The organism is uncultured Aquimarina sp. (assembly GCF_947500065.1).
Classification (GTDB): Bacteria; Bacteroidota; Bacteroidia; order Flavobacteriales; family Flavobacteriaceae; genus Aquimarina.
Map to the genome: position 1 here is coordinate 114987 of NZ_CANMQT010000005.1, position 115343 is coordinate 230329.

Sequence of the window (115343 nt, forward strand, 5' to 3'; positions counted from 1 at the left end):
AAGAATATGAGATCAAATATATATTATCCAGACTAAAAACAAATGTTGGTGATTATGAATCTAGCATTGATATTTTAAAAGATATTATATCATATTATGAAAACAACTGTCTTGAGTGTGATGATAATATCAGAGGATACATTATTGCTAATTGGGCATATGTGCATAATCTTAATCAATTAAATATCTCTGACTCCACCGAAGTTATATATAAAAAAATATTCCCCTTAAGTTTAAAAACTAAAGATAGCCTTATGTATGGTAAATTACTGTTATCATCTGCTATTTCAAGTTATCAAAAAGAAAATTACAAACCTAGCCTTGATAGTATTCTAAAACTTGATCAACTTCTACAAAAAAGAATAGCAAATGTAGGTACTCGCACCCTAAAACACTTGTATCTTGGTAAGATTTATCTAAAACAAAAAGACTATGATCTTGCTATTAACAACCTTAAAAAAGTAGATTCAATTTCTTCTAAAGAAAATTATTTCTTCCCTGCGATAAGAGAAAATTATGAATTACTAATTAAGTATTATGAAGAGCAAAAGGATACTAAAAACCAATTGTTTTATATAGATAAACTTTTGAATGCTGATAAAATAATAGATAAAGATTTTGCCTACCTAGTAAAAAATAGCACGAAAAAATATACTACACCAAACTTACTTTTAGAAAAACAAAAAATAATTGATGATCTCAAAAATAACGCCTCTAATAAAAAAGTAATAGCTTTTATTTTATTCGGATGTTTAGTTTTACTAGGGCTGCTTCTAATTTGGAGTAGCAAAAAGCGTAGACTTTATAAAAAACGTATTGCAGAACTAGGAACGCCCAAAAAGAATCCAAGTTATACCATTGATGATGAAACGACAAAACGTATTTTGGATGAGCTATCCAAAATTGAGAATTCCGAATTATTCTTAGAGGAAGATTTTAGTTTAGGAATGGTTGCTAACCAGTTAAATACTAATACTGCGTATCTATCCAAAATAATAAATAAACACAAACAAAAAACTTTTAAGCAATACCTTGTAGAGCTACGTATAAATGTGTTGCTTAAAAAACTGGATGAAAACCCTATAATGAGAAAATACTCTATAGAAGCTTTAGCTGAATCTATTGGTTATGTTAATGCCTCTTCGTTTACAAGAATATTTAAAAATTATGTTGGAGAAAGTCCTTCATCTTTTTTAAATAAAAAATATCCTGATCGTAATAAATAACCTCTGAATTGTATCATCTTACTGTTTAGTAGTTGTATGTGTTTTTCAAGATCTAAAAAAACTATTTTCATTTACATATATCCATACTTATAATCTAAATAGGAGGCTATCTAAAAAGTAGATGTCTCTGTCATTTTGAGCGGAGTCGAGAAATAACTATCCTTGGTTTTCAGTACATTTCGACTCCGCTCAATGTGACAGTATTGTAAATATTGTACTTTTCGGACAGCCTCCTATTTAATCTATATTTCTAAAAGTAAAACCTTTTATTATTTCAACTTTACCCCACTAAAAATCTCTGTTTCTGATGGCAATCCAAGTTTATCTCTCATCACCTGACCTGCTTGAAGACCTGCAACTATAGCTCCTTCATAATACCCTACATTGACTCCAAAATTGATCCAATCTCCAGTAATAATAAGGTTATCAAAACCTGACTCGCTAGCTTTAAGACGATATTTATTAGAACCAGGAAGTGATAAGGTGTATCTATCCGTGGGATTTACATTAGCTCTAAAAAACTGTGTTTTTAATCTGGCATAATCCGTCTTGGCAGTTTTTGAGAAGTCATGGATTACACTCAATTTCATTCCTTCTGGATACTCTAGCGTTGTAGCATTCGGAAAAAACCATCCCATTTTATCTTTCAACCATTGTTCAGAAACACGCATAATACGTTCCAATTGCTCGTGAGGATAGTTCTGATCCGAATATGGAGGTATCACTTCAGGGTCCAGAAATGATCCCGTATAATATATTAATACACCTGGTTCATCTTCTTTCCAATCTTCATAGGGCATCACCTGAGACATATCAATAAATGAGTACTGAGGATCAGCATAGGTTACCAAGTTGGGTAATGATCCTTCTGGGAAACCCCAATCCGGTAAATTCATCCCTAACTCTTTTAATGTAGGCTTAATCCATAATTGCATGGACATTGTAGGAATACTTTTAACGTGAGTATACATGTTATTCCAGGCCGTATTATTAGCTATAATCTCTTTACAAATTCCTTCTTTACCTCCCAAAACATCAATCGGGATTCCTAAAACTACATAATCAAAATCTTTTCCTTTTTCTAAAGACATATGTCCCACATTCTCCCAGCCACACCAAGCTTCTTCCAAATCATATTTACCTTCCTTAAGCGCCTTGGCTTGTTGATCATCTATTTGATCATACAGCGGTTCTCCAGGCCATACATCTAAACCTTTGAAAGGGTACGTAGGGTTATATGTACCATTTTTTAAGGTAACCTGTTCTGCCATAGATACTTTTTCTATTTCTCCAGAATCCGAATAGTGTACCTGTTCTACTTTATGGAAGAACTTAAATTTTACACCTCTATTTTTTAATGTTAAATAAATTGGTGTGATCATAGTATCCGCTGTACCAGCTTTGAATTTCCAAACAAAAGATCCTTTATAACCTGCTGAGTTTGTTAAAAAATGAAGTCCGACTCCAGCCGCTAGGCTACCTTGCTGATCAGGCCCCGTTATATTATGAAATGTCCCAGTATACAAAAATCTAACCATTGCAGAGCTTAATAACCGTTCACTTGCTCCATGTTTTTGGAGCCATTCTCGGTAGTCCAAATCATTGATACGGTCATAGTCTAGTTCATGAGTATCGGGGTTATAAACATCTTCTAATGTTCCTTTCATATTAACAAGTCCAAATTCTACAAACACAGCTAACCAATAGAAATATTCGCTATGGTCTGCTATGGAATCAATAAGCTTGGTTGCCCATTTAGAAAGCAAATCGAGTAACTCCTTAATCATGGAGTGATGATTTTTCCGATGCACATGATCTTCATCTTCCATCTTACTCATATTCGCAATGAGTTCGGATACATAGTTTAGCAGCTTTTCTCCTTCGTGCTTAGCGATATTCTTCCCAAAGTCTTCGAATTTCATCTTAAAATCTCCCCAAAGTGAATGATGTTCGGGTGCTTTAATTTCCTTGGCAGATTCAGAAGCCATATTCATTAGATTATCCTTGTTTGGATCTGTCCCGAATAAAATTTCAACAACCAATCCCACTACTTTGTGAACAATGGCTGAAAATGGCAATGGTCCTCCTTGACCGGGAATATATTCATTAGAAGGAAAAATAATATTCTTCTTTATCCATTGATTTGTTTTAGGATCAAAATGAGTAAGTAATGTAGTATCTTCTCGATCAAAGCCATCTTCCCATGATTTAAAAGGACTATTCGGCATTAAATTATGCTCTTCACATTCTTTATAAGAGTCTTGTATCAAACGAAAAGCATTTTCATACCATCCTTGTGCAATGTGAATACCATGCTCCTGAATTCTTTCATTTGGTCCTCTACCTGTAGCTGTTTTACCACCTAATCTCCAACCCATTTGGTAAATGGTTATATCATAGTGATCTTGCCAGTTTTCATAAGAACTCAGCTCATAAGCTGTTGTAAGGGATGACATTCCACTACCGAGTATTGCTATTTTCTTTTTGTTATTTTCTTTGTTTTGCATTGGTTTATTAGTTTTTAAGAAATTGGAATTTTATTAGTTGTTAATTTTTCATTGAAGTGTTCTGAACTGAACTCACTCTGACTAATCGGATAGATAGGCTTATTGTTCTTAATGAATTTAGTCACTTCTGGAGAATTGTTCCACTTTGCTGCTTCTGCATATAATTTATCTAAATGTGATAAGATGAGAATCTTATCAAAAATGTCTTCAATCAACCCCATTAAATTATGTGCATGATGAGTAACATACTTAATATCCTCTTTTGACAATGGGTAATGACTTGGATAAAAAGCTTCTATATCTGTTATAATAGAAACGGCACTCCCTCGTGGATTGGCAAATATTTTTCCTAATATGCCAAAACTTACCCCTTCGACCATAGACTGAGCATAGAGCAATCGATAAAGTACTATATTCATGAAATATTGCTCATAAATATTTTCCTTAAACGCTAGAGAATCTGCAACATCATATCCTGAAATTATACTTGAGTTATGCGCGCGATACCAGGTAAGTTCATTCGGTTTATTAATATAATCTAGCCAAAAATTTACAGGAACAGGTAAACCTTGAAACAACTCTCCAGATTCTTTGATTAATTGGGCCAGTGTTGCTACATAAAGAAAATGACTATTGACTTCTCTCCACCATGCACTACCAGGTTTTGTATCATTCATAGGATTTAGAGTCCCTCTTTTTATTTCCCATTCAATAAATGCTAACTCAGAATTTCCTAGTCCCTCGTTTCCCTTAATAAAAGGATCTCCATATTTTTGGTAGAATTCATAACGCAATTTATAGCGGTCTTGAGGGTGATCAGAAACGCGAAATACAATTTCCTTCGCTTTCTCCTCAAGTATATTAAGTTGGTTCATGTGGCTGTTTAATTTTGTATATAGTTCCTAAATTTACGAGTTAAAATGTGATATGCAATAAATATTTTTAGGGAATACTACCTGTATATTTCATAAATTTACTTATTATGCAACGGTGAATTTTCAAAATATTAAACATTAAGAATGGCAACTTATTTTAAATACTATTTAGGGCTCTTATGGATAATATTATTGTCTCCTCTGAATTCATTTTCTCAGACAACGATTCTTCTTAATAATACAACTGAACTGCTTGATATTGGCAATCAAACCTATTTTCTAGAGGATGCTTCTCTTACACTATCCATAGAAGAAATTATAAACAACAACCTAGAAACTCAGTTTAAAGAATATTCTCAGGAAACGATAAATTTTTCTAGTACTGCTTCCGCTTACTGGTTAAAATTCAAAATTAATAAAACCCTTTCTGATAATTTCTACCTAAATGTCGGTTCAGCGTATATTGATTCCATATCTCTCTACGAATTTGATGAGGAAAACCAACTAATCTCTACTAGGCATACAGGAGATGACCTACCTTTTAGCACTAGAGAAATTGAAGTAGGGAATTACTTATTTGCTCTTGATTTTGATGAGGATATTACACGAACTTTTTACCTTAGAGTAAAGAGTGATCAACCCTTGTTTTTCCTTCTCAGAGTAGGGACACTTCCTAATTTTGTAGCATACGAACATGATTTAGATTTTCTTCAGGGAATCTATTTTGGTTTTATGCTATTGATCTTCCTCTATAACCTCTTTTTGTTTTTTTCAACTAGAGAGGGAATTTATCTCTACTACATTGCCTATGTATTCAGTATTACTTGGTTTATGGCCTCTGTATTTGGTTATTTCTTTGAATACTTTTGGCCAAATACACCTTTTCTTAATCAATTAGTGGTGGTCAGTTCAGGATTGACCATGATAACAGCTACTTTGTTTACCCAAAAATTTCTGGGTACCAAGAAATCTGATCCACGCTTTCATAAAGGTTCCATGATGTTTCTTGTTGTAGGTATTTTAGTATGCGTATTTGTTGTACTAGGTTATAAAATAGAAGGTCTGAAGTTAGCTCAAGGTGGTCTTCTCATTATGGCAGCCTACTTTCTTGTATTAGGTATTCGATTTAAATTAAAAGGGTTTCGTCCTGCTATCTATTACTTATTTGCGTGGGGAGCTCTTATTATCGGTATTTGTTTCGCAATTCTTGAGTCATTAAACCTAACTTTTGTAATGACCTATTTAAATGCGATGCAGATTGGTTCAGCCCTAGAAGTATTGCTACTTTCCTTTGCACTAGGTGATCGGATTAATATGTATAAAAAGCAAAAAGAAGATGCACAATTAGAAGCTCTGATATCAGCCAAAGAAAATGAAAGGCTGATTCAAGAGCAAAATATACTATTGGAAGAGAAGGTCGAGGAACGAACCGCCGAAGTAGCAAGCCAAAATGAAGAACTGGTTAATCTGAATAAGGAAAAGGATATGCTAGTAGATATGGTTGCCCATGATCTTAGAACTCCTTTGCATCAGATGAAAGGGTTAATATGGTTGCTGGATATACCTGCCATGGAATTAACAGAAGATCAAAAAACATATTTAACCGAAATTGACAATGCTGTAGATCGTCTGACACAGATGATTGGTCGTATGCTAAACACACACTCTTTAGAGATAAATCAAATTAAATTAGTTAACGAAACTATTGACTTAGTTGAATTGGTCGAATATGCATCGAAGTGTTTTTACCTTACTGCTACAGAAAAAGATATTAAAATAGTAATAGAAGCAGAAGAAGGGAATCATTTTGTTGTATTAGATAAAAATTATATGATACAGGTTTTAGAAAATTTGCTTTCTAATGCAATTAAGTTTTCTGAAAAAGGAAGTAAGATAGCATTGTACGTAAAATCACAAGATGGAAAAACCTATGTTGTGGTCGAAGATAATGGACCTGGTATTAGCGAAGAAGATCAGAAGAAACTGTTCGGAAGGTTTCAAAGATTAACTGCCCAACCTACAGCTGGTGAATCATCCATAGGATTGGGGTTATCAATCGTAAAAAAATACCTAGAAGCTATGAATTGTGAAATTCATTGCGAAAGTCAGTTAGGTGTAGGAACCAAATTTATTATCACTTTTGATACTCAAGAAGGATAATGTAAAAAATCAAAGTTAATGTACGGATTACTCAAATAATAAACATAATCCAACAAAAAGCAAACAAAAGCTCCTCACAAGTAAACCTTCTACCCTACTATTCCTGTATTTATAATAGTCTCTTATAAATTGTATCAAAAATTAAACTTATTTCGAAAATATATAGATAACACAATCTAAAGTACATAACGCAATCTAAATGTGATAAACCTAGGCAAAATAAAAGTCTCGGTAGAAGAAACAAAGAGATTGTTTGCGCTGTTGTTTACTCTTGACTTTACATCCAAGATATTGGTAGCTCTTAATTCATATTCCCATTTTGCATCTCTGTCTTTTCTGTATGCTAAAGATGCATTCCAAGTATCAAATGATTGGCTAGCGCCACCTTCTCTACTTTGTCTTGTGTATGTGTAATCTGTGACAAAAGTTAATGATTTCCATATGTAAGCATCAAAATCAACAGAAGGTGCATTCGTATAAAAAGTCGTTTTATTAGATCCTTGTGTATTGGTAGCTATGCTATAATTGTATTTTACACTTACATTAGGTGCTTTTTTAAAGTTCGTTCGTAAACCTGGCGTATAGCTCTGGGTAAATCCTTCATTTACCGATCTTCTATTCTGGATAAACTGATTAATCTTAGTGTAATTAAAATTTGTATTTAGCGTTGCTCTTACTTTACCGAAGGTTCGTTGAACTCGACCAAAGGCGGAAAAATTTTCGTCTGCAAAACTAGAATTAAAAAACGTACTGGTTGTAATTACATTATCAAAATTCGTCAAGCCTCGTATTTGATCAATATTTTTTGAATACGCCAATCGTGCAAAAATATTAGTATAATTGAACAAATTAAAACTAGAATAAAATAGACTTAAGTTATGAGATAAGGCGTTCTGTAAATCAGGTTCTCCAAATTGAATACTGTTAAAATTATTCAAGACTAATCCTTGTGCTAATCTCGTAACATCAGTAAATTGATTGCGCATATCATAACGGAACGTAAGGCTTTCATTCTTTTTAAACTGTATCCGAGTTTCAAAATCTGGTAATAATCTAAAAAAACTTTCATTAAATTCCTGATTAAACTGACTGTTTTTATTTACATAAGAGTGTACTGATAATCCAGGTGTGAAAATGAATTTTCCGGTTTTAAATCTATAATGAAATCCTAGGTACACATCACTAAATGTCAATTCTGTATCATTGGTTGCTCTTCCTTCATTAAAATTTGGTGTAGGATCAAATTGAGCATTCGTATTTAAAAACTGAAACAATCTGGAATCAAAGTCTTGTTGACTAAATATGGTACCTAACGTCACATTTAAGTTGCTCTTTGCATTAATTATATAAAAATAGTCAAGCTTAGCATCTAGTTGATTCGATTTAATTCGCCTATCCTGTCCTAAATTATAATTTTCCAGAGTCGTATCCAGACCTAAGGCTTCTGCTGTATTATCGAAAGGATCCCTATCATTCGGATCTACCTCATCATTATTAGTTGGATCATTAAGTAACCTAGCATTATAGAAAGGGTCTTCATCCTTTAATAAATGTTCTACTTCTAACGCAAAAATGCTATTCTCATTAAATGTATAGTAATACTTCAAGCTTTGATTAATGCTAAAAGGTGTAGCTTCTTCTACTTCAGTAGTAGTTCCCAAAACAGAAGAAAAGAAGTTTTGATCTTGTACATCTTTAGAAATGCGCCCCAAAACATCATAATCAATTTGGTTATTAACGTTTGGTTTATACGATGCACTTAATTTGAGTAATCCTTGATCAGATTTTTCTTCATTATTCTGCTCCGTCGATTCATCCGGAATCCCTAAATCGGCATCTGTATATTGATTAAAGTTAGACTGCCTTGAAGAGAGACGACTTACATTAAAAATGGCAAAACCACTTATATCCAATGACGTATTAGGCGAATAACTAAAATTGGCTGCTCCAAGCTTATTTTCGATCTTCGTTGCATTGCTTTGATTCGTTAAGAAACTTAAATCATTATTCCCAAGATTAATACTGGTTCCACTATTCCTGCTGGGTGATCTAAAACCTCCTCCAAAACTTCTAATGTCTCTTCTGGATAAAGCTACTTCCCCAGTATTATTGAAATCTCCAATAAAGTTAATACTGTATTTTGGATTGTAGTAAAAAAGCTTTGGCTGCACCAGATATAACCCTTCGTCTGTCGAGGCACCACCTCCAGCAGTAACATTTCCAAACCAAAAACTCTCCTTTCCTTCTTTAAGTTTAATATTAAGAGCTACATTGTCTTGATTATTAGTCACTCCACGTAACTGTCCTACTTCTGAATAATTTCTAAGAACTTGTATCTTATCCACAGCTTTCGATGGAATATTTTTAGTAGCAATTTTAGTATCACCATCAAAAAAATCTTTTCCGTTTACCATCAATTTATTGACTACTTTTCCTTCTACTTCTACTTGCCCTTCCTCATTAATTTCTACTCCTGGAAGGTTCTGCAATACATCTTCTAATTTTCGTTCGGTACCTGTATTAAAGGAGTCTGCATTGTAAATTAAGGTATCACCTTTGACAGTTACAGGCATTTCATAAGTTATCTGAACTTCATCTAGAGTGTTTCCAAATCTGAGAACTATATTTTTTGTAATATCTATCTCTCCTATAGAAATAACTTCCTCATAATCTTTCATACCGATGTAACTAACTGTAAGTTTAAACTCGGTATTCTTGCTTAAATTCAGTGCATAATTTCCTTTGGAATCTGTAGTTCCATATGCCTGTAAAATTTTAGTTTCCTGATTAATCGCAATAACGTTTGCTAATTCTAACGGATTCCCCAGACTATCCTTCACCATACCCTGCAATTTAATCTGAGCAAAAGTACTATTTACCACACACAGCAGTATTAACACAAAAAGAGTTCTCATGAATTTTAAATAATGTATGAATCTTTAGAATTCAAAGTGTTAGCTTCCTGGTCTTCGTCTACCTCGGTTGTTACGCATTTCTTGCATTTTACCGGTAATAATTTCTTTGTATTCCTTTTTAGTAACTTCTTTTCCTTTACTAGGAGCCTCAATTTTTGCTTTATCGTCAGGATTCATTACAATTTTGAAACATAACATGGTGGTATTATTTACATTGGTCTCTAAAATCAATCCTGGAAGTCCCCAAAACTCTGATGGACCTAAACGTACAGGAACCTTTAGGGTATACCAAGCAGTAACTTCCGTCATTGGTACTTCATCAGGTTTATCAGGATTATTTGCTGCTCTTAATTCACTCCAAGAAAAATCGTACCAGGTAAGATCCGCTGTTGGTATCATAGCTGTTGCTTTATAACAGGTGTAACCGCCAATTTGTTTGGTATCTGCTGCCATTTTCCATTTGATAGGTTGTAACGTATCTTTGACTAAAAAATTCTTCCCATAGAATTCTTGTTTCTGAACAAATTCACTGGTCTTTACATTTTTGTATTGCTCACCTGGAGAAAAATTTTTACCCCAAGTATCTGTTGCACCTGAGAGTACATCTACATCAAGTTTTTCATCCTCCTTAAATGTCGATGACACTTTATCGAATGTTAGCACATATTTTTTCTCCAACCTATTCTTTAAACGTGCGGCTACATCTTTTTTCTGAGCTTCGCTCAATCTAGCTCCCCAACTACCTAACTCCATTGTTGATTTAGAATAATAATAGGCTTTACCCTGAAAATCTTGTGCAAAAAGACCTACTGAAAAGAAAAATACAAAAAGGTATACAAGGTAATTGTTTGTTGAAGTTTTCATTGTTAGTTATTTTGTTTAACGAATATATAGAATTGTTAAACATTTATAAGAAGCTTTATTAAAACATTAACGATATGTATCAGATTCATAAAGAATGTCTTAAAAAATGAAATTCGAAAGAAATGCATAACTCTTGCTCACGATTTCATAGTGGTGAGTAATTGTATTTGATAATTTTGTTAAAATTATTGAATAATAAAATACGCTATACTCTAACTCCCTGTGCAGAAAAGAACTTAATACATCTTGTATTGCAAAACAATTTAAAACCAAAAATCATGGAAGAATGAGGATGCAAAAATGCTATCAAGGTAAACCCATAGTACATCTATTAAAAGATTAAGTAAATACCTATAATTCTTTTATGATTAAACAGAGCTATACGCTTCTTTATGTGCTAAAAAACTAAACTAAATACAGTACCCTCTCCTTCTTTACTATTCACTATAATCTTGCCCTTATGTAGTAACATGATTTGTTTACACAAGCTTAAGCCAATACCACTACCAGTGGTTTTACTAGTGAAAAATGGAATAAAAATATTTTCCATTATTTCTGGAGGAATACCTGTACCATTGTCATATACTTTAATAACAATTGTCCTATTTGGAGTCTGTTCTGCGATAACTCTTATCAATGGTTCTCGTTCATTTTTACAAGCATCTACTGCATTTAGAATAAGATTTATGAGTACTTGCTCAATCAAATGATTATCAATGTCAAGTTCTAATTTAGGTGTTTTGAGCTCGAAATTTATGGTAATATTTTTGACATCTAAAGATGGTTGCATTAATAACTTAATTACCTCAAATAAATCGGCTACTCGTCTTTTCTCTAAGTTAAGATGTGTTACCTTACTCAGACTACGATAGGTTTTAGCAAATTTTAATAATCCTTCACTCCTATTCTTAATGGTCTTAACTCCTGCGTGAACATCTTCCAGATCCAATGACGTTTCCTTAGGATTATCTATAGCCAATTGTAAATGACTCTGAAGGGTTTCCGCCAAAGAAGATATTGGCGCTATAGAATTCATTATCTCGTGGGTCATTACACTTAACAATTTTTTCCAAGCTTCAGATTCATTTTTATTTAATGTATTATCAATATTCTGAAGCACTATCAGTTTAAAGGCATCTTCTTCAACCTGAAAAACAGTATCCGATATCAACACTTTTATTTTTTCATTTTGTACTGCAATACTAATAGAATCTGGTTCTCTATGATAAGAATCAAAAATCACATTATATATTTCTGGAGCTCTTTTTTCTACGAAACGTATATTCTTAAAAGACGGAAAATCCAGGGTTTCTCTAAACGAATCATTACTCCAAAGTACATCTCCATTTTCTAAATTAAAAGCAATAATACCTATGTCTACCATTTCCAATATTTTTTGGAGATAGACATACTGCGCCTCATTTTTAGAATTAATATCCTTTATAGTCCTATTTACCTCATTAAAGCCTGTATATAATTTTCTGATGTCTTTTGGTCCACGATCCTCTGGAAACCATCTTGAGAAATCCCGGTATTTAACGGCTTCAAAAAAATCATCCATGACTATAAACCTTCTTTTAATAAAGGCGTAGCAATTATAACCTACATAAAGGATCAAGAAACATGCTACGAATATATAGATAGATTTCTCTATATAAATAGCATATATTAAACCGTTTATCAGTGCCACCAATAACAGTATTCTCAATACTAGCCGTAAAATATAACCGTTATAATTCATACTTATCTAATCTACGGTATAATGCAGCTCTTGTAATACCCAGCTCTTTTGCAGATTTAGATACATTACCTTTATTTTTTTCTAATACCGTAAGAATGGCATTTTTCTCTATATCATCTAAATTCATATTCTTCAAACTAACTGACTTTGTAGGTCTTTCTATAGATGAAAAAACTAAATCTTCGGGTTTTAAAACGTTTCCATCTGCCATAATCACAGCACGTTCTAATACATATTGTAACTCTCTTACATTTCCTGGGAAATCATGATTCTTAAGTTTAGAAATAAATCCAGAGTCTAGACTAAATGAGTTTTTATTATACTTATCCGCATAAATGGAAATAAAATGTTTTGCTATTAATGTGATATCGGTTCCTCTTTCTCGTAACGGAGGCATGATCATATCAACAGTATTAATCCTATAAATTAAATCTTTTCTGAATTTTTTTTCATCTGCTAACGCCTTTGGATCAATATTAGTAGCACAAATCAACCGAATATCAATAGATATAGCATCATTGCTCCCTAATGGCGTAACCATTCTATTCTGAAGTACCGTAAGTAAACGAACCTGTTGCCCTAAACTAATATTACCGATTTCATCCAAAAAAAGTGTTCCTCCATTAGCTGCTTCAAAACGTCCTTGTCGATCTTCTCTAGCATCAGTAAAAGCTCCTTTTTTATAACCAAACAATTCGCTTTCAAAAAGACTAGATGTCAATGCGCCTACATCCACCTTTACAAAAGGTTTATTTCTTCTATTAGAATTATCATGTAAGGCTTTCGCGATCAAATCTTTTCCAGTACCATTTTCCCCTAAAATTAACACATTAGCATCTGTAGGAGCTACTTTTTTAAGTTTTAAAAAGACATCTTTAATAGCGTCGCTCTCTCCTATTATAGGAGAATTATTGCTTTGTAGTATTTTATCTTTGGTAGGTTTAGCTTTTTTGCTTTCTAGTATTGTAGTTATGGTTTGTGTGATTTTTTCATTTTTCCAAGGCTTTACTAAAAAATCAGAAGCTCCTTCTTTTAATCCACGAATTGCCAAATCAATATCTGCATACGCTGTAATCAAAACAACAGAAGTGTCCGATTTTTGTTTTTTAATTTCATTTAACCAAAAAATACCCTCATTACCAGTATTAACCAATCCATTAAAGTTCATATCCAGAATAATAAGGTCAAAATTTTTGCCTTTGATTTGAGCCCCTATATTACTAGGATTTTTTTCTACAACGACCTCTTTAACAAGTGGTTTCAATAATAAACGTAGTGCAGTTAATACATCTACATCATCATCTATAACTAATATTGTTGCTTCTTTTAAAACCATACTTACAATATTACACAATTAATCTCAGCTTGAAAAAATTGAAAAAGTAAAATATTATTAATTGTAACACTGTATTGTTTCCGAACACAAAGTGTATCAAAATCGAACACTATTCTTTTTAAACAAACAAGTAAACAACTGATATTCAGGTAGTTGTGTTTTTGGCACTATCTTGACTATGTAAATGGTGTGCACAAATATGATTAAACAACTAACTAGATAAAAAATAATCAAAATGAGCAAGTCTATTCTAATTCTAATTTTAAGTTTATCGACATTTTTTTGTGGGCAAAATACCAAGAATTCTATCGCGTCTAATAAAGAGTATTCTGCGACAAAAGATTCTTTAACAACTACATTAAAAAATGCAAATAAAGACGGAGAACTCGTAGGTTTTTCTGTAGCAATAATTGATCAAAACAACATATTATACAATGAAGGTTTTGGGTTTGCAGATTCTAAAAACAAAAAGAAATACAAAACAAATACTATTCAAAATGTAGGATCTATTTCCAAAACTTTTATAGGAATCTCATTACTTAAAGCACAAGAACTAGGAAAACTTAATTTAAATGATCCGATAAACAAGTATTTACCTTTTGAAGTTGTAAACCCTAATTATCCAGATACACCGATAACCATATTACAATTAGCAACACACTCTTCTTCCATAATAGATTATGAAGAAAATTATTTGAAAGGTTATGTTCTTAAAAACGAAAAAATCGAAAAGGATGAAGTTCCTTTTACACACTTTCAGAATCCAGACAAAAGAATTTCTATGCTTAATTTTCTTGAAAACTGTTTTTCAAAAGAAGGAAAATGGTATTCCACGGAAGCTTTTTCTAAAAACAAACCTGGATCAACTTTCGAATACACCAATTTTGGAGCAGATTTATGTGGACTAATAATAGCGCAAGCAACCGGAATCTCTTTTAAAGATTTTACCAAAAAACATATTTTCGAACCTCTAAACATGAATGATTCTGCTTGGACACTTAAAGAAGTAGATAATGATAGAAGATCAAAATTCTACTTATATAAAGATCAAAAAATTGCAGATTATGAAGCTATATCCTATCCAAGTGGAAGTCTACTTACCACTAGTGAAAATTTAAGCAAATATTTAGCAGAACTAATGAAAGGCTATGATGGGAAAGGAACCCTATTAAATAAATCTAGTTACAACACTTTCTTTGAAAAACGTTTTGAGCAAAACATAAACAAAAGTGGGAGAATAAATGTTGGAACTTTTGTAGAGTATAATAATGATTTTATAGGATCTAAAGATTTATTAATTGGTCATAATGGTTCTTGTGTTGGATCCTTAGCTATGATGTATTTTAATCCGGAAACCAAAATAGGAAAGATATTAATGATCAATACTGATATCGATTATAAAGAAGAAGTAGTTGTTCCTTATATAAAAGATGTTTGGAAATCAATAATTGAATTCGAAAACGAAATAAACTAAAAACCAATAAACCAGAACAAATAATTAAAAAAATACTAATGGACGTACCAATTCAAAAGAAACAATTTTCAAAATCAAGAATAGCTATGCTAGTTGGTGGCTTACTGATCTTGGCTCTTATCATTTTTGTATTCATACAGGCTTCTGGAGGTTCTAAATTAAACGTAGAAAAAGAACGCATCTCCATTAATACTATAAAAAAGGATGTGTTTCAGGAAAACATTCCTGTAAATGGAATTGTCTTACCTATTACTACTATTTATTTAGATGCATTAGAAGGAGGAAGAGTTGAAGAAAAGTTTGTGGAAGATGGTGCCATTATGAAAAAAGGAGAACCTATTCTCAGGTTATCTAATACAGATCTGGAACTTAGTCTCATCAATCAAGAAACATCAGTATACAATTTATTAACGCAAATGCAGATTTCTCAAAACGCTGCACGTCAAAATACCATTAACAGACGTAATCAATTTACAGATGTAGAAAACAGCCTTATTGAAGCTAAACGTCTATATCAATTAAATAAAAAATTATACGATAAAGGAGCAGTTGGTCGCCAAGAATATGAATCTTCTGAAAATGATTATAACTATCAGAAACAGCGTATGCAACTTGCTAAACAAGTATTGAGTCAGGATTCTTCTGCTACTAAGCAAGAAGTTAGTCAAGCTCAAAGTTCCTATGCAAGAACACAAAGCGCATTAGAATTGATGCGTAAAAAAGTAGGTGATCTTGTCGTACGCGCTCCTGTAGATGGTCAATTAACATCTCTTGATGCAGAAATAGGGCAATCAAAAAACAAAGGAGAACGATTGGGACAAATTGATGTATTAAGTGGATTTAAAGTTCGTGTAGATATAGATGAACATTATATTTCTAGAATTTATAACGGACAAAAAGGAACCTTCACTTTTAACAATAAACCTTATACCTTAATTATCAAAAAGGTATTTACCCAAGTTACCAATGGACGTTTTCAGGTAGATATGCAATTTGAAGGCGACGTTCCTGAAGGAATTCGAAGAGGACAAAATCTTCAAATTCGAGTAGCATTAAGTGCAGAAAAACAAGCTCTTTTAATTCCAAAAGGTGGTTTTTTCCAAAAGACAGGTGGTAATTGGGTGTTTAAAGTAAGTGAAAACGGGAATTCTGCCTACAAAGTTGCTATTCGTCTAGGTAGTCAAAACACAGAATATTACGAAATTATTGAAGGTTTACTTCCTGGTGATCAAGTAGTAACATCAAGCTATGATAGTTTTGGAGATACTGAAGAATTAATATTAAAATAAAAAGAAATCAACTAAAAAAACGAGTGAAATGATACAAATAACGGACTTAGAAAAGTTTTACAGAACCGAAGAAGTACAAACTATAGCATTAAATAAACTTTCTTTTAATGTAAAAGAAGGTGAATTTGTCGCAATTATGGGACCTTCAGGATGTGGTAAATCTACTTTACTAAACATTCTAGGATTATTAGATGATTCAGATGGAGGAAGTTTCAAGTTTAATGGTGAAGAGGTAGCTGGATATAATGAGCGTAAACGTTCAGATCTCCGTAAACACAACGTAGGGTTTGTTTTTCAGAGTTTTAATTTAATTGATGAGCTTACCGTTTTTGAAAATGTAGAATTACCATTGATCTACACTGGAGTTAAGCCTGCAGAACGTAAAAAACGTGTAGAAGAAGTTTTAGAAAAAATGCAAATCATGCATAGACGAAACCACTTTCCACAGCAATTATCAGGTGGACAACAACAACGTGTCGCGGTTGCCAGAGCAGTAGTTAATAATCCTAAACTTATTCTTGCTGATGAGCCAACAGGAAACCTAGATAGTACTAATGGTAATGAAGTAATGGATTTGTTAATTGAATTAAATGAAGCAGGAACTACTATTATAATGGTAACACATAGTGAACACGATGCTAAATATAGTCATAGAATCATACGAATGCTAGACGGACAAAAAGTTACAGAAAACGTACTGGTATAAGGTCATTCATCAATCAAAATCGAATCAGCAAATCAATAATTATGTTTAGGAATTACATCAAAATAGCATTTAGAAACCTTCTTAAAAATAGAATATACTCTTTTATCAATATTTTTGGTCTTGCTCTAGGTATGGCAGTAACTATAATGATAGGATTATGGATCGCAGACGAATTGAGTTATAATAATTACTTTGAAAACAAAGCAACAATTGCACAAGTTTTCCAAAGTCAGACATTTAATGGCAAAATTGGTACGGGACCTGCAATTCCAAGGCCTCTGGAGTTCGAATTGCGCGAAAACTACAATGATAATTTTAAGTATATCATGATGTCTTCCTGGACGCAACCCAGATATTTAAGATATGGTGAAAAAAGCATTTATAGAGATGGTAATTTTATGCAAGAGCCTGCTCCAGATGTATTAAACCTAAAAATTATTCAAGGTGAAAAATATGGATTAAAAGAAAAGAATTCAATCATGCTTTCTAAATCCACTGCAGAAACACTATTCGCTAAAGAAAATCCGTTAGGTAAGATTATAAAAGTAAATAATACAGACGATTTATTAGTAACTGCTGTATATGAAGATATACCGGTTAACAACGCTTTTGAAGACACTAATTATATCATCCCTTGGAAACATTATATAACTACACAAGAATGGCTAACAAGAGCTGCAGAGTCTTGGGGGAACAATTCGTTTCAGCTTTTTGTACAGATCAATGACAATACCACTATGGATGTTGTTACCTCCAAAATAAAAGATGCCAAGAAAAAAGCCAATGAAGAAACTGCAGAATTTAATCCTCAGCTGTTTTTATTACCTATGAAAGACTGGCACTTGCGTTCTAATTTCGAAAACGGCGTTCAAACAGGTGGGCGTATTGAAAATGTCTGGTTATTTGGTATTATTGGCTTGTTCGTATTATTACTTGCCTGTATCAATTTTGTGAATTTAAGTACTGCTCGTTCGGAAAAACGCGCTACAGAAGTTGGTATAAGAAAATCTATTGGCTCCAAAAGAGGACAACTTGTTTTTCAGTTTTTAAGTGAATCTTTTCTGGTTGTTGTTTTCTCTTTTGTTTTGGCACTCATAATCGTTTTATTATTCTTAAACGCCTTCAATAATTTAGCTAGCAAAGAAATTGTTTTTCCATGGTTAAGTCTTCAGTTTTGGGGTATTTCTTTAGTCTTTATTATTCTCACTGCGTTTTTGGCAGGTAGCTACCCTGCATTGTACTTATCTTCTTTTAATCCTGTTTCGGTTTTAAAAGGAACTTTTAAAGCAGGTCGTTTCGCTGCAGTTCCCAGAAAAATATTAGTAGTTACGCAGTTTACAGTCTCTATTGCTCTTATTATAGGCACAATTGTAGTTATGAATCAAATACAACATAGTAAAGACAGACCTGTAGGATATAATAAAGAAGGATTGATACAAATCCCGGTAATGAGTGATGAATTTACTGGTAAAGCTGATCTTATGCGTAACCAATTCATAGCTTCTGGCGCAGCAATAGAAATGGCTACCACCAGCAGTCCTACCACAAATGTTTGGTCCAACAGAAGTGGATATACCTGGGAAGGAAAACCTGAGGGTTTTCAAGAAGATTTGGCGTATACATCAGTATCCTATGAATTTACTAAAACATTAGATATCGAACTAATTGCAGGTAGAGGTTTTTCCAGAGAATTTGCTTCTGATTCTAATGCCGTAATTCTTAATGAAACTGCCGTAAAATATATGGGATTGAAGGATCCAATTGGTAAATATATTAGAGATTCTGACACCGAAGATCCTGATGATCCACTTAAAATTGTTGGAATAATCAAAGATATGATCGTTCAGTCGCCTTATAGTCCTGTAAAACAAGCGATGTATGTATTTGATAAAAATCAAAATGCAAGTTTTTATAATCTGCGATTACACCCCGCAAAAAGTGTGAGCAGTAATTTGGTATTGGTAGAAAAAACGTTTAAAAAGAATTTTCCGAACCTTCCATTTGATTATCAATTTGTAGATCAGGAATATGCCAAAAAATTTAAAGCAGAAGAACGTATTGCTAGTTTAGCAAAAGTGTTTACCATGCTAGCCATATTTATAAGTCTTTTAGGCTTATTTGGACTTGCTTCTTTTGTTGCAGAACAACGAACTAAGGAAATAGGCGTACGAAAAATCCTTGGAGCTTCTTTAGCTAATTTATGGATGTTATTGTCTAAAGATTTCATTAAACTAGTAATTATTGCACTCTTTATAGCGGGTCCTATTGCTTATTATTTTATGAGTCAATGGTTACAGAAATTTTCTTATAGAACTGATATTTCGTGGAACATATTTTTAATCGCAGGTTCTGGAGCACTTATCATAACTATTATTACGATAAGTGTACAGGCTATAAAATCGGTAACAGCTAATCCTGTAGATTCTTTACGAACAGAATAAATCAATCAATCAAAAAACGAGCAGTTATGATTAGGAATTATTTTAAAATAGCTTTAAGAAATCTTTTAAAAAACAAGATTTATTCTTTCATAAATATATCTGGATTAGCAATTGGCATGGCCGCAACTATATTGATTGGTTTATGGATATATGATGAACTTAGTTATAATAATTATTTCGAAAATAATGAAACTATTGCTCAAGTATTTCAGCATGAGTCTGCTAATAACATCATAGATACAGGCCCAGCAATACCGAGACCTTTGGAATTTGCTCTGAGAGAAGATTATAAAGATAACTTTAAGCATATCATTATGTCCTCTTGGGAACAACCAAGATATATTCGTTTTGGAGAAACAAATATCTATAGACGTGGAAATGCCATGCAAGAAGGTGCTCCAGAAATGCTGAACTTAAAAATTATTGAAGGAGTAAGAGATGGTTTAAAAGAGATCAACTCTATAATGCTATCCGAATCCTCTGCAAAAACACTATTCGGAAGTAATTCTGCAATAGGTAAAATTGTAAAAGTGAATAATCAAGATGATCTAATCATCACTGCAGTTTATAAAGATATTCCTGACAACAACTCGTTTAATGATATGGATTATCTAATTCCATGGAAATATTATATAACTACACAACCTTGGTTAGAAAGAGCTAAAACTTCATGGGGAAACAATTCATTCCAGATGTTTGTACAGGTTAATGCCAACACAACCATGGAAGCCGTTACTTCTAAAATCATTGATGTTAAGAAAAATGCCTCTCCTGGAGAAGCGGAATTTAATCCACAAATATTCTTGTTTCCCATGAAAGATTGGTATTTGAGAGGTGATTTCGAAAATGGAGTTCAAAGTGGAGGTCGTATTGAAAATGTTTGGCTATTTGGAATTATCGGTATATTCATTTTGTTACTTGCTTGTATCAACTTTGTAAATTTAAGTACTGCACGTTCAGAAAAACGTGCTACAGAGGTAGGCATAAGAAAATCAATAGGTTCTCAGAGAGGACAGCTTGTATTTCAATTTTTAAGTGAATCTTTCCTGATTGTTTTCTTATCCTTTTCAGTAGCAATCGGAATCGTCTTGTTGTCCTTACACGGTTTTAACAATCTTGCAAGCAAGACCATTATTTTTCCGTGGACAAATCTTCTATTCTGGCTTGTATGCTTACTATTTATTTTTGTTACAGCATTTCTATCCGGAAGTTATCCTGCCTTGTACTTATCTTCTTTTAACCCGGTTGCTGTTCTAAAAGGTACTTTTAAAGCGGGCCGTTTTGCTGCACTTCCCAGAAAGATATTAGTGGTTATGCAGTTTACAGTGTCTATCGCGCTAATTATAGGTACACTCGTCGTTATGAATCAAATACAATATAGTAAAGACAGACCAACAGGTTACAATAAAGAAGGCTTGATTCAAATACCAGTAATGAGCAGTGAATTTATTGGTAAAGCGGATATTATGAGAAATCAATTCATTGCTTCTGAAGGAGCTATAGAAATGGCAACAACAAGTAGTCCTATGACAAATGTTTGGTCCAATCGATCAGGATATACTTGGGAAGGTAAACCTACTGGATTTCAAGATGACTTAGCATATACAGATGTTTCCTATGAGTTTGTTGAGACGATGGGGGCAAAAATAATTGAAGGACGTGGTTTTTCTCGAGATTTTCCTACAGATTCATTAGGAGTTATCCTTAATAAAACCGCCATCGAATATATGGGAATTAAAAATCCAATAGGAAAATTGATTCGAGATTCTGATATTGATGATCCCAATCCGATGCCACCTCTTAAGATCATAGGTGTAATCGATGATATTGTTGTACAATCTCCATATAGTCCTGTAAAGCAATCTATGTATGTGTTTGATAGAGGCGGTAATATTTCTTTTTATAATTTGAGATTAAACCCTAAAAAGAGTGTTAGTAAAAACCTAGAAGTTATTGAAGGAGTATTTAAGAAAAACTTCCCTAATACTCCTTTTGATTATCGATTTGTAGATCAGGAATATGCTAAAAAATTCAGAGCAGAAGAACGAATCTCCAGTTTAGCAAAAGTGTTTACCATTTTAGCCATTTTTATAAGCCTTTTAGGACTATTTGGACTGGCTTCCTTTGTAGCAGAACAACGGACTAAAGAAATAGGTGTACGAAAAATTCTCGGAGCCTCACTAGCTAATTTATGGATGTTATTGTCTAAAGATTTCATCACACTAGTAATTATTGCTCTCTTTATAGCTACTCCTATTGCCTACTATTTTATGAGTCAATGGTTACAAAAATTCTCCTATCGAACCGATATCTCCTGGAACATTTTTCTGATAGCTGGTTTTGGAGCCCTAATTATAACCATTATCACTATTAGTATTCAAGCTATCAAATCAGTAACCGCAAATCCTGTAGATTCTTTACGAACAGAATAAACCAACTAGTGCTGAACTTGTTTCAGTATCAACCTGTCCGCCTCAGGTGGATCAAAAAAACGAACAGTCATGATCAGGAATTATTTTAAAATAGCTTGGAGAAATATCCAGAAGCAAAAGGTCTTTTCTCTAATTAATGTTATTGGTCTTACTATAGGTTTAAGTGCGTCATTCATCATCGGTTTAATGGTCTATTATGACTATAGTTTTGATACATTTCATAAAGATGGTGACCGCATTTATCGGGTAGTTTCAGATTTTCATAGTCCAGAAGGAATGTTTCATAACCCAGGTGTTACTGTAGCATTAGAAGATGCTATAAAGGACAATTCCAATTTTGAAAAAGTGAGTGGTTTTTTTATTGAAAGACCAAATAATGTTGAAAACAAAGAAAAGGAAATTAAAATAAAATGGCCGAAAAATGTCATTTTCACAGACAAAGACTACTTTGATATTTTTCAATATAAATTTCTGGTAGGTAATAAAGCAAGTGCATTATCAAATCCCAATAATGTTGTGTTAACGGAATCTAGAGCAGCTGATTATTTCCCAGAACTATCACCAGATGAAATCGTTGGAAAAACTTTAGTATATAATGATTCCTTACATATTAAAGTGACTGCCATTGTTGAAAATTTCAAAGAGCGAACAGACTTAGTTTTTGAAGAATTTATTTCTAGCCCAACACTTTTAAACACAAGAGTTAGAGACAATTTTATGAATAAAAACTGGAACTCTACCGATTCCAATTCGCAGTTATTTGTTAAAGTAAGTAAGAGTGTCAATTTTGAGAAAATACAAAAAGAATTTGATGCTTTAGCCCACGAACATTTAGACGAGTATTCTCGTAATCATGGACAGTCCAGAAAATTTAAGCTACAACCTCTAAATGATATTCATTTTAACGACAATTATGGTATTTATGATTATGAGAAAAGCCAAGCCAGTAAGCCTTTACTAAGAAATCTAGCATTAGTGGCTCTTTTTTTATTGTTATTAGGTTGTATAAATTTCATTAATCTAAATACAGCGCAGGCTACACAACGTGCTAAGGAAATTGGGATTAGAAAAACATTAGGAAGTTCTAAAAAACAATTAATTAGCCAATTTATGGGTGAGACATTTTTATTAGTAATGTTTTCTGCTGTACTATCATTAGTACTATCAAAATGGCTTATAAATGTGTTCTCAGATTTTGTGCCAAAAGATTTAGAATTCCAATTATTTAGTTCTCCAATAATTATAATAAGTATCCTAGTTCTTCTTATGGTAGTCACTATATTATCTGGATTTTATCCTGCATTAATACTGTCTAAATTCAATACAATCACTGTATTAAAAAATCATTCGGCAGTAGGTGAAAAAAAAGTAGGGTTGAGAAAATTTCTTACCATTTTTCAATTTACGATAGCACAGGTATTTATAATAGGTACTCTGTTAGTAGGTCAGCAAATTAATTATCTATTGAACAAAGATATGGGGTTTAAAACAGATGCTGTAGTATCTGTATATAACCCTAGAGGAGAACAACAACTTGATAAAAAGGAGCAATATCTGCAAAAACTCAAGAGTATTCCTCAAATTAAACAATTAAGTTTAGGTGGTGCTCCACCAGCATCATTTTCTTCGAATACCACCACTACAACCTTTAAAAATGATGAAAGAGAAGTTCAATCAGATTTACAATTTGTTTTTGGAGACACGAAATATTCAAAGCTTTTTGAACTAGAATTATTAGCTGGTAGAATACATAGAAATGATACCATTAAAGAAGTAGTTATTAATGAAACTGCTAGAAAAACATATGGTTTTAAAACACCCGAAGAGGCTATAGGTAAAGTTATAGATTTTGGAGATTTCACAGTACCTATTGTTGGTGTTATGGCAGATTTTCATCAACGCTCTTTAAAATCAAAAATAAAACCAATGGCATTAAGAGGTGATTGGGACAGACCTATTTTTAGTAGGTTTCGAGCTGTACATATTGCTTTCTTAAATTCTAACACAGAAGATTTACAAGAAACTTTATCTAAAATTGAATCAGCTTATGCCGAGGTATACACAGATATAGAAGATTATCGTATCCATTTTATGGATGAGACCGTTACCAAATTTTACAAGAGAGAACAAAAAGTTTCCAAATTATTGAATTGGGCAACCGGTTTATCTATTCTAATTAGCTGCCTAGGGCTTCTGGGATTGGTTATTTATACTACAAATAGACGTGTTAAAGAAATAGGTGTTCGCAAAGTTTTAGGAGCTTCGTTACTACAAATCAATTCATTACTATGCAAAGAATTTTTGATTCTAGTTGGTGTTGCTTTTATAGTAGCATCACCAATTGCTTGGTATGGAATCAATAATTGGTTACAAGATTTTTCATATAGAACGAATATAAGTTTTTGGGTATTCATATTAAGTGGATTCTTAATGATAGTATTCGCTTTATTAATAATAAGTATTAAGACGTTTCAAGCAGCCAATGCTAATCCAATAAATTCATTAAGAACAGAATAAAAAACATCAATCAATCTATCCGCCTCAGGTGGATCAAAAAACGAACAGTTATGATTAGGAATTATATCAAAATAGCTTGGAGAGGTCTTCAAAAGAATAAACTACAAACAATGATTAATTTACTAGGATTAACGGTAGGTACCGTTTGCTGTTTAAGTATTTTAATTTATGTATTCGACCAATTAGGATATGACGATCATCACAATGATGCTGAGGCCATATATCGAGTAAGAACTATTATTGAAGATCCTAATTCAAAAAGGTTTAACGCTGCTTCTAGTGGACCTCCTATTGGGTTTGCAATGAAAGAAGATTTTCCTGAGGTTATTGAAGCGACACGATTAGTGTACATGGGAGAAGGTACGGAAGATTTAATTCGTCCAAGCGATGGTCAAGTTGGTTTTTATGAACCTAGAGGATATCTGGCAGATGCCACAATCTTCAATGTTTTTAGTTTCAATTTCCTTGAGGGAAACCCTGCTACTGCCTTAGTAGAACCCAACACTGTTGTGTTATCTTCGAGTTTAGCCACAAAACTATTTGGTAATGTTCCGGTTCTTAATAAAACCATTATTTCTGGTAGTGGCGAACAACAATTATCTTTAACAATAAAGGGGGTTTTTGATGATAGCAAGCTTGAAAAATCACATCTAAACCCCAATTATTTAGTGACAATGAATACTCCGGGTTTAGGTCAATTTGTGCGAACTGTACAAAATTTTGCTACTCAAAACTTTATCTATACTTATGTCAAACTAAACTCTTCAGAAAGTGCATTGACAGTTCAAAATAAATTACCTGCATTCTTAGAAAAACGCGGTGCAAAAGATTTTGCAGCTTTCAATTTTAAAAAACAACTTTTTTTACAAAAGGTAAGCGATATTCATTTGTATTCTAAAGGTATTTCTAGACAGATTGGTGCCGTATCAGATATTAATTACCTTTACCTATTAATTACATTAGCTTTATTTATTCAGCTTGTAGCCTGCGTAAACTTTATTAATTTAAGCACTGCAAGAGCTAACAAACGTGCTAAAGAGATTGGTGTTCGTAAAACTATTGGCGCCGATAAAAAATCCCTAATTGGGCAATTTTTAGGAGAATCTGTATTGTTATCATTATCCGCATCCATAATAAGTATTCCCTTAACAATGCTAATAATACCTTTAGTTAATAAATTAACCCAAGGTACTCTCAGTTATGATTCCATATTAGATTTTCGTGTATTAATTATTTTAATGGGAATTGGAATTATTACTGGTTTAATTGCTGGTATTTATCCAGCATTAGTGCTCTCATCTATTAAACCAATGCGTGTTTTAAAGGGTTCTGTAACTCCTAATTCTAATGGAGTTTTATTACGCAAAGGCCTTGTTGTCTTTCAATTCGTAATCTCTATTGGTTTAATTGCAACCGTATCTATTATTACTAAACAGGTTCGTTACGCACAAACAAAAGATATGGGTTTCAATAAAGAAAATTTAATTGCAGTACGTTTAGGAACACAAGAAGCTTTTACTCAATACAATACCCTAAAAACCAATATGAGTAAGATTTCCGGAGTGACATCAGTATCTGGCTGTAATATTTATCCTTCCCAATTTTTACGAGGTGATGTAGGTGCTTATTTACCAGGTAGTGATCCTACCAAGCCAACATTAGTAAAAATGAACGGTATCCATAGTGATTACTTAAAAACTGTGGGTACACAATTATTGGCTGGTAGAGAATTAAAAAGCCAGGATAGTAGTGGTGTTATTATAAATAAAGCTACTATGGATGCTTTTAATATACCATTAGAAAATGCTATTGGAACAACATTGTTATTCTCTACTGGTGGTGATGTACAAACTGTAGAAGTAGCTGGCGTAACAGAAAATTATCATTTTGCCTCGTTAAAAGAAGAAGTAGAACCGATTATGTTGTACCTGGACAATAGTCTAGAATGGTTATTAGTAAAAACCAAAACTTCTGATTTTGAAATGATTTTAAGCCAAATGGAAACAGCTTGGAAGCAAGTCAATAAAACAACGCCATTTGTTTACAACTTCATAGATAAAGAAACAGAAAAACTAATCGCAGAAGAAAAGCGATTAGCTAATATCTCAGTTGTATTCACCACACTTGCAATACTAATCAGTTGTTTAGGTTTATTTGGACTAATTTCTTTTATGGCAGAACAAAAAAAGAAAGAAATTGGTATCAGAAAAGTTTTAGGGGCGAGCGTAAGTACAGTAATGAAAATGCTAACCAAGGATTTTTTCTTACTCATACTTATAGCATTAGTTATCGCTACTCCCCTATCCTATTATCTCATGGAAAACTGGCTACAAGATTTTACTTACAGAGTTTCGATTAGTTGGTGGGTTTTTATAATAGCAGGTATCATTACAATGGGTATCACTTTACTTACAGTTAGTATCGAAGCATTTAAAGCATCCACAGCTAACCCAGTAAATTCATTACGTACAGAATAAATTAACTAGTGCTGAACTTGTTTCAGTATCAACCAACTTATCTCTTAGTGGGTAAAAAAAAAGAACAGTTATGATTAGGAATTATTTTAAAATAGCTTGGAGAAACCTTTGGCGTCGTAGGGGCTTTACGTTAATCAATATTACAGGACTATCGATAGGTATGACTGCTAGCTTTCTTATGCTACTCTATGTTGGTTTCGAACTAAGTTACGATACTTTCCATAGTAAAGGCGACGACATCTATAGAGTTGTTGCTGACATTAAAACACCTTCTGATAATATAGAGGCTAATATACCCGCTTGGGCAGTACCTCCTAATTTGCAAAAGGATTTTCCTGAAATCATTTCAGCGGTTAGAATCAATGAGTTAAATATGATTGTTCGTAAAGACGATCTGAAATTTAAAGAAACGAATGCAATTGCCGCAGATTCAAGTTTTTTCTCTGTCTTTGATTTTAAACTATTACAAGGAAATCCAAAAGAAGTATTAACAAAACAGTTTAGTATAGTTTTATCCGAAACTACTGCAAAAAAATATTTTGGCGATCAAAACCCTGTAGGTAAATCTTTAAAAATCAGAGAAGAAGGATTGAATGCTACAGTAACTGGAATTATGGAAGATTTTCCTAAAAACTCTCATATTAAAGCGGATATGATACTATCCCTAACGACATTCACACAGAATTTAGAAAAAACCTTAGATTCACAATGGGGCAGCTATGATGCTGCAGCATACATCTTAGTAAACTCAGAAACAGACACCGAACAATTAGCTTCTAAATTCCCTGCTTTCCTAGAAAAGCATAGTGGAGAATTTATGAAACAAAGCAAGATGTTTGTTACCCTTTCTTTGGAACCTCTAAAGGATTTATATCTAAAATCTACTCGTGGTGGTACAGGTGGAGGTAGTATTACTAATGTATATATATTCTCTATAATTGCATTTTTCATATTACTAATTGCCTCCATTAATTTTATAAATCTTACCACTGCACGTTCTGTCGAAAGAGCTAAAGAGGTTGGTATTCGTAAAGTAATGGGAGCAGAAAAACAACATCTTTCTTTACAGTTTATTGGAGAATCCATCATAACGTGTCTAATAGCATTCATTATAACAACGTTACTAACCTTACTTTTTTTACCATTTTTTAATGAGGCTGCCGGAAAAGTAATTAGCGAAGGCCTTTTCTCTAATTACGCTAACATTTTCAAATTACTAGGTATGTCTCTTGCTATAGGAATTTTTGCAGGAATTTATCCTTCATTAGTATTATCTTCTTTTAAACCGATTCAAGTACTAAAAGGCAACTTTTCTACTGGTGGCAAAGGAGTCCTACTCAGAAAAAGCTTAGTAATTATACAATTTACTATTTCCATTATTCTTATCACAGGTACTATTATTATCTATAATCAAATGGAATATATGCGAAATCAAGAATTAGGTTTCAATAAAGAACATTTATTAATTCTCGAAGCACAATCATCCAGTTCGCAATTGGCTTTAAAAGAAGCTATTGATAATGTTCCTGGAGTAAAATTTACAAGTTTAGGATCAAGCGTTCCAGGAGGAGGAAATTCTTCTGCATACTCTGAAATAGAAAATAAAAGTGGTGATCTACAAATCGCAAATTTAGATCTCTATTTTGTAGATCATAATTATGTTCCTCAATTCGATCTTAAAGTGATAGCTGGAAGAGCATTTTCAAAAGATTTTGCTTCTGATTCTACAAAAGCTATGATGCTTAATGAAGAAGCTGTAAAATTATTAGGATATAGCGACCCCAAAGAAGCAATAGGCGCTAGATTTAAACAATGGGGACGCGAAGGACAAGTTATTGGAGTAATCAAAAATTTTCATTTCAATTCTTTACATGATAATATCGGACCACTGACCATGAGAATGGAAACTAATCGAAATGATTTAATTACTGTAAAATTAGCACCTACCAATATCAAACAGACCATTAGCGCTATTGAAAAATTATGGGGTTCCTTTTTACCAGAACAACCGTTTGATTATTTCTTTTTAAATGAATCGTTTAATGAACAATATAAAAATGAAGAACGCTTTGGTAATTTATTTTTATACTTCGCGGGTTTAGCAATTTTAATCTCCTGCTTAGGATTACTAGGTCTTGCTGCTTATAGTACGTTGCAACGAAAGCGCGAGATTGGTATTAGAAAAGTTATTGGAGCTTCTGTATCAGAAATTGTAAATCTTTTGTCCAAAGACTTCTTAAAACTTGTCATCATTGCATTTGCAATAGCCTCACCAATTGCCTGGTATGTAATGTCTAATTGGTTGCAAGATTTTGCTTTCAGGATCGATATAAAATGGTGGATGTTTCTATTATCAGGAGGTTCTGCTATCTGTATAGCAATTCTTACAGTTAGTTTTCATGCTATAAAAGCATCTATATCCAATCCTGTACATTCTTTGCGTACAGAATAAATCAATCATCAAAACCGAACAATTATGATTAGGAATTATATTAAAATAGCTTGGAGAAATCTTTTAAGAAACAAAGTCTTTAGTACTATCAATATTTTAGGATTAAGTATTGGAGTAGCTGCCTGTTTATTAATAACCCTATTTATAGCAGATGAAGCTAGTTATGACACACAAATATCCAATAGAGATAATATTTATAGGTTAACACATTTTGCTAAGGTTGATGGTGTAGAAGGTTGGGGAGCTCATCACTCCGCGCTAATGGCTAGTACTATTAATCGCGAATTTGAAGAAGTTCTGAATGCAGGAAGAATACTGGATAACGAATTAATGTATGGCGCAGGAAGCAATGAAATAAGCCTTAACGAACTGCCAGCGCAGTATCACGAAGAACATTTTGCTTATGCCGATCAAGCTATTGTCGATATTTTTGACTTAGAAATGATTGAAGGAGAAACCTCTTCTGTACTTACTACTCCATTAACAATCATTATCTCAGAAAGCAAAGCACAAAAGTTTTTTAAAAACGAAAGTGCAATTGGTCAAGTTATGTATCTAAATGGAGATACATCTGAACCTTACAAAATAACAGGAGTGTATAAAGATTTTCCAAAAGCCTCTAACTTTGATTACAAATTCTTACTAACTCTAAAAGGAGTAGAATTTGGAGAAGGAGAACAAACTAGATGGACTCAGAATAATTATTTCAATTTTATACAACTAAAACCAAATACAAATCTTACTGCTTTTGAAGATAGAATGACTCAGGTAATGCTAAATAATTACATATTAGCTGCTTTCAAAAATGATGGTTATGATAAATTTGAACGGATATTACAATCTTCTCGTTTAGATTTACAACCGCTTGCAGATATTCATCTTCATTCAAAAGATATTCATGATGGAAAAACACATGGAGACATTCGTTTCGTTTGGATATTTGGAGCAATTGCATTTTTTATTTTAATAATCGCTGGTATCAATTTTATTAACCTATCAACTGCAAAATCTGCTAATCGTGCAAAAGAAGTAGGACTTAGAAAAGTAATAGGTTCTGGCAGAAAAAAACTGATTATGCAATTTTTAGTTGAATCTATAGTCATAACAACAATTGCATTTTGTTTTGGTATTCTACTTGCACTACTCGGTTTACCCTTTTTTAATACTATTGCTGGTAAAACCCTTGTTTTTCCTTGGAATAACTGGCTGTTTATTCCCTCGATAGCACTTATATCATTACTAATAGGTGTTTTAGCAGGCATGTATCCAGCTTTTTACCTTTCGAAGTTTGCTCCAATTAATGTTCTAAAGGGTAAATTAAGTAAAGGTTCTAAATCATCGAGTCTAAGAAGTGGTTTAGTAGTATTTCAATTCACAATATCTATTATATTAATTGTTAGCACTTTGATTATTAACAATCAAATGGATTTTATATTGAATAAAGAATTAGGATTTAAAAAAGATCAAGTACTACAAATTTATGGAGTAAATATGTTAGGTGATCAACTGATCACTTTTACTAATGAGATGAAGCAAATTCAAGGAGTAGCATATGTTAGTAATAGTGATTACTTACCTATAAAAGGAACGAAACGAAATGGTAACACAATGTATAATAAAGAAGTTATCAATGCAGACGGTGTTCCATCTCAAGCATGGATGATTGATGATGAATATTTTGACACTTTCGGCATGCAACTTACATCCGGAAGAAATTTCGACCAAAATCGAGCTACTGAAAATGAATCTGTAATCATAAACCAAACATTAGCAGAAAAATTTGGAATGAAAGATCCTATAGGTAAAAAAATACTTCGCGGAAGCAGAACCTATACTATTATTGGTGTAGTAGAAGATTTCAACTTTGAATCATTACAACAAAAAGTTGGTTCTGTAGCGATGTTTTATGGTAATGAAACTACCATTAGCTCTATAAAAATAGCAACCAATAATCTATCAGAGACCTTAGCTTCAATAGAAAAAAAATGGAAGGCTTTTGTACCAAATCTTGATTTTAGATACTCATTTATGGATGAATCTTATGCTAATATGTACACCAGTGTAGAGCGTATGAGAAAATTGATTATCAGTTTTGCCATACTTTCTATTTTGGTAGCTTGCTTGGGATTGTTTGCTTTATCATCTTTTTTAGTAGAACAACGTAAGAAAGAATTAAGTATTAGAAAAGTGCTTGGTGCTTCTATAAACCATCTTTTTAAACTACTTACTACCCATTTCTTAATTCTCATAATAGTATCAATAGTAATAGCCATTCCCTTATCCTATTATATAATGGATAATTGGCTTCAGGATTATGCGTATCGAATTTCTATTTCGTGGGAAGTATTTGCGCTAAGTGGCGTACTAGGTGTTTTCATAACGCTAGCCACAATAAGTTATCACACAATTAAAGCAGGATTTGTAAATCCTATTGATAGTTTAAAATCGGAGTAATCATTAAGAAAATCAATCTAAAAAACGAGCAATCATGATCAAAAATTATTTAAAAATAGCTTGGAGAAATTTACAGAAACGAAAAGTATTTTCCTTTATAAATATTTTGGGATTGGCCTTGGGGTTTGGATGCTCTATTTTAATATTTCTATATGCAAATTATCATCTTCAATTTGATAATTTTCATCATAATGAAGATAGCATTCACAGAGTAGTAACTGAAGAGCATCAGGACGAGATAGAGTATGAATCTAGTGTTCCACCTGGTTTTGCTGGAGTATTTAAATCCGATTTTAATTACGCCGAAAAAGTAGCCAATATTTTTATTCGACAAGATTGGCAGGTAGATGGAATAGGCAATAACTCAAATAATCGCCTATTAGAAGATGTTGTTTTTGCTGAACCTGATTTTTTTCAGATTCTTAATTTTCCTTTAATAAAATCACTCGGTAATCGAGACTTTACTGAACCTAATGTAGCATATGTCACTAAAGGTTTTGCTAAGAAAATGTTTGGTGATCATCCCGCTCTGGGACAAACATTTGTTTTAGAAAATAAAGAAACCATCCAAGTTATAGGATTACTTAAAGATATACCAACTAATTCTACGGTTCAAGGGGATATATTTGTCTCTTATGAGAGTCTTAAAAATTACAGTTCCTTCGCTTATAGTAAAACCTGGGGAGGTATAACAAGTAGCTTACAATGTTATGCATTATTAAGACCTAATCAGGATATTGCTCATATCGAAAAAACATTGATCCCCTTGGTTTCTAAGTATCGTTCTAAAAGTAAAAATGTGCACAGATACAAACTTCAGAAAGTATCAGATATTCATTTTGATCATAGATATGGAGGAATTAATGCAAGTCTTCTCTGGATCTTTTCATTGATTGGGATGTTTTTAATTATTATTGCTTGTATCAATTTCATTAATATTTCTACAGCACAAGCATTTTCAAGATCTAAAGAAATTGGGGTCAGAAAAGTATTGGGAGTAAGCAAAAACAATTTGTTTTGGCAATTTATATTAGAAACATTTTTGATTAGCTTTTTTGCCTTATTGATAGGATTAGGAATAGCTCTTATGGTATTACCTAAGTTTAATGAGTTATTTGAGCTACAGCTTACTATACAATCGTTATGGACATTCAAAGTTCTTGGTTTTGCGACATTGCTATTAATAGTTGTTTCTTTTTTTGCAGGAAGTTACCCTGGTATTCTTATGGCAAGAATTCTACCAACTTTAGCACTAAAAGGAAAACTTACTCAGAATGACACAGGAGGAAAATTAACTCGAAAAATACTGGTAACCACTCAATTTGCAATTTCAATTATGCTTATTGTAGCCACTATAGTAATTGGTAAACAAATTAACTATGCTATTACTTCTGATTTAGGTTTCGACAAAGAAGCCATTGTAATGTTAGAAATCCCCGAACAAATAGAGTTCATAAAACTAAAGGGCTTAAAAGACAGATTGAATCAAATACCGGGAGTATCAAGCACCACAGCATGTTTATCAAGTCCTGGAGCCTCCAATAGTGATTGGGGCACCAGTATACGATATCATAATAGACCACAATATGAAGAATTCTCGATCTCTGCTAAACTTGCAGATAAAGATTACCTGAATACTTTTAATTTGAAATTAATAGCAGGACGTAATTTTTTCGGTTCTGATTCTATTACAGAAGTGGTAGTTAATCAAAAATTTGCAGAAAAGCTAGGACTTTCTTCTTATGAAGAACTTATAGGAAAAAGCCTGGAAGCTAATAGAGGTTCGATTAAAGCAACTATAGTAGGAGTAATATCAAATTTTCATGATCAAAATTTTCAAAATGGTATCGGTCCAGTTTTTATAGCTCCAGAAAAAAGTGCATATAATGAGCTAGCTTTAAAAATGGATGGACAAGATATGACTACTCAATTACAAGCAATTGAAAATCGATGGAAAGAAGTGTTCCCTAAATTTGTATATAAATATAGCTTTTTAGATGAAAGAGTAGCATCACAATATAAAGAAGAGCAACGTTTTTTATCCATGACAAAACTATTCTCAGGTTTAGCCATTTTTATTAGTTGTTTAGGATTATATGGATTGATTTCTTTCTTTATAGCCTACAAAACAAGAGAAATAGGTATTAGAAAAATTCTAGGCGGAAAAGTAAAAGATATTTTAGCGATCGTACTACAAGATTTTTTAAAACTAATCTTCATAGCTGGTGCTATAGCCTCACCTATTGCTTGGTATTTTATGAATAATTGGCTACAGAACTATGCATATCATACAGAAATAAGTTGGTGGATATTTGTAATAGCTATAGGCGTATTATTAATCATTACCTTACTCACTATCAGTTATCAAGCGATTAAAGCAGCAACTGCCAACCCGATTAAAAGCTTGAAAACAGAATAAATCGACTAGTGCCGAACTTGTTTCAGTATCAATCAACCTGTTCACCTTCAGATGCATCAAAAAAATAGTATGATTATTTATTATTTTAAAATAACCAGGAAGACCTAATTAAAAATGAAAGAACTTCAACGTATACTTAGTTTATTTCAAGGTCAATCAGAGGAACCCAAAATTTAAAATTCAACACCGTTACATATATTTATTTTCAGAAGAAAGAATCATGATTTTAAAGTGTTCGATTACGAACAAGAAGTGTATCAAAATCGAACACTTTTATTTTCAAACAAAACACTAAACAACTAATTATCAGTGTTTTAAATATTCGGCATCATCTTCTCTATATAATTAACACAAGTAATTCATTCAATCAAAAACGAACAGTATGATCTTTAATTATATAAAAATCGCTTTCCGTAGTTTACTCAAAAACAAAGGCTATAGTTTCCTAAATATTTTTGGCTTAGCTATGGGAATTACCTGCGCAAGTTTAATTTTTCTTTGGGTAGAAGACGAAGTAAGTTTTAATGATTCTTTTGCTAAACAAGATCAAATCTACTACATTCCAACCAATCAGAATTATGACGGTGAATGGCGCACATTTTATTCCACACCAGGTCCTCTGGCACAGGTAATGAAAGACGAGATTCCCGGAATTACAAAAGCCACTCGTTCCAGTTCAGAAGAACGTCTTTTTACTGTTGGTGATAATGCCATTAATAGAAGAGGTCGATATGCAGATGCTGATTTTTTAGAAATTTTTAGCCTTAAATTTATAGAAGGAGATAGAGATAAGGCCTTTAATAATCCTGAAGCAATCGTTATTACCAAAGAAACTGCAGCACAACTTTTCGGAGAAAACACTAAAGTATTTGGAAAAACAATTAAAGTAAACAACCAAGATACGTACCTTATTACAGGAGTTATTGAAAACCTTCCAAAAAACGTATCCTTCCCTTTTGATTGGGTTGCTCCTTTTGAAAGATATCGGGATGGTGCAGAGTGGATGACGACGTATGGAAGTAATTTTTCGGATACTTTTGTTGAACTATCTCCAGAAGCCAATTTTGAAGAAGTTGACAAAAAAGTTCGAGAAATACTACCTATAAAAAACACAAATAGCGATACCTATGCTTTTTTACATACCATAAAAGATTGGCATTTAAGATCAAAATTCGAAGGAGGAAAAAAAGTTGGAGGAAAAATCATTTTTGTTCGTCTCTTTTCTATAATAGCATTGATAATATTGCTTATCGCCTGTATCAACTTTATGAATTTATCTACCGCTAGAAGTGAAAAAAGAGCGAATGAAGTTGGAGTCAGAAAAGCAATAGGGTCTAGTCGTCCAAGGTTGATGATCCAGTTTGTTATCGAATCACTTATGATGGCGTTTTTTGCATCTTTAGTTAGTATACTGTTATTATTCTTGATATTACCACAATTCAACCTTCTGATCGAAAAAGAGCTAATACTAGGCTTATCTAATCCCGTTCATATCGGAATCTTATTCACCATAACTATTATTTGTGGAGTTTTTGCCGGGTTATATCCTGCCTTCTATTTATCCTCTTTTAAACCTGTAGAAGTTTTAAAAGGTTTAAAAGTAACTAGTGGTTCTGCATCTTTTATAAGAAAAGGATTGGTAGTAGGTCAATTCACAATATCCATTGTGTTCATTATTTGTACCATACTCGTATATCAACAAATTCAGCACGTAAAAAATAGAGATTTAGGATATAACAAAGATCATTTAATTAGAATGCGTGCTAATGGTAATATTATTGAGAAATTTAGTGTTTTTGAGCAAGACTTAAAAAATACCGGTATTGTTGAGGGTGTTGCATTAAGTAACTCTCAAATGTTATCTGCTGGTAATAATGGATCAGGTTTGGAATGGCAAGGAGGAACGAATACTGAAGAAGTTTTGATTTCATATAGACATGTGAACTCAGATTTTTTTAAGACTACAGGAATAGCCCTTATAGAAGGAAGAGGTTTTAAGAAAAATCAAAACCTGGACAGCACCAATGTAATAATAAGTGAATCCTTCGCTAAACTTATGGGTGATGGTTCCCCTATCGGAAAAACGATAACCGGAGGTGATGATGTTTATAATGTAATCGGTATTGCAAAAAACTACCAATATGGTGATATGTATGGAACAAGTGATCCTGTTATGTTTTTTAATAACCATAACTACGCTCGATATTTCTATATAAAAACCAAATCTGGGGTAGCCCTAAATGATATGCTTGCCTCTATTGAAAAAGTAATGAAAAAAAATAATCCTGCTTTTCCTTTTGAATATACGTTTGTAGATGAAGCATTTAATGCTGTATTTAAAAGTGAACAGTTGGTAGGTAAACTGTCACAAATATTCGCACTACTAGCTATCTTAATTTCTTGCTTGGGACTTTTTGGATTAGCCGCTTATACTGCAGAGCAGCGTAGCAAAGAAATTGGAGTAAGAAAAGTATTAGGAGCAAGTGTAACAGGAATCGTAAAACTTTTATCCAAAGATTTTCTGAAATTAGTATGTATCGCAATTTTGTTAGCTATTCCATTAGCTTGGTTAGTAATGAATAACTGGTTGGAAGATTATGCATATAGAATCGAAATCAACTGGTTCGTTTTTGTAATCGCAGGATTTGTAGCCATCATAATTGCACTAGCTACTGTAAGTTTTCAAGCCATTAGAGCTGCAATTGCAAATCCAGTAAATAGCTTAAAAACTGAATAAAAATAGTAGCGATGGTTAGAAATTATATAAAAATAGCATTCAGAAATTTTTGGCGAAACAAGCTCAATAGTTTTATCAACTTAGTTGGATTGTCTTTAGGATTGGCAGCTTGTATTCTCATAACAATGTATGTGTCTCATGAGAAAAGTTATGACCAGTTTCACACAGATTCTAATCGCATTTTCAATATCGCTGGAAAGTTTAAAATGGGGGATTCTGATATAAGGATGATCAGGTTGAGTTCAGTGGTATCCAAACGATTAAAAGAAAGGGACCCAAACGTTGAAGACGCCTTTCGCTATTATAAATATAACGACCCTATAAGCGTAAAGACCAGCAAATCTAGTCCCGAAACATTTTCTGAAGATAATACTGCAGCAGTTGACGCAAATTTTTTCTCTTTCTTTTCTTTTGATTTATTGAGAGGCGATGCATCTAAAGTTTTAGAAAATCCATTTTCTGTGGTTTTAACTAATGAAACTGCAGAAAAATACTTTGGAACAGTTAACCCAATAGGAAAACAAATTATTGTAAAACAAGACAGCATCTATAATTTTACGGTTACTGGTGTTGTAAAGCAATTTCCAACCAATTCTTCAATTAAAGCAGATATTCTAATATCTATGTCTAGTTTACCGCTCATGAAAGAAACCGAGGCTTTATTTGAATCTAAGCTATTTCAAGGTGGAAGTTTTGCAACCTATTTAAAACTAAAGGATATTAATAAACTAGTTTCAGTGGAAGATAGCGCTACTGAATTAGGTAAACTCGATAGCGACGATTCAGAAACGAGCACATATTCGCTAGCGCCATTTACCAATACGCATTCAGACCAAATAAATACTGGACGTTTTAATTATTTAAACGTATTTCCTATTGTTGCTTTACTTATTTTAATTTTAGCACTCACAAACTACATAAGCTTAACGACTGCGAGAGCAGGCACAAGAGCAAAAGAAGTAGGTGTGCGTAAAATAAGTGGTGCGAACAGAAAAAGTCTAGCATTGCAATTTTATATAGAATCTGGGGTTTTTGTCTGCATATCTTTCCTACTAGGTTTATTTATCACAGCTATTTTTAAAGACCATTTTTTAGCGTTATTGAATATAGAAATTGATAGTTCGTTTTTCTTTAATTGGTCATTTATAACTGTGCTAATAGGTCTTTTGGTATTTGCAGTAATTACTTCAGGTGTATATCCTGCGATGGTATTATCAAGGTTTAATCCTATTAAAAATTTCAGAAATAAATTAGGAAAAAATACGGGAAGTGTTACTGTAAGAAAAGTAACGACAACGCTACAATTTACAATTGCAGTATTATTGGTAGTTTGTGGTGTTGTAATGGCTACGCAATTAGATTTTATGCGGAATAAAGACACTGGTTTGCAGAAGTCAAATATTATTATGATTCCTGTAGAAACCACTATAAATACAAATGCTACCGCTTTTAGAAATGAAATTGAAAAACTTCCAGAAGTAACCCAAACATCAGTTGCCACAAATACAATGTATGGTGGTTATAATATATACTTCAGTACAAAAGAAAATAGTGACGAAAGTTATTCGGTAGCAACCTTTAATGTAGATGAGCATTTTATTGAAACACTTGGTGTATCATGGTATTTACAGCCCAAAGAACGAACAGCTTTTTCAGAAAACAAGAAAATTATTATTAATCAAAAAACAATTAGCGACTTAGGACTAAAACCAGACCCACGAGGCGAACAAATAAGTTTCGGAAGTCTGTTTTTTGAAATTGCAGGTGTTGTAAAAGATTTTAATTACACCTCGTTAGAAAGTCCTATAAAACCGCTTGCGTTTTTTGTAAGCTCAGAAGCTTCTGCCAATAAAGAAATGATGGGTAATTTCAGTTCGTGTCTTTATGTAAAATATGCAGATGAGGCCGAATTATCGACATTAATGAATAAAATCGAAATGGTTTACACAGATTTTGACGAAACTACACCATTTAGTTACCAATTTATGGACGATGCTTTTGATAAACTATACAAAGCCGAAGAACGCATGTCTTCTATGTTTTACATTTTTATGGTTTTGGCATTGGTAATAGCAGGTCTAGGTTTATTAGGCTTAGTAACTTTTGCTTCAGAGCAGCGTGTAAAAGAAATTGGCATTCGTAAAGTGTTAGGTGCTTCAATTTCAGAAATCGTATTGTTACTCTCTACAGATTTTATGAAGCTCGTATTTTTAGCGATAATCATCGCATTACCAATAGCTTGGTATTTGGCAGATAACTGGCTTAATTATTTTGCATACAGAATTGATATGCCATGGTGGTCCTTTGTAATAGCTAGTTTAGTAGCCATAATATTATCAATGACAACAGTGAGTTATAGAGCTGTAAAAGCCGCAATCGCAAATCCAGTAAATAGTTTAAAAACAGAATAACAAATAAAAATATTAAACATGAAACATCTAAAACATTTATTAACCTTACTACTAGTTACCAGTATACAACTAGGAATAGCACAAACAAGAACAACTGTTGATTCTTTCGAAAAAGTAATCATTAGTCCACATATAGAGGCCACCTTTGTAGAGAGTAATGAAGAATCTGTAATCATCGAAGAAAGTACAGAACCGGAAGACAAAATAAATATTGAAGTAAAAGGAAATGTGCTGCGTGTTTATTTGGATGATGCTAAGGAAACTACCAAAAATGAAACGGTAATCATAAATGGAACGAAAAGACAAGTACCTATTTATAAAGGAAAAGTACTTACCATTACCGTAAATTATAAACAGCTCAAAACGCTTTCTATTAGAGGAGAACAAGCAACACTATGTAAAAGTAAGATCGATAGAGAAACATTTCGATTAAAAATTTACGGAGAATCACAAATCGTTTTGAATGATGTTAATTTAGAATACCTAGATGTGGATATTTATGGAGCCAGTACCTTAGAAATAAAAAATGGAAATATCGAAAATCAAAAAATTACAGCCTATGGAGAAAGCTTTACCAACCTACTTGGCGTAGATAATAAAAACACAAAATTGAAAGCTTTCGGAGAAGCTGAATTTAAAATACAAGCATCCAATCGTATTAAACTTACAGCTTTTGGAGAGGCAAGATTATACTACAAAGGCGATGCCAGTATACAAAAAGGCCTGAACATTGGAGAAGTAAAAATATCAGAAATTCAATAATACTAATCATCATCAAAAAACAAATATGATCTTACAACTTAACAACGCCGCCAGAGTAATTAGTTCTGGAGGAAAAAAAATAGCATTACTTGAAAATATAGATTTAAATGTTAATGAAGGAGAGTTTATTTCATTAATGGGTCCATCAGGATCCGGTAAATCTACATTATTGAACTGCATCGGCATGCTTGATAATTTCACCGATGGTGGTTATACTTTTTTAGATGAACAGGTGCATACTATGAAAGAAAAACAACGATCTAAACTATACAAAGAGTATATCGGTTTTGTATTTCAGGCATATCATCTTATCGACGAACTAACTGTTTATGAAAACATAGAAACTCCTCTACTCTACAAAAATGTAAAGTCCTCAGAAAGAAAAGCGCTGGTAGCTGATATGTTAGATCGTTTTAATATTGTTGGTAAAAAAGATTTATTTCCATCTCAATTAAGTGGTGGACAACAGCAATTGGTTGGAATTGCCAGAGCGCTGATTACGAAACCAAAATTAATTTTGGCGGATGAACCTACTGGGAATTTAAATTCTAAGCAAAGTACCGAAATCATGGAGTTATTTTCAGAATTAAATAAGGAAGGCGTAACAATAATACAAGCCACACATTCTGAAAGCAACGCTTCTTATGGCTCAAGAATTATTAATTTATTAGACGGGAGTATCGTCTCTGAATAATCTACAATAACATGTCACTGAAATCAATTATTTATATCAGTGTTTTTCTTTTCCAATTCGTTGGTTTTACACAAAGAAAAGACACCGAAAGGTATTCCCTTGCCCAATGTATAGAAATAGCATTAGAAAACAATTTAGATCTAAAATCTACTGTTTTAAATGCTAACACTGCTAAAATTAATCACAGACAAGCAAAAACAAATATACTACCATCCCTAAATGGTAATTATAATATAGGTGTAAACAACGGAAGAAGTATTGATCCTTTTACCAATGATTTTATAAATCAAGAGCTTACTTTTTCTAATGCACAGTTAAGCCTGGATGCTACAATATTTAATGGTTTTAGATTAATAAACTCCTTACGTCAACAGCGATTAAACAGATTAGCTTCTGAACAAGAAATTCAAGAAGCACAGCAAACACTAATCTTGAATGTAACCTTAGCATATCTTCAGGTATTAAATAGCGGAGACATTTTAGAATTAGCAAAAAACCGTGAGGAAACTACACAAAAGCAGCTAAAAAGGCAGCAAGACTTATTTGATGAAGAAATAGGTAATCCAGCAGATTTTGCAGATATCAAAGGACAAAAAACAATCGATGAAACGAACATTTTAATTCTAGAAAGTGCTTTTAAAAACGCTAAGTTAAATCTATTACAATTACTGAATCTAAAAAATGATATTAGCATTAGTACCACAGATGTTTTATTAAATTTAGATCCTTATATGGAGTCCTCTGAAAATGTGTTTTCAGATGCACTAGAGAATTTAGCTACATTTAAGGCAAAAGAACTAAGAGTAGAGGCCGCAAGAAAAGGTGTACACGTTGCTAGAGCACAATACATTCCAGAGGTTTCTTTCTTTGGGCGACTAAACACAAATTACTCTAGTGTAGCAGAAACTTTTACAGAAACTGGTTCTAGTATTGTAGAAACAGGTGATTTTGTAACCATCAATAATCAAGAAATTCCTGTACAAACGAATCAATCAATATTTACAGGTACGCAAATAGATTATGGAGATCAGTTTGATAACAATCTAAATACAGTAATAGGTGTAGCTGTCAACATTCCCTTATTTAATGGGTTTAGAGCTAAAAACAATGTTGCTTTAGAAAAAATTAAGGTAAACGAATCGATACTAGAATTACAAAGAACAGAACAACAAATCAAGAATGCCATTGACCAAGTATACTTTGATATGCAAAATGCTTTTAAACGCCATAATAGTTTCCTAAAACAGGTAGAAGCATTCGAGGAATCGTTTCGCGTGAATGAAATTCGTTTTAATAATGGCGTATCTAATTTTTTAGCATATATAACCAGTAAAAACAATCTAGATACTGCAAAAACCAATCTAACTAATGCTAAATATGAATATTTACTACGTGTTAAAATATTAGAATTTTATCGAGGAAATACGCTTTGATTGTAAAGTAACCTAGTACAATAAACTCTTTAACTTTTCATCCAAAAAAAGATTTATAAAAAACCCGGAACAAATGTTCCGGGTTTTTCTTTATACTTGTTGTTATAAATATTTATTGTTTAATAATTCTTTGGGTTAATGAACCATTTTCAGAATACACAGTCATCAAATACACTCCTGATTCCATAGATGAAATATCAATGGTATTAACTTCAGAAGTGGAGTTCAGTACTTTAGAAATAATCATTTTACCTCGAATATCAAAGATTTCTGCTTTTTCTATACGTAAACTAGTATCCGTATGTATAGTAATGCTATTAGTTGCTGGAATAGGATACAATCGTACACCGGTTGCTAGTAGTTCATCATCAACACCTAATAAGTTATCATACGTAATACTAAATTGAGGAGCAGCTTCATTTCCTGTCATTCCTCCATCCACAGCAACATTAGCATTTACATCTATAGTAACATTACCTGCTGCTGTAGGAATAATATCCACTGTATACACAGCTCCTGATCCGCTAAAATTAGAAGTAGTACCATTACCTACAGTGATCTCTCCTTCTACAAAACCTGTTACACTTCCAGAAAAAGTAATCGTTACTGGTATTGGGTTTGCTCCAGTTGGACCAATCTCTGTAGAAGTAATCGCAACAGTTTGACCTGTAATATCAGCGGATAATGTTGGTTGCGTTAGAGTATAATTTCCAGAATCAGTTCCTGAGATGCTATATCCAGTAGTATTGATCGTAATTCCTGTACCTCCATTTGGAGAAGCAAAGATAAATACCGGTGATCCACCTAAGGTAACATCATCTGCTCCTATAATACCTGATAAAGCTGCAGTTCCACTTGCTGTAGCTGCTGTGGTTCCATCATATATCTTATCATCGCCTGTAATTCCTGTAACCGTTAATGGTGCTTGAGTAATATCTGCTGATAATGTTGGTTGGGTAAGCGTATAGTTTCCTGCGTCAACTCCACCAAGTGTATATCCTGTGGTAGTAATTGTAATTCCTGTTCCTACATTCGATGATGCGAATGCATACACTGGTGTACCAATCAAGGTAACATCATCACCTCCTGATACTCCTGATAAAGCAGCCGTTCCGCTTGCACTTGCTACAGTGGTTCCATCATATATTTTGTTATCTCCTGTAAGACCTGTAATGGTTAATGGAAGTATATTAGAAATTGTATATGTTTCATCAGTTACTGGGGCAGTTGTTGATAATACACCTCCTCCACCTGATGAGATTGTTGCTTCGAATGTTAGATCTGCAGATGCCAGTGCTGATGGTATGTATATAATTCCACCAGCAAATGGGTCTCCAGCTAATGCATCGAAAGTAAGTGATGATCCAAATGCTCCTGTAATTCTAATTGTATATACACTTCCAGAAGTTACTGTGGCAGGAGTAGAAAAAGTAAATTTTTGTTTATATGCAGTAAATTGATCAACGAAAGTCACTGCTTCGGTAGCTAAAACGGTACCAGTTAAACCATCTCCTAAGCGAAGTTCCAGTGTTCCGGCACCACTATAAGTTGCAGCTACATTCATATAAAAAGTAACATCTATCAAATTACCATCTGAAGAGGCTGTAAACGACTGTCCAATTTCTGTTTGAGCGATTGTATTACCAGTAGCTGTTTGACTTAAAACAGATCCTGTGAACTCTTCAATATTATTTGAACCAGAAACACCGCCATTACCTTTTATATCTAAATTCAATGTACCGTTTGAACTGGTTACTTCTGTTACGGTCACATCATAAATAGATGTGCTGATTGGAGTAACCAAACTAATAATACCATCACCTGCAGATGTTCCACTTAATGCAAAATCGCTAACATCAACATTTATAACTGGCTTTGCAAACGTTACTCGAAATATAACCTGATCCGCACTTGTTGTTGCATCAGTTGGGTCTGACCTTACAATTGATGTAATTATAACTGGTGCAGCAGTAATATCAGCTGATAATGTAGGCTGCGTCAGTGTATAGTTACCTGAATCAGTTCCATTAATAGTATAACCAGTAGTAGTAATCGTGATTCCTGTTCCTACATTAGCACTGGCAAAGGTAAAGACTGGTGAACCACCTAAAGTAACATCATCTCCTACCTCTACTCCAGATAAACTTGCGGTTCCTGTGGCAGTTGCAGCAGTCGTTCCATCATCTACTTTGTTGTCTCCAGTAATTCCTGTAATCGTTAAGGCTTTGGCTGTAATGTCTGCTGATGTGGTTGGTTGAGTCAACGTATAGTTTCCTGCATCCGTCCCTGATATTACAAAACCTGTGGTGTTTACTGTAATTCCTGTACCTACATTTGCGGACGCAAAAGTAGAGACTGGTGCACCTCCTATACTTACAATATCGCCTGGTATCACCCCTGTTAAAGTATCCGTTCCGCCGGTTGTCCCTGAAGTCGTACCATCATAAACTTTATTACTTACAGTAATCCCTAACATAGTTAATTCTTTAGCAGTAATATCTGCTGAAAGTGTCGGTTGCGTTAAGGTATATTTTCCGGCATCAGTTCCAGAGATCGTATAGCCTGTTGTGGTTATCGTGATTCCTGTACCCACGTTTGCTGATGCAAAAGTAAAGACTGGACTTCCTCCTAAACTAACATCATCTCCTACTTCTACTCCTGCTAAGGATGCTGTTCCTGTGGCACTTGCCGCAGTTGTATCATCATATACTTTGTCATCGCCTGTTATACCTGTAATGGTTAAAACTCCCAGTGCTGTGGTGTCATTGGCATTCAGTCCTGTAGTTTCATAGGTTTCTATTCCAGTACAATCGTTATAGGCATATACCTGGAAAAAATATTGTGTCCCTGGATCTAAACCTGTTATTGTTACTGTTGGTGAATTTGATATTCCAAAGTAAATAGGTTGTTGTCCTGCATTATTCCAATTAAGATTGGCCACTGGCTCATCTCCGTCATTTGGTGCCGAAAAACTATTAGTACTATTGATATATACTGTATATCCTGTTGCACCGCCTGCTGGTGCAGTAAAACTATTCAACGTAAGTGTTGATGATGTTTCTGCTCCAAATGATGCACTCGTAGCCTGTGCTGTAGGTGCCGAACATCCTCCGGCTAAATAATTACAACCTGGAGCTGGATAATTTATTGTTGCAGTTGTAGTAACAAAATTACCAATGGTAAATAAGGATTCTCGTAAATCAGAAACTGTGGTAATATTTCCCTGATTACAGTCAAATTGATAGTTATCAGATGTACCTCCATTTTGCATTGCTGTAAATGCCGCAATCGATAAGCCCGTAGGGATTGCACTAGTAGTAGTAGTAGCGGCTTCAGTAAATCCAAGTCCTCCTATATAAACCGCTGCAATATAAGTCGTTGGTACACCTACTGTTCCTGTATAGGCAATCAATGAATCTCCAGAACTTGACATGGAAAATGCTCCTGTTTCTGTTGTTGTTCCTGTTTCCATTCCTCCTACAGTAGAAGTTCCTGTAAAATTCGAATCTCTAGGTAATAAAATAGAAACTTCTGTCCCAGCAGGAAGCGATCCTGTATAGGTCCAGGTAACCGTTCCTTCTCCTCCTAATAAGGAACCTGAACCACTATTGAATCCGTCATCCGTAAAATGAATAGTAGTAGTTCCTGAAATATCTGTTAACAACACAAAACTAAATTCATCATTTCCATCGGTATTAATAGATGAAAAAGCGATGTCACCTACTCCTAAGGAAGTAAAAACTGCCGCTGTAGTCGTCTTAGCATCTTTTTCTAATGTTTCTTTCTTATCCTCCATCAATTTTGAATCAACGGATTTTGATACCATTGAAAACGATTGAAAGGAAAAAAAAGTAAATAATAAAAAGGATACTAGAAAAGTAATTTTATTCATATTAAATAAGATTTGGTTTATTATTTTTTTGAATATTATAGAGGATAGTAAAAACCTAATTTAAAATTCGATAAAAACATCGATTAACAGATGCTTGTGAAAACTATGAATCAAATAGAATCTAAAATATTCAACATAAAATCATATTAAGGCATGTATTCATATGAATACTTTATAAAAAACCCGGAACAAATATTCCGGGTTTTTCTTTATACTTGTTGTTATAAATATTTATTGTTTAATAATTCTTTGGGTTAATAAACCATTTTCAGAATACACAGTCATCAAATACACTCCTGATTCCATAGATGAAATATCAATGGTATTAACTTCAGAAGTGGAGTTCAGTACTTTAGAAATAATCATTTTACCTCGAATATCAAAGATCTCTGCTTTTTCTAAACGTAAACTAGTATCCGTATGTATAGTAATGCTATTAGTTGCCGGGATAGGATACAATCGTACACCAGTTGCTAGTAGTTCATCATCAACACCTAATAAGTTATCATACATAATACTAAACTGAGGAGCAGCTTCATTTCCTGTCATTCCTCCATCCACAGCAACATTAGCATTTACATCTACAGTAACATTACCTGCTGCTGTAGGAATAATATCCACTGTATACACAGCTCCTGATCCACTAAAATTAGAAGTAGTACCATTACCTACAGTAATATCACCTTCTACAAAACCTGTTACACTTCCAGAAAAAGTAATTGTTACTGGTATTGGGTTTGCTCCAGTTGGGCCAATCTCTGTAGAAGTAATCGCAACAGTTTGACCTGTAATATCAGCGGATAATGTTGGCTGCGTTAGGGTATAATTTCCAGAATCAGTTCCTGAGATGGTATATCCAGTAGTAGTGATCGCAATTCCTGTACCTCCATTTGGAGAAGCAAAAGTAAAGATCGGTGTTCCACCAAGTGTTACATCATCTACTCCTACTATGCCAGATAAAACTGCTGTTCCACTTACTGTAGCTGCTGTTGTTCCATCATATACTTTATCATCACCTGTAATTCCTGTTACCGTTAATGGTGCTTGAGTAATGGCAAAGGTGCTCGTTACAAAGGATACACTATAGTTTGTATCCGCTGCTGATCCTGGTGTAACCACATAGTTTGCTACATTCTCTCCTGTCGCTCTTGAAATACTTACTGGTGTATCTAAATCTCCTTCTACATCTCCATTCACAAACCCTGTAATCGTATAGGTAAGTGTTGGATCCGTTGCGCCATACACTTTAGAAAGTCCTGAATCGGCAGTTACCGTTAAAGCAGCTTGGGTAATCCCAAAGGTGCTAGTTACAAAGCTTACTGAATAGTTAGTGTCCGTTGCTCCTGATGGTGTAACCACATAATTCGCTACATTCTCACCGGATGCTCTTGAAATACTTACTGGCGTATCTAAATCTCCTTCTACATCTCCATTCACAAACCCAGTAATCGTATAGGTAAGTGTTGGATCCGTTGCTCCATACACTTTAGAAAGTCCTGAATCGGCAGTTACCGTTAAAGCAGCTTGGGTAATCCCAAAAGTGCTCGTTACAAAGCTTACTGAATAGTTCGTATCCGCTGCTGATGCTGGCGTAACAACATAATTCGCTACATTCTCTCCGGAAGCTCTTGAAATACTTGCTGGCGTATCTAAATCTCCTTCTACATCTCCATTCACAAACCCGGTAATCGTATAGGTAAGTGTTGGATCCGTTGCGCCATACACTTTAGAAAGTCCTGAATCGGCGGTCACCGTTAAAGCAGCTTGGGTAATGGCAAAGGTGCTCGTTACAAAGGATACACTATAGTTCGTATCCGTTGCTGATCCTGGCGTAACAACATAATTGGCTACATTCTCTCCCGATGCTCTTGAAATACTAACTGGAGTATCTAAATCTCCTTCTACATCTCCATTCACAAACCCAGTAATCGTATAGGTAAGTGTTGGATCCGTTGCTCCATACACTTTAGAAAGTCCAGAATCAGCGGTTACTGTTAAGGCAGCCGGTGTAATCCCAAAGGTGCTCGTTACAAAGCTTACTGAATAGTTCGTATCCGCTGCTGATGCTGGCGTAACAACATAGTTCGCTACATTCTCTCCCGATGCTCTTGAAATACTTACTGGCGTATCTAAATCTCCTTCTACATCTCCATTCACAAACCCTGTAATCGTATAGGTAAGTGTTGGATCCGTTGCGCCATACACTTTAGAAAGTCCTGAATCGGCGGTTACCGTTAATGGTGCTTGCGTAATGGCAAAGGTGCTCGTTACAAAGGATACACTATAGTTCGTATCCGCTGCTGATGCTGGCGTAACAACATAATTCGCTACATTCTCTCCGGAAGCTCTTGAAATACTTACTGGTGTATCTAAATCTCCTTCTACATCTCCATTCACAAATCCAGTAATCGTATAGGTAAGTGTTGGATCCGTTGCGCCATACACTTTAGAAAGTCCTGAATCCGCTGTTACCGTTAAAGCAGCTTGGGTAATGGCAAAGGTGCTAGTTACAAAGCTTACTGTATAATTAGCATCAGATGCTCCTGCCGGAGTAATAACATAATTTGCGACATTCTCTCCTGAAGCTCTTGAAATAGTCACTGGAGTGTCTAAACTTCCTTCATTGTCTGTTCCTTGGAATCCTGTTATCGTATAGGTTAAGGTTGGATCCGTTGCACCATACACTTTAGAAAGTCCTGAATCCGCTGTTACGGTTAAAACTCCAAGTGCTGTAGTGTCATTGGTACTGAGTCCTGTCGTCTCAAACGTGTTTGTTCCGCTACAATCATTATAGGAATATACTCGGAAGAAATATTGTGTATTTGGATCTAAGCCTGTAACTGTAACTCCCGCATTGGATGTCCCAGCAAATACTACCTGGTCTCCTCCGCCATATACTGTATTGGCAGAAGGCAAAGCACCGTCAGTTGGTGCTGTAAAAGTATTATCTGTGGTCATTATAATTACATAACCGGTTGCTCCTCCTGCTGGTGCAGTAAAACTATTCAATGTAAGTGTTGAAGATGTTTCTGTTCCAAATGACGCACTAGTTGCTTGGGCTGTAGGTGCCGAACATCCTCCGGCTAAATAATTACAACCTGGAGCTGGATAATTTATTGTTGCAGTTGTAGTAACAAAATTACCAATGGTAAATAAGGATTCTCGTAAATTAGAAACTGTGGTAATATTTCCCTGATTACAGTCAAATTGATAGTTATCAGATGTACCTCCATTTTGCATTGCTGTAAATGCCGCAATCGATAAGCCCGTAGGGATTGCACTAGTAGTAGTAGTAGTGGCTTCAGTAAATCCAAGTCCTCCTATATAAACCGCTGCAATATAAGTCGTTGGTACACCTACTGTTCCTGTATAGGCAATCAATGAATCTCCAGAACTTGACATGGAAAATGCTCCTGTTTCTGTTGTTGTTCCTGTTTCCATTCCTCCTACAGTAGAAGTTCCTGTAAAATTCGAATCTCTAGGTAATAAAATAGAAACTTCTGTCCCTTCAGAAAGCGATCCTGTATAGGTCCAGGTAACCGTTCCTTCTCCTCCTAATAAGGAACCTGAACCACTATTGAATCCGTCATCCGTAAAATGAATAGTAGTAGTTCCTGAAATATCTGTTAACAACACAAAACTAAATTCATCATTCCCATCGGTATTAATAGATGAAAAAGCGATGTCACCTACTCCTAAGGAAGTAAAAACTGCCGCTGTAGTCGTCTTAGCATCTTTTTCTAATGTTTCTTTCTTATCCTCCATCAATTTTGAATCAACGGATTTTGATACCATTGAAAACGATTGAAAGGAAAAAAAAGTAAATAATAAAAAGGATACTAGAAAAGTAATTTTCTTCATAAGCATAAAAATTTTATGTTATTAATTTTTTAAAAGACCCTCGAAAGTACTAAAAAATTAACATTTATTCGATAAAAACATTACAAACTACGATAAACGGGTGTTTATACCTGATTACAAAACCGGTAAAACCTCTCTATAGCCTATACACATTATTATCAATATTTTTTTCAATCAATAGATAATTAGGGTCAATTATCACTCTGTAAGGTTTTTCTTTTAAATTAAAACGAATCAGATTAGAGCTTTCAGATACTTTTAATATTTCTATAGATATCAATTCATCATATTCATTATAAAACCCAATCTCTATATAATCCTTCAAAGTAAGAGATGCTTCTTCTGCACTATTTCTATACTTAGAAATTGTAAAATCAACCTCAACTTCATAGATGCTTTTTTCATCTGAAGTCACTTTTGCATTCTCTACTTTAGTATCATAAAATGTAACCGTTTCAAAAAGATCCTCTACCATATATTTTAATGAATCTGGAGTCTCTTTTCGAAATCTTTCTACCAACTCTATAGAAGTAGGATATGGAGCTTCTTTATTTTGATATTCCATGAAGAAGTCTTTCAGAATTCTATGCATTTTTTCTTTCCCCAGATAATGACTTAGCGTATTAAACGCTATTGTTCCTTTACCATATGCTAGATATTGCTGATCATCTACCAGATATAGCGGTGGTTCTATAGTTGTTTCTGAAGTTCTTCCTTTGATATATCGACCATGTTGCATTTTTAGAAAATCAAGTTTTTTTTCTTTCCCATAGTGGTCTTCAAAAATATTCAGGGATATGTATTCTGTAATACTTTCGCTTAACATGATCGCACCTAAAGCATCCGCAGGTACCACTTGATTTGCCCACCATTGATGTGTTAATTCATGAGCAATCGTATAAAATGAGATATCTATCGTTTCATCCGAACTATTGGCTATAAAACGCATTTCTGAAGTAGGAATACTATTGGCCATTACAGAAGCATAGGTTCCTTCTGTTATTGGAAATTCTATAATTCTAGCTTCGGTAAATTGATATGCCCCAAAATGCTTCGTATTATAATCCAATGCCGCTTTTAGACCTTCTTTCATTTTTGCAAGGTTATATCTATGATCTTTATGATGATAGATTTCTAAAGCTACATTTTTATAGTGCTCTTTTTCGATTTCAAAAACTCCAGAACTAAAGCTTAAGGAGTTTTTGATTTTAGTATCTGTCTTATATTCAAAATAACTCCTCATATCTTCTTTCCATGCTCGTTTTAAATATCCAGGAGCAATCGCTATTTGATCCTGAGAGGTACTTATCACCGTTTGTAAACTAATAAAATCCGAATCCATTGAATAATAGTGCTTCTCTCTTGATGTACTATCATTTGGATGTTTTTTATTAGTATCCAAAAAATACCCAATTCTAGGAAAAATATTATTTTTAAAGAACGTTCCATTGTGCAATACATTAGCGTTATTCTTAAAAAGTGTATTCGGTTTACTTTTTAGTTTAAAGTTTAATTGCATACTGTCCATAGGTGCTAATCCTTTCTCCAGTTTTACTACTGAAAACTTTACATAGACATCTTGATCTACAATTTCTGAAGCTTTGTCTAATGTAAATGAAGTTGTTTCGTTAAACCCTGTTTTTACCAAGATGGTATCTATTACTTGTTGTGATGTATTAAGCAAAGTATAGCTCCCTTGCACTTCTAAATCATTGGTTTCCGGAAAAATGTCTATGTGTAGATTAATATCTGTGACTTTTGGTTGAATTTCGATCTTAGCATATTTAGAAAAACTTTTTTCGAATTGACTAAAAGCTTCATCCTGTTCTCTTGTTGATAATTCTGTTTGTCGATTTTCTTCTCTATGGATCGTAAATCCTAACACCACAAATCCAATTAAAACCAATCCTCCAATACCTTTAACCTGCCCGGTAAATCTAGTTTTTCCAAAAAAGAAGCGCTCTCTAATGGATTGATGCATGCCTCTTATCCATAGTAAATGGGACACAATCACTAGCAGTACAACAAAAAAGAACCAATATCCCTTTACTAAAAAATAAGGTGTTAGTTGATGTCCATAGGCATTGATATCCGAATACTGCATCGGTTCAGAAAAATTAAACAATATCAACAAAGAATCTACCCCTATTTGTTGTAATCCAGAAACTCCAAACCATCCCATAAGGAGTATAAAAATTCCTAAATACGTATTTCTTACCAGCGTATGGATAAAAACTGAAGCAAGTGCCCAAATCATCAGTCCAATAAACTTGACAATAAATAAATCAAAAACATATACACCAATCTCAAAATTATAATAATCATTATAGATCTGAATAATAATTCCGGATAACATCATTATAAAAAGCAATACTACTTGCATTTTTATGATCGCAATAATTTTTGATAGTAATAATGTAAAATCAGGTATTGGAGTAGCATCAACTAACTGATTCATATTAGATACCTGATCCTTATGAACAAGCATACCACTATAAATAAAAGTAAGCAACATAATGATCGTAGTAAAGAAAAATGCAGGTATCGTTAATACAACATTGGTTACTGGCAAAATTGTCATCTCACTGTTATTAGTAACCTTCGCTATTGCAAATAAAACCGATAAAATTCCAAAAGCAATAATGATATAAAACATTCGACTTTTTACAATAGTCCGAAAATTAACTACTGATAATAACCAACTATTTTTTAGTTGTTGTTTATTAGAAAACTGATAAGATACTTTAGGTAATTGAATATTGATACCTCCTCTAATACTCTTTCTAGCCTTACGTTTTTCTGCTTTCTTTTTAAATAGTGTACTACTCGCATGTTCGGTTAACGTAAATTTTCTATACACATAACCAACTATCAAAACCGTAAAAAACAACCATACAATTCTATTGTATAGAGCAACACCTAGCATAGGTATCAATTTCATGTTTTTATCCTCTAGTGTCCAATATTGTGTTTCATATAGTACTGCATTTTGCCCAAAAGGATCTAGTAATGCTATGGAAACACCCTGAAACATATTTTGGGTAATATTTTGAAGTAAAAATAAAATTAGAATAATAACGAATCCTACATATATATTTCTAAAATACGCTACTACGGCAAAAACAATGGCTCCATAGAAAAGTAAATTAGGAACTGTGTATAGTAAAAAAGCTTGTAGATACCCCACTAAACGAAAATCACCCATTTTGTTACGATCCAAACCTGGTAAGTGTTCTGTTAGTATCATAACAACAGTTGCCATTATTGCTATTCCAAAAACCAATGTTAATGCGCTTAAAAACTTACCGAGTATATACGCTCTCTTTTTAATAGGAAAGCTATACAGTACGCTATGTGCATTATCCTTAAAGTCTTTATAAACCGTTGCTCCAATAATAGCAGGTAATAAAAACAACATCAATTTATTAAAATACTGAAGTAGATAATTAATCTCAAAAGGGGAATTGATTAATCTAGCAGCTTTTGTAGCTAATGGAGGATCAAATAAACCTCCAGTACCTGCAATCGCAATAAATGCCAATCCTGAGAACACCAACATATATAGGTATAACACAGGTTTCTTAATCCAGAATTTTAATTCGTATAAAAAAATATGTTTACACATGATCTTGTATTTATTGGTTAGACTTTTCAAGAGCTATGAAATACACATCTTCTAAATTGGGGAGAACGCTTTCAAACTCTGCAGTAGGTTTCTCTAGTGCGTGTACTCTAATACGTATAGAATTATCTTCATTATAATTAGATGACAAAACAGTATATTTCTCTTGCATATTTAGCAAGTGCTTTTTATCAATGGTCATCGTCCAGATTTGATTTTTAATAGCTTTTGTAGCTTCAGAAGGAATTGTTTTTTGAAGAATTTTTCCTCCATTCATAATAGCCATATCTGTACATAACTCTTTTACATCTTCTACTATATGTGTTGAAAAAATCACTGTGTTTTCTGCTCCAACTTCTCTAAGTACATTTAAAAATCTATTGCGCTCCGCAGGATCTAATCCGGCTGTAGGTTCATCTACGATGATTAACTTTGGATTGTTTAATAACAATTGAGCAATTCCAAAGCGTTGTTTCATACCTCCAGAATAACCGCTCACATACTTTTTTCGAACATCATATAGATTCGTAAGTTCTAATACTCTTTGTACAAGTAAATTTCTGTCTTTTTTGGAAGCGATCCCTTTTAATATTGCGAAATAGTCCAGCAATTTCTCTGCGGATACTTTTTGATACACCCCAAAAGATTGTGGCAAATACCCCAACAATTTCCTTAGTTTCATAGGGTGATCCAAAATATTAAAACCATGAAATACTATTGCACCAGAATCAGGAGCTTGTAGTGTAGCAATAGTTCTCATTAATGAGGATTTTCCCGCTCCATTAGGTCCTAACAACCCAAACATACCCTTACTTATTTCCAGGTTCAGATGATCAATAGCCACTACTCCATTGGCATAAGTTTTTGTTACGTTTTCTATAAATAAGTTCATGGTTCTAATTGGTATTGGTTACAAAATTCAGTTTGAAATTTCTTTAATTCCAGAAAGCTTTCTTTAGGAACTGCTTCTAAAAAAGGAATCCTTTTTGACAGTTTTTCATGATCAACTACGGCCTCAATATCCACGTTGCACGCATAATATTTAGTATACAATCTGCCTATAGGATATAATTCGACCATTACGTTTATACTCATAATGGTTAGACAAAACACGATGTTGACAATAGTTTTCTTCATTACCTATTACACGCACCAAATCCTCAATTGTTACTGCTACACATGAAGATTCCATTGAACTGGGCGAAATAGCATTTTAACTAGGGTATCATGGCTTTGAAAACTTACCTCTAATTGTTACAAATTATAGAGAACATCGTCTAATAAGTATGAAACATTAAGATTACCAAATGGATAATTCGAACATCAGAAAAGTATTCAGGAACAAAGAAATTTATTTTCATCTGCTATTCTGGGTATTTTATTTTGCTACTATAAATGCTATCTGGACAGATAATTGGTTTGATCGAAGTCTTAGACCAGGAACGGTATCACAATTTGCAATACTATTATTTCCGTTATTCTTTTATTTTAATGCATTCTGGTTAATTCCTAAATATTTAAAAAAAAGAAAGTGGTTTCATTATATAATCATTACAGCAGTTTTTATTGTTCTCGTTGAATGTTTTAGAATTCTTATACATATAGCTTTTAATGGTATCGACACCTCTTTTTATCTAGCATTTATAAAAGAATTTAATAGTTATGACAACCTTATTTTTGGAAGATTAAATCCTGTTTTTTTATGTCTTCAATTTTCTTTTGCATATCGTTTTACAAGAGACTGGATTCTTAATAATACGTTGATAGACAAACTAAAAGCCGAAAAGACTGAAATGGAACTTGCTTTTTTAAAATCCCAGGTGAATCCTCATTTCTTATTCAATAATCTAAATACACTAGATGATTTAATAGACAGAAATCCTAAACAAGCAAAAGAATACTTACACAAGCTATCGAATATGTATCGTTATATCATAACAACGACAGAAAAAGATGTTATAGGTTTACATGAAGAATGGGATTTTATTGATGACTATATCTATCTTTTACAAGAACGTTATGGAAGCTCATATCAATTCATTAAAACAAATACATCAATAGATCTTAAGAATTATTTAATTCCGCCAGCCACCTTACAAAGTCTCATAGAAAATGCTGTAAAACATAACCAAGGGTCTATAAAAAACCCATTAGTTATTACCATTAATATCAACCAAAAGAACTTAACTATTAGTCATAAAAAAAACCTTAAAATAGATCCAACAAATAGTTTAGGTACGGGATTAAAAAACCTTAAATCCAGATATCTGCATTTAAGTAACCAGGAAGTGTTTATCATCGATGCTGACATCTTTTCGGTTACATTACCCTTAATTAAAAATCTATCTTAAAAACTATGAATATTCTTATACTAGAAGATGAACAACGCGCTGGAGAGAAATTAATTGATGCTATCAATTCTGTTACTACCCATTGTACTATTGAGTGGAAAAGAAGCGTTGTAGATGCCATCAATTTTTTAAAAGAAAAGCCTGCATTAGATATTATTTTTTCTGATATTGAGTTATTAGATGGCAATGTTTTTAAGGTATATGAAACGATACGTCCAGAGTGTCCTATCATATTTTGTACTGCTTATAACACCTTTTACATAGATGCTTTTAAAACTAATGGCATTGCTTACTTATTAAAGCCGTATACTACAGCATCCTTTGAATCCGCCTGGAATAAATTTTTACTGCTTTGCAAAAACAACAAAGAAAACGATCCTTCTGATTTATTAGATCAATTAAAAAACATGCTTCATCTCGAAAAAAAGCAATACAAGTCTACATTTTCTATAAAAAAGAGAGATGGTGTATTTCTGCTAAAGGTTACTGAAATCATGTACTTTCAAGCACAAGGTGACTTCGTTTTGGCAATAGATAAAAATGACAAAAAGCATATTATTAATAATTCCCTATCACACATAGAAAATCAAATCGATACTCACATTTTTTTCAGAATTAATAGAAGTGAAGTAATTAATAGAAATAGCATTTATAAATACAATCAGCATATCAAAAACAGAGTGGCAATAACACTAAACCAAAGCGAAACAATACTATACACTTCTAATAGTAAAACATCAGGGTTCAAGAATTGGTTACATTAACAAGTATATAAGATGGAATACTGATTAATTAATAGCACCCAAAGTACGCTTCATAAACTCATACAACATATGCATTTCTTTTTTGCCTGCTTCTCTGCCTAATCGACCTGCAAAATACAACACAAACCAAGTGATAAAAAGCAAGACCATAGCAATGATAGCGTATAGATAATCGTCTCCTAAACTCATATTAACATACATCCAGATACCAGCTCCTATAAATGCCGTGGCCACAATAAAATGGGCAAACATAAAAAATGTCCAAACCGTTGGACTGGGGCCAAAAAGCCCTTTGAGTTTTGGTTGATCATCTATATCATAAATCTCTAAATGTAATTGTGGAGACCAAAAGTGCTGGTCTTTCTTCGGAATTCTTATGAAGACGTGATGATCGATACGACTTATCTTAAAATCTGTGCAGGTTTTTCCTTTTTTCTCGAAAGCTTCCAAAGCTTTTTCTGATGGCATATCCAAATCCAGAAAAAACCGTGGTCGTAAAACAATATCCTTAGTGACCTCCATAGATAACATAATGAGATATCAATGTTACTATAATTCTCAATCTCTTTTACTGACTTTTATCAGTTTTGGTATATTCAGATTTTCAATTACTCTTTCCCTAACGTAGTAAACAATAACTTTTTAAGGAAATTATAAATCTAAAAAGGTGTTAAAGTCTGGTTAATATGGGTGAGGCATATCAAATAAACTCAACAATACCTTTATATTTAGTCCTTTAGGAAACTTTAGTCTTACTATAGATCACTAATAACCAGAGCTATTTTATGACAAACTAAGTTCGTAAAACTATTACATGATGAATGACAAAACACAGAATAGCATCCATTTCTTTAGGCAATTTGCCTTTATTTTTGTGGTGTGCACTATGGTCATTCAGCCAGTCACACAAGCCTTTGATTTCTTATTTCTGGAAGATTATGAATTAGTCAACTATGATTGGGACAAAAATGCTGAAGAGGAAAAAAAGGAAAAGCAGGAAAAAGATAAAAAAATAGAAATACGACTTACTAGTGATTATTTTCACCAATCTACTTATAACAAAAAATCACTATATTCTTGGTCGCAAACTTCTTTATGGGATGTACATCTAGAAATCCCAATACCTCCTCCAGAACAAGTATAATCTTTTACAATTATTACTATTTGTTGTAAGTATATCGAAAATATACTTATAGAGCGTATATATTCTTTTTCAGAAGAATCGTTCTGCAAATAATCTAATCATTATCAATAATAAAATACGTAGCAACCTGTTGTAGATACTAAGTGCTATACAATTACACTACTTATTAGAGAGTGTGCGTTTGTGCTTTTTTAAAACATCAAAAGGAAATAGTACACTAATTTTCTCTTTTAGTTTTCGATATGCAATAGATGCTAATGTGCTATTACTGTTCTAAAAAAATAAAAAACTATCAACCATGAAAAATCAAAATTTAAAAAGTAAATATCAATTATTAGTCCTTATAGATTTAACTCAAAAAACGTATCCTGCATTAAGAAAAGCAGTCAATCTAGCGAAAAAAATAAATGGAGCTATTGATATATTTTATGTAAATCCACCATCAGAGGTTGTAAAGCATGAAAATCAAATTTCTGCTATGCGTTCTATACACGATAAACAACTTGTGACCGAAAAAAAGCTAAAGAACCTAGCTCATCTTATTTCAGAAGAAGAAAACATTGCTGTTACCTATGATTTTACTTTTGGTAATATAAAAAACGAAATCCAGCATCATATAGAGAAAACCAACCCGGATATTGTTGTTATAGGAAAGAGAAAGAAAAAGTTAGTTAACTTCTTAGAAGAGGGAGTAACAAAATTTTTATTAAAAAAACATTCAGGAACTATCTTGATTGTAGGAGAAGGCGAAAAAATCCAATCAAACAATGAGATCTCCCTAGGCTTTTATAGTAATGCTATAGACGATCATACCGTAAAAATTGTGAAAGATCTTAATTCCCAGTCTGAAAACCCGGTAAAATTCTTTAGTGTTCGTAAAAAATCTGCTGCCGAGAAAACTAAATTAGCGATTGACAATATAAAAACCGCTTGTAATTTTCTGAATGCAGTAGAATATGAATTTGAAGAAAGCCCTTATTCTATTGATGGTCTTTCAAACTATGTGTATAAAAATGATGTAGAGCTATTATGTATGGGACGTTTTAATGATAACAGAGGATGGTTAAACAAACTCGTTAATAGAAAATCAAAAATGGATACTATCATTGATAAACTAAATGTTTCTTTACTCGTTACTGGAGGTAACTAATACGAGATATACCCTATCCATATATTCGAACTAAATGTCTAAAGTCTATATCTATTTTATGTATAGGCTTTAGATCATTAATATAATAAGCCTAATAAAGTTGATTGAGGTGTAACCTTAGTAATTTTTACACAAGAATGTCATTCAAGATCTTTCACCTATCATACGTAAAGAAAACGATATTATAGATCAAAAAAGTTATACTACTTAAAAGGTTTGAAGAAATTTAAAAACAATAATACTTTCTAAACATGGTATTGGCAGTTTAAAAAATATTCTTTAATCGATAATCATCATAGTCTATCACAGAAATAACAAAAAATTACTCGAAGGATATTTTATAGGGTTGAAATATTCTTTTCTTATGGCACATAACAACAATGTGCAAAATGACCTAAGTATATTTATCGAAAATGGGGATATTGATATAATTTCTTTTATCCATAAAAAGCACAATTTTTTTGAAATTATTTTATCAAGACCTATGGTAAAAAAACTAGGATGTCATTCCAAAACTCCCGTGTTAACTTTACACGATTTTAGAAATCATCAATTTTAAAGATTTGTAAGCAACCTCTAAATAGTAAACATGTGCTTTTTTCTGAAAGCCATTATAATAAAAACCTATCAATTGTAAATAACTAAACTTGTAGGAGCCTGCTAGGAATAACAGTCGCTATACGGTCAAATAGTCCTACTACTATAATTAGAATATAATCATTTATAAAAGATCATAGAAGAAGAAGTATAAACAAATCAGAAACCTAAACCTTTATCTCTTTTATTTATGGAATTCAGATGATAAATAATCATCACATACCAACCCAGATATCGTTAATGAAAGTGAATTTGTAAAAGTTTTTACTTAAAACATGTCACGTTTTACAATTTCACTCCTTATAGAGATAAGTAATACAGAAATCAAACTGTTTTCTTCATTACTTAGTCTTATATCTAAATATTATATGAAGGCTAAATCAAAATAAGAATGGAATATAAAAATTTTGGACTGAGCGAAGTGTCTTTTAAAAAAATTATTATTGATCTAAGAAAAAATGACACTTATTTTTTTGAACAAGTATTTCTAAAGCAATTCGAAGAAACTATGAAATACCTGCGTAGAGAATACAAAGCAACTCATGACGATGCTTATGATGCCACCATGGATGCACTTATTGAATTTAGAGCTCGATTTGTAGAAGGAAAACTACAGTATGGAAACCTACGTTTTCTATTTACAAAAATGGCATCTCAGATGTTACTAAGAAATCAGAGAAAAAATAGAACCAATGTAGATGATATACTGTCCTTATCTCAAGAAGAAGATACAGAACCCACAGAGTCCGAAGAGTTAAACCAACTTAATAATGCCTGGCTACTATTAGGAGACTCTTGTAAACAATTACTGACTTGGCATTTTTATGGAAAAATGAAACTATCAGAAATAGCTCAAGAAATCCAAAAGAGTCCAGCGACGATTAGGAAACAAAAAGAACGCTGTGTACAAAAACTTAAAGATCAATTTAATCTAAAAACAATTTTAAATATATAAAATGAACTACAACAATGGACCAAGATGAACCTATAGCACTAACTAATACCTCTTAGTTATGGTATAGACTGATCCCACAATCAATAAACAAGAAACAAATGAAAGATAAACTAAACAAATTTTTGGATCCTGATATCTCTAAAGAAGAACAAGATGAGATTTTTGGAGAGATTCTAAAAAAGAAATTAGACGAAGATCTAAAGGCTAAGTGGCAAATAAAGCTATTACAGGAATATGGTATTACAAGAAATAAAACCAATGATAAAAAGAAGTTTTCTTCTTCTAAATACCTCAAAATATTCTTAGCAGCCGCTGCGTGTATTAGCTTAATCATAGTAACACAACTATTTAACACTGCTTCCTCTGATCCACAGACAATGGCCCAGCAATATCTATATGAGCATGAAATATTACATCCAGGTGCATCTAAAGGTTTTTCTGATGAAAATCAGACCAGAACATTAGCTATTCTGACATTTAATAACAAGAATTATCTACAATCAGTACGCTATTTTCAGAACCTAGAAACCCATACAGAAGAAGATGTCTATTATCACGGCCTAGCACTTCTATTAAACAACCAGTATCCTGAAGCCATTGACAAATTTAAAGCAGTTAGTATAAATACAGATAGATATCAACAAGAATTAAACTGGTATCAATCTATTGCATATCTACTAGATGGACAAAGTAATAATGCGAAAATTCAATTGAAACAAATAAGCAATACCGACTGGAACTACAAAAATGCACAACGATTATTAAAAGAACTGAATGAAAAATAGTTACTAACTATAGAAGCACTACTACTTATAAATATAGAAAACCAATAAAATCAATCATATGAAAACCTTGAGGTATATTTTAACTTTACTTTTTTTCTTATTATTTCTTCAACCCATTCTTAGTCAACAAAAAACTGTTCATCATAAAAACCAAACCACAACTGCTGAGGAATCCAGTGATGATGATGATGATGATGATGATGATAATGATGATGATGATGACGAAGATGAAGATGAAGATGAAGATGAAATTATCAAACATCCCTCTTTATATTTTGTAAAACTTTCTCCTTCTATCACCCAGGAAGCTGTGGATAAATTACTTAGTGACCTCAACTCAGATGAGATTTGGTATCGATCAGAAATTAATTTACGTTTGTGGAATACAAGAGTATTCCCGTACATTGACGCTATGGGACAATCGGTTACAAATATCAATACCCAGGTAACTACAGCAGAAGAAAAAACAGATGTTGATGGAGTTGATTTTAACATAGGTCATATCGCACCAAGAACTCCTGTAGATATTCAAGGATTTTGTTTTGAAAATATTGTTCCTCAATATGGTGTAGGGAACAATCCTATAAAAATATCGATTTTTGATACAGGTATTACTCAAAATTCCGGAACCTTTCCAGGGTATTCATTCTCTCTACCAGAATATACAGGATATGATTATGTCGATGATGATGAAGTACCGGAAGATCTTAATGGTCATGGTACTCATATTGCCGGAGTAATTCATCACTTATTGAGTTATGGGGGAGCTCCTACTTCTGTTACTTTTGATATCAGAAAAACACATGATGTATTAGGCCGTGGATTTGTATCTCATCTTATTCCTGCCATATTAGATGCCGTTAACGAGGGTGCAAACATCCTGAACTTTAGCTTTAGCTATAAAAACAAAAATGTAAATACAACAGGGAAACCTTTAAGACTAGCTGTAGATTATGCAGAACAGATGGGAGCTATGGTAATAGCCGCCGCAGGTAATACAAACGAAAACAATGATACTGATAACATCATATCATTTCCTGCCTCGTACCCTAATACCAATATTTTATCAGTAGCATCTACTGATTGTGATAACAAGTTAAGTCCCTTTAGTAGTTATGGTCAACAAACAGTCGATGTAGCATTATTAGGCGAAAACATTCCTGGTCCCGGCTTAACGGGAACCATAGGCTATGAATCAGGTACATCCTTTACTTCTGCAAATGTTACTGCACTAGCTGCTATTCTTGGTACGCATCAAGCTACTTTTGATTATCAGCAGATTCGTTGTGTGTTAATAAACACATCCACAACTTCATCAGATTTGTTTGAAAAAGTAGTTGCGAATGGAGCGATTAATTTTTCTACTGCATTTAATCAAATGAATAATGCCTGCAATACTCCGATTCAAAAATCCAGTGCAGCTGTAACTCCGAAATCTCCATCTATATTTTTCCCAAACCCCTTTAACGAAATGCTTCAATTAAAGTTTAACAAACCTATTAATCAACAGATTACCATTTCGATCTATAATCAAAGTGGTGTTTTAATCTTGCAGAATCAGTTTTATAGCACTAATGATCAGCATATAATTGATATAAAAGAAAGTAATCAATTGAATCCAGGAATTTACTATGCTAAAGTAGACACTCCAAATAATTCACACACACAGATTATAATAAAAAAATAGTACTGAAATACAAAATAACAAGATTTAACCCAGAAGAGGGATATACGATGTAAGCCGTATATCCCTCTTGTAAGTTTTAGATATTTAAAACTTCACATATAATTGTTTTACTTTTAACATTTCATTACATTAGTAATCATAAATTTACCGTTATAATTTTCGTGTTTATTTAATGATTATTTTATGGTTTTGAACCCCATCGTTGTCATTACCACCTGCTTATTATTTATTTCGGCATCTTGGGCTGGAGTAACTAATGACTATGATTTTTTTGAAGAACACTATCAAAAAATCAATCAGAATATAAAACAAGGTTTTTATGAAAGTAATCTACAATTAATTAAACAACTCGAAAAACAAACACTTTTTCAAGAACTTGATTGCTATCATCAAGGGAAAATCTGGCATAAGATCGGAGTATCTTATTATAAACTGAACCGAGAATCCGAAGCTATTGCTTGTTATAAGGACAAAGTATTGCTTCTTTGGGAAAATTGTCCCAAAGTACCCCCTTCTGAAAAAGCAAATACGATTTATAATATTGGTGTATCTTATCAATATCTCAATGATATAAAACCAGCTAAAATTTATCTAGACAAAGCTTTATACATTTTTGAGAATGATTCTTTATATCCTACCCATAAATTAGCTCAAAAGTATCATGGTATCGGTAAATTTTATAAAACTCTTAATGACCCATTCCGTGCTGAATTATACTTCTTAAACGCTATAAATCTATACCGGAAACAAAAGAATTCTAAAGAAAAAGAATTTAAAGTTCTTAATGATTTAATTGGAATAAGTATGGAATTTAAAGATTATACAAAAGCCAAGAAATATATTAATGATGCTTTATTAATTCATCGCGATTTTCCTGAAGTAATTCCACAACGTAATTTGGCAATGGTATATCTAAATGCGGGAACCACTTATTTAGGACTTAAAAAATATTCAACTGCACAACAGATGGCTCAAGAGTCATTGAATTTATTAAACAAAGTCAATGAATCATTCTACTATTCTATTGCTTTGGAATTGCTTGCGATCATTAATGTAGATCAAGAGAATTTTGAGGTAGCAGAAAAATATATGAATCAAGTGATCCATATACGTAAACAATTAGATAGAAACCAAAAACAACAGGATGCTATAGCAAGAGGATACGAGAATCTGTGTGATATTTTTATCAGAAAAAAGGATATTTCTAATGCAAATCAGTCTTTAAACAAAGCATTCGATATTCTTTTACCAAAAGGTAGTTTTGATGTCAACCACCTACCGATTATACGAAAGTCAAAAATATTCGATGACAGACATTTAATACGATTAATAGAATTAAAAGTAAAAATACTTAAGGAAAAATACCGGGATTCAAATGATATTCTATTTCTTAAAGATGCACTTAGCACACAGCATAAAATCGATTCTGTAATTAATAGAAGCCTAGTTTCTTTTCAGTTTGAACAATCTAAATTGGATTTTCTAAACCTAAAATTCGAACACTATGGCAAAGCTGTTGAAGATGCTTTGAAGTTATACGAGATTACTAACGACTCCTATTATCTGGAAGAAGCCTATTATTTTTCTTCAAAAACCAAAGCTATCATACTTCAATATGAATTGAATCAGGTAAATGCTTTTAAATTCAATGTATCCGAAGAAGTTCTAAGTCAGGAAAAAGCCCTTCGTGAGGAGATGCATGCGCAACAAGCATTACTTACTGAAGCTACACACAACCAGGATTCCTTACTTAATACCTATACTAAAGCTCAATATGCATTGGATAGTTACCTCAAAGAAATAGAACAAAAAGAGCCTGATTATTTTAGAGAAAAATATGCATTTATTATTCCTCCTAAACTAAAAGAAGCAAGGAAAGGTTTGCCAAAAGATATGGCAGTGATAGAATATTTTATTTCTGAGGATACGATATATAGCTTTTGGCTTACTAATGATGATTTTTTTTCTATTAGTACACCTTATGACTCTGTCATCAAAAAAGCTTTGGATGATTTTATAGGGCAATGCCATGATCCCAAATTAGAAGTGTCTCAAAAACTTTCCAATCTCATATTTGAAAGATGCATTCAAAAAGGTTTAAAAAAAATAGCTAAGAATATAAAACGTATTTGCATCATTCCTGATGGACAATTGCATAAGCTTTCTTTTGAAGCCTTGATTAATCCAGATACGAATACTCAAAAATATTTAATTCAGGACTATAGTATCTCTTACTCCTACTCCATAGCATTATTATTTCGTGAACAGCACGGTAAACATTCATATAATTATATAGGTTTTGGGACTAAGTATAGTCCTAACCTTAATAAAAAACTAAAGACACGGAAACGTTTTTTCGGAAACGAAAATCTAATGCAACTCGCATTATCACAAGAAGAGATAAAACAAGGTGGTGCTATTTTTGATGGAAAAACATTTATAGATAATGACGCTTCTCTAGAAAATTTTCTAAAGTATAGTGCTGATGCTGATATTATCCATCTTTCTTTGCACGGTCTATTAGATGCAGATGATCCAGGCAGGTCTTGTATCATTTTTGATGATCATCAGGAGAAGTTTATACTTTCTTCTCAGGATCTATACGGAAATCGATTAAAAGCAAACCTAGTACTATTAAGTTCATGTCATTCTGCTAGTGGTAAAATATATAATGGAGAAGGCGTTCAGGGAATGAGCAAATCATTTCTGCTAGGCGGAGCACATAATATTCTATCCAGTCTATGGAATGCCTCTGAAGCCAGTTCTATGTCAATTACCACTTCATTCTTAGAAAGCATACATGAAGGACAACCTACCGACTTGGCTTTACATAGATCCAAATTAGATTATCTTTCTAAAACAGAACCAAATAAAAGACATCCATACTACTGGGCTAATTTTATATTGTTGGGTGAGATCGATCAACATAAAGAGCCTACAAACCTTTCAGTTTGGATCGTACTAATAGGAGTATTAGTAGTATTCTTTTTTCTACTTCGCTATTCTAAATCAATTCATAAAGAATAAAATTACTCAGACATACATAAATTTCCCATTATATTTCCCTAGTGCTTATCCCCTTTTAATTTTTATCTAAAAAAAGTTAAAAAAGCTTGTCACACTTTTTCCTTTTCCTTCTTATACAGGTAATAATACTAACAAAGTAAAAGTACTAACTCATAAGAATTTATAACAGTGACTAAACAACAAATAACAAATGTATTACTTCTATGTTTCTTTGCTAATATTGCAATAGCTCAAGAAGATCTTAAATTATGGACAGGTTATAGCGCGCGAACCAAACTTACCAAAAAATGGAGATTAACTGCAGGCCAGTTATTATTGTTCAGTCAGGAACCTTTTGAATTATCCTCGATGCAAAATAGTGCGAATGTTACGTATAGAATGAACAAGAGGATAAGTTTTGGCACAGGATACCTTAGATCGTCAGATCCTTCAGATCCGGATCAAGAAGCAAGAAACCGAATCACCGGTCGTTTCAGATTAAATACAAGATTAGGCAAGATACGTTTTGCAAATAATCTCAGAGCAGAATGGCATTTTCCTGAACGAAGCAAATTTGAATATCGTATTCGTTATGGACTTCGAATTCACGCAGGTAACTGGGGATTATTACCACTTAAAACCACTCCTTTTATAACCAATGAAGTCCATTATTACCTTTCTGGAAGACCACTACAATATCGAGATGAATTAGGAGATAAAGTAGTTAAACAATCTCCTGATGGTCTGCACGCTCATAGAGTCACATTAGGAGTCCGTTTTAAACCTTTTAGGAGAGCAAATGCCAGCATAAGTTATATGAGGCAAACGGAGTTTAATATCGGTAGTAAGTATCGTGAAATAAATGTAGTAGATCCAAGAAACGGAAGAGTTCGTAGAGAGTTCAACAATTTTTCTGTCTTGATGTTCAGGTTTTCATATCAACTGGATTTAAGACAAAAATCATCTCGATCAAGATCTATTGGAAGTAACGCTTCTAAAAATACCTTGCCCTTAATACAGGTCACAGATGCTAAAACCTATTAAGCTGATCATGTAGTATAAACAATATCAAACTAGAATCAATATTTAATTTTTAACCAATATCTCATATTATGAAAACCATTAAGAAATCTAATATCTGTAAAAATGTAGTCAATTATAAAATTGATCAAACAATGATCCAAAGCCATCAACCCGCAGCCGGAGATGTAGCCATATTCGAGGTAATACATATTGGTTCTTTAAATGCCATTCAGGATTTCGAAGGCAGAAACAGCTATATATTCCCTGGAGATAAAATAATGTTGGCATTTGGTAATCGTTATGCCAGTAATCAATTTGAAGGATATGTACCAGAAAAATACCAGCAAGAGTATGATTTAATTGGTAAAGGTGGAGTAGCCGGTACAGTTGTATCTATGTTTTACAAACTAGAACTAAAAGGTCCTACTAAACTAAAATTAGTTGGATACGTAACTGAAAAACAAGGTGATGTTATTAATACCATGTATTATCATAGAAGACCCGTAAAATTCAATTCGAAAAAAATAAGAAACTTCAAAACCATTTTATCAATAGGTTCTAGTATGGATAGTGGTAAAACTACCACAGCCGCTTACTTATGCAGAGGCTTAAAAACATCTGGATATCAAGTAGCTTATATTAAACTTACGGGGACTGTTTTTAATAAAGACAGAATGCTGGCATATGATTGTGGAGCTGATGTAGTTAGCGATTTTTCTGAATTTGGATTTCCTTCTACCTACCTATGCACTACAGATACCATTATGGATTTATATGAAGGATTATTATCTGAAGTCGCAGCTGCCCAACCAGATTATGTCGTTATAGAAGTTGCAGATGGATTATACCAGCAAGAAACTCGAGCACTCTTAAACCATTCATTATTCACAGAGACTATTGATCACGTTATTTTATCTTGTTGTGATAGCCTTGCCGTAAACAGTGGTGTACAATTACTATCTCCAATTTTTGGTGATCGTCTGTTTGCATTAGCTGGTTTGTTTACAGGCAGTCCACTTCTAGTAGCCGAAGTCGAAAGTCAATCTTCAGTTCCAATACTTACATTGGACAAATTGCTAAAATCAGACCTTTTAATTGATCTACTTTCACAAAATGTGAATGTTGCAGTATAAAACAAACTCTTGGATACAATGTCCATTAAAAAACTATCATTATGCAATATTCACAGAATCAAGCCATATTGACAAGCGTATTGGTTATTCTATTGGTCTTATCTCCTGTAATAGAAAACTGGGCGAGTAAACCAAAAGATAACTTTCCATTATCCTACTATCCTATGTTTTCTAAGAAAAGACAAGTCACCTATGGTATGTACTATTTTGTTGGATATGATACCGCTCAAAACAGATACAAGATTTCATACAAACTTGCAGGTACCGGGGGTTTTAATCAAGTACGTAGGCAAATAAAAAAAGCTGCACGATCGGACAAGGCCGAAGCATATACTCAAGAAGTAGCTAAACGAATCGCCAACAAGAAAGAATATCCTTATTCTGAATTAGTCCGAATAGAATTGGTCAAAGGGTATTATCATTTAGAGAATTATTTTCTAAAACAAGATACACTTCCTGTTCATGAAAGAAAAGTAGCCTTTCATAAAATTAAAAAATGATGAATACTTATTTAAAAATGATACGAGATCACTGGTTTATGAAAGTGACTCCGCAGAGATTAGCCTTACTTCGTATTGCTACAGGTTTATTTAGCTTATGGTATTTGCTTTCGCGTTTTAGCATGCTCCAAAAGATGGTTAAAAATGTAGATGCTTATGACCCAATAGGACTACTGAGTTGGATGAATCAACCGTTACCTTCGACTGTATTTTGGTGGATAACTATTGGCGTTATTTTCTTAAATATAGCCTACATCATCGGTTGGAAGTTTAAATTTACCGGTCCTGCATTTGCGATCATCATATTATTGTACTTCACCTACCGTAATAGTTGGTCTATGGTCTATCATAACCGTAATGCTCTTATTTTGCATATGGTCATACTGGGATTAGTAGCCTCTGCTGATGCCTGGTCATGGGATGCTTTTAAAAAATCAAAAAAAGGTTATAAACTTCCTAAGGCGCACTGGCAATATGGTTGGCCAATACAACTAATTTGCGTAGTTACCGTAGGTTCTTACTTCTTATCCGGAATAGCTAAACTTGCCGGAGATCTGGCTTTAGAATGGGCTAATGGAAGTGCGATGCGATCTCAAGTTGCAGTAGATGCTATACGCAAAGAAGTACTAGGCTCTGAAGCTGCTCCCCTATTCGACTTTTTATTCGAGCATACCTGGCTATTTCTGGGAATGGGCATACTTACCTTTGTCCTGGAGTTGGGAGCACCACTAGCTCTTGTAAAAAGACGATGGGGCATGGCTTGGGCACTTATGACCTGGATGATGCATTGGGGTATCTTTTTTATTATGGGAATAAGTTTTAGATATCAAATGACCGGATTGATATTCTTATCATTCTTTGATGTTGAGAAATTATGGAACCCTTCGAAAAAAAAGCTAGCAGTCGCTTTTTCTACGAAAGACCCTACTAAAACAACTTCCAGATCTATAATTCTTTTTGATGGTGTATGTAATTTATGTAATGGTTGGATACAATTTATTCTAAAAAGAGAGAAAAACCAACATTATCATTTCGCCTCATTACAATCCGAAACTGCAGAGAGTTTATTAACTGATAGTCAAATATCTCAAGATCTTTCCTCTATTATACTTATAGAAGATGGAATTATCTATCAAAAGAGTGATGCTGTACTACGGATTTCTAGAAACCTCAAGTATCCCTGGTATTTAGGGCATTGGTGGTTGATAACCCCTAAGGTGTTCAGAGATCGTATATATGATTTTATAGCTGCTAACCGATATAATTGGTTTGGCAAGCAGGAACAATGCGGTCTCCTGAATGCCGACCAAAGAGTTCGTTTTTTGGACAGCGCTGATTCCAAAAATTATGAATAAGACTTATTACCCCTTCCTATTTATTCCTAAAGGTCTTCTCTTTCTTCAAGAGAAGGCCTAAGGATGTAATAAGTTTCATTTTGATAATTTATATAAATTTTACTAAAAGAACAGTATGTTACTTACTAAATGGAATATCATTAATCGTTTTGCCAATAAGCATATAGTATTACTGATTATAACTTTTTTTACGGGTCTTTGCTATAATGTACTCACCATTATGATCCCAATCAGTATTGGTAAGTTTTATGAACTAAGTTTTGGTTTTTCTTCTCATAGATTAGCTGCTTTTAAGTTTATTCCATTTATGAACGCTCCTGATTTTTCATCTTTTCTTATATTTTTCTTCTCATTAGTGCTACTGCGATTACTTTTTGAATACCTAAACCGCTATGGTATCTCACTCATAGGAGAAGGTTTTAGCAAGCAATTAAGAGAACAACTTTTTCAAAATCAGTTACAAGTTGCTATGGAAGTGTATGATAATAAAGGTATTGGAAAGTACTTACTGCGCTATAGTGGAGATCTTAAAAGTATCCAAAACTATATGAAAAATGGATTGATACGGTTTTTACAAGACGTGTTCTTGCTAAGTATTGTAATTCTTGTTATAGGATCTTTTGATGCTTATTTAGCATTGATAATTACGACGTGTATTTTTATTTCTTCTACAGTACTCTGGATAATTAATAAAGCTTTGTATAAAGTCTCTTTGGACAGAAGAAATAGTCGTTCTGGAATGCTAAGCTTTGTTAATACCCGTTTACGCGGAATCTTAACATTAAAAGCATTTAACAAATATCAACCAGAAGAAAAACGATATCTAAAACGATCAAAGATTCTTTATGACATAGGAAAACGTTATGCAAGAGTTGTTTCGCTATTGCAAGCTATTATTCCTGCTATTACATATGGCATGCTTGGAATCATTATGCTATATGTATTCATTTCATCAAAAAATCCAGATACGTCGTTGGGAGGATCTTCTTTACTGGTATTAATATTATTAATCATATCCATATTACCTGTATTAAGACGAAGCCTAAGAGTAAGTATTGTATGGAAATTAGGAAATATATCCTTCTCCAAACTCATTGCCATTTTTAGCTTACCAAAAGAAAATCAATTACCATTTGAGAATGTAATCTTTGATCAGGAAAAAATTATCTTTAGAGATGTTAACTTTAGCTACCCCAATACTTCTACACCAGTACTTAAAGATTTTGATCTAACCATTATTCCAAAAAGCACTATACTCCTACAAGGCAAGTCCGGAACAGGAAAATCCACTTTCATCAGATTATTATTAAAACTTAGGTCTCCGTGTAAAGGTAGTATTGCATTTGGAGACCTCTTTAGCAGTGGACTAACCGAAAAAGCAATTAGAAAGAATATTGCCATTGTATCCAAAGACTATCCCTTATATGGTAGAGATGTCTATGAAGCTATTGTATACAACCGAAAAGAAGGAACAAAAGAAAAAGCTAAACTCTTATTGGAACACCTGCAATTATATGAAGAAAGACAAAATCAATTACAGCTAGAAAGTAAAATCGGTGACTTAGGATGCAATTTAACCTCAGGACAACAAAAAATACTGATGTATTGCAGAGCATTATTAACTAAAAAACCTATTTTGATTCTGGAGGAACCCATAAAAGAACTTAACACAAAAACTCAGCAATTAATACTTCAATTTTTAAAAAGCATGAAAGATCAGAAAACCATTATTCTTTTGGACGATCATCTTGTGGAGGGTTTTGATATTGACGCAGTTCACTATTTGTAAGCTACAAAAATAGCCTGCCTGCCTATAGAGGATATCGAGATGCAATACAAAACGAAAAGTCGATAGATAATCGAGAAGAGATCTCAATAATTACTTTAATAAAACTTTTTATCTCTATCTTCTTATCGAGTGTTTTTTTCTATAGGTAAGATATATTGCCTAATTTGCTAAAAAAGGAACTCTCGATTCCGCATATCTACCTCAGGCAAGCTCAGATTGACCAACAAAACCTAAAAAAAAGTTTAGGACAAAACCCAAAGTTTATTAAAATCTTCAAATTTATAGTGGTATTGTCGTAACTTATTATCATTAAATGGATTTGTGATTAATATTCTTGAGTCGTGAGTAGAATTATCATCACCATATTATGCTTTACTTATATCACTGGTTTTGGTCAAACAGATTATACAACCAAAAGGAAACACATGGTAAAGACTCAATTAAAAACCAGAGATATAAGAGATCGTGCAACACTTAATGCGATGTTACAGGTTCCCAGACATCTTTTTGTCCCCAAAAGCAAGAGATCACAAGCATATAGAGATGGTCCTCTGTCTATTGGTAATGGTCAAACTATTTCCCAACCCTATATTGTAGCACTTATGACACAAGAGTTAAAAGTGAAAGCTACTGATAGGGTGCTGGAGATAGGTACAGGTTCAGGATATCAGGCAGCTGTACTCGCAAAAATTGTAGATTCGGTATATACTATTGAAATTGTTAAGAACCTGGCTTTGAAAGCAAAAGATCGATTGAAGGTGTTAGGATATACCAATGTTACTGTAAAATGGGGTGATGGTTATGACGGATGGCCTGTAAAAGCACCTTTTGATGCCATTACAGTAACCGCTGGAGCAGAATCCATTCCACAACCATTAATAGATCAGCTTAAAAATGGAGGACGAATGGTCATACCTGTAGGTCCCAATAATTCGGTTCGACAATTGGTTTTGGTCAAAAAAATGGATCATAAAATCATAACCAAAAATCTGATTCCGGTTCGTTTCGTGCCTTTTACAAGACAAAATTAGTAAGCAGGAACTTAGTAAAAGCTTATTGGTTATATGCTACTAATAAAATTAAAGATTTCTATTTTCATCAATGACCAAAGCTAATTCTATAGGTTTTTTTACAGCAACGACTATTGTTATTGCTAATATGATAGGTGCCGGTATCTTTACCAGTATTGGGTTTCAATTGGTAGATACAGTAAATACGTGGTCTATCATTATTTTATGGTCTCTAGGTGCACTAATGGCTTTATGTGGTGCTTTGAGTTATGCAGAACTTGGAACCTACTGGACACGTTCTGGCGGGGAATATCATTTTCTTTCCAGAGCATTTCATCCCTTATTAGGGTATTTATCAGGTTGGGTTTCCCTTACCATTGGATTTTCTGCACCTGTAGCACTCTCCGGAATGGCATTGGGAAAATACATTGCTCCCTATCTAGAGGTTCCTAGTATGTTTTTGGCCGTGAGTACTATTTTGGTCATCAGTTTTTTCCATTCGTTGAGTATCCAAAGAAGTAGTATACTACAAAATATGACGACGCTACTAAAGGTTTTCCTTATTTTGATATTGATCTATTTTGGGATCACTAAGACTCCTGTAGCATCGGCTTATCTTTGGGACTCTAGCTGGAAAGAGGAACTTATGTTACCGGCTTTTGCGGTTTCATTTGTATATGTTACATTTTCTTATTCTGGATGGAATGCCGCTGCCTATATTGTAGATGAAATCCGAGAGAGTCGCAAGAATTTACCAAAAGCACTCCTACTGGGTACAACCGTGGTAAGCATACTTTACTTGTTGTTAAACTTCGTATTCTTAAGACAAAACCCTCTAGAAGCTATTCAAGGACAATTGGAAATAGGGCAAATCACCGCAATTTCCATTTTCGGGGAAAAGGGCGGCGCATTACTCAGTTTTGGTATCGCACTCATGTTGCTATCATGCATAAGTGCTATGGTATGGGTAGGTCCACGCGTAACTCAAGTTTTGGCAGAGGACCATACCCTATGGAAATGGTTTTCTGTAAAGACAAAAAAACAGGTTCCCATTCGTGCGATCTGGCTTCAAACGGCTATTACGATTATGTTATTATTAACCGGGACTTTTGAGCAAGTATTGATCTATAGTGGATTTGTATTACAAATGTTTGCAGCATTAACTGTCGCTGGAGTATTTGTTGTCAGACGAAAGAATATAGCAAAAAAAGGATTTAGAAGTCCTTTTTTCCCAATTCCGCAAATAATCTTTCTAATACTTAGTTTCTGGGTGCTGGTGTATTTAGTAGTTGCTAAACCGTTAGAAACCGGTCTTGGACTTCTTAATCTGGTTTTAGGCTTTTTGGTCTATACATTTGATGGTTTTTATAGTAAAAGATTGCCCAAACGATAAAGATCTCAATAACTCCATCGTCACGTCGAATTATAAATTTTAGAGCACTTTCAAAAATATTATTTCACATCCGTTAATGCGTGCCATAAATTGTATCTAGAACGTCCTGTTGTGCCGACGTTTTACACTGTTCAATTTTGATTTTGAGTATTCTTTCATGCTTATATTTTTTTTGAGAAAACTATATTTTCATATGCTTTCCCATTGACTAAAAAATTTAATTCTCCAATGTTTTCAAATTCATTTCTTTCATAGAATCGAATGGCTCTTTTGTTTTTTATATACACAGAAAGCCACATCGTATCCAACAATAATTCTTTAGCTTTCTCTTCGACAAAATTTAGTAGTTTTTGCCCTATTCTCAACGGGATGAAATCATTTAAGATGAAGATCCTTTGCAATCGACAGCTGTTTTGTGAGGCAACACTTTCGTTTTTAGCGTTTACGACTATTTTGGCATAACCAACAGGCAAACCATCTGCATAAACAATATAGAATCGGTTCTTAGGGTCTTTTATTTTCTGTTTCATTTTAGAAACAGAAAAATTCTCATCTAGGTATTTTGATAGATCGTTTTTATCATCTATATAATGACCATGGGATTCAGCGAATGTTAGTCGTCCTAAAAGCGTTAGAACTTCTGTGTCTACTTCTTTTGCTATTTTTATTTTAATCATTGCTGTTCTTTTTAGTTCTCAACCTTTTTATGTGATACCCATGCAGAAATACTGCAATAGTGCATCCTACAATTATTGGAGTAGCGCTAATTAAAGCACCGTAAAGAATGTAACCTACATTAGCGATAAGTGATATTAACCTTAACTTATATTCGCCTTTAGTTGACATGGAATATAAATTGATGACCAAAGCAGCGTAACCAATACTATCTATTAAAATATCGTTCATGTTTTATCTTTTTTCTATTTGAATACTTAAAGTTGGAAACTATTCTGTTTAAAATCAACATAACAAATATAGAATGTAATATTCCACTTTTACTTTATAATCGAATTTATTATAGTATATTTGATTTCGATTATATCGAATAATAACAATTAAAATTTCGATCACAAATGGATACATTAGATAAAAAAATACTTGAATTACTAAAAATTAATGCCCGAGAAAGCTTCGCTACTATTGGAAAAGAAGTTGGGCTGTCTGCTCCTGCCATTGGCAAGCGTGTTAGGCAAATGGAAGAAGAAGGCATAATAGAAGGCTATGCTTTAAAAGTGAATCATGAAAAATTAGGCATTGAGACTAAAGCATATATAACATTAGTAATGCACCAAGGGCATAGAGGAAGATCTGATGCTCAAAAACAAATACAAGCAATGGAAGAAGTGCAAAGTTGTGATAGAATTACTGGTGATGATTGTTTATGCGTTTTAGGTTATTTTAGAAACAATAGGCATCTTATTTCCTTTCTTGAAAAAATCGCAGAGTATGGTGCTTCTAAAACGAGTATTATTTTAGAACTGTAATTCACTCTTCCAAAAGACGATATTATTGTAGTTGGAAATATCAATTACGAGTCGGCAGATAAAAGAAGTTTTTATTATAAAAAAATCTCGATACCTCCAACGTCTCATCTGCTAATGAATTTTATAACACTTTTAAAAATATTATTTTACATCTATTAATGCGGTATACATTGTATCTAGAAAGTCCTGCTGTTTTTTGTCGTCCTCAAAATAGCGCTGATATAATACACTACAGCTTTCTACATCTAAGATGTTAGATGTATCAAAAGACCAGTTGTCTCTATTTTTTACCGTGATACCTAGATCACAAGCTTCTTCTTTCCATTTTTTGTAAAACGTTGTTTCATTTGCAGATGCTAATTCAAAATCTGCATACACCGTATAACCGCTCATCTCTTCATTAAAAAACTTGTGAATAGCAGTGATAGGCACACCACCCCAATCAATGGTTTTACCTTCAGCTAATTCAAAACCAGTGAGGTGTTTTTCATTCATTATCGAGCTTTGTTCTCCTTTTTTTAATAAGTGCTTTTCATATGCTAAGGTAGTTCCTTCTGGTATCACTACTTCTTTAATTGTGATAGTTTCTGTCGTTATAAAATAGGGATTGTTAGGACGCGGTCCATTAGGGTTTAGCGTAAGATTACAAGCGGCAAAGCAGCTTATCAGTAATGTAAAAAGAGATACTTTTAAGAATTTCATAATTTGTTTTCTATTTTTTCCGGACCTATAGAGAAATAACCCATTTAACAAGTTTTCATTTATTTGCAACTAGTGCGCATCACAAAGTTATTTCAAGACAAGGCATACAGAATTAGCCATTAATTATACCGATTGTCGTCATTCTCTTGTATGTTCTTATTTACAGAATCTATTGATTATTGATAAATTCTAATGTAATCGACTACCATCGGACTTTCGATGAAATTAGGATCAATATCGGACTCTATTGCAATATTCAATATTACATAATAATCAGAATCGTAAGGCCAGGTATCAGAATTTTTGATAGATGGATTGTATTGCAAATGTTCAATCCCATCAACACTAAATACCATTTTCTCTTCAGACCAATCAAGAGTATATATGTGAAATTTATTTGAGGCGCTATTAATTTTTTGACCGCCAACATTCTTCACTTTGTCACCGTAGCTTGAAGCATTATGAACAGCACTTGAAACATAATCTTGATTCTTACCCCAATGTTCAAGTATATCTATCTCACCACATGAAGGCCACTTAGTCGTTCCAAAACCTTGATTATCCCAATATGCACCATCTTCATCAATATTTTTATTTAGCATCCAAATAGCTGGCCAAGTTCCCTTACCTTTTGGTAGTTTTGCACGAATTTCTATTCGACCATAGGTAAAAGCAAATTTCGAATTTAATCTCGCTGCAGTGTATTGTTTGATCTCCCCTTGGTCATCAAATGCTTCCTTTTTGGCTATTAAATTCAAATAACCATCTTTTTCATATGAATTAGCTACTCTGTCAGTATAATGCTGAATCAAACCACCCCACCAACTGCCACCTGGTGGAAGCATAGTTTGATGAAACCATTTCTCTTGGTTAATTGCACCTTCACCATCAAATTCATCAGACCATACTAAGGAATCAAATCTTAAATCTAAAGGAGTTCCTATGCTTTCTTTGGAAATATTATGAGTGCTTTTTGATACATTGAAAATAAGATATGATAACAGAATTAACCCAACTATTAATACAATATATATTTTACCTTGTCTAGTCATTAATAATTGAATTTAATATGCTTTCCGAAATGAATGGTAGCATCTATACTATGGTTAGTAAGCGAATTAAAAGTAGTAAATTTTCGATTAAACGATTAGTCAAAACTTTTCTTTTTTTAGAAGGATACACCTCTTACGTTAAACCTCAAATATTTATCAAACAAAAAATATTTGCTGCGCCTAATACAAGTTCAAATAAAATTCCTTGAGTAATTTGTTTACTTGGTTTACCATCAGCTTTTAAACTGATTAATCTACCAATTGCAAAACCTACAAAAATTAGAGATGCAATACAATGCGAGGTAAAAGTTAGCTTTTCACTAAATATACCGAGTACAATAATAATTCCTGCAGAAAGCATTACTGCACTGACTCCTCTCATTTCGTTTAATAAGCTAGCATCATTTTCTAGTCTGATTCCTGAATTCTTTAAATAGGTTTTTACTGGATTGCTCAACCTCATTGCACCTACAAAGACAAGCATTAAAGCTGATAATGACAAGATTGCGATTCTGATAATTTCCATTTATAGTTTTTTTTAATTAATATTTCTACAAATGTAAATTGAGGTTGTGACAAAGGTGTGTCAAGGGTACTTCTGGTTCTTTACATATTTTTCAAAATACTCTTTTATAGTCATATTATGTGGACTAAATGTTTCGTTTTCAGTAACAAGTTTTTCTATAAAATCTATTCTAAAATGTCTAAAATCATTTCGCAATCGACAAAAAGCTATTAGTAGAAAATCTCCGTGAATGCTATAGACAGCAAAAGGTTCAATGTTTCGATTGGTCAGCTTATTTTCAGAAGAAAGGTAATCCATCGTTAAGACTTTATATTGGATTATAGCCGATTGTATTTGCATTAGGTTATTACTTGTTTTCTCTTCATTATTGTTCCCACTAAAGTAAATTCTGTCTGCTAACAAATCTGCGTTCCCTTTTTGAGAGTATCGTAAGATGGCTTTTATTTTTTCTATGGCACTCGTAGTGTTTTTAACAAGTGATAAGTCTTTGTTTTTGATTGCTAATTGTTCCATCGTAATTAAAGCATTTGCTTCCTCCTCTGTAAAAAGAACTGGTGGAAGGTGATAGCCTTCCATAATAGAATAGCCTTTCCCCTCTTCTGTTACAATAGGTATTCCTGATTTTTCTAGTGTGCGAATATCTCGATAAATAGTTCTTACACTGACATCATGCTTTTCAGCAAGTTGTTTTGCTGTAATAATTCTTTTAGATTGTAGTTGAGTAAGAATAGCAGTTAATCTAGAAAGTCTTGGTTTCTCTTTTTCTTCCATTTTGGTGTTTTCTGCTGTTCGTTAAGGGACAAAGTTTGTATAGAAATTAAAAATAGTAAATTTTCGATTAAGCATTTAGTCAAACTTTTTTACTTCTTTTTAATATGGAAATCGAGGAGTAATCATAAAAATAGCTTGAAACATTACTTGAAAACGCAAATTACTTGCTTTTAAGTCAGAACTGGTATTACTTATCTTTTTTCTTACCCAATGAAACCTTGTAGTCATCTATGCTCCCTTTGATCTTTAGATTGAGATACTTTATTTTTTTGTTAGGATCTACTTCTACAATCTCATCCTCTTGCTCCTTATTAATAATAGTATCGTTCTTGGTACCAAATAATTTTTTCCAAGATGCTTTTTTTACAGTTTTCCAAGGAATACGTATATAATAATCGATATTTTGATTATTATCATGGGTACCAGACAATTCCATATGACCCAATGTAGATTCAATCCTCATAGCCGGAATAGTAATCTTCCCTTTCTTTATATCCAAGCTATTCTGTAAGGTATCAAACCGAATGTTTTGTAGGTTTTTATCTCCCATATAATCAGAAAGCGCCAGCATTGGATCGTAATTTTTTAATCTTCCGTTTAATACTTTTACATCCATTTCTATAGTAGATTGGTCCAGATCCGGCACCATATCTGGGTATACTCTAATCTTTCCTTTAATTCTAGAGGTGAGCTTTCCTTGTAAATTTTCTGAAACGAGATGGTCTTGCCCAAAATTTTCGAATTTGAACAGCAATTTATCCAAATCAACATTATTCATAACCAAATCCGGCTGCATATAGATATGTTCTGGATCACTACCATTAAAATATCCACTTAATCGAATATTTCCTCCTGCAGCATCCATATGTAATGTATCAACATAAACATAATGGTTAGGTGTTGTTCTTAAATCTGCTTTAATATTCTGAAGATCTATTCTATGGTATATAAAGTGAGCGATATCTACCTTAAATTGCATATCCGTAAATGGTAACTCATATAAATTAAAGGCATCTGCATGTTCTTTTACATCTGCAGTTTTTGAAGTAACAACCGCTGTTGGTTTTGGTGAACTTACATCGAACTTAAAAAGTGCATCAAAGTCTATATAATTTGCCTTTAATTCGAGGTAATTATCTCGTTTCTTTATTTGCGGATCATCTCCCAAATAATAGTTTAAATCGAAATTAAAATTGGTCGTTCCTATTTCTCCATGAAAATCTTTTATCACGATATGTTCTTCTTCGTAATGTATATTTCCTCTAAAATCATGAAAGCGAAGCGGATGTAATTTCATTTTTGTATCTAACTTGTCTAAAGCCAGATCGATGGAATGTAAAGCCGAATCTTTATAATGCATACTGGAGGCAACATGCAAGGCCAAATCATCAAAAGTTTCGTGTCGGTACTCTTCTGGAACATAATTTTCTCCCTTATACGAAAAGACATCTTCCAGTCTTAACGTATTAGAAGTAAGATTAATATCTAAATCTACATCTCCGTTAAGTTCGGGTTGCATCCAGAACGCATATTCATGTATGAGACCGTCTAAATGAAAGTCACTATCATCTATATAGCCTATAAAATCTACTATTTTTAAGTCTTTGTCATCTATCAACACATCGGCATGAAAATCATGAAATTTATGCGGATAGTGCTTCAAGTCAGCATATAAACTATCGATAAAAAATTCGCCTTTCGGTAAATATTTAGATTCTGTAAAATCTTTCGCAGAAGCTTTAAAAGAAAACCCTGTACTTAGACCTTTTATTTGCTCATCGAAACCAGTTTTGGTGGAGTCTTGTGTCGAAAAACGCGTTAATTCGGCAATATCTAGGGTATTAGAACTAATATCTAAATGGACGTCAACAGGGATATCCGTATGATGTACAATTGCTGGTAAATCCGAAAGAAAACCGCTTACGGATAGATCTGAATTTCCGATCAACAGTTCAAACTGGTTTAGGGTCGCTTCCTTACCATTCATTACTAAATGTACATTCAAATCGTGCAAGGGAGCGGGAAGTTTTTTGGCAACCAGACTCAGGTCTTTTACAATCAATTCCGTAAAATACGCTTGATTGAGTTTTTGTAATGCCTTTTCGGGTTCGTCAATATCGATAATATCATGAAAATTCATTTTCAGCGAAATCTCTCCGGAGGCCTCTTGTACTTGCTCTAGTTCAAAAAAGGCTGCAATAAAATCGAGATTAAAATTCGAGTTTATTTTCATATCCACTTCTGGAGATTCAAAATTCTTCACAAAAACAGATCCTTCAAATTCTCCCTTTTCCAAAGACGCAGTCATATCGGTTAGCGAAAATTCCATGGTGCTTGCGTCTCTCTTTTCTCCATTTGTAAAATGACCATTGAAGCCCATATTATCTATCTTCTTCGCTCTTTTGGTATTTTCTAAAAAGGCTTTTCCGGCTCCAAAATTGGCATTGATAAAAGGTTTATTTCCTTTATTAGCAGGTCCTTGAATAGTAGCATTAAAATAGATTTCGCCAGCATTTCTGTATTTCTCTAATACGGGTATGACATCTGTAGGAGCAAAAGCAATCAGCATATCAAAATTGGGCTTTGTTCCTTTTATAGAAAGGTCAAGATCTACATCATTCTTTGTGTCTATAGAGCCTTCTAACTCAAAATCGCCATTTTCCATAACAATACCAGAAGGTTGTATATCGAGAATGCCCGTGTATTCATTAAATATCAGGTCTGTATGTACTTCAAAATGTTTATTATGGATGAAGGTAGTGTCTCCATCTTTGATTACATTTAACTCAAAATGAGTGTCTATATGCCCAGCGATGATGCTATCTTTTTGGCTAAAACCACCTGTACCAGCGTATATAAATTTTTCGACATCTGTATTCGTAGCTTCATCTAAGGTGTGGATGTCCAGACTTTTTAATCGAATTTTTTTTAGATGAATATTGGTGGATGGTGTTTCTGTTTCAGAAGTGCTGGCTAAGGAGTTTTGAATATTCGTCGTATTATTTTCATGAATCACAATATTAAAAACGCCTTCTTCTACTACTAGAGACTGAATATCATAATCTCCTTTCACCATATCCCACAAGTTAAAACCTATGTAGATGTCTTTTACATCCATGATCATGGATGCATTCTCTTCTTTGGTTTCCAAAATTTGTACATCATACACTTTTATAGAGATGTATGGAAAGTTGGCAAAAAGAGATAATTCACTTTCGCCAACACGAATAAGGCCTTTGTGTTCTTTGTTTAGTGTTGCAATCTCCTCCTTGATAATTTCGGATTGGTTACTTTTAACATATAGCATTAGGCCTCCTACTACTATAATCGGAACTAAGATTAGTCCTAATAAAATTCGTTTCCAGAATTTTTTAATCTTCACAGTAGGTGTCTTTAAGGTTAGAAAGGTTATGACCTTAAAAGTAACGAATTCATATTAAAAATCTTATGTAGGATATGAATTCATTTTTTGGGTCAACTGTATATATTGATTAGATATTTTAAATTCATAAATCAATTAAATGTAAAAGTATTAATATCACCAATAGTCACACCTGTCTGCCGTACAGAGACTAACAATAACGGTGATAGTAGATGATGTTATTTAATCCCAACTCACAATTAGAACGATTACATTTTCATTTTTTAATATCTGATCAAACTTTCTGTTTAATACTTTACCATTTTCAAACAAATATGATGCATTTGTTAACTCATAAGTCTTTCTTTCGGTATTTGTGTCCTGGTTAATTATATCAAGTAGTATGTTTTTTATGTGTTTTTTTTCAATACACTCGAAAACGAAATTTTGAACATAGTCTATTTCTTTAGTATTTAAATATGTATGAACCAATTCTAAATACTCTCTGTATTTCTTTAAATCGTTTTTAAAGATTTGAAAATACTCGTTTATTTCAGCATTAATAGAGATGTTAGATATAGAATCTATTTTTTTATTGAGTCCACTAAAATGTGATTTTAATCCCCGATTAATCTCTAATTTATTAGGGTATTTATTTTTTTTACGATCTTCAATTTTTATTCGTACTGAAGAAGTTGGTTCCGCGTAGTTATAAGACTCTTTAATTAGAAAAGAAAACTCATCTGAACTTAATTTTGAATCCGTATAAATATACACTTCATCATGTACATGAAAGATTTTCGTTTCAGTCAGAAAACTTTTACTTTCTAATATTCTTTTTATTGTATTACTTGGTAGCGATGGTAGTTCAAATGCACCTCCAATGGACGTCCATTCCATTAGTATAATATCTTTAACTTTATTGAACAAAATATTCCTCTCACTTTTTTTGTCGATAAACGCAGGGATGTTTTCTATTTGATATATTGAATCAACTACTTGTATGGTATCTGTTTTTGAAGAAAAATATTTCCTAATAGACTGATTTATTCTAGGCTCAATTTCATTATTATCTAGAACATACTGTCTAAAAAATTTAAAGTTAGATACTTCTTCATTTCCATTGTTGTACACAATTTTGATTTTTGCTATTGTAAAACAATGACCACAATCAGCAAAAGATATTTGATAATAAATTATAAAAAAGGTAGTCAATACCAGTGTCTTAAGAAAATTCATTTTTTGTAGTAAAGTTGGTTTTCTTACCTTTATCAAATATCATTCCGTTGATATCAACACTAACAGTTTATTTATGTAAAGTAGCGATTTTTTACTCACTAAATTTTTCGTTTTACATTTACCTTAAGCTATCGCTAGTTTGCAACTAGTGCTCCACTCAACTTTAAACAAATAGTTCTAGTTCTCTTTTCTATGTTTTCCTACTGGTACCTCCACTAGCCTCAGAATAGTGATAGCGGGCGATTTATTTAAAATTTGTAATGAAATTGCTAATTACACACCATATTGTAATGCTTCTGTTATTGTTTCAATCCGTTCTTTTATATAATCATTAGTCTAGTTCTTTGTAATGATTAGTGCCGGAATATCTAATGACTTATATAAGTTATTATAGGCTTTCATTTCAGTATTAATTATAGCATCTCTTTCATCTTTATAAACCTTCCAATCATTCATAAGGTCATTAAAACGTTCTTTGGCCCCTTTGGTCACTTTTGGATCGGCTTGATCTATGTAGTGTAAAAGTTGTATGAGTTGTGCATTGAGTTTGTTATTAAAATTGATAACATCCTGAAAAGTTTTCTGCTTCTCTTGTACCAAGTTCTCTTCCCAGGTATTGATACGCTTCTGTAATTCTTCTCCTTTTTCAATCAGTCCTTTTGCTTTCTCATTCTCCTTTAAAAGTTTGGCATAATTGGACAATTGATCTTTTGCTGAACGCATTTGAATAACAGATTCATGCATATCTTTTAAGGTATTTTCTATATTCACCAACATGTTTTGCTGTTCTACAAAATCTTCTGGAGTTGATGGAATTGCAGGATTCGGAAGAATAGTTGCTTCTGTTTCTACAGTTTCTTCTTCTAGCGATAATCTCAACGTATAATCTCCAGGAGCAACACTAGCTCCTGAAAGTCCACCGAAAACAAAAAGTTTATTGATAGCAGGAATAGCTTCTCGATTAAAATCCCAAGTAAACCTATTATATCCTTTCTTGGAAGGTAACATTTCAGGTTTAGTAGGGCCTCCAGGCCAAGTTTTAAACTTTTTCTGTTTATTGTTGGTATAGGATCTAATAACTTTTGTTCCTTTTAAAATGTCTAGTTTGAGCTTCAACGAATCCGCATCTTTGTTTAAATAATAATCAAACGTCACCCCACTTTTAGGATTGAGTCCTTGACCAACTGCTTTGGAAACACCTCCAAAAATGCGATAATTAGCTTTTGGTTTAAATAATTGAACAGTTTTCTTATCGCTTGTCATATTTTGAAGAACACCTAAGTCGTCTAAAATCCAAAAGCCACGACCAGATGTTGCGGCAACCAAATCGTTATCTTGAATGATCAGGTCGTTAATTGCTACCACTGGTAAATTCAATTTTAGACGTTGCCAATTCACACCATCATCATTAGAAATGTATAAACCCGTTTCGGTACCTGCATATAATAATCCCTTACGTTTCTTATCTGCTCGAACCACTCTGGCAAAACCATTCGGATCATCTAATCCATTTATAATTTTCTCCCAGTTTTTACCATAATCATTTGTCCTAAAAATATAGGAATTCAGATCTAAGGATTTGTATCGCATAATTACGATATAAGCAACAGCAGGATCATGTTCAGAAATATCGATACTGTTTATAATACCATCAGAAATACCTGTAGGTGTTATATTCTCCCAATTAGCACCTCCATTTTTAGTAATATGCAATAAACCATCATCACTTCCTGCGTATAGTAATCCTTCTTGATGCTTGGATTCTACCAAAGCCGTAATCGTATTATAATTTTCTCCACCGGCAGCTTCGTTGGTATACGGGCCTCCTCCAGGACCATGCTTATCTTTTTCATTTTTTGTTAGATCGGAGCTTATCGCAGTCCAACTTATTCCTCCATCGGTTGTTTTAAAAACAACATTTCCTGCATGATAAATGGTTTTTCTGTTATGAGGAGATGAAATGATAGGAGCATTCCAATTGTAACGATATTTAGAATCTTTAGGTGCTATACTCAATCCCAATTCTGGATATTCTTTGATTGATTTATTTTCTCTGGATGATTTCGTCCACTTGCTAATATTACCTTGATACGTTCCTCCATACACTGTCTCAGGATTATCCGGGTCAAATGCAATAAAAGCACTTTCCCCTCCAGCCACAGAATACCAATCTTTCCAATCAATTCCTCCATCATTGGTACGACTAGCAATGGCTATTGCAGAATTGTCCTGTTGACCTCCATAGACATTGTAGGGCACCAAATTATCTGTAATAACACGATAAAACTGCGCTGTAGCTTGATTTTTTTGAGTACTCCAACTTTTCCCTCCATTGAAAGAAATATTAGCTCCTCCATCATTAGAATTGATCAGATTCTTATTATCATAAGGATTAATCCATAGATGATGATTATCTCCATGCGGTACAGGAATATTAAAAAAGCTTTTTCCTCCATCAATGGATTTCATTACTGGAGCGTTTAAAACATATACTACGTTTTCATTTTGTGGATCCGCAAAAATCTCCATATAGTACCAGGAACGTGCTATATTCACTCGATCACTATTTACTTGCTTCCATTTTTTTCCCGCATCATCAGAACGATACACCCCTCCTTTTTCTCCTTCTGCTTCTACAACAGCAAACACACGATTCGGATTTGCTCTGGAAACAGATATTCCAGATTTACCGAAGTCTTTTGGCAGGCCTTCTTTCATTTTGATCCAAGTTTCACCTCCATCGGTAGATTTATACAATCCAGAATGTTCTCCACCAGATTCCATGATCCAAGGATAACGGCGATGTTCCCACATAGAAGCATATAAAATCCGTGGATTTGTAATATCCATAGACAAAGAAGATGCTCCTGTGGTAGTATTAACAAATAGCACTTGTTCCCAAGTTTCACCTCCATCGTTACTTCTGTAAATTCCCCTTTCATTAGTAGGAGCGTATTGTGCGCCTTGTACGGCAACATAAATAATATTTGGATTTGTGGGGTGAACAATCACATCAGAAATGTGACGTGTTTTTTCTAGTCCTAGGTGACTCCAGGTTTTCCCTGCGTCCATAGATTTATATACACCATCTCCCATAGAAGTCATTACACCTCGTGCAGGATGCTCTCCCATTCCTACGACCACAATATTGGTATCACTTTCTGAAACTGTAATGGCACCAACAGATCCTGTCTTAAAAAATTTATCTGAAACATTTTTCCATGTAATACCATCATCAGTAGTTTTAAAAACTCCTCCTCCTGTAGACCCCATATAATAGGTATGAGGTTCTCCTATAACTCCAGTAGAAGTAACACTTCTACCTCCTCTAAACGGGCCAATATTTCTCCATTGTAAACCATGAAATAAAGAATCGGTAAGTTTTAAAACAGGTTCTTTTGTATTCTTTTTTCTTTTCTGTGCTTGATTGGTTACAGGTAGCAAAAGCATACAAATAAAAATAATTTTAAATGTTTTACTATAGTTGCTAGTTGTTACGGATAGCGTTGAAAGTTGAAGAAAATTAATAATTTTTTCTGAGCTCATTTTATGAAGTAGTAAGATATTTGTGTGATTCGTTACAGAGTTTTCTGAAGGAAACTTTCTGATAAGTCACTAAGGTATGAAAATTACAATGAATTCCATTACTTGTAATTTGCTTGCCAAAGTAATAGTCTTAAAAAAAGGATTGAAAAAAAAGAGCCCTAATACAAAGATAATATGATCCAACACCAGCTGCCACTAGTTTGCACCACAAACCGATGTTAGACAACATAAAAAAACAACCATAAGAATACAAAAATTTATGGTTGTTATATATTCTTAATCTTACTCGTAGTCGCTAATAATTACAGATTAATGGTAGCGTGAGAATACTAGCAATGAACTATAGAACATATTATTAACAACAGTTTTCTTCTCTTATTGCCGCACTGTTACATACATTGCTATCTTAGCACCTTTTGTTACATCCCAAGTACCTAAACTTGATGTTCGCCCAACTGCTCTTCCTAATAATTGTCCATTATAATTAAATGGCGCTTGTTCATTATATTCCTGAGGTAAATATTCTATTGCGATAAAGACTGATTTTTCAAATTTCAAATCAAACTTTTTCAAATCGAATGAATTCCAACCATTTATTATCTGTTTTTCAATGATGATGCTTCTAGAACCTATTTTCTCAAAAGGAAGATTATCTTTTATACTGTAAAAATTCACTCTAAATTTTGCAGCATCGATGTTGACATTGGAGAGTGCGATATTTACATCTAAAAGTCTTGAAGGTTTCTTTATTTTAAGTTTTTTAGCAAATTCCTGAATATTATTATTCTGATTATTATCGGCTCGAACATCACCTACGACAAAACTAACATACGATGTAGTTCCTAGTTTTTTTTCTTTCGTTTTCTTTGCAATAATTGTGACTTCTTCTAGAGGCACTAGTTTCTCCTCAAGAACAAATTCGCTGATGCTTTTTTGAATAACATCAGAAACTTTAATAGTACGTTGTTTATAGCCTACATAGGAAAAAGATAAACTATCAGATTGATTTTCTTCACGTATTCTAATACTAAAATGGCCATTTTCATCAGATATGGTTCCTATATTTTTATTTTTAATTCCAATATTTACATATGCCAATTTTTCATTATTAACTCCTTTAACTGTTCCTTTTAAAATTAAATTTTGGGACCAACAAACATTTGATAGTATTAATAAAATCAAGATGAATTTTAAAGATAATTTGGATGGATGCATTTCTATTTTTTTAATTATTGCAAGTGGCTTTTTATTTACGAATCGCCTCTCTGTTTGTTCCATCAGGTAGTTTTGCAATTAATTCTTTAAAAATGCCATTTTTTGGATTTTTAAATTCTAATTCAAATCCTTCAATTTTTTTAGAAGAAAATTTGTGTTTTCCAGTTGGAATAAATTCATACTCTGAATTATCCGATGTCACAATATAAAACGTAGTACCATTCTCTTTTGTGTAAACTTTTACTGTTGTATTTTTTGCTGTTTTATATTCACCAACATATTGTTTTAAGGTACTAGCATTTACGTCTATGGCTTTTGGTTTATATTTATATGCAATAGCATCCGGTGCTGGTTCTACTCTTAATATCGCTTCAGAAGGAGCACCATTTCCTGTCATTTCATCATGAATCCACTTTATATACTGTGATACTCTTGTATAGTTTTCAACTACCCCATATAAGCCTTCGTCTCCACCTTTTGTATCTTGCCATGAGCTAATCCCTGCTAAGTAAACGGTATCATTCTTTAGAATAAAAGCAGGTCCTCCGCTATCACCGGAACCGCTAATCCCCTCATATTCTGTAAGGTATTTTGTTTTAGTATCGGGATGATCAAATGTCCATGTCAACCAATTTTTAGTTGCTGTTTCAATCCTATTGGTAGCACCTCTTTGTTTCCCATCGTTACCGTTTATTCCTATGAGTCCATCACCTTTGTCTCCTCTTCCTACCATGTACACTAGTTTGTCTACTTCGTCTTCATCGACATATAATTTTGCTTGCATAGCATTCATAGGTTTTGTCTTTAAATGTAATAATGCAATATCTTTTAATGAAGAATTATCTGCTTGTGGATTATTCCATTCTTTATACATTATGACCTTGTCTACTTCAACTTCAACATCGTTTATGATCACAAAATGTTTTCTACCCTTATAAAATTTTTGTGTAATTACTACCGCACAATGAGCTGCAGATAACACCCATTGATCCGCTATAATTGTACCTTCACAATCGGGTAGGTTTAAAAGACACATATATTTTTCAAATCTCTCCGCAAGTTTGAGAAACTCGGCTTCATCTTTATCATGTCTGGTTATCATTAGCTCATGCTCGTTACCAGTTGTATAACTAAAGCTTACTGATAGTAATAATACCATTAGTAGCAATGCGATTGAATTTATTCTTTTCATTTTAGTTTTTTGTATTGATTATTATGTTTTACAGGAAACATTCAGATGGAGTACCTTATTCTGCTAGTAAAAAGTTTGATATTCTTTTTGCAATTGACAAGGTATATAGGTCGAGCGTATTACTAAGTACAATTATTGTAATCCCTTTATTAGGATACATCCACATGTCTGAAGCAAACAAATCACTCGCACCAGCGTGGCGAACTAACTTATTCTCTAAATCGTTATTTGCAATTCCCCAACCATACCCATAGTGTGCATTTCCACCATTATATTCAAAATGAGGATACAAATATTTAGATGTCGTTGCTTCATCAAGCACTGTATGGTCTCGTATCGCTTGACTCCATAGTAATAAGTCACTTGCCCTTGTTAGAATACCTCCATTTCCTTTGAGATTGAGGTACGGACCTTGTTCACTCCAATTCTCTTCATTTGGTTTTTTAGCTTCAGTACCCTCCAAAAAACCGTTGGCAACTTCGTTATTTTTCCAATCTGGAATTATATAACCCGTATGATTCATTTTGGAAGGTTTAAAAATTTCTAGATTTAAAAAGGCTTCATAATCCATTCCGCTAGCCTTTTCAATTATTAAACCAAGTAAACTATATCCCATATTAGAATAATTAAATGCTGTCCCAACTGGACTTATCAGTTCACTACTAAATACTTGGTTTAGAAATGCTGCTTCTGTAATGGTATCATAATCGCCTCCTATCCCCGCTGTTAAACCAGAAGAATGTGTAAGCAGCTGATGAATGGTTATATTTTTTTTGTCATCTGGAACAGCATCAAAGTATTTTGATAATTTATCAGTAACAGCCAGCTTATTTTGCATTGATAATTTTAGTATTCCTGCACTCGTAAACTGTTTCGTAATAGAACAAATATCAAAAACAGTATTTAAGTCAATCATTCCATTTTCTTGACTATTTTTTCTACCATATGCCTTGTTAAATAGAATACTGTCATTTTGAACAACTAAAATAACTCCTGAAAAGTCTCTCTCCTTAAGTTTCTCATCAATGGTAGTTAAATCATCAATTCCCAAACGAACCGCTTTAAATGTTTCATCGGGTTGTATTAGCATCAATTCATTAAAAACGCCATTTTCTGCCTTCCTAAATTCTACCTTAACTTCTTCTTCTGTTTTAAAAGAAAATTTGTGTTCTCCAATTGCAATTAATTCACTTTCTCCTTCTCCGAGTGAGTTCAAATAGAGCTTCGTATCATTTTCTTTCTTTTTTGTGTAAATATTTATTATAATTCCCTCAGCTTCATACTCATACTCACCAACATATTGTTTTAACGTATTAACAACATCTACATATATAGCTTTTGGTTTATTATTAGTTGTACAACTAAAACTCATCAATGAAAATGACAGCATTAGAAGTAATACCATTGTGTTTACTTTTTTCATCTTTTTAAATTTTATAAGTATTATTAGCATTCGTTATTCTATTCCAAATGCCTCACTAAAACCCTGCTTTATAAATCCCTCAAAAGGTTCATCATGACCTCCACTTCCAGAAAGTATCGTTGCATTTTTCGATTGTAAAAAAGTAACTTCTTCGGCTGTAAGACTACCCACAGCCTCGTCTGTTGTTCCATAAATGTACGTTACATTGGATAAGCTCTCAATAGAATTAAAGCGCTCTGTATATCTATTCATTATGATCCCAGCGAACAATCTAGCTTCATTTCTTGCAAATGCATCCATCTCTGGATCTGAATTTACTATGGGCGTAACGCCATTTTCAAAAAAACCAAATCGCCCTTCAGCTAATCCTTACCAAAAAATGTCATTAATATCCAATCTGCCTGTCATAATTAAATATTTATCTGCCACTTCTATTCCTTCTTTTGCAATAAGTTCTTGTGTTACAAATGCGCCATATGAAAGTCCTACAACATAAACTGTTCTACCCTGATCTTTAAAATAATTAATAACCTGAGAAAGTGTTTCTACAGTTTCATTATTAAAATTTACCGCTTGATTTAATGTTATATCATCGCCTTCTAATATGCTAGGATCCAATGTTTGTGCCTGGTGTACATTTACCGTTAAAATATCTGTAGTATTAAAGGTTCCAACAATAAAATCCACTATATCTTCAGCAAGTTCTGTACTAGGACCTGCTTGCGCATTAATGAGAACTGTAGAGGCTTTTTCGTCTCCTCTGAAATAAATTAAATTTTTAATGTCTTGCGATATTTCAGTAATAGTTACAGGAGGGTTCGCATTCTCGTCATCATTAGAACAAGAGGATAAACAGATTGAGGAAAATATAATTAACATTAATTTTGAAATGGAACGATAATAATTAAGACTTGTCATTTTGTTGGATATTCTTTTCATGTATGTATGTTTTTTGATTTACTACTGCGAATGTAAATTTCAAAACAGCACCAAAAGCTATTATTGAGGTTGAAGAAGTACTGAAATAAAACAGTTTTACGAATTAGGACGTTTTATAAACCTACCCACATGTGTAACCACTACTTTTCTGAGTTTACAGGATCTTTATGTCAGATAAAAAAATCCAAGTCAACTAACTTGGATTTTTCTTAATCGTGTATGATGTTATCAAGTTTCAGAAAATGAAATAACCAATTGATACCTGAAATACTCCATTTTTGCTTTTACCTGAAATACCATCTGTATTATTAATGTTAGTTAGCCCAAGATTATATCGTACACTAAAATTGATCCCGTTATCAAATTTATAACCTAAACCAAAATTCACTCCAAAATCTGTTGTTTTAAAACGATCTTTATAATCTTGGGTACCTCCTTTAGTAGAAAGTAAAAAACCCACTTGAGGTCCTGCTTCTATACTCAATCCTTTGGTCACATAATATTTTGATATTAATGGAACATTTAGATAGTTGAGTGCTATAATACCCTCAGATTCCACACTTGAACCAAATCCTTGTCCGGAATACATTAATTCTGGTTGCAAAGAGAATTTGTCTGAAATTTTAATTTCAGCCATAACTCCCAGATTAAAATCTGTTGTCCAGCCGATTTCAGAATTGTTCCCTCCTGTAAGTGTTGCGAAATTAAGACCTCCTTTTACTCCTAAGTTAAAATCTTGTGCATTAACATTTGATAATCCCAAAACTGTTATCACAGTTATTAATACTACTTTTTTCATAAACTATGTTTTTTGATTTATTCATGTAAAAGTAGATGTCAAAAGAACGCAAAGAGCTAATTTTGAGCTTGGTGAAGTACTAAAACAAAGGATTTTTACGAATCAGGACGTTTTTTAAGCTTTCTATAGGCTCCTGGAGACATTCCCAAACTAGCATTGAATGTTTTGTAGAAAGCACTTTTAGAGGTGAAACCAACTTCCATCCCAATAGCTTCTACAGAATATTTATTAAATACTGGATTATGTAATAAATTTTGAGCCGCTTTCACTCGGTATTCATTTACAAACTGAACAACACTTTTATTAGTTTCCTGATTTATAATCTGTGATAAGTAGCTTTCATTTGTTTCCAATCTAATGGCTAAATCTGATCTGCTTAAAAAAGGATCTTTAAATAGTTCCTCCTCTTCCATTAATGCATATAGCTGGGTAACAATTTTAGAAATCGTGGTTTCATTGATTATTCTTTTGGTCTGAGTGCTACTCGTTTTTTTAGAAGCTAAATACTTATGTATTTCATCCTTTTGAACAATTACTTGCAGTTTGAACACGCCATAATACAATATCCACCAAGACAAAATAGATAGTAGAATTCTCAAGAGATTTGCACTATATTCTGACTCAAAAACACCGATCTCTATATTAGCCAAAAGCCAACAGACGATAATACTGATCATGAAAAAGTTTAATCGTAGTAACCAGCGTTTTTTCTCTTTTGAGATCGTGTTGGATTTTTTTACTAAATGCCTACTCCAAAAGATTAAAAACAAATTGTAACTAAACACCGTAGACAGCTTAATATAGTCTACAACAAGAGCAAAATCTGAATCGTACAGGTGAAAAACAGTATCTAGATGAAGAATAATTTCTATAATAACAGAAATAATGAATGGAACGTACAACCACTTAAACCACTTTTCTTTTAGATACGTATGCTCGATTTGGATGAGAAAGTATGTAAATAAAGTGACAGCAACCAGATACTCTAGCATGATAAGACCTAAAAAATCTAAAATGGGATTTTCTTTATCAGACCAACTGCCTAAAAAGGTTAGGTTTATTAGTAAAAACAGGGATAGCGATAGATAGTTGTTTGCACGACTCTTATAAAAAGACGTTGTTACCAATGATAGACATAAGAAACATCCTAAAACTCCACTGGTAATAACTACCAAATTTAATATGGTTTCATTCAATTTGTTAGAAAATTAAGTGCAAACAGTTTTTTAATATGAGTTTTTTACCATGAACTCATCTTCACTTTGTTCAATTATTTTATAAGTAACTGTATTGTTGTACCGCTTGTTGCAAAATTTGTAGAAAGAAGTAAGCCAAGAGACTTTGGATTAAGGGTTAAAAAATAACCATGCGTAAACAAGATTTACTACTCTTTTCTATGTTTACTTACGAGCTCGGGCGGAGACTAGCGGTACGGTGAGACAAACAAATGATCTCGATACCAATACCGTCACGTCGAGTGATTCCGATGGTAATCGGAATTGTACTTCGACAAGCTCAGCAGAACTATCGAGACGCAGTACAAGACGAAAAGCCAATAGGTGACAAACAAAATGATCTCGATACATTTTTCTTCTGTCATCTCGAGCCTTTCGACAGGCTCAAGACAGGCTTCGTCGAGAGAACATTTCAGAAAAACACTCGATCTAACGGATGTACTAAAAACTGGATCTGAACCTTCATCGTCTCATCGAGTGATTTTTGTATAGCGATAGCGGCGCAAAAAATGTATCGAGATGCAATACAAGACAATAGTAACAAACCAAAAGTCTATATTTATAATATGAAATTATCTCACGTCTATATTTTGAAATGCGCGGATGACTCCTATTATACTGGTGTAACTTCAAATCTTAGTAAACGATTATTCCAGCATCAGTCTGGTTTTTATATAGATTGCTATACTTATAACAGGAGACCTATGGAATTAGTCTATAGTTCTGAATTCACCGATATTCAGTTAGCAATTGATACTGAAAAACAAATTAAGAAATGGTCAAGGGCTAAAAAAGAAGCTTTGATTAATGGAGCGTATGACAAGTTACCTAATTTAGCCAAAAAGAAATTTCAACAATAAAATGATCTCGATACATTTTTCTTGCATTACATTCCAGAAAAACACTCGATCTGACGGACGTGTTGAAATTAGATCGATGCCACTACCGTCACGTCGAGTGATTCCGATGATAATCGGAATTGTATCGAGATGCAGTACAAAACGAAAAGCCAATAGGTGACAAACAAAATGATCTCGATACATTTTTCTTCTGTCATCTCGAGCCTTTCGACAGGCTCAAGACAGGCTTAGTCGAGAGAACACTTCAGAAAAACACTCGATCTGACGGACGTACTAAAAACTGGATCTGAATCTGTCACTACAACTAGTGTGCATCACAAACCTATGTTAGACAACATAAAAAACAATTATAATATACAAAAATTTATGGCTGTTATATATTCTTACTCGAAGTCGCCACTAATTACAAACTAATAGAAATCTGGGGGGTATCGTGTTATATAGTATTCATTTTATTTTATGATAATAGCATTGATAATGATTGTCTTTAGCATCTCCAAAAACTAATAATATGGCTCCTGAGTTATGATGTGCTATTTCAGCAACCAAATTATCCTTTAAATCCCTAGTTAATCTTACTTTATTAACTTCTATTCCACCAAATATATAAGGAATTCCGCCAATCATTGTGTTTTTATTTTTTAAATATAAATACCCTTCTCTCAGCTCATATTTAATTATTCGTTCGTTAAATTTTTTATTATTAGTTAAATATTCAAATTTAATTTCCCCATCATTAATAACATTTATTTTAAAAGAAAAATTACTTAAATTATTCTTATTCAGGGTGTCTTTTTTATTATCTCGATCTCGATCCAAAATTTGAAAAAAATTATTATAACTAGGGTAATGATTGTTCATAATAGAGTCTTTCGATCTTGCTATGATACTGTATTCCCCATTTAACTCTTTTATATTTTCTGAAGTCAGAAAAGAAGGAGTTAAAAATACTGGGTTTTGATATTGGTATGAAAAAGATGCACAATTACTAAGAGATATTATAATCAAAAAGAGTGCTAGGTATATAAAAAGCTTATTAACTATTATTTTCATTATTTAATTCGAATACTATATAACGTTCGGTATAAGCGGTCGTTTTAATGCCGTTTATATGTTGTTGTAAGTTTTTTTATGGTTATATCTAAAGGTAAATCACTTTGTCGGGTGGTGTTGGGATGTTTTTGTCTAGGAGTTCGTTATAATAATTGTCAAGCCCCTCAACTAAGGTAGCTCCTTGTTTAATTAGAAATGGAGATAACTTTTTAAAGTAATCTTCACTTTGCTCAAAAATAGTTTCTATTCGTCTCTTAATCTCTATAACTTCATCATTGGTAATATTCTCCACTTTTTGAGGCGATGGTAAGGAAATATCAAATGCTAAATCCTCAATACTAGTATATCCCCAATATTCATATAAATCATCTTTGGAAATTGACTTACCAGTTAATTCATTCAATTGATTAACAGTAGTATCCATTAAGTCCTCATCACCCTGGTCAAAAGCACTATCAAATTTTGAGATAAGAGATAAAATCTCTGTAAATAATTCCTCTGCTCTTTCAATATTTGGCTCTAGTTCAGTCCTTAGTTTCATTTTTGCATTTAATATGTTGAGAAAATTGCTTACAACATACAAATATAGTTACTATTACACATAATACCGTTTGTAAGTAATTATAAGCAATTATAAACGAATCATACTACAACTCCCTCGCAGCAACTAGTTTACAACCAGTGTGCACCACAAACCATTGACGGCACGAGCGAGACGCTCGTGCTAGCCTTTTGATTAGCCTTTATTAGCTATAATATTTTAATAGGTTTTTATTTTTTTCAAAATAATTATGCACTGTTCTGTTGTCCAGTAAAAAGAACGGGATTTCCATATATTTCCAAATTAAAAGTTCAAATTCTTCCTTTAAAAATAAAGAAGAATTTATATTTTTTATTTCACTTAATAAAAACTCACTGAGTTGATTTTGATCAGGATTATTATTGAGAAAATCTTTTAATTGATTCATCAAAATGGAGAATTGTTCGGTTAACCATTCAGTTTTATGAGGTCGCGGGCATTTTTCACCATCTCTTCCACCAAAATCATAATCAGTAAAATGGACAGATGATTCTAACTTACTTTCAATCTTTTTAATTATTGGTTCGTATCTCATATATAATTACATCTAAGGTTTAATATATGTGTCGTAGCAGAGTAAAATGTTATTGTGTTTTTGAATTTATTTATCAATACCCGTTGTAGATAGTTTAGAATTAGTGTGCACCCGCTGCCGCTAGTTTGCAACTAGTGTGCACCACAAACCTATGTTAGACAACATAAAAAACAATTATAATATACAAAAATTTATGGCTGTTATATATATTCTTACTCTTACTCCCATTCATAGTCGCCACTAGTCACAGACTAGCGGTAGCGGGGGTTTTGTTTTTTCTTTGATTACATACTGTTTATGGTGCGAAGTCACAGACATTCGCACAGCACTTTCCTTTTTTGTTCACTCTTCGGAGAGCTGGGAGTTACAAACTTCGCAGAGCTGGATACATTGTTATGCGCTCGCTTTTTATTCTATTAATTCCAGAGTTTCTTTTTTAATTTGTTCAAACTCTTTCTTAAAATCAGAAAGAAAAGCTCTTTTCTCAAGCGTGTTTATTTTAATTAACTTGCCAGTAGAACTAAAGTGTTCTTTGTTATAGTTAATAGCTGTTTTCTTATTCTCTTTTGATTCAGCAAGAGAAAAAATAAGCTGTGTGTCTTTAGGATAATGTTTGTAAATAAAGTCAAGAATTAATTTTTTATTGTCTTCGTCGACATCTTCCTTAAATATTGCGTCCATTACGAATGGCAATCTGTGGACATATGCAGTTCTTTTAATAATAGTATTAAATGAAAAATAATAAGCCAACAAAGTCTTTAATAATTCAACACCTTGTTGTGGAAATAATTTATTATTATAAAGACTGTAATCATCTTTAAATATTTTCACTTTAAGTTCTTTTAAATTCGAACGGAAAAGGTTAGAAAAACTAATCTCAATTTTATTACGTTCACTCTTTATCTCTTCATTAGTTTTAAATTTTGCTAATTCTTCAATTATCCCTCTTAATTCTATTTCGATTTCACCGATTTGACTTATTATTTTATTTGATAGACTTACATTAACTTTATTATCTAGCCATGTACTTACGCTTAAGTTGTCAATTTGATAATCTTTTAAAATCGAATATTTTTCATTAATCAGAGTTCTTAATTCATTAATGTCTTTTTTCAATGAATTTAGGAGCCCAGTCTTTTTACTTATTTCTTTTTTATTAGTTTTAAGCTGTTCTTTAGTATCATCAACATCTTGATAATACTCATATACTTTTTCGATAGAGTTAGGCAGAGATTGTTTACATGTAGGACAACTGTCTTTAAGTGGCTTTTCTTCGCTGATATTTCTATTTACCGCTAGAAGTACTTTACGGTGTTCTTCTAAAAGTTTAATTTTATTACATAATACTAAATATTCTTTTTCGTTTTGAATTAAAGTGTTTTTTTCATTTTTATACTGCTCTATATATTCAGCAGACTTATTTAAAAAAGCTTCATCTTTAAGTTTAGATAGGTGTAATTCGTCTTTTCCTTTTTCCGTTTTGTATAGAAATTTTATATCATTTTCAAGTCTTTGTTTTTCAGCTTCAAGTCTTTGTTTTTCCTCTCTATCATACTTATTATTAATACCTAAATAATAATCATAGTAATCAAATTTGAAATTTCGAAAATAATCCAATCCTCTGAAGGATTTAAGTGTTAATACCCAGCCATAATCCTGAGCAACATAATATGGTAAAAACATTGATTCTATAGAACCAAGTTTATAATCTCCTTTACTTTCAAGAAATAAGTTAAAACCGAATAATTCCGCAAGATATTTTTTTAATTGCTTATGTTCTTCTGACTTATTTCCATTTATACCTAAAAATTTTTTAATAGGAATTCCTTTTCGGATTATGAAAATGAAATCAGTATCACGTATAATTGTAATATTTTCTATTGATATTTTTTTTATTTGAAAATCAAGTCTAAAAATAACATTTTCAGAAAGAACTTCACTTAGTTTATGGTTTTCATCATTGATGCCAAATGTGTAGTTGATTGCTTGTATTAAAGTACTTTTACCTGATGTGTTTTTTCCATAGATAATATTAATATTATCATTAAACTCAGTGTGGAAATATTTATTATGCTCTTCTGAATAGGCAAAAAAACGATTATATTTTATATGTGTTTTCATTTAATTTTTTAATGTTTATAATTGACTTCATAAAAAGCAGCAAAGACAATAGCTTTAAATTCTATTTCTCCCAAATGTGTAGAATCTGTTTTTGAAAACATAGATACTAATTCAGCTACGTTTTCTTCATCTGAATATGTGATACAATTCGAGACATTTAATTTAACAAATTCTAAAATTTTTCTATGCTCAGCCTCACTATAGGATTTAAAAAAGTCAAATGCAGTATCAAAAGCAAACTCAAATGTTTCACGTTCTGCAGGTTTTATTTTTAGAACTTTTGAAACTTCTCTTTTTTGTGAACGCCAATAGTCAAAACATTTAGATTTACTTGTCAACAAATCAAATGTTTCCTCAATTTCCGTAGAGGAAATTCGTTTTTTTTCATCAAGTAAATCTGCTTTGTCCTTTTGATTATAAATATATTCAACATCATTAAAAAGCTTTATTATAGTGTTTAATGCAGCTCTCGGATTATATATCTGTGAATTAAAAACTTTATCTATTTGACCTACGAGTTCATTTTCTTGTTTCTCAACAGTATTATTTATATCTAGCCAAATAAATTTCAAGTGTTCTAGTTGTGTTGTTAAATCAATGTCATCAACACCTTCAGTGATTTTCTGTTTTATAGAGTCGTCAAGTTCTTTGAATTTAACCAAAGTATTATTGGCTTTAATAGATTCTGAAGCCTTTATTTTTTTCTTATTTTTTTCATAAACTTTCAAATTAATTGTTTGATTTGTGGAAAAAAACAAAACATGTTTATAATCTTTAGATTTTACTATTTTATCGTCAAGAAGTGATTTACCTGTTTTAAGAAGTTTTTTTATGATAGTTATTAGATTAATGTCTAATTCCCATGAGCTTGGTGCCTTTTTTTTTGATTGATATGCCTCAATAATTTCAGCTTCATCATTTTTATTAAGAAAACAAAAGAGAAAATCATCATGATGTTCTAAACATATGAAATATTTCTTTTCTTTGAATTTGTTATGGTACTCCTCAAGTAAAAGGTACAATGCAGAATTTCTTTGTAAAGCAAATCCTGTCTGAGCATCAACACCCGCATTAGTAGATTTATCAGTCATTATTCATTGTTTGTCTTATTTTGCAGGTTTCTCTTTCAAACTGGCGCATAACGTTAAATATATGGCAAGTTGGGCAGAAAATAAGCGATTAATTTCGGTTTAACCACAAGCCAAATCTTTTTATTTTGTTTTAATTTTTTCTCTTTAATACCAAATCAAAAGATTTGGCGACTTTGCAAATAGACAGTAACCTTTGGATTAAACACTAATCGCCCAATTTGCTATATATAGTGTTAGGCTTAGTTATTTTTCGCAACTTTAAATCCAATTGGAAAATCAACTTTTGAAAAATTGTTTATTTCCATATCAAAGTTTGTAGCTAATACCACCTTATTAATTGGAACTAAACTTATCTGAGCTATTTTTGTTTTTAAACCTGCAAACTGCATTGTTTCGTAAAATATTTCCTCGCCAGAATTGAAAAAACTGTTTTCAGAGTCCTTAAATAGAACAGATTTAATTTCGTGTTTTATGTCAGTTACTCTATAAATAGGAACTCCATTTTTTTTTTGTTTCTCAAAAATAACATCAAAATTTACTGTTTGGTTTTTAGAGTTTGGTATGTAAAGCATATTCTCTCTAAAGATTTCTAACTGTTCTTCGATGAAATCGTAAGATTTGCTAAAGACATCATTTCCACTTAAAGCACTTAATGAAGGTAAATGCCAAGTTTTTATATATTTACCTCTAAAAACACCATCTGAATTGAAGTAAGTTTCAAAAAGTAATCCATTTAAAACGTGATTTTCTCCATCTTTGTTGAACTGATTTAATCTATTTGCTAAATCTTCCATAAAATATCCAGCATCATTTTCTCCTCCATTAGCTGTTTGTAAAATATTTCTACCTAAAATAAATAATTCTGTATCGTTGTAATCATTCACATTTAATTCAGGTATTCTCGATATAGCTGGACTTTGAACATACCAATTAGAAGTTTTCAATTCTTTTACGATGTCAATTAATGCGTTATTATCACTTAATTCAAAATTTTTATCTGCGATAGCATCATCTGGATATGGTGCATTAGTAGTTTGAACAAGTTGACCAGAGTTGAAAATAAATGTTCCAGTAAGAGAAGTGTGTTCCCAAGAAGTTTGTTTTCCATTTGAGAATGTGTAAACGGAATTCCTTACTCTTTTAAAGAACTCTTCAACTGTTATGTTTTTATCTTCGATATGTTTGAGCAGAGCAGTAGTGTAAAGTCCATTGTCTCCAGCACCATCTTTTGCTCTTTCTCCTGGTGATGTTGCGTACGCAATCAAAGTTCCTTTTGGTGCATACATTGGTGCCAGTCCTTGAAGTGCTAGACTCCTGTCCCAACTTTTTTCAAATGGATTATCCCTGCAAGCATCTAAAATGACAATATTTGTTTCATTACTTGCTCTTTCCATATATGCAAGCACTTTATTTAATGTGATTGAGCTATATTTTGCGGAAACTTCAGTATCAAAATTGGTGTTTGTTACTGTCATAAAATTATCTCCATCAATTTGCATTCCGTGACCAGCAAAATAAAAAAGTCCAACATCATAGTCGTTCAGTTTTTTACCGAATTCGTCAATTTCGGAATCCAAATCTTGCTGATTTGTGTCCGTAACACATTTAACAATGTAGCCAAGTCTGTTTAAAACATCGGCAAAGTCTTTTGCATCATTAATCGGATTTTTTAGATTATTTTCAGACTTTTCATAGTTGGCGTTCCCAATTATTAATGCTAATCCTTTCATTTTATCGATGTTCTTTTATAATTAAGCCTAACATGAGAGTATAGTTACTATTATAAATAGCTAGTACCATTTGTAATTGATTACAAACACTTACAAGCGATTGATACTATACTTCCCTTTTGTTTTATAAAGCTCTAAAAATAACGTAAAATTCCCCATATTACAAAATGATGTGGGTTCTTTTATAGATTGGTTGGTGTTTTGTGTGGTCTCTCGACTCCGCTCGAGATGACAGTACTTGGGCGGTTTATCGTGACAAGTAAGTTTTCTTTCATCGAATTGATACGTTTTGATTAAAAACCCTATTCTCGATAAATCCGCCCGAGGCTGACACTCGAATTGACGGGTTTTTAATAAAGTTTACTCCTTTTCGATTTTAGGAGCTAGCCATAGATATCCGATACACACTAGAAATAGGATATAGAATCCAATGGGATTTATGGGTGCTAAAGGAGAAAATTGTTTTGTGTTTTTTATAGAAGCTCTATCAAAGTGTCTGCGGTTTCTTAGTATGTCATCATACGCTGATTTTGCTTTCCATGTGCTGGTATCCGTTACAAAATAATCCAACACAGCGGTGGTGTCTTGTGCGACAGATATCCTATTCCAGCCTAATTTCTTAGGGTAGGTTTTACCTAGCCATAGATTTGACATATCAATATCGTTGCGAAGTGCAATGCGATATCCTTCATCCGTTGTTACTTCAGGTTCAGGAATAGCGGTTCTTAGTGTAAACTCATAAGATTGGTCTTTTATAGCCAGGATATTATGTGCATCCCAACTCACGGCAGCGCTTTCTTTTTTACCGATTGCACTTATAATCTCAGACCACACTTGTTGGTACTCGGTTGTTTTGCCATTCAATAATAATTCATAGGTGCTTTGTAAAACTGTAGTACTTACTTTACCCTTTCCGAGATGTTTATAGGCAGATACAATATCGCTTGTACCATTTTTATGTATCACTTGTAACTGAAATTGATCTTTAAACAAAAAAGGATACTTTGCTATTTTAGTTTTTGGAGCAGTACCCAGACTTGTTTCGGTACTTTTTTCTTTTACAAAATCGAAAGCTACCTCATCTTTTCTATATCTAAAAAAATCTTCATCGGGTTGGATAAAAAGTCCTAGTCCATGCTGTTTGATAGCGTTCGTAAGAGCAGTTCGTGAACTCCGCCCTAAGTTCTTTGCTGTAGTAGCATCTAGGATGACCAAATCAAAAGGCTGTAAATTCTTTTCAGAAAAAGCACCTATCGGTATTCGATCTGTATTAAAATACTCGAACTTAAATCTACCTTTTGTGATCCTACTTTTTACCACCACCTCATGCCCATTTTCAGCAACATAGTTTTTAAGGTATTTGGTTTCAAAAGTTGGAAAACTATTGACTATCAATATTTTCAAATGGGTACGATCGATCACCGTAATAGGGATGGGATCACGAGCATATATAGTTCCTAGAGAATCTTTTTCGACTAATGAAAAATTATAATTACCAATTACCTTAAGATCCGCAGATAATCGAAAGGATTGCTTTGTTTCGGATAACAGCGCAATAGAATCTATAGCGTTTCCGCCTGGTTCTTCCAAAATCAGATGATTTCCTTTCTTAGGATTATTGTATATCCCTTCTATATATAACTGCTCTCCTACTACTCTTTTCTTATCATATCTAAACTTAATAACTCCTGATGGAGCATCACTTTTTATATACCTAACTTCATAGTTCTTTAATTGCCAAAAATCAAAAGGCGCGATTCCTTCTCCCAATACAAAAACAGTATCCGACGTATGTATATTTCTAAAAATTGGCTGATTCGCTTTGTACTCAACTGTCTTTAGTCTTTTATGAACTTTCTGTAGACTATCTAATTGATCCTCAATATAATTAGTAGTGAGTATGGCAACCTTCGTTTTTTTGCCAAGTATGGGTAAAGCTGGCTGTAATGCAATGCATGCAAGCGCACTGATTGCGATACCTGCTATTGTTATTTTTATCCAGAATCGACCTTTCCCAAAATCAGACCCTTCTTTCCAAATAAAGATGCACCATAGCACTATAGCACTAATAGCTATTGGCACTATCCAATTACTATGTAAAAAAGTGATGTTTTCAATCATTAATTTCAAGCTCTTTTAATAGGAATTCGTTTATTTCGCTGGTTTGCTTTTTCTTTTTAAAGGCATTGGGTTGTAACGCTGGCAACGCAACATACAGGCTTTTTTGCAAAGCTACCAAAGCTTCGTAGGGGACAGCTATATCTTCAGAAATCCACTTTAGTTGTTGCAGTGTTTCTAGGTATTGTCCAGGATTTTCGATAGCTTTTGTGGCTAACTCATTTCCTGCTTGTTTAAAAAGCTGTTTATCTTCATTGGTAATTTTACTTTCTTCTACGATTAATTGCTCTAGTCGTGCCACAGATAGCCGTATCGATAGGTATATATCTTCTTGTTCTAAATCTGCACTCTTGTTATAACTGGATACTTCGTCTATTTCTCCAGTGAGTCTTTTCTCTTCTTTAATGGGTGGAGGATCAAATCCAATACGATGCACATAGATACGCGCACTATTTTTTATTTCCTGAATCAATTTTAATGCTCTATATTGATATGGTAATGATTTTTCTGGAGTGTATAATCGTAAATACAATTCGGCATCCCACATCTCGTTTAAGGCTTGTCGTAACTTACTTTTTAGGGATTGCGTAAACAGTGTAGACTCTTCTGGATCTTCGTGATTATGCAAATATTCTTCTAAAGGATCTTCCTTTTTTTCTTCTTCTACCAAATTATGTTCGTTCTCACTATCATGTGCGTGGGTGTACTTTGCCAAGGGATCTTCTTCTTCGTGTCCTTCTTCATGATGATCTTCTTCATGATCAGGAGTTTCAACATCGCCTTCTGCAGTGCCACCAAATTCTGATTCATCACCCATAAATTCAGCATACTTAAGGCGTAGTACTTTTTGGTCAAAACCTAATTCATTACTCTTAGATTTATATTCTTGTGTAGTTAGTTTAGGTTTATCTTTAAGCAGTTTTTCTGTGTCTATGATTAACTGGCGTTGACTTCTAAAATAATCTGGCATCAGATCCACTCCCATTGTTCCTTCTACGGCAAAGGTATCAGAAACGGTATCTTTTATCACCGCAAAAAAAGTTTCACTTCTAGCCGTATTCGGTTTTGGTCGTTTACGATCCAATGCTTCTACATAAAAATAAAGTTCATCGCCTGGTTCCATCTTCATTTGATCCAGATTGATGTTTTTGAACAAATTCGTATTCTTACTGCCTTTAGGAATTTTACTATTGAAGTTTAACTTCTCTTCTCTGAACTTTACGGATTCGCCAGAGCCTTTACTTACGGTAGCTATAATATAGGCATCCGCTATCCCAAAATCATCAGTGATAAGCGTGTTAAACGACAGTTTCTTATCTTCATTAAAATCAAAAGATGTGAACTGTTGTATGCCTTTGATTTCTACAGAAGGACTTTTGTCTTTGATCACCTCAATAGCATACAGTTCTGAAACGTATGATCTGTCTTGTAGATCCGTAAATTTAAAATTATAAAAACCTGCAGTTGTGAGTGCGGATGCTCCTGTATATGCTTCATCTGTCAATTCCAATGGATAGCTATTCCCCATGCTTTCCATAGTAACATGCTTTATCTCTTTATCAAATTGTATTTTCCAGGAAACTCTGGATCCTTCTACTGCCTTTATATCCATACTGGAAGTCTCTACAGAAGGAACTTGTGTATAGTTTGGATAGTTAATGGTTAGTTGTTGACGTATTAACTTAGGTGGCTGTACTGCTGTAGAAGTAGTATCTGTTGGTTTAAAAACAATGGCTTCTGGAGTTACGTTTGATGGTTGCGACCATTGCAGCCTATCCATCAACTGATATTGATAGATCACTAAACCTACCAAAATAAACGAACCCAAAATAATACTACCACGAACTATATGATTCGGAGGTTTTATCGTTTTTAGTTTTTCTACAAGTCTGGTGGTTACTCGGTTTTGCTGTATTCTCGCGATATCCGAAAGTTTCTCTTTAGGCTCTAATAAAAGACCCGTACTATATTCTGTGGCATCGAGATGAACGTCTATATAACTTGCGATATTCTCTAAACTATGTTTCCACGGTTTTATATAAAGTATGATGATACTGCCAACTAGGAGTAATACCAGTATCGCCCAAAATACATTGAAAAACAGAAGATATGTAAGAATAGCTGGTCCTAAGGCGTACAATGAAACCTCTAGCCAAAGCATCAATCGCCATCGCCTTCTAAATCCAACTAATATGTCATATCCTGATCTCACTATTGCTTCCTGAATTTTGCGACACTACGTTCTGTCACTAATAATACACCCAACAACAACCATAACCATTTAGAAATATCAAAAAGTCTAAATTGTTTTTTACCAACATCTACAGTAGCTGATATCGGTTGTAGTTCTGTTATATCTATACTCCTTTTGTCATACCGATCAATTTCATCTTGTTCATGCTTATAAAAATCAAACAATCGCAACAGCTGTTCTGGTAAATTTCTATCCACACTATTTTCTAGAGTAAGAGGTGCTGTAAGGTAAAACACATTACTGAGTGCACTTTCTTCTATGATTGTATCGGCAAGATGATCGGGTTGGTATACTAATATTTTTGAAGATGTCTCCGGAATTGAATCAGAAGATAACCAAACGACTAATTGGAACGTAGAAAGGTCTAAGACATCCATATCCTGAACTATTTCTATATCTATTGGCCTATGAATGTATTTTGAAATAGCCTTAAGTGATGCTGCTACATAAGTCTTCTGATTCGCCAGACTATCTTCATAAAACAACAATACTTTTGTCGGTATTTCTGAAGTCAATGCTATGGTTTCTTGTTTTCCGTTTAACTGCAATTGTATACTATCCTTTGTATCATTTACCTTACGTTTATCGTTATCTATGGAAACAAGCTTTTTAGTAAATGATACCTGGTATTGATCACTACTAAGCGATACTAACTCCAAGCTATCTTTTCTTTTTGTGGCTTTGAGGATTCTTTTAACCGACTGTTTAGCGTCAATCGGAATCCAGGTTGCGCTTTTAGTAACAGAAGGTCTCATACCCTGTATTCCTGTTACAAATGCGCTCGTAAAGACCACGATACTATCGGTTTGTAATGTTTCCATTTCCTGAGCTAGTTGCCAATAATTAGGTTTGTCTGTATTTATAGCATCTAATTGATCGGTATCTAACTCTGGAAAACCAGATTGCAAGAGTCTTAGTGATTCTCCAGTTTCTAAGGTATCCAAAATGTTACGCATCCTATCATCTTCAAGAAGTGAAGATTCTACAATATACGTAATAGGTATGGTCGTAATTTTCTTTTTTATATTGATTCCGGCTATAATAAAGACAAGAATTCCTAGTACTAACATTCTTAGTACGAGCAGAAAAATCTCATTAAACTGAATACTTCTTGATTGTTTTGAATCCGATTCACTCAATAATTTTGTGCTACCAATTTTTATTGTTCTCCCATCTTTCTTACTCCATAGATGTATCGCTAAAGGAACAAGAAGTCCTAATAAGGCCCATAAATATGTAGGGTTCACAAAGAACATATCAAATTATTTTGTTTCGTTTCTTCAGAAATACCTGTAGCGCTTCACCTATATGTTCATGTAGTTGGAACATATGATAACTAATATCATTCGCCAATAGCGTGTCTTTGGTGTTTTTGATCATTTCTTCCAATGCCGTCAGGTATTGTTTTTTTGCTGTCTTGGCATCTATTTTAAGCTTCACTCCCGTTTCCAGGTCTTCGAATGTTACTGTTCCTTTATAGTCAAATTCTAATTCATTCTTTCCCATAAGGTGTAAAACCACTACTTCATTTTTCGGAGTCTTTAGTCTTTTAATAAAAGTCGTTAGTTCTTCGCTGTGCTCATATAGATCTGTTATAAAGAATATCATTTCTTTATGATTCCGATCATGGAGACTTTTAGAAGCATTCGGGTTTTCAGGCCATTTTCCTTTATTTTCGATCTTAGTTAGCTCTAATAAAAAACGATTATAATGTTGCTTTTGAATTTTGGGATATAGATTATACAACTGCTGTTCATTCAGAGCAAACAGACCAATAGCATCTCCTTGATTTTGGGATAAATACCCTAAAGAAGCTATCAGGACTCTGGCATAATCCATTTTAGAAAGTTCATTTTCCTGATGAAGCATCGATTTACTGGCATCCAAAATGAATTTTATTGAAATATTCGTTTCGACTTCAGATTGTTTAATATAATACCTACCAGATCTGGCGAGCATTTTCCAATCCAATAATCGTAAATCATCACCAGGTTCATAATTACGATATTGATTAAACTCCATCCCTGAACCTACATTATGACTATGATTTAATCCAGACAAATATCCATCAACAATTACACGCGCAATCAGCGATAATCCCGAAACACTTTTTATAAGTTCCGGTTTTAGTAATTGATGATAATCTTGTTTCACTTGATTTGACTTATTTTATTTTCCTATTTCGATATCTTTCAATAAATGCTGAGTCACGGCATCAGAGGTAATCCCTTCTGATTCTGCTCTAAAATTGACAATAACTCTATGTCTTAATACGGGTATCGCTACATGATGTAAATCATCTAATGTTACAGACAGTCGTCCCTGTGCTAATGCACGAGCTTTGGCAGTTAATATCATGGCTTGACCAGCACGTGGTCCTGCTCCCCAATTCACCCATTCTTTTACGTATGCATTGGTAGTTGTTTCGGGTCGTGTAGCTCTAATAACTTTACTTACATAAGAAATCAAATCATCACTAATAGGAACTTCTCTAACCAAGTGTTGTAATCTCAAAATGTCTTCTGCCGAGATCACCTTATGTAAGGTTTCTTTTTTTATACCCGTTGTATTTTTTAGAATCATTGTTTCTTCTGATTCCGTAGGATATCCAATTTTGATATATAATAAAAATCGATCCTGTTGCGCCTCTGGAAGTGCAAAGGTTCCTGATTGTTCTATAGGATTTTGAGTCGCCAATATAAAAAATGGTCTGTCTAACTCGTATGTTTTTCCGGAATAGGTAACCTCAAACTCCTGCATCGCCTCTAGCAATGCCGCCTGAGTTTTGGGAGGTGTACGATTGATCTCATCTGCAAGGATGATATTAGAAAAAATTGGGCCTTTATTAAATTTAAAAAATTTCTTTCCTGTACTATAATCCTCTTCTAATATTTCTGTACCAATAATATCTGATGGCATTAAATCAGGAGTAAATTGGATTCTTTTAAAATTGAGATCTATAGCTTGCGCAAGTGTTCTGATCATCAATGTTTTTGCTAAACCAGGAACTCCTTCTAACAACGCATGTCCTCCTGCAAGGAACGTAATTAATAACTGTTCTACCGTTTCCTCCTGCCCTGTAATCACCTTACCAATCTCTTTTCTTAAATCCTGAAGTTTATCAGTAAGAATGGTAATTTCTTTTTCTATACTTGCTAACTCTTTGTCCATATAGTTCTATCTTTTATGATGTTAACGCATACATAACAATGTTAACACCAAATCGGGTATTGTCTATTTTATACCATCGTTTATTTCTAAAATCATAGTCCCACTCACAGCCATAGTCTTTATTACTAAACAAGACTCCTATCCTTCCATTAACTTGAATTGCTTTTAAATAGTCGTGTACAATATCATCTCCCCATCCATTTAATTCTTGAGAAGTAGTTGGTGGACCATCTTCAAACTCAAAGAATATTTTATAAATCTCGTGATTATTAGGGATTTTCTTTAATGATTGCGGGCCAAAAATGTCTTCCATCTGGCGCTCAAATGATTTAGAAAATAATCCATCTATATCGTGATTACAATCATCGGCAAACACAAAACCTCCATTATCAACATATTTCTTAAAGTTCTCTCTTTCCTTTTTAGTGAACTGTACTAATTTATGGCCAGAAATATAGCAAAAAGGACTTTTGAAAATTTCATCACTACTTAATGAAATGATTTTCTCTTGCGTATCTACTTTTAGCGTAGTATACTCTACAAGAGAGTTTAACAAATTAGAAGGCATCCTTTGGTCTACATCCCAATCTCCTGATTCGTATTGTAATCGTGTAAAGAAAAATTTATTGCTCAATATGAAATTAACTAGGTATACTAACGAAACAATATAGATCATTAATTATTAAAATGATCCAAAATTAAAGTTAATTAGGATTCTCTTAAAACAACTACTACCATCAGAGCGTAGTTAAAAAAATACACGATATACATCCATATATTTTAACTACGCTCTATCTGATAGTTTCTTAATTATTAGTTTTAAGGCAGGATTTTAAGATTATACTGCATCCGAAAGACTCGTAAAGGTAAAGTCTCTTATTTTCATATAAGGAACAAGATTACCGTCAATTCTCACCTGTTTACCTAAAGTTTCCAGATTATTAAGCATAATAATTGGACTTTCGTTAAACCTGAAGTTTTTAACAGGATATTTTATTTTTCCATTTTCTATATAAAATGTTCCATCCCTTGTCAGTCCTGTATATAATAAGGTTTGAGGGTCTACATTTCTAATGTACCATAATCTGGTAACTAAAATTCCCTTTTTTGTTCCTTTGATAAGGTCTTCTAATGAAGCGTCTCCTCCTTGCATAATAAATCCATTAGGAAAAGGAACAGGATCTACTCCTTTTTTCTCTGCCCAATAACGGCTATATGCTAGATTTTTCACAACTCCATTTTCTATCCAACTAGTCTTTTTCAAAGGTTGTCCAGAACCATTCCATGTACCGGTAGGCACTTCAGGATTGAGAGGATCTGACCAGATGTTTACACGCTCGTCTACAATCTTCTCTCCCATTTTGGTTCCTCCACCTTCTTTAGACATAAAACTTCGTCCTTCATCTGCGGTACGTGCATTAAACGCAAACGCCATATTACCTAAAAGACCTACAGAAGCTGCTGGTTCTAGAATCACAGTATATTTACCAGGTTCTATTGCCTTTGCTTCTTTGGACATTACCGCTTTATCGATCGCTATTTTGGAAGCCTCTGCTGCATCAAATTTACCAACGTCATTAAAATCCCTGGTTACCCAACCAGATCCGGTTCCATCATTACTACGCATAGTAACCGTAAAACTGGCATCCGTTGACTGGTTGTAGGCAAACAAACCACTAGAGTTCATCATTGCACTAAAACCTGCTGAGTCATTAAAGAATCCCGCTGCTGTCACATTTTTTGCTGCTGCTGGTTCAATACTGCTATTAGCAACTTCTGCACGATACTCGGGTTTTATATTTGCCGTAGCATCTATATACGTTATAGATGAGTCATATTTTTGTGGTCCGAGAGGAGCCATAAATTCTGGATTCTCTGGAGAAAGTTTCGCTAATTCCTCAGCTCTCTTTACCACTTTTTTCAAAGATTCATCATCAAATTCATCAATAGTAGCTGTACCTGATTTTTTTCCGAAATTAGATTGTACTACTAAAGTTTGATTTGATCGATGTCCCGCTGTAGAAACTGTATTTCTAGCATAACGGATATTACCACTTTCGCTTCCGCTTAAATTTACTTCACAAGCATCAGCAGTAGAAAAGCTCAACGCCTTTTCCATAATTTGCTTTGCTTCTTCTTTAGAATATATTGCCATGATATTTTTTATTTGTAGTAAGACAGTGATTAAATTTTTCTACCTGTGTTGATCACATTTACACCATTAAAACGTGTAGTAGAACTTCCGTGAGATACAGCACTTATCTGAGAAGGCTGTCCTTTACCATCAAAGAATGACCCGAACATTCGATAATCATCTTTGTCACATATCTTTGAACAAGAATTCCAAAATTCTTGTGTGTTAGATTGATATGCTACATCATCTAGCATACCTACAATTTTACCATTTTTGATTTCATAAAATACAGTTCCTCCAAATTGGAAATTGTATCGTTGCTGATCAATAGAATAAGAACCTCTACCTGCAATGTAGATTCCTTTTTCTACATCTTTGATCATATCATCAATAGAATACTTCTCTGTTCCAGGCTCTAATGATACATTAGGCATACGCTGAAATTGTACATCATTCCAACTCTGAGAGTAACAGCAACCGTGTGATTCATTTTGATCAATCATATGAACTTGATCACGTATTGCTTGATAATTGGTTAGCACTCCATTACGCACTAAATCCCATTTCTTAGTTTTAACTCCTTCATCATCATATCCCACAGCTCCTAATGAACCAACCTGCGTTTTATCCGCTACAAGATTTACTATATCACTACCGTATTTAAAGTTTTTGGTTTTCCATTTATCTAAAGTAGCGAAACTTGTTCCTGCGTAATTAGCTTCGTATCCTAATACTCTATCTAACTCTAATGGATGTCCTACTGATTCATGGATAGTTAATCCTAAATGGTTTGGTTCTAATACTAAATCATATTTACCAGCTTCTACGGATTTTGCAGCCAATCTTGCTTTAGCTTGTTTAGCAGCTACTCCAGCATCTTCTACAATATCATAACTATTACGATATAAATTTAATCCTTCAGGTCCTTTCAGTTTTTCTGAAGCTAAACCATCCATATATTCATACCCCATACCCATTGGAGCACTCATCGCTTGACGTGATTTAAATTTACCACTAGCTTTATCTATGGCTGTTACCGTAAATGTAGGCCATATACGATGTACATCCTGATCGATATATGATCCGTCTGTAGAAGCAAAATATTTCTGCTCATTTACCATAAAAAGACCAGAATTCACATAATTAGCTCCATTCTCTAAGGCGGCAGCATTTGCCGATAGCAATAGATCTACCTTTTCTGAAACCGGAACATCTTTAAAGTCTTTTTTGATAGGAGTTTTCCAAGTAACCTCGCCGTGTGATTTTACCGGAGCAAGTTTTACTTCTTCTTTCTGAATTTTGGAATTTGCTTTTGCAATTGCCACTGCTTGATCAGTTGCTTTCTTAATTCCATCTTCGGTAACACTATTGGTAGATGCAAATCCCCAAGTACCGTTGACAATTACACGGATTCCTATACCAAATGATTCGGTATTTACTACATTTTGTACTTTGTCTTCTCTAGTAAATACATATTGATTAAGGTATCTACCAATTCGTGCGTCTGCATAACTAGCACCTAATGATTTTGCCGTGTTGAGCGCTACGTCTGCCATTCTTTTCTTGATGGCTACGTCCATTCCCGGATTAAGTAATGCTTCTGCGGGAATATCATTTCCCAGAAGTAGTGAAGGTACCATCAAAGCACCTGCTCCTAATCCTGTGTATTGAATAAAATCTCTACGTTTCATAAACCTCTTTTTTGATTGAGTGAATATTAAAATAAGTATGATGAACTTTTCCTGTACTAATACTTTAGTTTCTATCGTACTTGACCAGATTCCTAAAGTTTTGTTACAGGACTAACTTTCGTTAGCTTTAAATGTAGAAAAATTAAATCAAATCACCATATCCCTCTAAACCTTAACTATCTGAATCAAAGTGTAAAATTTAGTAAAACACACTCCGAAGTGAAATTATTTTAAAGCATTGGTAAACAATTAGTTGAATTAGTTTTTTAAATTAAAATATTCTCAATGAATCACAGAAAACTATGAGGAAAAAGCACAAAAAAGCTACATAATTAAATTTTTGTTAAAGTTTCCAGTTGTTCTTTATTAAATACTCAAAAGAGTATCACAAAAAAGATCAAGAAAACCTTATTTATTGAAGAAAGGTCTATTGCCGTGTAATTTATTAGTAAAACTTTCGACCATACTACCATAGGTAGTCCATCATGGTTATTAAATTTACTCCGGAAATAAATAAAGTATATTTTATTAATGAATATACACTCTTCCAGATATCTTCTGGTAATGGTGGTATTCAGGTAGACTTCAAAAATTATTTTGATTGGCAGAATAAGGCTATATACTTAGAAAAAGGACAATATATAAAGTTCTTATCCGATGATTTTTCTGTCTTGAAAATGGAGTTTCCGAGCGAGATGGTGTTTAGAAACAAAGAAGTAAGAGTTTTATTCAAGCATCTTATTTCTTTAGGGTATATCAACTTTGATACATCTCATCACTTCGAAAACATAATACATCAAATCGAATCTAATGACCAAGTAGATAATGTTATTGATCTTTCTACAAAACAATGGTATTATCAAAATCCATTTCAGGCAAACAAAGAAGAATACCAAATTATCTTCGATACTAAAGATGTGATTGATCAACAGTATACTAGTAATATTAGTAATAAAGAAATTACCGCATACATAGATGAAAAGGGATATAATGTACAGTCATTAATAAAAAACAAAGTTGGAGTCTCTGTTAAATCTCTTCTATCCAATAAGAAATTATTAGAAAGTAAAAAGGAAATTGCTTTTACAGATAAAAGCATTAAAGAGATTTCTTATGATTTAGGATATAATGATCCCGCTTACTTTAATAGAGTTTTTAAAAACAATGTAGGCAAAAATCCTCTTCTATTCAGAGAAGAATTTGATTATAAAAACAGAGATCTTTTTTCTCAAAACATTATGGAGCTACTGCAGCTATATCATACTAAAGAAAGAACATTAGAATTCTATGCTTCTAAAATGAATCTATCTCCAAAAGCGCTTTCTAAAAAAGTAAAAGATAAAATGCAGACTTCATTAGGCAAACTTATCCGTTATCAAATGATTGACACATCTAAGTTGCTACTAAGCCAAGACCTAAGTATTAAGGACATTTCTTTAGAACTAGGTTTTGAAGAACCTAATCATTTCTCTCACTTCTTTAGGCATTATACCGGAGAATCTCCATCTCGATTCAAAAATAATAAAGTACAATAACTTACGTCTTTTTTGTAGTATGCCTAATAAGGTATATCCAGAAATTTGTAATACAATTACGGAACAACATTAAGCAAATACGCAACGATTATGATTAATTAAAATATCATAATCGTATATAGTTGCTAATATTTAATATTTTTAAACTTTAATAATCGATATGAAAGCGTTATTGTCTTTGATTTCTAAATGTGATACCTGTGCTGCAAAATTAGAACTGGGACCTAGGCCTATAGTTTCTGCCAGTATAAATAGTAAGATTGTGATCATAGGACAAGCACCTGGAAGTGTTGTTCATAAATCCGGAATTCCATGGGATGATAAAAGTGGTGAAAACTTAAGGGCTTGGATGGGAATCGATAACGATCTTTTTTATGATCCTGAGATTATAGCGCTTGTACCAATGGGATTTTGTTATCCTGGAAAAGGAAAATCCGGAGATTTACCCCCAACCAAAGAATGCGCTCCATTATGGCATCAAAAATTATTAAGTAAAATAAAAGATGTGGAACTTATTCTATTAATTGGTGGTTATGCCCAACAATATTATTTAAAAGATCAATTAAAAAGGACACTTACAGAAACCGTTAAAAATTATACAGAATATCTCCCAGATTATTTTGTTCTACCTCATCCGTCTCCCAGAA

General features: G+C 33.1%; 78 protein-coding genes (2 of these 78 cut by a window edge). 36 read left to right on the forward strand and 42 right to left on the reverse strand.

Annotated features, from left to right (window positions below; all coding sequences use genetic code 11):
* Positions 1 to 1226: the 3' portion of a helix-turn-helix transcriptional regulator gene (locus Q0975_RS15955; RefSeq protein WP_299438443.1), read on the forward strand. 442 nt of this gene lie to the left of the window's left edge; the window shows 1226 of its 1668 coding nt (coding positions 443-1668); its start codon lies off the left edge, out of view; the stop codon is at positions 1224 to 1226.
* A 269-nt stretch (positions 1227 to 1495) separates the two neighbouring features.
* Here Q0975_RS15955 and Q0975_RS15960 read toward each other — a convergent pair whose 3' ends face one another.
* On the reverse strand, positions 1496 to 3733 hold the full coding sequence (locus Q0975_RS15960) for an NAD(P)-binding protein (RefSeq protein WP_299438445.1): 2238 nt from the start codon (positions 3731 to 3733) through the stop codon (positions 1496 to 1498).
* Between the two features lie 14 nt (positions 3734 to 3747).
* A complete protein-coding gene (locus Q0975_RS15965) occupies positions 3748 to 4608 on the reverse strand; it encodes a hypothetical protein (protein ID WP_299438447.1) in 861 nt (286 codons plus the stop codon).
* A gap of 144 nt (positions 4609 to 4752) precedes the next feature.
* Between Q0975_RS15965 and Q0975_RS15970 the strand changes: the two genes are divergently transcribed.
* Positions 4753 to 6768, forward strand: coding sequence for a sensor histidine kinase (locus Q0975_RS15970; RefSeq protein ID WP_299438449.1), 2016 nt, complete (start codon positions 4753 to 4755; stop codon positions 6766 to 6768).
* A gap of 176 nt (positions 6769 to 6944) precedes the next feature.
* On the opposite strand, the gene Q0975_RS15975 is transcribed toward Q0975_RS15970, so the two are convergent.
* The 4 genes from Q0975_RS15975 to Q0975_RS15990 form a co-directional block, all read right to left on the reverse strand.
* Entirely contained in the window at positions 6945 to 9683 is a 2739-nt protein-coding gene (locus tag Q0975_RS15975; RefSeq protein ID WP_299438450.1) for a carboxypeptidase regulatory-like domain-containing protein, read from the reverse strand.
* A 39-nt stretch (positions 9684 to 9722) separates the two neighbouring features.
* Positions 9723 to 10547 carry a GLPGLI family protein gene (locus Q0975_RS15980; protein WP_299438452.1) on the reverse strand — a complete coding sequence of 275 codons (825 nt, stop codon included), beginning with the start codon at positions 10545 to 10547 and terminating at the stop codon, positions 9723 to 9725.
* Between the two features lie 397 nt (positions 10548 to 10944).
* Positions 10945 to 12288: a HAMP domain-containing sensor histidine kinase gene (locus Q0975_RS15985; RefSeq protein WP_299438454.1), complete on the reverse strand. Its 1344-nt coding sequence runs from the start codon at positions 12286 to 12288 to the stop codon at positions 10945 to 10947.
* On the reverse strand, positions 12278 to 13624 hold the full coding sequence (locus Q0975_RS15990; RefSeq protein WP_299438456.1) for a sigma-54 dependent transcriptional regulator: 1347 nt from the start codon (positions 13622 to 13624) through the stop codon (positions 12278 to 12280). Before Q0975_RS15990 ends, Q0975_RS15985 begins: the two co-directional genes overlap by 11 nt.
* Positions 13625 to 13859: 235 nt before the next feature.
* Here Q0975_RS15990 and Q0975_RS15995 point away from each other — a divergent pair, with 235 nt between their 5' ends.
* The 15 genes from Q0975_RS15995 (at position 13860) to Q0975_RS16065 (ending at position 42322) form a co-directional block, all read left to right on the forward strand.
* Positions 13860 to 15098, forward strand: a complete 1239-nt coding sequence (locus Q0975_RS15995; RefSeq protein ID WP_299438457.1) for a serine hydrolase domain-containing protein — start codon at positions 13860 to 13862, stop codon at positions 15096 to 15098.
* A gap of 38 nt (positions 15099 to 15136) precedes the next feature.
* A complete protein-coding gene (locus Q0975_RS16000; protein WP_299438459.1) occupies positions 15137 to 16387 on the forward strand; it encodes an efflux RND transporter periplasmic adaptor subunit in 1251 nt (416 codons plus the stop codon).
* A 28-nt stretch (positions 16388 to 16415) separates the two neighbouring features.
* Complete coding sequence (locus Q0975_RS16005) at positions 16416 to 17093, forward strand: ABC transporter ATP-binding protein (RefSeq protein ID WP_299438461.1); 678 nt, start codon at positions 16416 to 16418, stop codon at positions 17091 to 17093.
* A gap of 41 nt (positions 17094 to 17134) precedes the next feature.
* Positions 17135 to 19534, forward strand: a complete 2400-nt coding sequence (locus Q0975_RS16010; RefSeq protein ID WP_299438463.1) for an ABC transporter permease — start codon at positions 17135 to 17137, stop codon at positions 19532 to 19534.
* 26 nt (positions 19535 to 19560) lie between these two features.
* A complete protein-coding gene (locus Q0975_RS16015) occupies positions 19561 to 21966 on the forward strand; it encodes an ABC transporter permease (protein ID WP_299438465.1) in 2406 nt (801 codons plus the stop codon).
* A 69-nt stretch (positions 21967 to 22035) separates the two neighbouring features.
* Positions 22036 to 24483, forward strand: coding sequence for an ABC transporter permease (locus Q0975_RS16020; RefSeq protein ID WP_299438467.1), 2448 nt, complete (start codon positions 22036 to 22038; stop codon positions 24481 to 24483).
* Between the two features lie 50 nt (positions 24484 to 24533).
* Entirely contained in the window at positions 24534 to 26960 is a 2427-nt protein-coding gene (locus Q0975_RS16025; RefSeq protein ID WP_299438469.1) for an ABC transporter permease, read from the forward strand.
* 70 nt (positions 26961 to 27030) lie between these two features.
* Positions 27031 to 29412 (forward strand): ABC transporter permease, encoded by a 2382-nt coding sequence (locus Q0975_RS16030; RefSeq protein WP_299438471.1) that lies wholly within the window; start codon positions 27031 to 27033, stop codon positions 29410 to 29412.
* 24 nt (positions 29413 to 29436) lie between these two features.
* Positions 29437 to 31866 carry an ABC transporter permease gene (locus tag Q0975_RS16035; RefSeq protein ID WP_299438473.1) on the forward strand — a complete coding sequence of 810 codons (2430 nt, stop codon included), beginning with the start codon at positions 29437 to 29439 and terminating at the stop codon, positions 31864 to 31866.
* A 34-nt stretch (positions 31867 to 31900) separates the two neighbouring features.
* Positions 31901 to 34285, forward strand: coding sequence for an ABC transporter permease (locus tag Q0975_RS16040; protein ID WP_299438475.1), 2385 nt, complete (start codon positions 31901 to 31903; stop codon positions 34283 to 34285).
* Between the two features lie 382 nt (positions 34286 to 34667).
* Positions 34668 to 37022, forward strand: a complete 2355-nt coding sequence (locus tag Q0975_RS16045) for an ABC transporter permease (RefSeq protein ID WP_299438477.1) — start codon at positions 34668 to 34670, stop codon at positions 37020 to 37022.
* An 11-nt stretch (positions 37023 to 37033) separates the two neighbouring features.
* Entirely contained in the window at positions 37034 to 39433 is a 2400-nt protein-coding gene (locus Q0975_RS16050; protein WP_299438479.1) for an ABC transporter permease, read from the forward strand.
* An 18-nt stretch (positions 39434 to 39451) separates the two neighbouring features.
* On the forward strand, positions 39452 to 40195 hold the full coding sequence (locus Q0975_RS16055) for a DUF2807 domain-containing protein (RefSeq protein WP_299438481.1): 744 nt from the start codon (positions 39452 to 39454) through the stop codon (positions 40193 to 40195).
* Positions 40196 to 40220: 25 nt separating this feature from the next.
* Complete coding sequence (locus Q0975_RS16060) at positions 40221 to 40889, forward strand: ABC transporter ATP-binding protein (RefSeq protein ID WP_299438483.1); 669 nt, start codon at positions 40221 to 40223, stop codon at positions 40887 to 40889.
* 11 nt (positions 40890 to 40900) lie between these two features.
* Positions 40901 to 42322 (forward strand): TolC family protein, encoded by a 1422-nt coding sequence (locus Q0975_RS16065; RefSeq protein ID WP_299438485.1) that lies wholly within the window; start codon positions 40901 to 40903, stop codon positions 42320 to 42322.
* A gap of 112 nt (positions 42323 to 42434) precedes the next feature.
* On the opposite strand, the gene Q0975_RS16070 is transcribed toward Q0975_RS16065, so the two are convergent.
* The 5 genes from Q0975_RS16070 to Q0975_RS16090 all read right to left on the reverse strand — a co-directional run bounded on the left by Q0975_RS16070 (position 42435) and on the right by Q0975_RS16090 (position 54792).
* The gene (locus tag Q0975_RS16070; protein ID WP_299438487.1) at positions 42435 to 46148 is read right to left on the reverse strand and encodes a YDG domain-containing protein; all 3714 of its coding nucleotides are present in this window, start codon (positions 46146 to 46148) and stop codon (positions 42435 to 42437) included.
* A 297-nt stretch (positions 46149 to 46445) separates the two neighbouring features.
* Positions 46446 to 50009: an MBG domain-containing protein gene (locus tag Q0975_RS16075; RefSeq protein WP_299438489.1), complete on the reverse strand. Its 3564-nt coding sequence runs from the start codon at positions 50007 to 50009 to the stop codon at positions 46446 to 46448.
* A gap of 202 nt (positions 50010 to 50211) precedes the next feature.
* Positions 50212 to 53700, reverse strand: coding sequence for a M1 family aminopeptidase (locus tag Q0975_RS16080; RefSeq protein WP_299438490.1), 3489 nt, complete (start codon positions 53698 to 53700; stop codon positions 50212 to 50214).
* Between the two features lie 10 nt (positions 53701 to 53710).
* On the reverse strand, positions 53711 to 54589 hold the full coding sequence (locus Q0975_RS16085) for an ABC transporter ATP-binding protein (protein WP_299438492.1): 879 nt from the start codon (positions 54587 to 54589) through the stop codon (positions 53711 to 53713).
* On the reverse strand, positions 54586 to 54792 hold the full coding sequence (locus tag Q0975_RS16090) for a hypothetical protein (protein WP_299438494.1): 207 nt from the start codon (positions 54790 to 54792) through the stop codon (positions 54586 to 54588). The genes Q0975_RS16085 and Q0975_RS16090 overlap by 4 nt, the downstream gene beginning before the upstream one ends.
* Before the next feature lie 212 nt (positions 54793 to 55004).
* Between Q0975_RS16090 and Q0975_RS16095 the strand changes: the two genes are divergently transcribed.
* Both Q0975_RS16095 and Q0975_RS16100 read left to right on the forward strand, forming a co-directional pair.
* Positions 55005 to 56048, forward strand: coding sequence for a sensor histidine kinase (locus Q0975_RS16095; protein WP_299438495.1), 1044 nt, complete (start codon positions 55005 to 55007; stop codon positions 56046 to 56048).
* 5 nt (positions 56049 to 56053) lie between these two features.
* Complete coding sequence (locus Q0975_RS16100) at positions 56054 to 56812, forward strand: LytTR family DNA-binding domain-containing protein (RefSeq protein WP_299438497.1); 759 nt, start codon at positions 56054 to 56056, stop codon at positions 56810 to 56812.
* A gap of 24 nt (positions 56813 to 56836) precedes the next feature.
* Here the strand turns inward: Q0975_RS16100 and Q0975_RS16105 are convergent, their stop codons facing one another.
* On the reverse strand, positions 56837 to 57334 hold the full coding sequence (locus Q0975_RS16105) for a GTP-binding protein (protein WP_299438499.1): 498 nt from the start codon (positions 57332 to 57334) through the stop codon (positions 56837 to 56839).
* Positions 57335 to 57629: 295 nt separating this feature from the next.
* Here Q0975_RS16105 and Q0975_RS16110 point away from each other — a divergent pair, with 295 nt between their 5' ends.
* The 13 genes from Q0975_RS16110 (at position 57630) to Q0975_RS16170 (ending at position 74339) form a co-directional block, all read left to right on the forward strand.
* Positions 57630 to 57956 carry a hypothetical protein gene (locus Q0975_RS16110; RefSeq protein WP_299438501.1) on the forward strand — a complete coding sequence of 109 codons (327 nt, stop codon included), beginning with the start codon at positions 57630 to 57632 and terminating at the stop codon, positions 57954 to 57956.
* Between the two features lie 298 nt (positions 57957 to 58254).
* Entirely contained in the window at positions 58255 to 59106 is an 852-nt protein-coding gene (locus Q0975_RS16115; protein WP_299438503.1) for a universal stress protein, read from the forward strand.
* Positions 59107 to 60094: 988 nt separating this feature from the next.
* Entirely contained in the window at positions 60095 to 60658 is a 564-nt protein-coding gene (locus Q0975_RS16120) for a sigma-70 family RNA polymerase sigma factor (protein ID WP_299438505.1), read from the forward strand.
* A 98-nt stretch (positions 60659 to 60756) separates the two neighbouring features.
* The gene (locus Q0975_RS16125; RefSeq protein WP_299438507.1) at positions 60757 to 61443 is read left to right on the forward strand and encodes a hypothetical protein; all 687 of its coding nucleotides are present in this window, start codon (positions 60757 to 60759) and stop codon (positions 61441 to 61443) included.
* Between the two features lie 58 nt (positions 61444 to 61501).
* The gene (locus Q0975_RS16130; protein ID WP_299438508.1) at positions 61502 to 63130 is read left to right on the forward strand and encodes a S8 family serine peptidase; all 1629 of its coding nucleotides are present in this window, start codon (positions 61502 to 61504) and stop codon (positions 63128 to 63130) included.
* Between the two features lie 183 nt (positions 63131 to 63313).
* Positions 63314 to 66157 carry a CHAT domain-containing tetratricopeptide repeat protein gene (locus tag Q0975_RS16135; RefSeq protein ID WP_299438510.1) on the forward strand — a complete coding sequence of 948 codons (2844 nt, stop codon included), beginning with the start codon at positions 63314 to 63316 and terminating at the stop codon, positions 66155 to 66157.
* Positions 66158 to 66325: 168 nt separating this feature from the next.
* A complete protein-coding gene (locus Q0975_RS16140; RefSeq protein ID WP_299438512.1) occupies positions 66326 to 67180 on the forward strand; it encodes a DUF2490 domain-containing protein in 855 nt (284 codons plus the stop codon).
* A gap of 68 nt (positions 67181 to 67248) precedes the next feature.
* On the forward strand, positions 67249 to 68292 hold the full coding sequence (locus Q0975_RS16145; protein WP_299438514.1) for a hypothetical protein: 1044 nt from the start codon (positions 67249 to 67251) through the stop codon (positions 68290 to 68292).
* Between the two features lie 41 nt (positions 68293 to 68333).
* On the forward strand, positions 68334 to 68792 hold the full coding sequence (locus tag Q0975_RS16150) for a hypothetical protein (protein WP_299438516.1): 459 nt from the start codon (positions 68334 to 68336) through the stop codon (positions 68790 to 68792).
* Positions 68792 to 70147: a DCC1-like thiol-disulfide oxidoreductase family protein gene (locus Q0975_RS16155; protein WP_299438518.1), complete on the forward strand. Its 1356-nt coding sequence runs from the start codon at positions 68792 to 68794 to the stop codon at positions 70145 to 70147. Before Q0975_RS16150 ends, Q0975_RS16155 begins: the two co-directional genes overlap by 1 nt.
* Positions 70148 to 70262: 115 nt before the next feature.
* Positions 70263 to 71936: an ABC transporter ATP-binding protein gene (locus Q0975_RS16160; RefSeq protein WP_299438519.1), complete on the forward strand. Its 1674-nt coding sequence runs from the start codon at positions 70263 to 70265 to the stop codon at positions 71934 to 71936.
* Positions 71937 to 72277: 341 nt separating this feature from the next.
* Positions 72278 to 72967 carry a protein-L-isoaspartate(D-aspartate) O-methyltransferase gene (locus tag Q0975_RS16165; RefSeq protein WP_299438521.1) on the forward strand — a complete coding sequence of 230 codons (690 nt, stop codon included), beginning with the start codon at positions 72278 to 72280 and terminating at the stop codon, positions 72965 to 72967.
* Positions 72968 to 73037: 70 nt separating this feature from the next.
* Positions 73038 to 74339, forward strand: a complete 1302-nt coding sequence (locus tag Q0975_RS16170) for an amino acid permease (protein ID WP_299438523.1) — start codon at positions 73038 to 73040, stop codon at positions 74337 to 74339.
* A 161-nt stretch (positions 74340 to 74500) separates the two neighbouring features.
* On the opposite strand, the gene Q0975_RS16175 is transcribed toward Q0975_RS16170, so the two are convergent.
* Positions 74501 to 75016 (reverse strand): GNAT family N-acetyltransferase, encoded by a 516-nt coding sequence (locus tag Q0975_RS16175; RefSeq protein ID WP_299438525.1) that lies wholly within the window; start codon positions 75014 to 75016, stop codon positions 74501 to 74503.
* Positions 75009 to 75245, reverse strand: coding sequence for a hypothetical protein (locus Q0975_RS16180; protein ID WP_299438526.1), 237 nt, complete (start codon positions 75243 to 75245; stop codon positions 75009 to 75011). The genes Q0975_RS16175 and Q0975_RS16180 overlap by 8 nt, the downstream gene beginning before the upstream one ends.
* Positions 75246 to 75412: 167 nt before the next feature.
* Between Q0975_RS16180 and Q0975_RS16185 the strand changes: the two genes are divergently transcribed.
* On the forward strand, positions 75413 to 75823 hold the full coding sequence (locus Q0975_RS16185) for an Lrp/AsnC family transcriptional regulator (RefSeq protein ID WP_299438528.1): 411 nt from the start codon (positions 75413 to 75415) through the stop codon (positions 75821 to 75823).
* A 141-nt stretch (positions 75824 to 75964) separates the two neighbouring features.
* Here the strand turns inward: Q0975_RS16185 and Q0975_RS16190 are convergent, their stop codons facing one another.
* From Q0975_RS16190 to Q0975_RS16255, 14 genes are all read right to left on the reverse strand, one after another.
* Positions 75965 to 76525: a hypothetical protein gene (locus tag Q0975_RS16190; protein ID WP_299438530.1), complete on the reverse strand. Its 561-nt coding sequence runs from the start codon at positions 76523 to 76525 to the stop codon at positions 75965 to 75967.
* A gap of 176 nt (positions 76526 to 76701) precedes the next feature.
* Complete coding sequence (locus Q0975_RS16195) at positions 76702 to 77577, reverse strand: glycoside hydrolase family 16 protein (RefSeq protein ID WP_299438531.1); 876 nt, start codon at positions 77575 to 77577, stop codon at positions 76702 to 76704.
* Between the two features lie 145 nt (positions 77578 to 77722).
* Positions 77723 to 78103 (reverse strand): DUF4345 domain-containing protein, encoded by a 381-nt coding sequence (locus Q0975_RS16200; protein ID WP_299438533.1) that lies wholly within the window; start codon positions 78101 to 78103, stop codon positions 77723 to 77725.
* 60 nt (positions 78104 to 78163) lie between these two features.
* A complete protein-coding gene (locus Q0975_RS16205; RefSeq protein WP_299438535.1) occupies positions 78164 to 78874 on the reverse strand; it encodes a YafY family protein in 711 nt (236 codons plus the stop codon).
* 187 nt (positions 78875 to 79061) lie between these two features.
* Positions 79062 to 82256 carry an AsmA-like C-terminal region-containing protein gene (locus Q0975_RS16210; RefSeq protein ID WP_299438537.1) on the reverse strand — a complete coding sequence of 1065 codons (3195 nt, stop codon included), beginning with the start codon at positions 82254 to 82256 and terminating at the stop codon, positions 79062 to 79064.
* 222 nt (positions 82257 to 82478) lie between these two features.
* Entirely contained in the window at positions 82479 to 83474 is a 996-nt protein-coding gene (locus tag Q0975_RS16215) for a hypothetical protein (protein ID WP_299438539.1), read from the reverse strand.
* 336 nt (positions 83475 to 83810) lie between these two features.
* Positions 83811 to 87020 (reverse strand): glycosyl hydrolase, encoded by a 3210-nt coding sequence (locus tag Q0975_RS16220; RefSeq protein WP_366888956.1) that lies wholly within the window; start codon positions 87018 to 87020, stop codon positions 83811 to 83813.
* Positions 87021 to 87395: 375 nt separating this feature from the next.
* Positions 87396 to 88298: a carboxypeptidase-like regulatory domain-containing protein gene (locus Q0975_RS16225; RefSeq protein WP_299438541.1), complete on the reverse strand. Its 903-nt coding sequence runs from the start codon at positions 88296 to 88298 to the stop codon at positions 87396 to 87398.
* Positions 88267 to 89427: a trypsin-like serine protease gene (locus Q0975_RS16230; RefSeq protein WP_299438544.1), complete on the reverse strand. Its 1161-nt coding sequence runs from the start codon at positions 89425 to 89427 to the stop codon at positions 88267 to 88269. Before Q0975_RS16230 ends, Q0975_RS16225 begins: the two co-directional genes overlap by 32 nt.
* A gap of 55 nt (positions 89428 to 89482) precedes the next feature.
* Positions 89483 to 90850, reverse strand: a complete 1368-nt coding sequence (locus tag Q0975_RS16235) for a serine hydrolase domain-containing protein (protein WP_299438546.1) — start codon at positions 90848 to 90850, stop codon at positions 89483 to 89485.
* Between the two features lie 33 nt (positions 90851 to 90883).
* A complete protein-coding gene (locus Q0975_RS16240) occupies positions 90884 to 91150 on the reverse strand; it encodes a hypothetical protein (protein ID WP_299438549.1) in 267 nt (88 codons plus the stop codon).
* A gap of 69 nt (positions 91151 to 91219) precedes the next feature.
* Complete coding sequence (locus Q0975_RS16245) at positions 91220 to 91789, reverse strand: hypothetical protein (protein ID WP_299438551.1); 570 nt, start codon at positions 91787 to 91789, stop codon at positions 91220 to 91222.
* Between the two features lie 235 nt (positions 91790 to 92024).
* Positions 92025 to 92588 (reverse strand): porin family protein, encoded by a 564-nt coding sequence (locus Q0975_RS16250; protein ID WP_299438553.1) that lies wholly within the window; start codon positions 92586 to 92588, stop codon positions 92025 to 92027.
* A gap of 95 nt (positions 92589 to 92683) precedes the next feature.
* Positions 92684 to 93784, reverse strand: a complete 1101-nt coding sequence (locus Q0975_RS16255; protein ID WP_299438555.1) for a helix-turn-helix domain-containing protein — start codon at positions 93782 to 93784, stop codon at positions 92684 to 92686.
* A gap of 605 nt (positions 93785 to 94389) precedes the next feature.
* On the opposite strand from Q0975_RS16255, the gene Q0975_RS16260 reads away from it, so the two are divergent.
* Positions 94390 to 94683: a GIY-YIG nuclease family protein gene (locus Q0975_RS16260; RefSeq protein WP_299438917.1), complete on the forward strand. Its 294-nt coding sequence runs from the start codon at positions 94390 to 94392 to the stop codon at positions 94681 to 94683.
* A gap of 447 nt (positions 94684 to 95130) precedes the next feature.
* Here Q0975_RS16260 and Q0975_RS16265 read toward each other — a convergent pair whose 3' ends face one another.
* The 14 genes from Q0975_RS16265 to Q0975_RS16330 form a co-directional block, all read right to left on the reverse strand.
* Positions 95131 to 95736, reverse strand: a complete 606-nt coding sequence (locus tag Q0975_RS16265; RefSeq protein WP_299438557.1) for a hypothetical protein — start codon at positions 95734 to 95736, stop codon at positions 95131 to 95133.
* An 88-nt stretch (positions 95737 to 95824) separates the two neighbouring features.
* The gene (locus Q0975_RS16270; protein WP_299438558.1) at positions 95825 to 96277 is read right to left on the reverse strand and encodes a hypothetical protein; all 453 of its coding nucleotides are present in this window, start codon (positions 96275 to 96277) and stop codon (positions 95825 to 95827) included.
* Positions 96278 to 96482: 205 nt separating this feature from the next.
* Positions 96483 to 96851 carry a hypothetical protein gene (locus tag Q0975_RS16275; protein ID WP_299438560.1) on the reverse strand — a complete coding sequence of 123 codons (369 nt, stop codon included), beginning with the start codon at positions 96849 to 96851 and terminating at the stop codon, positions 96483 to 96485.
* Positions 96852 to 97259: 408 nt separating this feature from the next.
* Positions 97260 to 98972 carry a hypothetical protein gene (locus Q0975_RS16280; RefSeq protein ID WP_299438562.1) on the reverse strand — a complete coding sequence of 571 codons (1713 nt, stop codon included), beginning with the start codon at positions 98970 to 98972 and terminating at the stop codon, positions 97260 to 97262.
* Positions 98973 to 98980: 8 nt separating this feature from the next.
* Positions 98981 to 100063 (reverse strand): hypothetical protein, encoded by a 1083-nt coding sequence (locus tag Q0975_RS16285; RefSeq protein WP_299438564.1) that lies wholly within the window; start codon positions 100061 to 100063, stop codon positions 98981 to 98983.
* A 239-nt stretch (positions 100064 to 100302) separates the two neighbouring features.
* Positions 100303 to 101793: a caspase family protein gene (locus tag Q0975_RS16290; protein WP_299438566.1), complete on the reverse strand. Its 1491-nt coding sequence runs from the start codon at positions 101791 to 101793 to the stop codon at positions 100303 to 100305.
* A gap of 360 nt (positions 101794 to 102153) precedes the next feature.
* Positions 102154 to 103914, reverse strand: a complete 1761-nt coding sequence (locus Q0975_RS16295) for a hypothetical protein (RefSeq protein ID WP_299438568.1) — start codon at positions 103912 to 103914, stop codon at positions 102154 to 102156.
* On the reverse strand, positions 103907 to 106123 hold the full coding sequence (locus Q0975_RS16300) for a tryptophan-rich sensory protein (protein ID WP_299438570.1): 2217 nt from the start codon (positions 106121 to 106123) through the stop codon (positions 103907 to 103909). Before Q0975_RS16300 ends, Q0975_RS16295 begins: the two co-directional genes overlap by 8 nt.
* The gene (locus Q0975_RS16305) at positions 106123 to 107421 is read right to left on the reverse strand and encodes a BatA domain-containing protein (RefSeq protein ID WP_299438572.1); all 1299 of its coding nucleotides are present in this window, start codon (positions 107419 to 107421) and stop codon (positions 106123 to 106125) included. Before Q0975_RS16305 ends, Q0975_RS16300 begins: the two co-directional genes overlap by 1 nt.
* Before the next feature lies 1 nt (position 107422).
* On the reverse strand, positions 107423 to 108319 hold the full coding sequence (locus tag Q0975_RS16310) for a DUF58 domain-containing protein (protein WP_299438574.1): 897 nt from the start codon (positions 108317 to 108319) through the stop codon (positions 107423 to 107425).
* A gap of 15 nt (positions 108320 to 108334) precedes the next feature.
* Positions 108335 to 109336: a MoxR family ATPase gene (locus Q0975_RS16315; RefSeq protein WP_299438576.1), complete on the reverse strand. Its 1002-nt coding sequence runs from the start codon at positions 109334 to 109336 to the stop codon at positions 108335 to 108337.
* 13 nt (positions 109337 to 109349) lie between these two features.
* On the reverse strand, positions 109350 to 109970 hold the full coding sequence (locus Q0975_RS16320; RefSeq protein ID WP_299438578.1) for a DUF4159 domain-containing protein: 621 nt from the start codon (positions 109968 to 109970) through the stop codon (positions 109350 to 109352).
* A gap of 204 nt (positions 109971 to 110174) precedes the next feature.
* Positions 110175 to 111491, reverse strand: coding sequence for a TldD/PmbA family protein (locus Q0975_RS16325; RefSeq protein ID WP_299438579.1), 1317 nt, complete (start codon positions 111489 to 111491; stop codon positions 110175 to 110177).
* Between the two features lie 29 nt (positions 111492 to 111520).
* Positions 111521 to 113161: a TldD/PmbA family protein gene (locus tag Q0975_RS16330; protein WP_299438580.1), complete on the reverse strand. Its 1641-nt coding sequence runs from the start codon at positions 113159 to 113161 to the stop codon at positions 111521 to 111523.
* A gap of 485 nt (positions 113162 to 113646) precedes the next feature.
* On the opposite strand from Q0975_RS16330, the gene Q0975_RS16335 reads away from it, so the two are divergent.
* Positions 113647 to 114696, forward strand: coding sequence for an AraC family transcriptional regulator (locus tag Q0975_RS16335; protein ID WP_299438582.1), 1050 nt, complete (start codon positions 113647 to 113649; stop codon positions 114694 to 114696).
* Between the two features lie 160 nt (positions 114697 to 114856).
* Positions 114857 to 115343, forward strand: the 5' portion of a protein-coding gene (locus tag Q0975_RS16340) for a uracil-DNA glycosylase family protein (protein WP_299438584.1). Its footprint extends 89 nt past the window's final position; the window shows 487 of its 576 coding nt (coding positions 1-487); the start codon lies at positions 114857 to 114859; the stop codon falls past the right edge of the window.

What these genes read in the sequence shown, in the direction of transcription:
- Q0975_RS15960 (WP_299438445.1), bottom strand. Translation starts at nt 3,733, where the DNA reads ATGCAAAACAAAGAAAATAACAAAAAGAAAATAGCAATACTCGGTAGT.
- Q0975_RS15965 (WP_299438447.1), bottom strand. Translation starts at nt 4,608, where the DNA reads ATGAACCAACTTAATATACTTGAGGAGAAAGCGAAGGAAATTGTATTT.
- Q0975_RS15970 (WP_299438449.1), top strand. Translation starts at nt 4,753, where the DNA reads ATGGCAACTTATTTTAAATACTATTTAGGGCTCTTATGGATAATATTA.
- Q0975_RS15975 (WP_299438450.1), bottom strand. Translation starts at nt 9,683, where the DNA reads ATGAGAACTCTTTTTGTGTTAATACTGCTGTGTGTGGTAAATAGTACT.
- Q0975_RS15980 (WP_299438452.1), bottom strand. Translation starts at nt 10,547, where the DNA reads ATGAAAACTTCAACAAACAATTACCTTGTATACCTTTTTGTATTTTTC.
- Q0975_RS15985 (WP_299438454.1), bottom strand. Translation starts at nt 12,288, where the DNA reads ATGAATTATAACGGTTATATTTTACGGCTAGTATTGAGAATACTGTTA.
- Q0975_RS15990 (WP_299438456.1), bottom strand. Translation starts at nt 13,624, where the DNA reads ATGGTTTTAAAAGAAGCAACAATATTAGTTATAGATGATGATGTAGAT.
- Q0975_RS15995 (WP_299438457.1), top strand. Translation starts at nt 13,860, where the DNA reads ATGAGCAAGTCTATTCTAATTCTAATTTTAAGTTTATCGACATTTTTT.
- Q0975_RS16000 (WP_299438459.1), top strand. Translation starts at nt 15,137, where the DNA reads ATGGACGTACCAATTCAAAAGAAACAATTTTCAAAATCAAGAATAGCT.
- Q0975_RS16005 (WP_299438461.1), top strand. Translation starts at nt 16,416, where the DNA reads ATGATACAAATAACGGACTTAGAAAAGTTTTACAGAACCGAAGAAGTA.
- Q0975_RS16010 (WP_299438463.1), top strand. Translation starts at nt 17,135, where the DNA reads ATGTTTAGGAATTACATCAAAATAGCATTTAGAAACCTTCTTAAAAAT.
- Q0975_RS16015 (WP_299438465.1), top strand. Translation starts at nt 19,561, where the DNA reads ATGATTAGGAATTATTTTAAAATAGCTTTAAGAAATCTTTTAAAAAAC.
- Q0975_RS16020 (WP_299438467.1), top strand. Translation starts at nt 22,036, where the DNA reads ATGATCAGGAATTATTTTAAAATAGCTTGGAGAAATATCCAGAAGCAA.
- Q0975_RS16025 (WP_299438469.1), top strand. Translation starts at nt 24,534, where the DNA reads ATGATTAGGAATTATATCAAAATAGCTTGGAGAGGTCTTCAAAAGAAT.
- Q0975_RS16030 (WP_299438471.1), top strand. Translation starts at nt 27,031, where the DNA reads ATGATTAGGAATTATTTTAAAATAGCTTGGAGAAACCTTTGGCGTCGT.
- Q0975_RS16035 (WP_299438473.1), top strand. Translation starts at nt 29,437, where the DNA reads ATGATTAGGAATTATATTAAAATAGCTTGGAGAAATCTTTTAAGAAAC.
- Q0975_RS16040 (WP_299438475.1), top strand. Translation starts at nt 31,901, where the DNA reads ATGATCAAAAATTATTTAAAAATAGCTTGGAGAAATTTACAGAAACGA.
- Q0975_RS16045 (WP_299438477.1), top strand. Translation starts at nt 34,668, where the DNA reads ATGATCTTTAATTATATAAAAATCGCTTTCCGTAGTTTACTCAAAAAC.
- Q0975_RS16050 (WP_299438479.1), top strand. Translation starts at nt 37,034, where the DNA reads ATGGTTAGAAATTATATAAAAATAGCATTCAGAAATTTTTGGCGAAAC.
- Q0975_RS16055 (WP_299438481.1), top strand. Translation starts at nt 39,452, where the DNA reads ATGAAACATCTAAAACATTTATTAACCTTACTACTAGTTACCAGTATA.
- Q0975_RS16060 (WP_299438483.1), top strand. Translation starts at nt 40,221, where the DNA reads ATGATCTTACAACTTAACAACGCCGCCAGAGTAATTAGTTCTGGAGGA.
- Q0975_RS16065 (WP_299438485.1), top strand. Translation starts at nt 40,901, where the DNA reads ATGTCACTGAAATCAATTATTTATATCAGTGTTTTTCTTTTCCAATTC.
- Q0975_RS16070 (WP_299438487.1), bottom strand. Translation starts at nt 46,148, where the DNA reads ATGGTATCAAAATCCGTTGATTCAAAATTGATGGAGGATAAGAAAGAA.
- Q0975_RS16075 (WP_299438489.1), bottom strand. Translation starts at nt 50,009, where the DNA reads ATGGTATCAAAATCCGTTGATTCAAAATTGATGGAGGATAAGAAAGAA.
- Q0975_RS16080 (WP_299438490.1), bottom strand. Translation starts at nt 53,700, where the DNA reads ATGTGTAAACATATTTTTTTATACGAATTAAAATTCTGGATTAAGAAA.
- Q0975_RS16085 (WP_299438492.1), bottom strand. Translation starts at nt 54,589, where the DNA reads ATGAACTTATTTATAGAAAACGTAACAAAAACTTATGCCAATGGAGTA.
- Q0975_RS16090 (WP_299438494.1), bottom strand. Translation starts at nt 54,792, where the DNA reads ATGAGTATAAACGTAATGGTCGAATTATATCCTATAGGCAGATTGTAT.
- Q0975_RS16095 (WP_299438495.1), top strand. Translation starts at nt 55,005, where the DNA reads ATGGATAATTCGAACATCAGAAAAGTATTCAGGAACAAAGAAATTTAT.
- Q0975_RS16100 (WP_299438497.1), top strand. Translation starts at nt 56,054, where the DNA reads ATGAATATTCTTATACTAGAAGATGAACAACGCGCTGGAGAGAAATTA.
- Q0975_RS16105 (WP_299438499.1), bottom strand. Translation starts at nt 57,334, where the DNA reads ATGGAGGTCACTAAGGATATTGTTTTACGACCACGGTTTTTTCTGGAT.
- Q0975_RS16110 (WP_299438501.1), top strand. Translation starts at nt 57,630, where the DNA reads ATGAATGACAAAACACAGAATAGCATCCATTTCTTTAGGCAATTTGCC.
- Q0975_RS16115 (WP_299438503.1), top strand. Translation starts at nt 58,255, where the DNA reads ATGAAAAATCAAAATTTAAAAAGTAAATATCAATTATTAGTCCTTATA.
- Q0975_RS16120 (WP_299438505.1), top strand. Translation starts at nt 60,095, where the DNA reads ATGGAATATAAAAATTTTGGACTGAGCGAAGTGTCTTTTAAAAAAATT.
- Q0975_RS16125 (WP_299438507.1), top strand. Translation starts at nt 60,757, where the DNA reads ATGAAAGATAAACTAAACAAATTTTTGGATCCTGATATCTCTAAAGAA.
- Q0975_RS16130 (WP_299438508.1), top strand. Translation starts at nt 61,502, where the DNA reads ATGAAAACCTTGAGGTATATTTTAACTTTACTTTTTTTCTTATTATTT.
- Q0975_RS16135 (WP_299438510.1), top strand. Translation starts at nt 63,314, where the DNA reads ATGGTTTTGAACCCCATCGTTGTCATTACCACCTGCTTATTATTTATT.
- Q0975_RS16145 (WP_299438514.1), top strand. Translation starts at nt 67,249, where the DNA reads ATGAAAACCATTAAGAAATCTAATATCTGTAAAAATGTAGTCAATTAT.
- Q0975_RS16150 (WP_299438516.1), top strand. Translation starts at nt 68,334, where the DNA reads ATGCAATATTCACAGAATCAAGCCATATTGACAAGCGTATTGGTTATT.
- Q0975_RS16155 (WP_299438518.1), top strand. Translation starts at nt 68,792, where the DNA reads ATGAATACTTATTTAAAAATGATACGAGATCACTGGTTTATGAAAGTG.
- Q0975_RS16160 (WP_299438519.1), top strand. Translation starts at nt 70,263, where the DNA reads ATGTTACTTACTAAATGGAATATCATTAATCGTTTTGCCAATAAGCAT.
- Q0975_RS16170 (WP_299438523.1), top strand. Translation starts at nt 73,038, where the DNA reads ATGACCAAAGCTAATTCTATAGGTTTTTTTACAGCAACGACTATTGTT.
- Q0975_RS16175 (WP_299438525.1), bottom strand. Translation starts at nt 75,016, where the DNA reads ATGATTAAAATAAAAATAGCAAAAGAAGTAGACACAGAAGTTCTAACG.
- Q0975_RS16180 (WP_299438526.1), bottom strand. Translation starts at nt 75,245, where the DNA reads ATGAACGATATTTTAATAGATAGTATTGGTTACGCTGCTTTGGTCATC.
- Q0975_RS16185 (WP_299438528.1), top strand. Translation starts at nt 75,413, where the DNA reads ATGGATACATTAGATAAAAAAATACTTGAATTACTAAAAATTAATGCC.
- Q0975_RS16190 (WP_299438530.1), bottom strand. Translation starts at nt 76,525, where the DNA reads ATGAAATTCTTAAAAGTATCTCTTTTTACATTACTGATAAGCTGCTTT.
- Q0975_RS16195 (WP_299438531.1), bottom strand. Translation starts at nt 77,577, where the DNA reads ATGACTAGACAAGGTAAAATATATATTGTATTAATAGTTGGGTTAATT.
- Q0975_RS16200 (WP_299438533.1), bottom strand. Translation starts at nt 78,103, where the DNA reads ATGGAAATTATCAGAATCGCAATCTTGTCATTATCAGCTTTAATGCTT.
- Q0975_RS16205 (WP_299438535.1), bottom strand. Translation starts at nt 78,874, where the DNA reads ATGGAAGAAAAAGAGAAACCAAGACTTTCTAGATTAACTGCTATTCTT.
- Q0975_RS16215 (WP_299438539.1), bottom strand. Translation starts at nt 83,474, where the DNA reads ATGAATTTTCTTAAGACACTGGTATTGACTACCTTTTTTATAATTTAT.
- Q0975_RS16220 (WP_366888956.1), bottom strand. Translation starts at nt 87,020, where the DNA reads ATGAGCTCAGAAAAAATTATTAATTTTCTTCAACTTTCAACGCTATCC.
- Q0975_RS16225 (WP_299438541.1), bottom strand. Translation starts at nt 88,298, where the DNA reads ATGGAACAAACAGAGAGGCGATTCGTAAATAAAAAGCCACTTGCAATA.
- Q0975_RS16230 (WP_299438544.1), bottom strand. Translation starts at nt 89,427, where the DNA reads ATGAAAAGAATAAATTCAATCGCATTGCTACTAATGGTATTATTACTA.
- Q0975_RS16235 (WP_299438546.1), bottom strand. Translation starts at nt 90,850, where the DNA reads ATGAAAAAAGTAAACACAATGGTATTACTTCTAATGCTGTCATTTTCA.
- Q0975_RS16240 (WP_299438549.1), bottom strand. Translation starts at nt 91,150, where the DNA reads ATGGATGCATTTGCAAGAAATGAAGCTAGATTGTTCGCTGGGATCATA.
- Q0975_RS16245 (WP_299438551.1), bottom strand. Translation starts at nt 91,789, where the DNA reads ATGAAAAGAATATCCAACAAAATGACAAGTCTTAATTATTATCGTTCC.
- Q0975_RS16250 (WP_299438553.1), bottom strand. Translation starts at nt 92,588, where the DNA reads ATGAAAAAAGTAGTATTAATAACTGTGATAACAGTTTTGGGATTATCA.
- Q0975_RS16260 (WP_299438917.1), top strand. Translation starts at nt 94,390, where the DNA reads ATGAAATTATCTCACGTCTATATTTTGAAATGCGCGGATGACTCCTAT.
- Q0975_RS16265 (WP_299438557.1), bottom strand. Translation starts at nt 95,736, where the DNA reads ATGAAAATAATAGTTAATAAGCTTTTTATATACCTAGCACTCTTTTTG.
- Q0975_RS16270 (WP_299438558.1), bottom strand. Translation starts at nt 96,277, where the DNA reads ATGAAACTAAGGACTGAACTAGAGCCAAATATTGAAAGAGCAGAGGAA.
- Q0975_RS16275 (WP_299438560.1), bottom strand. Translation starts at nt 96,851, where the DNA reads ATGAGATACGAACCAATAATTAAAAAGATTGAAAGTAAGTTAGAATCA.
- Q0975_RS16280 (WP_299438562.1), bottom strand. Translation starts at nt 98,972, where the DNA reads ATGAAAACACATATAAAATATAATCGTTTTTTTGCCTATTCAGAAGAG.
- Q0975_RS16285 (WP_299438564.1), bottom strand. Translation starts at nt 100,063, where the DNA reads ATGACTGATAAATCTACTAATGCGGGTGTTGATGCTCAGACAGGATTT.
- Q0975_RS16290 (WP_299438566.1), bottom strand. Translation starts at nt 101,793, where the DNA reads ATGAAAGGATTAGCATTAATAATTGGGAACGCCAACTATGAAAAGTCT.
- Q0975_RS16295 (WP_299438568.1), bottom strand. Translation starts at nt 103,914, where the DNA reads ATGATTGAAAACATCACTTTTTTACATAGTAATTGGATAGTGCCAATA.
- Q0975_RS16305 (WP_299438572.1), bottom strand. Translation starts at nt 107,421, where the DNA reads ATGTTCTTTGTGAACCCTACATATTTATGGGCCTTATTAGGACTTCTT.
- Q0975_RS16315 (WP_299438576.1), bottom strand. Translation starts at nt 109,336, where the DNA reads ATGGACAAAGAGTTAGCAAGTATAGAAAAAGAAATTACCATTCTTACT.
- Q0975_RS16325 (WP_299438579.1), bottom strand. Translation starts at nt 111,491, where the DNA reads ATGGCAATATATTCTAAAGAAGAAGCAAAGCAAATTATGGAAAAGGCG.
- Q0975_RS16330 (WP_299438580.1), bottom strand. Translation starts at nt 113,161, where the DNA reads ATGAAACGTAGAGATTTTATTCAATACACAGGATTAGGAGCAGGTGCT.
- Q0975_RS16335 (WP_299438582.1), top strand. Translation starts at nt 113,647, where the DNA reads ATGGTTATTAAATTTACTCCGGAAATAAATAAAGTATATTTTATTAAT.